This is a genomic window from Paraburkholderia fynbosensis, assembly GCF_902859935.1.
GTDB classification, from domain to species: domain Bacteria; phylum Pseudomonadota; class Gammaproteobacteria; order Burkholderiales; family Burkholderiaceae; genus Paraburkholderia; species Paraburkholderia fynbosensis.
In genome coordinates this window covers 172222-286961 of the sequence record NZ_CADIKI010000006.1, presented here as the reverse complement: position 1 = coordinate 286961, position 114740 = coordinate 172222, and the positions used below count along the sequence as shown (strand labels likewise).

The following is a 114740-nucleotide window of genomic DNA, read 5'->3' as shown; positions in this document are numbered from 1 at the left end:
AGATGGGGTGACACACTCGTGCTGAGTTGTGTCAGCGAGCGCGGCGCGGGCAAGTAGCGCCGCTGCGCGCAAACAGCCCGATTCCGATGCGCCTTTTTCAGCCCGCTTTGCGAACCGGCGCAAAGCGCCGCTTGCCGCGCGCCGGTGTCAGGCGCCGAAAACGCTCCCGTTTGTGCTCTTCTTCGAAATGGCTGAGCGACGGTTTGACCAGATCGCTGCGCGACACGATGCCAACGAGGCGCATGCTCTCGTGGTCGGCCACCACGGGCAATCGTTCGAGATTGTGCACGGCCAGCCGCGTCGCGACAAGGCGGCAGGTTTCCGACGGCAACGCAAACGCGGGGGTGGTTTGGTCGAACACGTCGGCGAGCTTGAGCGCGCGCTTCGCCGCTTCGGCTTCACTGTCTTTAGCGCAGAAGCGTTCGAGCAATGCGCGGTCGGCCACGCCGATCACCGCGCCGTCACGGACGACGGGATAGGCCCGGCGCAGTTGGCTGGCGCCGAAAAACGTCGACAGCGCGTCGCCGACCACTATCTCCGCGTCGATCGATTCGACCGTGGTCGTCATCACCTCGTCGACGTAATGACGCTCGAGCGGATCGACGCCATACTCGCGATAGATGTGGTAACCACGGCGCGCGATTTTCTCGGTCATGATTGAGCGACGCATCACAACCGTCGAAAAGCCGTGCGCGATCAGCGTCGCAGTCAGGAGCGGCAGCAGTGCGTTGCTGTCGTGAGTGAGCCCGAACGCGAACACGATCGCCGTCAACGGCGCACCGAGGGTGGCGCCGAGCGTGGCGGCCATGCAAACGAGCGGCCACAACGCCGGCTGGTTGCCCGGCAGCCAGTGCGAGAGCACTGCGCCGAGGCCGGCGCCGAGCATCAGCAGCGGCGCGAGCACGCCGCCGGAAGTGCCGGACCCGAGCGCGACGACCCACATGACGGCCTTCACCGCTAGCAGCAGGAGTGCGACCTGCAATGCGATGTGCTGATGCAGCAGATCGCCGATCACGTCGTAACCGACGCCAAGCGCGCGCGGTTCGAGCCATCCGCCGATGCCGACCACGATCCCGCCCAACGCGGGCCACCACATCCAGTGGACCGGCAGTTTGCCGAACAGGTCTTCCGTCTTGTACAGCGCGGCGGAAAGTCCGGAAGCGAGCGCGCCCGACAGCAGTCCGGCGACCACGCAGGAGAGCAGCGACCAGCCGTCCGGTGCGGCGGTTTCGAGCGGGAACAACGGGCCCGTGCCGAAGAACAGCGCGCGGGCGAAACCGGCCACCGCACAGGCCACCGCCACAGGCAGGAAGCTGCGCGGGCGCCACTCGAACAGCAGCAGTTCGACCGCGAGCAGTAGGGCCGCCACCGGCGTGCCGAACACCGCGGTCATGCCGGCGGCGGCGCCCGCCACCAGCAGCGTCTTGCGTTCCGCCGCCGTGACCTTCACGCATTGCGCGATCAGCGAGCCCAGTGCGCCGCCGGTCATGATGATCGGACCTTCCGCGCCGAATGGGCCGCCGCTGCCGATCACGATGCCTGACGACAGCGGCTTGAGCACGGCCACCTTCGGCGACATCCTGCTCTTGCCGAACAGGATCGCTTCGATCGCCTCGGGAATGCCGTGCCCGCGGATTTTTTCCGAGCCATAACGGGCCATCAGCCCGACGATCAGGCCGCCGATCACCGGCACGCCGATCACCCAAAGGCCGAGCGTGTTTTCGGCAGGCGAACGTTCGGCGAACGACAGTGTGCCGAAGAAGAACAGGTTGGTGAACAGATGAATCAGGTTCAGCAACACGAATGCGGCCAGTGTGCTGACCATGCCGATGCACGCGGCCAGCGCAAAAATGCCAGGCAGCCGGGCGTTGGCCGAAAAATCACGCTTGTGGGAATCCATGCTCATGATTAGTCGAAGTCGATCTGTGGAATCTGGAAAGCGCCCTCGAGCGATTTCAATTCGGCGCGGTGCAGTTCCGCGAGTCTCGCGAGCACGCGCTCGCCCGCTTTTTCAAGGTGCACTTCCACCTGCCGGCGATCGGTTTCGCTGACTTGGCGGCGCACCAGATTGAGTGCCTCGCAGCGCGACACCAGCGCGACGACGCCGTGATGCTGCGACTGCAGCCGCTCGGCGAGTTCGCCGACGCTCGCCCAGTCGCGCCCGGGGTACCCCTTGATGTGCAGCAGCAACAGATACTGCAACGGCGTGATGCCCTCGCTCTGCGCGGCCTGTTCAGAGAAGCGCTCGAAGCGCCGCATCTGATAGCGAAACTCCGAGAGTTGCTCGAAGTCGGGTTTCGTCAGTCCGCGCGTCCGTACTTTCATGGGAGCCCTGTGCATACAGATAAAACGTTGAATATATCACAAAGTGATGCATTCGCTCCTGCTGCCGGATGCCGTCAGGCAGTCTGCTGTGCCTTCATCACGGTTTGGCGGTAGAGGCCGGAGATCAGGTCCACCTGCGTAATCATGCCGATCAGATGCCCGGCGGCATCGAGCACCGGAATATGGTGGTGGCCGTGATGGGCGAACATCGGCACGAGGTCGGTGATCGGCGCCGAGGCCGGGATTGTGCGCATCTCGGTACTCATCACGTGGCCGACGGCCGGAGGGCGGCGCGCGTCGCCCCGCAGCCAGCCGTCGATGTGTGTGGTGATCGGCGCGAACTTGCTGAAAACCCGCTTATCGACAAGGTCGGTTCGCGTCACGATGCCGATCAGCTTCTGATCGGCATCGATAACGGGGAGCGCCTTGACCTTGTTGCGTTTCAACAGACCCCACGCAGTCGTCGCGCGCGTGGTCACGGAGACCGTCACCACGTGACGGGACATGATGTCTTCGCAGCGAAGTTCGTTGAAACTGCGCGAGAAGGCCTGAAGCTGCGTTTCGCGCAGCAGCGATTCGAGATCGTCCGGATCGATGTCCAGCATTTCGCCGCGGCGCTTCAACACCGTGTCGAGATCCGCGCGCGTGAAGCCGCCGCGCGACGCGTCGTCGGCTGGCGCGCTACGGTTCTGCCGCCCCGCGTGCGGGTAGCGATGGCCGGTGACGGCGTGATACGTGAGCGCCGCGGCGAGCAGCGCAACCGACTGGAGCGCAATCGGCTCCAGCACGAACCGGTAGCCCAGCGCATGAATGGCGGGCCCACCCAGCACCGCCGTCAATGCGACTGCGCCCGACGGCGGGTGAACGCAGCGCAACGCAAACATCCCGCCGATCGACAGCGCGACCGCGAGCGCCGCGGCCAAGGTCGGGTCGGCGATTGCATGGGCACAGGTCACGCCGATCGTCGCCGACACCAGATTGCCGCCGACGATCGACCAGGGCTGCGCGAGCGGACTGGCCGGCACGGCAAACAACAGCACGGCGGATGCGCCCATCGGCGCGACGAGCAGCGGGATGTTCGCGGCCGGCCCCAGCAGCAGATACGTAGAGCCGCCGGTGAATGCGATGCCGAGCAGCGCGCCGAGACAGGAGCGGGCGCGCTCCTGCCATTTCACGGCGACCGGTGCGGGAATGAAGCTGGCTAGCCAGCGCAGGGCAATGGAGCGGAACAAAGTCTGGAGGGGGAAAGGAGTTGATGATGTGACCGGCATTACCGGGGAAACCCTGGCAACACGAGTGCTCTTTGGCGGTCATTATATTGCATTGTGATATAAAAACTGACCCCAATCTGTTCCGCGGCGAGCGGCAATGGCGTTTCGTCCTACAGATCAAGTCTAGCGATGCGCGATTTGAGCATGACGATTGAGCATTGCTGGCCGAGTTCTCTCGCAACCATTTTCACCTTCGCATGCGAGGCGGCTCATATATCACAAAATGACATACAATGAACTGAGAATGTGCTGGCGCTGGGGCTATGCACTATTGGCGTCGAGCGTGGCGCCTCGTGTTTGCCTCTGTCGTACGAGAAGCGGGCGTGTTGTCGCGTTTCGCAAACGCAAAGCACAGGGAGAAATGACATGCCGACATTCAACCGCATTCTTCTCTGTTACGACGGAACCCGGGAGGGGCAGCACGCGTTGAAGGACGGCGCTTCTCTGGCTCAGGAGCTTCACGCGGACGTGCACGTTCTCTCCGTCCTCAACAATTCCGCGTGGATGCAAGGCGCTGACATTACCTCCGCCGTGCCCATCGATCTCATCACCGATTCGGCCAGAAGTTTGCTCGACGAAGGGTTGCAGAAACTCGCCGCGCGCGGAATCATCGCGCGCGGGCATTTCGCCATCGGCGATCCGCTGGATCAGATTCCGCTGCTGGCAAACGAACTGAAGGTCGATCTGATCGTCGTCGGGCACCGTCATTCGAGCCGGCTCGCGCGCTGGTGGGGCGGCAGAAGCGACGGCCTGCTGCTGGACCGGGTCGGTTGCAGCGTGCTCGTCACGATGGGACCGGAAATCGGTCCGCACGCAGCGGTGGCCGGCAGCTCGGGCGCAGGTGAGACGACGCGCCCTGTCGAGCATTCCTAGCGCAAATTTGCTGCAATTGCATGCCATGGGAGCGGGCCGCCGCGCCCGGTTATCGCATGTCCTTGCCGTTGAGTGCTGCGCTGCACCAGTGACAAAACAAAAACCAAAAAGCAGAATACACGGCTCACCCGCCAACGCCGCGCTCCCTCGCCGCAGGATTAAAGGGCGCGCTGCCGGCGGGCATAGGCTGTCATTTATGGACGCACAGGGACACACAATGATCGATTTGCGCAGCGATACCGTAACCCGCCCGACTCCGCCGATGCTCGCGGCCATGTCGGCCGCTGAAGTCGGCGACGACGTCTGGGGCGACGACCCCACCGTAATGCGTCTGCAAGCCGCGGTCGCCGAACGCGCCGGCAAGGAAGCCGGCCTGTTCTTCCCGAGCGGCACACAAAGCAATCTCGCGGCATTGATGGCGCACTGCGCGCGCGGCGACGAATACATCGTCGGCCAATTGGCTCACACGTACAAATACGAAGGCGGCGGCGCGGCGGTGCTCGGCAGCATCCAGCCGCAGCCGCTCGAAAATGCCGCCGACGGTTCGATCCCCCTCGAGAAGATCGCCGCCGCGATCAAGCCCATTGACGACCACTTTGCGCGCACGCGTTTGCTGGCGCTGGAAAACACCATCGGCGGCAAGGTGCTGCCGGCCGGCTATGTCGCCGAGGCGGTGCAGCTCGCGCGTCAGCGGGGCCTCGCGGTTCATCTCGACGGCGCGCGCGTCTACAACGCGGCAGTCGCGTCGGGCAAGCCGGTCGCGGCGCTGTGCGAGCCGTTCGATTCCGTCTCGATCTGTTTTTCGAAGGGACTGGGCGCGCCGGTGGGCTCCGTGCTGGTCGGCAGCCAGGCGCTGATTGACGTGGCGCACCGCTGGCGCAAGGTGCTAGGCGGCGGCATGCGCCAGGCCGGCGTGCTGGCGGCGGCGTGCCTATATGCGCTGGATCACAACGTCGAGCGTCTCGCCGACGACCACGCGAACGCTGCGCATCTGGCCGCGGGTCTGGAGTCGATCGAACAGGTGAAGGTGCAGTCGGTCGCGACGAACATGGTGTTCGCGCAGTTTCCGCAGCAGCATTGTGCGCCGCTCGAAGCGTGGCTCAAGGAGCGCGGCATCCTCACGCAGATGCTGTACGCGTCGCGCTTCGTCACGCATAAAGACGTGTCGCGTGCCGATATCGACACGTTCATCGCCGCCGTGAAGGGGTATTTCGCGGCGCGTTGAGCGGTGCCAGGTTAAGCATGCGAAGAAGCGGGGGCGCTGTCCACAGGCCCCCGCTTCTTTCATTTCGCCGACGCCTTGACGTGTGCTCCCGCGCGATGCGACGGCGCCAACAGCCGCAGTCCGCTCGCGAGGCTTGCCGCGCCGGCGAAGAACGCGCCGGTGCCGAGCGCGAGCGTCGGACCATGCCGGCCGGCAATCCCGAAGCTCAACGCGACCAGCGCCGCGCCGGTCGTCTGCCCGAGCAGCCGCGCCGTTGCGACGATGCCGCTTGCGCCGCCGCTGCGCTCGGGCGGTGCGCTCGCCATCAACGCCTTCAGATTCGGCGACTGGAAGAAGCCGAAGCCCGCGCCGCAAATCGCCATCCGGATGCCGATGTCGAGCACATGCGGATGCGCCGGCAGCAACGCGAGCGACGCCATCCCCGCCGACATCACCGCAAGCCCGATCGCACCGAGCAGGCCCGGCGGATAGCGGTCCGACAGACTGCCCGCGAGCGGCGCGGCCAACGCGACCACGACAGGCCACGGCGTCATCAGAAAGCCGGTCTCGACCTGGCTGCGATGCAGCACGTCTTCGAAGTAGAACGGCAGCGAAACGAACGCGAGGCCCTGCGCCGCGAACGAGCACACTGCCGTGACCGCGGACAACGCGAATACTGGCCGCTTGAACAGATCGACCGGCAGCATCGGCGCAGGGTGGCCCGCTTCACGGCGAATCAGCAGCAGGCCGAAGACCAGCGCGATCGCCGCCGCGCTCAGCACCAGTTGCGTCGACGCGCGCTGGGCCGCCTCGCCGAGCGCGAAAATCAATGCGGCGAAGGTGATGACGTTGAGCAGCGCCGCGACCGGATCGAAATTGTGCTTGCCGCGCCCGGTGTGGGGCAACGCGGGCCATGCGAAGCCCAACGCGAGCACGCCGAGCGGCACGTTGACCGCGAACAGCCACGGCCACGCGGCCACCGACAGAATCAGGGAGGCCACCGTCGGCCCCACCGCGAACGACACGCCGACGATCAGCGCATTGGTGCCAAGACCGCGTCCGAGCCGGTGCGGCGGATACAGATAGCGGATCAACGCGGTATTCACGCTCATGATCGCGCTCGCGCCGAGCCCTTGCAGCACGCGCGCGGCGGCGAGCAGGGGCAGCGTCGAAGCCATCGAGCACGCGAGCGAGGCCAGCGTGAACAGCGCAATGCCGCCGATATAAATGCGCCGATGCCCGACGATATCGCCGAGCGCGGCGAGCGGCAGGAGCGTCGCGACCATCGCGAGCTGATACGCGTTGATGATCCACACCGACGCCGCAGGCGCCGCATGCAGGTCCGCGGCGATGGCGGGCAGGGCGGTGTTGGCGATCGCGGTGTCGAGCGTGGCGAGTGCGACCGCGAGCATGATCGCGGCCATCGCGCGGCGGTTGGCGGCGGACATCGGGCCGTCCGCCGGGAAAGCATGCGCGGCGGTGGCGCTGAGTTTGTCGGACAAGGCGTGGCCCGTCGGGTTATGCATGCCGATGCGGCGGCTCTGAGGGAGCACGACGCGAGCGGCAGGATTGCGTGGAGTGAAGTGCGCGTCGCCTGATCCACAGAAGCGGGGCGCGCGGCGGAATGTAGCGATTGTTACAGAGACGCGGAATTCCTGCTGGCGCGCGGACAGTGCGGGCTTTAATTGGGACGGACGCGATCGAAGCGCCTAGACGCAACTAACGGTCAGGCCAGTCGAGCCACTTCGAACCGGCGCGTGTAACACACTGTCAAACGTGACTCGCATCACTGTTCTGCAGACGAGGCAGCCTGATTCAACGACGAAAATTGGATTAATCGACCCGGTTCATCCGCGCGTCACGCGGCGAAAAAATAATGGTGCCGTACGTCTGTCCGCGTTGGTCCGTTTGTCCAATACGCGCTGCGACTCGCCATACTCAGGACTGGCTTGGGCGCCCGCAATGCACGGCCGCAGTGCCGTCCACGTGCGGATTTGCACCGCGCCCGTGCGCGCAGGTCGTCGCATCGGCGCGCAACTGCCTGTACGCGCCCGTGCTTGCGGGCATGGCACGTGCGTGGCTAACCGCTTGTGCTCGCCGGTGTGCGGCAGCCGTAAAATGTCCTACTCTGCTTCTTAAACCGCCTGACCGGCACGCGCCTCCCGTCCGTCACCAATGCGGTCCGCGCATGCCGCGTCGTTTTTAACCGGAGGCTTCGATGACAGCCGTCGATCTGGAATTCGACCAGCTCAACAGTACCGTCGACGCGCTACGGCGCTCAATTTCCAATCGCATGATGTACGGCGTCGGCAAGGATGCCGTCACCGCGCATCCACATGACTGGCTGCATGCGGCAGCCCTCGCCGTGCGCGACCGGCTGGTCGCGCGCTGGATGAAAACCACGCGCCTGCAATACGAGCAGGACGTGAAACGCGTCTACTACCTGTCGATGGAATTCCTGATCGGCCGGACCTTTACAAATGCATTGCTGGCGCTCGGCATTCACGATCAGATGAAGGAAGCGCTCGCGAGCCTCGGCGTCGATATGGAAGCGCTGGTCAATATCGAGCCCGACGCCGCGCTAGGCAACGGTGGTCTCGGCCGGCTCGCGGCCTGCTTTCTCGATTCGATGGCGACGCTCGGCATTCCGGGTTTCGGCTACGGCATCCGCTACGAGTACGGGATGTTCCGTCAGGAAATCGTCAACGGCGAGCAGGTCGAAGCGCCGGACTACTGGCTGCGCGCGGGCAATCCGTGGGAGTTTCCGCGGCCCGAGATCAAGTACATGGTTCACTTCGGCGGGCGCACGGTGCAGCGCGGCGAAAAGGTCGAGTGGATCGACACGGAACATGTGAACGCCACGGCTTACGACACCGTCATTCCCGGCTACGCGACGGACGCGACCAACACGCTGCGGCTGTGGTCGGCGCGCGCCACCGATGAACTGGATCTCGGCGCGTTCAATCGTGGCGACTACCGCAACGCAGTCGACACGAAGAACATGTCGGAGAACGTCTCGCGCCTGCTGTATCCCGACGACTCCACGCCCGCCGGCCGCGAACTGCGGCTGCGCCAGGAATACTTTTTCGTCTCGGCGACCATGCAGGATTTGATTCGCCGCTATCAGCGCACGCACAGCACGTTCGGGCGTTTTGCGGAAAAGGTCGCGGTGCATCTGAACGACACGCACCCGGTACTGGCGATCCCCGAACTGATGCGTCTGCTGGTGGACGTGCATCATCTGCCGTGGGACAAGGCCTGGAAACACGTCACGCAGATCTTCTCGTACACGAACCACACGCTGATGCCCGAGGCGCTCGAAACGTGGGACGTCGAGATGCTCGCGCGTCTGTTGCCGCGGCATCTCGAGATCATCTTCGAGATCAACGCGCAGTTTCTGAAGCACGTCAGCGAGCACTCGGGGCATGATGCCGAGATGATCCGCCGCATTTCGCTCGTCGATGAATACGGGCAGCGGCGCGTGCGCATGGCGTATCTGGCGATCGTCGCGAGCCACAAGGTGAACGGCGTGTCGAAGCTGCATTCGCAACTGATGACGCGCGACATCTTTGCCGACTTCGCGCGCATCTATCCGGATCGCTTCACCAATGTGACCAACGGCATCACGCCGCGCCGCTGGCTCGCGCAAGCAAGTCCGTCGCTGTCGTCGCTGATCGACGAACGGATCGGCAAGCATTGGCGCAGCAATCTGTTCGAGCTGGAGCAGTTGCGCAATCTGCGCACCGACAGCGGCTTCATCGACGCTTTCCGCGACGCCAAGCGGCAAAGCAAATTGCGGCTCGTGCAACGGCTCGCGCAGCATACGAGACAGCATTTCAATCCGGACGCGTTGTTCGATCTGCAGGTCAAGCGTATTCACGAATACAAGCGGCAACTGTTGAACGTGCTGCACGTGATCGTGCGCTACAACCAGATTCGCGCGAATCCGGAGCGCGACTGGGTGCCGCGCGTCGTGATGTTCGCGGGTAAGGCCGCGTCCGCGTACCGGATGGCGAAGTCCATCATCAAGCTGATCGGCGACGTCAGCGAGAAGGTCAATCAGGATCCGCTGATCGGCGATCGTCTGAAAGTGGTGTTCGTGCCGAACTATGGCGTGAGCGTGGCCGAACTGATCATTCCGGCGGCCGATCTGTCCGAACAGATTTCGATGGCGGGCACCGAAGCGTCCGGCACCGGCAATATGAAGCTCGCGCTCAACGGCGCGTTGACGATCGGCACGATGGACGGCGCGAACATCGAGATCTGCGACGCGGTGGGGCGCGAGAACATCTTCATCTTCGGCCATACCGCAGACGAGGTGGACGACCTGCGCGCGAGCGGCTACCGGCCCCGGCACATCTACGAGGAAAACCCGGCGTTGCGCATGGCGCTCGACCAGATCCGCAGCGGCTACTTTTCGCCGGACGATCCGGTGCGTTTCTCGGATATCTTCCACACGCTGGTCGACTGGGGCGATCACTACATGGTGCTGGCCGACTTCGACGCGTTCGCGAAGGCGCAGGAAGAAGTGGATGCGCGCTTCGTCGACAGGCGCGCGTGGACCGAAAGCGCGATCGAGAATGTCGCGGGGATGGGGCAGTTTTCATCCGACCGCACGATCGGCGAATATGCGCGCAATATCTGGCGGGTGAATCAGCTCGATCTGGATTGAGTATGCCGGCTCGCTGATTCTGTTTCGTTTTAGCGCGCTACAAGTGACAAGGCCGTGCGGCTCATCGTTGGACCGCACGGCCTTTTTTATCGCGCAAGTAATCTCACGGCGCGAAACTTTCGCTCGCGTTCGCCGCATGCAGACCCAATTGGCCGCGCTGGAAATCGAACAGCACGTCGATGTTCTGCATCGCCATCAGACCCACCACGATACGGTTCGCGTTCGGCTTCGCCTTGACGATCGTGACTTGCGCACTCTCATAGTGATGCGTCCAGGAACCCACGCCGATCGCCGCCTCGTAGTTGCCGCGATTGAGCACGTTGCCGACGTCGTCGTCGCCGGTCCAGTTCGGCGTCTTGTCCGTTTCGATGCGGATCATGCCGGAACTGCCGGTGGCGAACACCAGTGGCGCGCAGAAGGTCATCTTGTCGGCGACGCGCACGCAGCCGGTCGGCCATTGTGTCGCGCCGTCTTTCGATGCGGCCAGCGGCAGCATCGTGTAGTCCTTCGTAAGCGCATTCGACGGACTCAGCACGAGGTAAGGCTTCGCGAAGTTCGAGCGCACCAGATAGCGTTGACCGATGTTGCCCGGCAACGCGCGCAGCGGCTGCGTGCAGCAGCTATCGCCCGGCAGGTCCGCGCCGATGCCGGCAATCCCGGAGAACGCCCAACCGAACTCGCCGGTGTAGCCGTCCATCGCGACACAACGCTTTGCGCTCGGCAGACAGCGCACCACATCGACAGCCTGCGCGGCGATCGGCGCGGGCTTCGTGCCGGCCACGCTGAACGGCAGCGTCACCGCGGCGCCCACCACTTCCGCGCCGTTCGCGAAGGGCAGCGACGTGACGTCGCCGGCGCGCATGTAGTTCGAACCCGGCAGCGTCGACTTCAGGATGCGCACCCCTCGCGTGCCGGTGTCCACTGCGACGTACAACGGCTTGCCGTCGAGCTGGACCGGCACGCCGAGGCGCGCGTGATCCTCGTCGGCGCGCTCCACGTGCAGCGGAATCAGCAGGCCGTCGTTGCCGCCGTTGATCAGCATGGCCGTGGACGGGGGCGGCGTGGGCACCGGGAAGGTGGCGGCGCAACCGCCGAGGGCGGTGGCCGCGCACGCCGCCACGCAAGCAAGACGCAGCTGGTGGGCACGCAAAGCGGCACGGAGGCGAGTTTGCCAATGCGGACGACGAGGCCGCCGCGCGGCATGAAGAGATGACAGGGACATGGATCACACTCGCTAAAAGGCGCGGTCCTTTTGCGGGGCAATGCATCGCAATGCCTGGAGGTGTTTCGGGTCGGCGTGAGGCCGACTCGCGGCATGTGCGCAGACTGATCGCTCGTACAAGCCCGCCCCGACGGCATTCACGAGCGGCCGCGCATGGCGACACGCTCAAGCACATCAAAGCGAAGGCACCCTGCAAGAGGAACGCAACAACGGAAGCGGCGACTCTACATGGCCGCTCGGGCGCAATTGCCAAGATGTGTAAAGGTTTGCTCGCGGTGAGTCAGACGCCGGTACGCGCCTGCATCGGCCTGCTTCAATCCGGGCGCGAAGCACGCATCATGGTCGCATGCGCGGGGCCCAGCGTCGCGCGGTCGAGGGCGGTGGTCAGCACGCCGATCACGTCGTCGACACTGCGCGAGGCCACTTCGGTGCGAAAGACGATGTGCTCGCGCAGCTGGTCGACGGTCACGACGTAGAGACGCAGATCGCCGCCGAGCGCGGCATGCAGCGCTCGCCGTGCAAGCGCCGACGGCGTGCCGGGCACGCTAACGTCGATAACGACGAGCGGAACCATCGGATGGATGGCGCGGCGGTCGATGCGTGAAACGCGCAGCACGGAGATTTCAGACGGCGCGACTGAAGTGAGCATCATGGTTGCCCGGCCCGCAAGAGGCGGCGCGCGTTGTCCATACTCGCTCCACTTTAATCGGGCGCGCCTCAATGGCACGCAAAAGTTGGTGCTGCACGAATCAAATTTGTGTTAACGAGTTCGTGCTAATGAGCGAGCCTCGTGGGAAACGCGAACAGCGTCACGCCTTTTGCACCGCCGCCGCTTTCGCTTCGTCCACCGCGGCGCCCACCGCGGCGCCCACCCGCTCGACGAATTCGCGATCGGTGCTCATCAGCGCTTCGCGTTCGCCGTCGGCCGTCTGCACCATCAACCGATGCGTGATGTCCTGCGTGGCCCAGGTGAGCCAGCCGACCACGACCAGCATCACGCCGCACACGATGCCCGCCGGCGAACCGAAGATCACGCCGGCAATCGCGCCGATCAGGCCGAGCACCGAGATCGTCACCGGCAAGACCTTGTTCTTCGGCACGGTGACGACCCGCACGCCGACGATATCGCGCAGCGGAAAAACCTGACCGGCGGACGAGAGGGCATTGCGCGTGACCGACACGCCGCGATCGTTGAAAGGGGTTTCCATCGGGTTCAATGCAAGGTAGTGAAGGAGATGGGCGCAGCGTAGCAGACTTCAACGCGAGCAGTGACGCGACATGATGCCCGGACTGTAGCGGGTCAAGGAAATTTCTATCGTGGTCTGGCGGATTGGCTAAGATGAAGCATGGTTGCCGATGTGCCCGTACGTGAATAGACAATAGTCCGCTCGCCTGCCCAGGCCGGCGGTCGTCTTTTGCTCGCGCAATCCCGGCTCGGCCCGATACTTCCACGGCGTCGCGCCCAAGGGATAAAACATGATTGCGCTTGCGCTCGGAGGTCATTCTGAATATCGGCGTATACGGCACTCTGGTTGCCACCTCCCTTGTCCTGCTTCTCGGCGAGAAGCTGATTCAGTGGATTGCCGTGCTGCGCACCTACTCGATTCCGGCACCGGTGGCCGGCGGGCTCATCGTTGCCGTCAGCGTATTGTTGATACGCCTCACGACGCGTATCGAAGTGCGCTTCGAGCCCGTGCTGCAGGTGCCGCTCATGCTCGCGTTCTTCTCGACCATCGGTCTGAATGCGCACATTTCTAGCCTGAAGGCGGGCGGCCCCGTGCTGATCCGATTTCTCGCGCTGGTCGCCGGACTGCTCATACTGCAGAACGTGGCCGGTGTGCTGCTGGCCTTCGCGCTCGGCGTCGATCCGCTCTTCGGACTGCTCGGCGGATCGATTACGCTGTCGGGTGGCCACGGCACGGGCGCCGCATGGAGTCAGGTCTTCGCCGAGCATCATGGGCTGAACTCGGCCACGGAAATCGCCATCGGCTGCGCGACGTTCGGGCTCGTGATCGGCGGGGTGCTCGGCGGCCCGATTGCACGCCTGCTCATACGTCGAATCGGCGACGACGAAAGGCGGCGTATTTCCGATCGCGAGAACGAGACGCTGGTCTTCGAAGAGCCCAAAGCCCAGCAGCCGACCACGCCCGCGGCGATCATCACGACGCTCGCGTTGATCTCCGTGTGTCTGACCGTGGGCGAAATGGTGGCCGAGTGGCTGGCCGGGACCATTTTCGAATTGCCTACGTTCGTCTGCGTGCTGTTCGTCGGCGTGCTATTGAACAATGGGCTGTCGCTCGTGCGGGTGCAACTCGATCAGCATGCGGTCGCGCTCGTGGGCAATGTCAGTCTCGCGTTGTTCCTGGCAATGGCGCTGATGAGACTCGACCTGTGGGAACTCGCGGCGCTCGCGGTACCGGTCATCGTGATCCTCGCTGCGCAGACGCTGCTGATGGCGCTGTATGCCGTGTTCCTGACGTTCCCGGTGATGGGGCGCAACTACGACGCGGTGGTCCTGAGCGCCGCGCATTGCGGTCTGGGAATGGGTGCGACGCCTACCGCCATCGCCAACATGCAGGCGATCACCAACCGCTTTGGCCATTCCCATATCGCGTTCCTGATCGTGCCGATGACCGGGGCGTTTTTTATGGACATCGTCAACGCGATCGTGATCAAGCTGTTTCTCGCGCTGCCGTTTTTTCGCTGATACGCTAGAGGCGTCCCGGTGGGCTTCGTTAGAGGCGGATCCACTGCGGCGACCGCGAGTTCAGCGTCTATCTGCGCCACACCTTCACGGGACGCCCAGCCCACGCACATCCGCGTCATCCGATACCAAAACTGATATCAATACCGCCAAAAATTTAATTGGAAAGATATCGCCCCGCTCCGTACACTTCAGCAGTCCCATAAAGTGAGCGACAGCCTTCCGTGATCCGCATTCCAGAGCTTTGCGAGGCCCGTGGCGGCGCGGAACGCGCGGCTCGCCAGCCGCTTAATCGTCATCTCGCCGGCCGCGCCGCGCCGGTCGGTCAACTGGCCGGTGCTGTGCCCCGGCACGTGCATCAAGGAAATAGGCATGTCGGAAAATAAGCGGAAATTGCGTTCGGCTGAATGGTTCGGCACAGCCGACAAGAACGGCTTCATGTATCGAAGCTGGATGAAGAACCAGGGCATCCCCGACCACGAATTCGACGGCCGTCCGGTCATCGGCATCTGCAACACGTGGTCGGAGCTCACGCCGTGCAACGCGCACTTTCGCAAGATCGCCGAGCACGTGAAGCGTGGCGTCTACGAAGCGGGCGGTTTCCCGGTCGAGTTCCCGGTGTTTTCGAACGGCGAATCGAACCTGCGTCCGACCGCGATGCTCACGCGCAATCTCGCGGCGATGGACGTCGAGGAAGCGATCCGCGGCAATCCAATCGACGCGGTCGTACTCCTCACCGGTTGCGACAAGACCACGCCCGCGCTGCTGATGGGCGCGGCCAGTTGCGACGTGCCGGCGATCGTCGTCACCGGCGGTCCGATGCTGAACGGCAAGCTCGACGGCAAGAACATCGGCTCGGGCACCGCGGTATGGCAACTGCACGAATCGCTGAAGGCGGGCGAAATCGATCTGCATCAGTTCCTCTCGGCCGAAGCCGGCATGTCGCGCTCCGCGGGCACCTGCAATACGATGGGCACGGCTTCGACGATGGCGTGCATGGCCGAAGCGCTCGGCACGTCGCTGCCGCACAACGCGGCGATTCCGGCAGTCGATTCGCGCCGCTATGTGCTCGCCCATATGTCAGGAATCCGTATCGTTCAGATGGCGCACGAAGACCTCAAGCTGTCGAAGGTCCTGACGCGCGAGGCCTTCATGAACGCGATTCGCACCAATGCTGCGATCGGCGGCTCGACCAATGCGGTGATTCATCTGAAGGCGATTGCCGGCCGCATTGGTGTCGATCTCGAACTCGACGACTGGGTGCGCATCGGCCGCGATACGCCGACCATCGTCGACCTGATGCCGTCGGGCCGTTTCCTGATGGAAGAGTTTTATTACGCGGGCGGTCTGCCGGCGGTGCTGCGCCGGCTCGGTGAAGCGGACCTGCTGCCGTATCCGGGCGCGCTGACCGTGAACGGCAAATCGCTGTGGGACAACGTCAAGGATGCGCCCAACACCAACGACGAAGTCATCCGCCAGCTCGACAACCCGCTCGTCGCCGATGGCGGCATTCGTGTGCTGCGCGGCAATCTCGCGCCGCGCGGTGCGGTGCTCAAGCCGTCGGCGGCCACGCCTGGTCTGCTCAAGCATCGCGGACGCGCGGTGGTGTTCGAAAACCTCGAGCACTACAAGACGCGCATCGTCGACGAAGATCTCGACGTCGACGCCAATTCCGTCATGGTGATGAAGAACTGCGGCCCGAAGGGTTATCCGGGCATGGCCGAAGTGGGCAACATGGGACTGCCGCCGAAGCTGCTGCGCCAGGGCGTGAAAGACATGGTGCGGATTTCAGACGCGCGCATGAGCGGTACGGCTTATGGCACGGTGGTGTTGCATGTGACGCCGGAAGCGGCTGCGGGCGGCCCGCTCGCCGCCGTGCAGGACGGCGACTGGATCGAGCTCGATTGCGATGCCGGCACGCTGCATCTGGATATCAGCGACGCGGAACTGGAGCGCCGCATGGCGCAACATGTACCGCCGCAGGCGCCGAATGGCGGCGGCTATCAGCGCCTCTATGTCGATCACGTGCTGCAGGCCGACGAAGGCTGCGACCTCGATTTCCTCGTCGGTTGCCGCGGTGCTGCCGTGCCGCGGCATTCTCACTGACGTCATAGGCTCGGCGACGCATGTCGACTTGAGTCGAGTGAGCCGTGTAACCGCCAGGCGGCGGTTACACGCGGTCTGATCAAGATCTTCGAGCTTCACGCGCACCAAGCGCGGGCCGCGCGCAGCGACGCCACAGTCGCGCGCGCTCGCGCCGTCGCGGCGCACTGCTGTCCGGCGCATGGCGCCCACGGACACGCAAGCTGCGCCGCGCATCCACACGACACAACCCAAATCGATGGAGACAGTGCAATGAGCACCAAACCGGCCGGCGCGCAGCAAGTTGATGCGCCTTCGCATGTGGAGCAGGGCGAGGAGCAACGCATCGTCGGGATGCTGACGCGCAGACTGATTCCGTTTCTCGCGTTGATTTACGTGGTTGCCTATATCGACCGCTCGGTGGTCGGCTTCGCGAAGCTGCACATGAATGCGGCGATCGGTCTGAGCGACGCGGCTTATGGCCTCGGCGCGGGTCTGTTCTTCATTGGCTATTTTCTGTGCGAAGTGCCGAGCAATCTCGCGTTGGAACGCTTCGGCGCACGCGTGTGGTTCGCGCGCATCCTGTTCACGTGGGGCGTCATCACGATGGCGATGTCGCTCGTGGAAGGGCCGCGGAGCTTCTACGCATTGCGTTTTCTGCTGGGCGCCGCGGAGGCGGGTCTTTATCCCGGCATTCTCTACTTCCTGACCAAATGGTTTCCGATGCGGCACCGCGCGCGCATCATCGGGCTGCTCGTGCTGGCGCAGCCCATCGCCGGCATCGTGACCGGGCCGATTGCGGGCATGGTGTTGTCGACGCATGGCGCGTTCGGTCTGTCGAACTGGCAGATCCTGTTCGTGCTGAGCGGATTGCCGGCTGTGCTTCTGTGCTGGCCCACGCTGCGTCTTTTGCCGGAATCACCCGCCCGTGCGCACTGGCTCGCGTCGGCGGATCGCGCGTGGATCGAACGTGAACTGCTCTCCGATCACGCCTCCTACGCGCTCGAATCGCATCGCAATCCGCTCGCCGCGCTGAAGGACAAACGAGTGCTGCTGCTGGCGCTGCTGTTTCTGCCGTTTCCGTTGAGCATCTACGGATTGTCGTTGTGGCTGCCGACCATCATCAAGGCATTCGGCGTCAGCGATTCGACTACGGGTCTGCTGTCGGCGGTGCCGTATCTGTTCGCCGTAGTGGGTCTTTATCTGGTGCCGCGTCATTCGGATCGTCAGGGCGAGCGTTACTGGCACATCGTCGTCGTATCCGCTCTCGCGGCCGTGACGATGGCGGCCAGCGCGTGGGCGCAAGCGCCGCTGCTGCAATTCATCTTCATCTGCCTGACGGCGTTTTCGCTGTATTCGATTCAGGCAGTGGTGTGGGCGTTGCCGGGCCAGTTCCTGACCGGCGCGAGTGCCGCCGTCGGTATTGCGACGATCAATTCGCTCGCCAATCTCGGCGGCTATCTGGGGCCGTACGGAATCGGGCTCATCAAGGATGCAACCGGCAGTCTCTCCGCCGGCCTGTACTTTCTCGCGGCGACGCTGGTGTTTGCGGTTGTGATTACCTTCGTCGTGCGCTCGGCGTTGCACGCACCTCGCGCGCCGTAAGAAAAATATATATAACGGCCCGCCTCGCCGCCGCTTCATCGGCTATTCAAGGGTGCGGGCTCGTTAACCCTTGCCGATTCTTTTCAATTCGCTTGACAGCCAATGTCGGCGCGGCGCTCATCACCCTGATCAGCGTCATCAAACCGAGATCAAAGTATCGCAGTGCGATCCAATACGCATGCGCATACCGAAACCTGAATACCTCGATATCGAAACAGGGATTGGACGTTTCCAATCAGGCCACCTTATTATATTTTCATAATATCAAAGCAGACAGAGACAGCAGTTCCGGGACATAACCCAAGGAGGCGCGGTGACGGGCATTCAGCTCAACGGCGTGACAAAGCGATATGGCGAGACGGAAGTGATCACGGGTCTCGACCTCAATATCCACGAAGGCGAATTCCTGGTCTTTCTTGGCCCCTCCGGCTGCGGCAAGTCGACTCTGCTGCGCATGATCGCCGGACTCGAAAACGTCAGTGAAGGGCAGATCAGCATCGGCGGCCGCGAGGTCACGAACCTGCCGCCGGCGAGGCGCGATGTCGCGATGGTGTTCCAGCACTACGCGCTCTATCCGCATATGACGGTCTACGACAACATGGCGTTCGGACTGCGCAATACGGGTGTCGCCGCGAGTGAAATCGAACGGCGCATTACCGAAGCGGCCCGCATGCTCGAACTCGATGCGCTGCTCAAGCGTCGTCCCGCGCAATTGTCGGGTGGTCAGCGTCAGCGGGTGGCAATCGGTCGCGCGGTGGTCAAGGAGCCCGAAGCATTCCTGTTCGACGAGCCGTTGTCGAACCTCGATGCGTCGCTGCGCACCCGCACGAGAGTCGAGCTTGCGCGCATCCATCGCCGTCTTAGTTCGACAATGATCTTCGTCACGCACGACCAGATCGAAGCGATGACGCTCGCCACGCGCATCGTCGTGATGAATCGCGGGCGCATCGAGCAGATCGGTGCGCCACTCGACATATACCGGCGTCCGGCCACGCGCTTCGTCGCGGGATTCATCGGCGCGCCGGCCATGAACTTTATCGACGTCGAACCCGCGAGCGATAACGGCGGCCGTCTGCTCGTGCGCCTGCCGGTCGACAATGTCGTCATTCCCACCACCATCGCGGCCGGCAGTTTGCCCTCGGGCCAGCTCACGCTCGGCATTCGCGCCGAGCACGTGGTGATCGACGCGAACGGTCCGCTCGGCGGCCGCGCCGAATTCATCGAACGGCTCGGCGATCGTTCGCTCGCCCACGTGAGTCTCGCGAGCAATCAGCTGATCGTGATCGAGATTCCACGCGAGTACGAACTGCAGGCCGGCGACCCGCTCCGTATGAGCATAGACGCCGCCCATCTGCATCTGTTCGACGCAAGCGGGACGGCGCATCATGGCGGCTGAGCGCTCGCTGACGGCCGGTTTGCCGAAGACGCGGCAACGCCGTTTCAGCAATCCCCTCGCGTCCTGGTCGAACGGTCTGTTCGTGCTGCCGTTCGTGGTCGTCTACGTGTTGCTGCTGGTCGTGCCGCTCTGCTACGGCTGGTGGCTGAGCCTGCAGAACGTCGATCTGCTCGCCGGCACGAGCGAGTTCATCGGCATCAAGAATTACGTCGACCTCGCGGCCGATCCGATCTTTCGCGGCGCCGTGCGCAACACGTTCTACTTCGTGTTCATGACGGTGCCGATGTTCGTCGCGCTGGGTCTCGCACTCGCGCTCGTGCTCAACCGGCCGGGCCGGTTTTGCGCGGCATTGCGGGCGATTTTCTTCGGCTCGTCGGTGCTGTCGGTCACGATCGTCACGCTGGTCTGGAAGCTCGTGTTGATGCCCGGCCACGGGCTGCTCGCCGATGTGAGCCACGCGCTGAACCTTCCCGAGTACGTGCCGCTCGTGCACGAAGCCACCGCGCTGCCGATGATCGCGATCGTCACCGTATGGTGGATCGTCGGCCTGCCGATGATGCTGTTTCTCGCCGCGCTTCAACAGATTCCGCAGGAGCTGTACGAAGCGGCCGCGCTCGATAGCGCAACGCGCTGGCGCACCTTCGCGTCGATCACGCTGCCGTCGATCCGGCGCACCGTCGCGCTGGTCGCGGTGATCGAAGCGGTGTTCCAGTTCCAGCTATTCGGTCAGGCGCAACTTCTGACCGACGGCGGTCCGAACAACGCATCGCGTCCGCTGGTGCAGTTCATCTACGAATCCGGCTTCCGTCAATGGCTGTTCGGCTACTCGGCTGCCGCGGCTCAGGTGCTGTTCGCATTGATGCTGCTTGGCATCGCCGCGCAGGCATGGATCGTTCGCAGAAAGGATTCCGTATGAGCACCGCCGCACTCAAGTCCGCCCCGAGTCCTTCCGCTGAGCAACGCTCGCGCGGTTCGCTCGCGGGCCGTTTCGGCGAGCGTGTGATGCTCGGCGCCGTCGTGCTGCTCGCGCTCGTCTGGATCGCGCCGCTCGTATGGGTGTTCGCGCTCTCGTTCAAGCCGAACGCGTTCCTTCAGCAACATACCGATGTGCTGTTCTCGCCGCCGTTCACGCTGCAGAACTATACGAGCATCATCGGCACGTCGGCGGTGGGCGGCTGGTTGATCAATAGCGTGATCGTCGCGCTGGGCCAGACGTTCCTGACGCTCGTCATTGCGTCACTCGCGGGTTACGGCTTCGCGCGCACGAACTTTCCGGGCAAGCGCTGGCTGTACGTGATCTGCCTCGCCGGGCTCGCAGTTCCCGAGCAGGCGCTCGTGATTCCGCTGCACAGCATCTTCGCGTCGCTCGACTGGCACAACACCTATGGCGCGCTGATTCTGCCGCGCCTCGCGTCGCCGTTCGGCGTGTATCTGATGACGCAGTACTTCAAGGCGGTGCCCGTCGATATCGAGGAAGCGGCGTTGCTCGATAACGCGTCGCGCTTCAAGGTGTTCTGGCGCATCGTACTGCCGCTGTCGATTCCGGCGCAGGCGACGCTCGCGATCTTCACGTTTCTCAGCGCCTGGAACGACTACCTGTGGCCGCTCGTGTCGGCATCGAAGCCGGAGATGTACACGCTGACCATTGGCCTCGCATCGACACAGGGCAATTTCGCGCAGTCCGAGGGGATTGGTTATCTGATGGCGCAAGCGGTGTTCGCCGGTCTGCCGATCTTCGTGCTGTATCTGTTCTTCCAGAAGTACATCGTGGCGGCGGTGGCGGGCACCACGGTGCGTTAGTCGAGCTTGGCGAAACACAACCGGTCACGCCATTGACCACCCGGCAGCCGCGCAGTCGTGCGGAAAAGACGCGGCTCAATATCGACATAGGAGACAACGATGAAAAGATCGCTCGTGCGCGGTGCGCTTTCGCTCGCCTTGCTGAGTCTGACGGCCTGCCTGACGGCGCCGGCGCAGGCCAAAACCGAAATTACGCTATCGCGTTTCTTTGGCGCCTGCGACGCTGAATATGGCAATGTGAACGACGTGAGCAAAGCGGCGGGCGAGTGCGGCATCATCACGACGCTGGTCAACCAGTTCAATGCGACGAACAAGGAAGACATCGTCGTCAAGCCGCAGATCATCGAATGGAATCCTTACTATACGCAGATCGACGCGCGCATTCTGAGCCGTGACGTGCCGACCATTTCGGTGATGCACGAAGCCGTGCTCGGCGATTACGTGAAGCGCAAGCTCGTCGAGCCGCTCGACGACGGTTTCAAATCCGTCGGTGTCGATACGAAGGACTTCACGGGGCACGCGCACCGTGGCGTCACGTTCGGCGATAAGACCTATGCGTTGCCGTTCGACACGCATTCATGGCTCTGGCACATCAACGTCAATCTGTTCAAGAAGGCGGGCCTGGTCGACGCGAGCGGCAAGCCGATCCTGCCGACCACGCCCGAAGAACTGCTCAAACAGGCGAAGCAGTTCAAGGACAAGACCGGCCTGCCGTACATCGCGATGCCGATTGCGAGCGAGAGCGCCGCGCAGACGCGTTCGCTGTATACGATGGTGTATCAGCAGAACGGCACGCTGTTTGCGTCCGGACCGACGAAGATCGATCTGCAGGGCAAGCCCGTGACGAACGCACTGCAACTGCTCGACGGTCTGATGAAGGCGGGGGATATCACGCCGAATCTCGACTACGGCGCATCGAACCAGGCGTTCATGAACGGCAAGGCCGGCGTGCTGATCTGCGGGACTTGGGTGATCGAAGACCTGACCAACCTGTCGAAGAAGTCGGATTCGCCGCTCGCCAACAATGGCTACGACGTCGTGCCGTTCCCGAACCTGTTCCAGAAGAAGGCGGTGTGGGCCGACGGCCATTCGTGGGTCATGCTCAAGGGCGGCGCCAAGGACGACAAGACTCGCCACGCCGCGTTCGTGTTCCTCAAGTTCCTCTACGACCACGACGCCGATTGGGCGCGCACCGGGCATCTGCCGGCGCGCGAGTCCGTCATCGATAGCGCGGCATTCAATGCGCTGCCGCATCGTTCGTCGATCAAGGAAATCTCGTCGACGGGCTATTCGCTGCCGAACACGGTGCCGCGCCAGTTCGCGATTCAGGAGATTGTCGGCAGCGAGGTCAGCAACATGCTGACTTCCGGCAAGCCGATTCCCGCGGTTCAGAAGGACGCGCAAGAGCGCGTCAACAAGCTGTTGTCCAGGTAGTTGCCGCACGGCGCCCGAACATGTCAGCCAGCGCGCCGCATCGGGCGGCGCGCCTCGTCCAACTCACAACAGGACCTCTCACCATGATCTCTTCCCGCCTCGTCGTCGACCGCGATTTCGTCGTCGCGGATCTTGACCGGCGCGTGTTCGGCACCTTCGTCGAACATATGGGCCGCTGCGTATATACCGGCATCTACGAACCGGGCCATCCTGAAGCCGATGAGCGTGGCTATCGCAAAGACGTGATGGAGCTGACGCGCGAACTCGGACCCACGATCGTGCGCTATCCCGGCGGCAACTTCCTGTCGGGCTACAACTGGGAAGACGGCGTCGGTCCGAAAGAGAAGCGGCCGAAGCGCCTCGACCTCGCCTGGTATTCGGTCGAAACCAACCAGTTCGGCACCAATGAATTCATCGACTGGTGCCGCGAGCTCGACATCGAGCCGATGTACGGCGTCAACCTTGGCACACGCGGACCGGACGAAGCGCGGCATTTCGTCGAATACTGCAATCATCCCGGCGGCACCGCGCTGTCGGATCTGCGTCACGAGCATGGTTACGAAAAGCCGCACGACATCAAGTTCTGGTGCCTCGGCAACGAGATGGACGGACCGTGGCAAATCGGCCGCAAGACCGCCGACGAATACGGCCGCGTCGCACTCGAAACAGCCAAGCTGATGCGCGCGGTCGATCCCACCATCCAGCTTGCGGCGTGCGGATCCTCGACCCATGAAATGGCGACCTACGGCGCGTGGGAAGACCGCGTGCTCGAACACTGCTTCGATCAGGTCGACTTCATTTCGCTGCATACGTACTTCGAAAACCGTCACGACTCCACTGCGGAGTTCTTCGGCAACATCGACGTGATGGACCTGTTCATCAAGGAGATCGTCGCCGTGGCGGACAGCGTGGCCGCGCGCAAGCATTCGACCAAACGCATTATGCTGTCGTTCGACGAATGGAACGTCTGGTACAAGGCGCGCTCGATCAACGATCTGCGCAAGCCGGGCTGGCCGAGCGCGCCGCGCCTGATCGAGGAGGTCTACAACGCCGAGGACGCGCTGCTGGTCGGCGGCGCGCTGATCACGATGATGAACAATGCCGACCGCGTGAAGACCGCCTGTCTGGCGCAACTCGTCAACGTGATCGGCCCGATCATGACCGAGCCGGGCGGTGCGGCGTGGCGGCAGACGATTTTCTATCCGTTCGCGCAGGCGTCGAAGTTCGGTCACGGCCGCGTGCTCAAGCCGGTGATCGAGTCGCCGTCGTACGAGGCTGAGACTTTCCCCGAGATCGCCTACCTGTGCGCCGCCGTGGTCGACGACCGCGCGAGCGGCACCACGACGATCTTCGCATTGAACCGGCACCTGACCGATGAGATGGACCTGAACATCGAGTTGCGCGGCCTCGGCGCCGAACGCACGCTCGATCACGCGCTCGAACTTCATCACGCGAACATGAAAGCGGTGAACACGCGCGAAGCGCCGTTGACGGTCGTACCCGAGACCAACGCCCGCGTGGTCGTCGATGGCGAGAAGATTACCGCGCGTCTGAAGCCGGGCTCATGGAACGTGATCGTCACGACTGCGGTGAAGCGCGGCTAGGTTGGTCGAAGCGGGCGTCTACGAAGGAGGGGTGATGTTCGAGCGTGAGCCCGTCGTCGGTACGATGACGGCACAGGTCGCGAGAATCGTCGGCATGCGGATCGTCTCGGGCGAATTCAGTCCGGGCGATCTGCTCCCCGTCGAAAGCGAGTTGTGCAGCGAGTACCGCGTGAGTCGTACCACTGTTCGTGAGGCGATCAAACAGCTCACCGGCAAGCGCCTGATCGACGTGACGCCGAAAATCGGCACTCGTGTGCTGCCGTTCTCCGACTGGAATCTGCTCGACCGCGACGTGCTCGCGTGGCGATTGAATGCGCAGTTCGATTCGAAGATCGTCGAGGACATCTTCGAGATGCGGCTGTGCTTCGAGCCGCGCGCGAGCTTTCTGGCGGCGCGCCATGGCAGTGACGAAGATCTGCAGTTGATCGAACGCCGCTACCGCGAACTGGCGAATGCATATGCGTCGCCTGCGGCGCAGTCGGATGTGCGCGCGGTGGGGGAAGCGGTGCTGGAGTTTCACATGGCGATCATCGCGATGTCGCAGAACGGGATGTTCATTACGATCGGCAGCGCGATCAAGGCGGCGTTGCGCGTGTCGTCCGAGATGCTGTTGCGGCAGGCGGCGCGGCCCAGCGAAGATATCGAACTGCACGATGCGGTGCGCAGCGGGATCGTTGCGCGGCAACCGGAGGCAGCGTCGGAGGCGATGACGCGGTTGCTCGCGGCGTCGCGCGAGAGGATGCTGAGGTACACGATCAGGCCTAAAGACGCCGATTGAAATGCACGCATGCGGGATACGCCACGGTTTGCCGGCATTGCGCCGCGAATGAGTTGGCGTGGCCGCCGCGCGAAGCGTGCTCGTTTCGCAGTGTTCACGAAAGGCCGGCTGCGCCCGCTCTCTATCCGCCTGCCAGTCAGGCACGCCGGCCGCGGTTTTTCGCGGCCGGCGTGAAATCGCAGACACGTCACCTCATTCGATACAGATCGCATCCACCGCATCGAGCACGAGCCCGAAGAACTCGTTAGCCGCGGCCGGATTCAGCCAGCGCACGATCACCGTCATCCCGCGCTCGGGCTCGATCCACGTAAACGAACTGCCCGCGCCCACGCCGAAGTAACTCGACGCCGGCACGCTCGGGAAAACCTTGCGATCGGTATTGAGCCAAACCAGATAGCCGTAAAACGGCGCGATCGCGCAGGGCGTACGCATCCGCGCGATCCACTCGCTGGACAGAATCCGCCGGCCGTTCACCACGCCGTCGTTCAGCAGCATCTGCGCGACCTTCAACTGATCGTTCGCGCTGACCGACATGCCGCCGCCCCAGTGCGTGCCGCCCGGAACGGACTGCATGCGCCGTCCGTCGAGCTCGACCCACGCATGGTCGTAGCCGACCCATTGCCAGTTTTCGCTCGCGCCGGCCGGCCGCATGATCGCTTCGCGGAACACCTCGGGCAGCGGTTGCCGGAACAGGTGCAGCAGCGCCAGCGAAAGCTGGTTGATGCGCACGTCGTTGTATTCCCAGTACGTGCCGGGGCGTTGCAGCGGACGCAGCTCGCCCTTTTTGCCATCCGGCGGCGCAGCGAAATTGACGGCGCGGTAGTGGTCCGCCTGATCCGACAGGCCGAAATACGTGCCTTGCCATTCGCTCGTCTGCTGCAGGAGGTGCGCCCAGGTCACGGCCGCGTTGTGGTCGTCGTCGAAGCCGATGCCGGGCACCCGCACGCGCACCGGTTCGTCCACATCCGGCAGCAAACCGCGATCGTGCGCGACGCCGGCGAGCAGCGCGAGGTACATCTTCGCGACGCTGAAGGTCAGATCGGCGCGATCGGGCTCGCCCCATGAGGTCAACACGCGGCCGTCGACCGCGATCGCGCCCGACACGGGGCCGCGATCATGCACCGGACCGAGCAGCCGGTTCCACGGCGGCGGATCGTTCACGTGCACACCCCACGCGCCGTCGACGTGACGGTCCCAAAGCGATTCATGTTCCACTGCGAACTGCACTGCCTGTTGCAAATCTTCTTGCATGAATAGAGTCCTGTCGGTTCAACGCGCATTCAGACGAACGCGGGCCCATACGATAGTGAAAAGGCTGATCACGGCCGCGAGCATCAGATAAAGCCCGGGCGCGAGATTGTTGCCGGTCGCCGCAATCAGCGCCGCGACGGCGAGCGGCGTGAAGCCACCGAATACAGTCGTGCCAATGTTATAGCCGAGCGCCATGCCGGTGGTACGCGTGCGGGTCGGAAAGAGTTCGGACATCAACGCGGGAATCGGCGCGAAGTAGGTGGCCTTGAGGAGGGCGACCCACACGACCGCGGCGAGCAGCGTCGGCAGCGACGGGTGCGCGTTCATGAACATGAACGCCGGATAGACCGTCAGGAAGAACAGCACGCCGGCGCCCAGCATGATGCGAGTGCGGCCCACCTTGTCCGACCAGTGGCCGACGATCGGCGTCAACACCATCATGATGCAGCCGGCCAGCAGCGTCGCGATGAAGCCCGACGACGGCGCAAGACCGAGTTGCCGGGCCGCATACGTCGGCATGTATAGCAGCATGTAGTTGGCCGTGGTCGTGAGCACGAGCGAGCCGATCGAGACCAGTACACGTTCCTTTTGCGTCGCCAGCAATTCGCGCACCGGCGAGGCGGATTTCTCAGCGCGTTCGAACTCCGGCGTTTCGTCGATCCGGCGGCGAATGTAGAGCCCGACCGGCCCGATCAGCATGCCGAACAGGAACGGAATACGCCAGCCCCAGTCGTCGAGTTGCGACTGCGTGAGCGCGCCGGTCAGCACCGCGCCGAACGCGGACGCGATCAGTGTGCTCGCGCCCTGGCTGGAGAACTGCCAGCTCGCCATGAAGCCTTTGCGAGCCGGCGCATGTTCGATCAGAAACGCCGTCGAGCTGCCGAACTCGCCACCGGCCGAAAAGCCTTGCAATAGCCGTGAAGCGAAAATGCCGATCGGCGCGAGCAGGCCGATTGCGGCATACGAGGGCATTAGCGCGACCATGCTGGTGCCGAGCGTCATCAACCCGATCGACAGCGTGAGTGACGCCTTGCGGCCTTTGCGGTCGCTGAACGAGCCGAGCGCGAGCGCGCCGATCGGCCGCGCCAGATAAGAGAGCGCGAAGGTGCCGAGCGTGAGCAGCAGCGACACGGTTTTGTCGTGGACCGGGAAGAAGGTCCGCGACAACGTGGTGGCGAAGTAGCCGTACACGATCAGGTCGTAGAACTCGAGCGCATTGCCGATCGACGTCGCGAGGATCAGACGCGATACGCCGGAGCGCGCTTTGGGTTCGGCGATCGTGCCGTCGACGGTGGCGGAATCGATGCTCATGACGGAACTCCCTGACGGCGTTGCGTGGGAAGCGCGGCTGCGCTATTGGGGGCATCGGCATCGCGCACGCCGAGGTCCCAGAAGAGGCCCGACATGATGCGCAATCCTTCGCGCACCACCGGGCCGAGCAGGTGCTCGTCCGGCGCATGCTGCGAGCAACCGGGGTACGAGTGCGGCACCCATAGGGTCGGCATGCCGAGCACGTCGGCGAACACGTCGTTGGGCAGCGTGCCGCCGAGGTTCGGCAAAAGCACGGGTTGCTTGCCGGTGGTTTGCTGCAGCGAGCGCAATGCCCACTGCACCCATGGGTTGTCGGGATCGACGCGGGTCGCGGGCACGCCGCGCTCGACGTCGATCTCGACCATGCCGAAGCCGTGCTCGTCGAGATGGCGGCGCACGATCTGTTCGAGATTCAGCCAGTCGGTGCCGACCACGAAACGGATCTGCAGGTGCGCGAACGCGTGCGGCGGAATCGCGTTGACCGGCTTCTCGGGATTGCCGGTGCGAAACGCGAGCACTTCGAGGCTGTTCCAGCCGAACACGCGCTCGGCCGGCGTGAGGCCCGGTTCGCCGTAGTCCGCATCCACTGCCGGTTCGCCCGGATTGCCGCCCACCGTGAGGCCGGCGAGCGCACGGCGCACCGCATCGGGCATCGGCGGCGGGCGCAGTCCTTCGATCATCACGCGGCCGTTGGTATCCACCATCGACGCGATCGCATTGGCGAGCACTACGCCGGGATTGCGCAACAGGCCGCCCCAGTTGCCGGAATGATGGCCGCCATCGCGCAGTTTCACGTCGAGCCGGAAGTTCACGAGGCCGCGCGAGCCGAGAAAGACGGTGGGGCGGCGCGCGGACAGGCGCGGGCCGTCGGACGCAATCAGCACGTCGGCGGCGAGTTCGTCGTGCAACTGCGCGCACAGTTCGTGAAGACCCGGCGAGCCCACTTCCTCGCCGGTTTCGAACAGCAGCTTCAGGTTGAAACCAAGCTTGCCGTCGCGGGTATCGAGCACCGCTTTCAGGGCGGCCAGGTTGATGCTGTGCTGGCCTTTGTTGTCCGCTGTGCCGCGCCCGTACCAGCGCTCGCCGTCGACGGTAACGCGCCACGGCGCAAGGCCTTCGCCCCATTGCGCGTCGTAGCCGCGCACCACGTCGCCGTGGCCATACGACAGCACGGTCGGCAGCGCGTCGTCTTCGTGGCGGTGGGCGATCAGAAACGGCCCCGCGCCCGCCACCGGATTCTCGGCGATGCGGCATGTGAAGCCCCATTGCGTCAGCGTCGGCGTGATTTCATCGCTCAGATAGGCGCGCAGCCGTTCGCCGCTGTCGGCTTCCTGGCTTTCCGTGCGGAAAGCGACGCGGCGCTGGAGGTCATCGAGAAAGCGGCCGGAATCGTACTGCTCCGTCGCATGTTGAATAGCCGAGTCACGGGTCAACGTTGTTCTCCGGTGGGGCGCGCCGCGAGCGCGAGCGCTGGATTCGAAGCGATGTCCCGATCTTGGGGTGGACGATATTTGTGGACAATTACAATATTTGGCAGATATCGTTGCCGAAACGGCAAAGCGGACAAGCCATGAGCCAGTTGGACAACACCGCGCTGCGCTACTTTCTGGAGGTGGCGCGCAGCGGTTCGCTGAGCAAAGCGTCGGGGCGTCTGTACGTCGCCGTGTCGGCGCTCAGCAGACAGATCGCAAAGCTGGAGGAGGACGTCGGCACGGCGCTGTTCGAGCGGCGCCCGCGCGGCATGGTGTTGAGCGACGCCGGGCGTCTGCTCGCCGAGCACGCGCGGCGCAGCCTGCTCGACGCCGAGCGCGTCACCGAGGAAATTCGCGGGCTGAGCAACGGGGGCCGCGCGACGATTCGCGTCGCGAGTTCAGAGGGCGTCGCGCCGCATTTCCTGCCGCAGGTTTTCGCGCGTTTTCTGAAGACGCACCCGGCCACGCATTTTCAACTCGAGGTGTCCGCGCCGTCGGTGGCGACGCAGCGCGTGCGCGACGGCACTACCGATATCGCGGTGTGTTTCAGCATTGCGCCGGAGCCGGACATCAACGTGGTGTACTCGCAGCGCGCGCCGATTTTCGCGCTGGTGCGGCGTGATCATCCGCTCGCGGCGCGCGAGTCCGTTTCGCTCGCGGACCTGCTGCCGTGGCCGCTCGCAATCGACAACCAGGGCGTGACGATCCGTCAGCTGTTCGACATTTCGTGCAGCCTGGAAGGCCTCGTGTTCGATCCGGTGTTCGTCAGCAACTATCATGCGGCGCTGCAAAGCTTCGTGCTGCAGACCGATGCCGTCACGGTGACGGGTTTTCTGACCGTGCGCAGCCGGCTGGAAGTGGATGGGCTCGCCGCGATACCGATCAGCAATCCTGAACTGCACCAGCGCTCGCTGCAGATCCAGACGATGGCGGGCCGCGTGCTGCCGCGTGTGGTGCAGGCGTTTGTCGAGCTGTTGACCGGGGCGATCGATAACCCCGCGCTTCTGGATTGAGCGGGTGAGCGCTGCGCGAGCCCGCATCGTGGGCGACCGCAAACGCAAAAAGAAAAACGCCCCGCAGGGCGTTTTCCAGAAGCTCCGAATCCGCACGGCAAGGAACGCATGCGCTCCCCGCCGTCAAAGACCCGCTTAGAACTTGTGACGGATACCGACACGGAATGCCAGCTGGTTGTCCGCGCCCGTGCCCGACGTGTTGAAGTAGCTCGTGCTCGAACCGATCTGCGCTTGCAGATCCTGCGTGCCGTTGTGGCCCGACGCGATCTGATAGATACCCAGGGCGTACACGTCCGTGCGCTTGGAGAGCGCGTAGTCGGCGCTCAGGTTCACCTGGTTCCAGTGACCCGTGTTCGCGCCGCTCAGGTGCATGTACGTGTAGCCAGCGCCTGCCGTGATAGCCGGCGTGAACGCGTACTTCGCGCCCGCTTCGTACGCGGCGAACGTGGTCGACTGACCCGAGATCGGTGCGAGACGCGTGTTCGTGTACAACGCCCACAGCGTCGCTGCGCCGATCGCGTAACGGCCGCCAACGCCGACGGTGCGCAGGTCCTGGATCTGACCGCTGCCGAGCGTCGGGAACGTCACGTTAGCCAGCGAAGTCGAGAAGGCCGGCGATGCCTGGCCCGGGTAGCGGATGTCCGTGTAGGCAACGCCCAAGCCGAACGGGCCGTTGGCGTAGTTCGCGCCGAAGCTGTAAGCGCGCGACGAACCTGCAACCGTTGCACCGGTCGCGCCCGTCGCCGGCGAGCCGGCGAAGCCGCCAGCCTGGTTCGAGAAGCCGTACATCGCGCCGAACGTCAGGCCCGAGAAGTTCGCGCTGCTGAACTTGACCGAGTTGTTGATACGGCTCGACGTCAGCTGATCGACGTCGTTGATGTGATAAGCGTAGTTACCCGCGACGGTCTGGCCGCCGGTCGAGTAGTTGCCGCCGAGGTAGTCGGTGGAAAACGAGTACTGGCGACCGAACGTCAGCGAGCCGACATTGTTCTGCGACAGACCGACATAAGCCTGACGGCCGAACATCGCGCCGCCCTGGCCGAGCGTGCCGTTGCCGCTGTTAAAGCCGCTTTCCAACACGAACAGCGCCTTCAGGCCGCCACCGAGATCTTCCGTGCCGCGCAGGCCCCAACGGCTGCCTTGCGCCACGCCGTCGTCGTACTTGAAGAGCTTGTCGCTGCCGGTGCCCGACTTCGAGTTGTTCACATAGCTGATACCTGCGTCGATCACCCCGTACAGTGTGACGCTGCTTTGCGCGTGAGCGGCGGTAGCGAAAACGGCGAGCGTAGCGGCGGTCAATACTTTCTTGTTCAAGACTTTCTCCGGTTAAAAATTAGGCGATCGCGATGCCCGGCTCTTGGGTCAGATCATGCGATGGCCCGAAATTTAAGGGAACGCTGAGTAAGGTATGTGACAGCGCGGTTATTTTTTTGATCTGTCGTGTCGGCGCGACACAGGCATGGCTTTGCAAGATGAAATCGCGCAAGGCAGCGCCCGTATAAGCTTTGCGCGAGGCGCGCATATATGCGTGTGAAAAACGATTGGTTTTCCGGCGCGGCGGCGGCGTGCGACGATGCGGGCTTCATTCAGCCCTTTGTCAAATTCGCCTCAATCGTTTACAGGAAATAGCATGCAACGCCGGACACTCATGCAGAATCTGCTCGCCGTCGCCGCGTTTTCGCTCACGGCAACGTTCGCTCACGCGGACGACAAACGCATCACGGTCGGCACGATGAGTGGCCCCGATGCGCAGATCTGGTCGGTCGTCACCCGGGTGGCGGCGCGCGACGGCCTGAACCTCAAGGTCATCGAGTTCAACGATTACGTGCAGCCGAATGCGGCGCTCGACGCGGGCGATCTCGACGCCAACGGTTTTCAGCATCAGCCGTTTCTCGACAGTCAGATCAAGCAGCGCGGCTATAAGATCGTCAACGTCGGTTTGACCTATGTGTCGCCGATGGGCTTCTATTCGAAGAAATTCAAGTCGCTGAAGGATTTGCCAGAAGGCGCGAAGGTCGGTATTCAGAACGATCCGTCCAACGGCAACCGCGCACTGCTGCTGTTGCAGAAGTACGGCGCGATCAAGCTGAAGCCGGGCGTCGGCACGAACGGCGTGAACGCGACGCCGCTCGACGTGGTCGAGAATCCGAAGAAGCTCAAGCTGGTCGAACTCGACGCCGCGCAACTGCCGCGCGCGCTCGACGATCTGGATGCGGCGTCGATCAATACCGACTACGCGGTCAAAGCCGGCCTGCAGCCGACGAAAGACGCCATCGCCATCGAGGACATCAAAGGTCCGTACGCGAATCTGATCGCGGTGCGCGTGCAGGATCGCAATCAGCCGTGGGTGAAAAAACTCGTCGCGGCATACGAGTCCGACGAGGTGCGCAAGTACATCGACACGCAGTTCAAAGGCGCGATTATTCCGGCGTTCTGAGCGGCACCCGGCACGCTGCGCAAACGCAGATCGCCCACTGAAATAGCGGCGATCTGCTTTGCTTCTCGACGTTTAGACAAAGACCGCAACGCGTAGCGGCGAGCGGCTGGTGCAACATCAGCCGTGCCGCCGTGACGCTCAATTGCTCAACAACGAACCGCTCCTGAACGCCTTCGCGCCCGCAATCCGCGCGAATTCCAGCCCGGCCGTCGCAAAGCGTGTGGTGTGCCGCGCATACAGCACGCCGGCCACGCTGCTCTTCACCGTGACCACGCGGTCCGTCAACGGATCGACGATATCCGCGATTTCATGGCCGACGTCCACCCACGTGCCCACTTCGCAGCGATATACCAGCACGCCGCTTTGTGGCGCGACGAGCGGCTCGGCGCCCGCGAGCGGCGTGGCGGCGAATTCGAGCGGCGGCAGCGGGGCGGCCTTGCCGTCGATCACGCCACGCGAGGTCAGGTATTCGATGATCGCCTGCGCGTCTTTTTCAGCGTACTCGTACGACACTTCGCGCTGGCCGCGCAGCTCGATGGTGACCGAGATCGAGCCGTTCGGAATTGGGAAGCGGTCGCCGTAACGGCCGCGCAGATCGGACCAGCAGAAGCTGTGGATTTCGTCGAACGGATTGCCCACCGAGTTGAGCGCGAGCAGCGACGCCTTCGCGTCGAGGTAGCACGCGAGCGGCTCGACTTCGGCCCACAGGTCCGGGTTCGTGTACAGGTGCATCGCGGCTTCCCAGTCGCAATGCAGATCGAGCACTACGTCCGCGTCGTATGACAGCTTTTGCAGTGCGAGACGTTGCGACGCGAGTTCGGTGGTCGGCTGCTGCGCGTCGAGCGCTTCGCGCATCGCCGCGCGGATCGCGGTGCGGTTCGCGTCGACGTTGTCGGTCAGGCGCGACTCGATGACCGGTTGCACCAGTGCCGACAGATCGTGGAAATTGCGGTTGAAGTTCTGCGCGGTGTTGGTTTCGAAACGGCCGGTCAGATGGCCGAGAAAGTGCTGGTTCAGGCCGATCGGATTGGCCACCGGCACGACCACGACTTCGCCGCGCAGCTTGCCGGCGGCTTCGAGCGCCGCCAGCTTGCGGCGCAGTTCCCACGACACCAGCATGCCGGGCAATTCGTCGGCGTGCAGCGAGGACTGGATGTAAATCTTCTGCCCGCCGCCGGGACCGTAGTGAAAACTCGTCAGGTTGCGGGCGGTGCCGAGCGTCGGCGCAATCAGCGGATGGGTTTGGGTTTGCATGGTTTCCGAAAGCCGCGGCCCGATCGGGCGCGCCGCGCTATGTCGTTGATTACAGTATGAAAGCGTGCTTCGTGGCAGGGCCAGGGCGGGCCGCTTCGCAGCGCCGCGACCGCACGATCTTAGCCGATGTGACGCGTGATGTGGTTTTATGCGGCGGCGCAAACGAAACGGGCTCCGCTGTGCGGAGCCCGTTTCTGTCAGCCGGACAGCGCGTCATCGGACGCGCGTGACGGACTCAGCCGCTGATTTAGCCGCCGTACACGTCGAAGTCGAAATACTTCTTCTCGAGCTTCTTGTACGTACCGTCCTTGATGATGTCGGCGATCGCCTTGTCGACCTTCGCCTTCAGATCGGTGTCTTCCTTGCGCATGCCGATGCCTGCGCCGTTGCCGAGGATCTTCGCGTCCACGAGGTCCTTGCCGACGAAGTCGAAGCCCGCGCCGCGCGGCGTCTTCAGGAAGCCGATTTCAGCCTGCACCGCGTCTTGCAACGCTGCATCCAGACGGCCCGAGAGCAGGTCGGCATAGACCTGATCCTGGTTCTGATACGGCACGACCTTCGCGCCCTTCGGTTCCCAGTACGTCTTCGCGTAGGTTTCCTGGATCGTGCCCTGTTCGACGCCGACCGACTTGCCCTTGAGCGACTCGGCCGTCGGCAGGATGCCCGAACCCTTCTTCGCGACCAGACGCGTCGGCGTGTTGAACAGCTTCGACGAGAACGCGACCTGTTCGGCGCGTTGCGGCGTCATCGACATCGACGACAGCACGCCGTCGAACTTCTTCGCCTTCAGCGCGGGAATCATGCCGTCGAAGTCGTTTTCGACCCACACGCACTTGGCATCCAGGCGCTTGCAGATTTCATTGCCGAGGTCGATATCGAAGCCAACGAGCTTGCCATCCGAGCCCTTGGACTCGAACGGGGGGTAGCTGGCATCAACGCCAAAACGGATCGTGGACCAATCTTTAGCGTGTGCGCCAATCGAGACGGTGGCAAGCAGAGCAACCGTCAAAGCCGCTAGCAGTTTTTTCACTATTTAACTCCTCGGTGTAGTTCAAATGCTCCCGCGCGTGGTCGTAGCGCTGCGGGATACCCGTCGTGACTTACGACGGGCTTGGGTTGAAGCTGCCGGCCGGGGCGGTCAGCAGCGCGCGCCAAGCTTATCAGTTCAAAAAGATTGGGTAGTTAGTAAAACACCGGATGGTGCGAGAGGGTAGCTTCTAAATCGCGAATATGGTGGGGATGGGGTGCGCGGGCGGGATTGCCGGGGTTGTGATTCGGGGCTCGCCCCGATTGGGTTGCTGCGTAATGACGTAGTAATGAAGTTGGCTAATTATGGGGGTGGCTGGGGTTGGTGGTGTGGTTCGTACAGTAGGCGTCGCCGCTCCCGCCGTCCGCCAGCTCACCCGATCGCTCTACGTTTTCCCTAATGCGTCGCTCCGTCCCGCCCGATCGTGCCGCACCACAGCTCGCCCTTGCCCATCATTTCAGTTTCCCGGGCGCTCATACCGGCGCAGGCGCCGTGCGCGTCCGGCGTGTCGCGCTGCATGCGCGCCAGCGCCGCACGGGTCATTTCGCTTTGCAGCCAGCCGCCGAAGCAGGCTATCGATCCGGCCACGACGGCCACTCCCATCCACTCGGTTTTTCTCACGCGCATCGTCTGTTTCTGTTCGGCTCATCGACTACCCGGCCGGCGGCCCGCACGGCGACCGCCGGCGGCGCATTGGGACAAGTCATGGTTATCGGCATCGGCACCGCGCTTCTTTAGATGTGGCGCGCTCGCCGCTATTCGTCGCGCTGTATTGGCGAATTCGGGCGGCGTTATTTACCACGCCTCGTTACGAGTGATTACCGCTATCGCCCGAATCTTTAAATCGATAGGCGCGGGTTAAAGATTGCGCACTGAATTGTCGTTAAACGTTAATAAGCGGATTGGCCGCCTTGCCACTAACGGGCTCTTTTTCGACGCCGGGCCCGTTCAGCCGCAAAAAAATATTGCTTTGGCGCTATCATCGGTGCTCCCTGCCTTGGCCGGCGAGAGCGGCATGGCAGGCGTATCTGTCTGGAGAAAGTCACCGAGCACCGGTCGCGGGCCAGATGCCACGCGTTTTTGCGCTCGTCCAACGGCCTTCTGCTAAACGGTGTTGTATATGCATATGATGTTAATGGCGGGCGAAATGCGCTGTTTTAAACAGTTCTTTCAACGGCGAATTGCAGCCGCTTCTGCCTTGGCACGCGCGCATTTACTGCATCTTGGCGTTTTACGCGGCGCGTTGACGCTTGTGCTCGGCGTCGCGTGCGGTGCGGGCTTCTGGCTGCCCGCGCCCGCTCACGCCGCGCAGAAAGTACTGCGCGTCCTCGCATGGCCGGGTTACGCCGATGCCGACGTGGTGAAGGCGTTCGAGCAGCGCTACGGGGCGAAGGTGGAAGTCACACTGGTCGACTCCGACGAGGCGCTATGGGCCCAGATGCATGCAAAAGGCGCGCCGCCTTTCGACGTGCTCGCCGCCAATACCGCCGAAATCCGCCGCTATACGCAGGCGAATCTGCTGGCGCCGCTCGATCTGGCGAGCCTGCCGAACACAAAAAAACAATTGCCGCGTTTTCAGGCACTGGGCTCGTTTGAAGGACTGACCTCGGCGGGCAAGGTCTACGCGATCCCGTTCACGTATTCGTCGATGGGGCTCATCTACGACCGCAAGCAGATTCCGGTCGCGCCGCACTCGATGCGCGAGCTGTGGAACCCGCAGTACCGCGGCAAGGTGCTCGACTTCAACAGCGCCCAGCACAACTTCTCGTTCACGGCGCTGGCGCTCGGCTATCCGCATCCGTTTCAGCTCGACGCCGCACAAATGCGCACGATCGCCCACAAGCTCGTCGATCTGCGCCGCAATCTGTTGACCTATTACACGTTGCCCGAAGAAGCGACCGCATTCTTCATCCACCACAGGGTTGCGTTGATGTTCGGCAATTACGGCACGCAACAGGTCGAATTGCTGCGCCGCGCGGGCGCGGACGTCGGCTACGTGATTCCCGACGAGGGCGTGCTCGCGTGGCTCGATTGCTGGTCGATGACGCGCGCGGCGAGCGACCGGCCGCTCGCGCTCGCATGGATCAACTACATGCTCGAACCGGACGTGAGCGGGCTGCTGACGCAACGCCAGGGCCTGGCCAACACGCTGACGGCGCCCGCGGAGCACAGCGGCACCGGGCACATCGTCTGGATCGGCCCGGTGGAAGACATTCAGCGGCGTGAGGAGCTGTGGACCCGCATCGTGTCCGGCGACCGGTCGGAGCGGTTCTGATGTTACGGCCCGGCTTGACCTCCAAGCTATCGGTGCTCCTTGCGTGCATCGGCGTGCTTGCGTCCGGCGCGACCGGCTATTACGCGTACCACGCGAATCGCACGATGCTGGTCAACGAAGCCGAGCGCAGTCTGCTGACGTCGACGGAACTGCTGGGGCAGCGCTTTGCCGCGTCGATCGACGATGTCGGCGCCGACGCGCTGGTGCTCGCGACCATGCCATCGTCGGCGGGCGTCGCGCAAAGCGACGACGGCTTCCACGCGAACGACGGACGCGAGCGGCTCGCGCAGGTCTATTCGAGCTTCATGCTGCATCACCACGAGTACCTGCAAATCCGGTTGATCACGCGGCAGCATTACGGGCTCGAACTGATCCGCTTCGACCGCGATGCGGACGGCCTCGTGCGAGTGGAAGGCAGCAAGCTGCAGGAAAAAGGCCAGTTCGCATACGTGTTCGAGACGCTGGCGTTTGCGCCCGGCCGCATTTACACGTCGCCGATTTCGGTCAATCACGAGTACGGCACGCATGCCGCCGAGGGCAAGCCGACGCTGCGGCTCGGCACGCCGATCGCGGACGCCAATGGCAACGTGGTCGGCGTGGTCGTGATCGATGTCGATCTCGCCGGTATGCTCAAGCGCTTGCAGAGCGATTTGCCGAGCGACTATCAGGTCTATCTCGCCAACGAATGGGGCGACTTCCTGGTTCATCCCGACGCGTCGAAAACGTTTGGCTTCGATCGCGGGCGGCGCGTGCTGATGCAGGACAGCTTCCCGGTGACGAGGCCGCTGTTCGAGCAGGCGCACAACGAAGTGCTGGTGAACGGCCTGGCGCGGCCGAGGCAGGCGGCCGGCCAGGTGCTTGCATTCGTGCGCAGGCCGTTCGGCGGCTCCGAGGGCAACCGTTTCATCGTGCTGGGCCTTGCCAAGCCGCTCGACGACGTGTTGTCGGGCGCGCATCTGCTCGGCAACCAGATCATCCGCATGGTGCTGATCTTCAGCGGCCTCGCGGTGCTGCTGGCGATTCTGTTCGCGCGCGCCGTGACCAAGCCTCTGCAACTGCTCGCGCACGCGGCGACGCACCTGTTCGCCGAACACGCGATGAACACGCTGCCGCTCAAACGCACCGACGAGATCGGCGTGCTCGCGCGTTGCTTCGATCGTCTGCGCCGCGAGATCAGGGCGCAAATGGACGCGCTGCACGCGAAACAGCGCGAGCTCGTGCATCTCGCCACGCACGACGTGTTGACCGGATTGCCGAATCGCATGCTGTTCATGCAGAAGCTCGAAAGCGCGATCGAGGAGGCGAAGCTGCATGACGCAGGGCTTGCCGTGCTATTCGTCGACCTCGACCGTTTCAAGCAGATCAACGACCAGTTCGGTCACTCGGTCGGCGACAAGGTCCTCGTTGCAGTGGCGCGGCGCCTGAAGCAGGTGCTCTGTGCCGCGGACGTGGTGGCGCGGCTCGGTGGCGACGAGTTCATCGTGCTGATCGAAGGCCCGCGCGTCGCCCAGGCCGCGCCCGGCATCGCCGCGCGCATGATGGACGCGTTGAACGAAACCCTGCTGATGGACGGGCACCGTATGACGGTGGGCGCGAGCATCGGCATCAGCCAGTTTCCGGACGACAGCGGCACGGCCGAGGAACTGCTGCTCAATGCCGACGCGGCGATGTACGCGGCCAAATCCGGCGGACGGTGTGCGTATCTGCGCTATCAGGATGTGCTCGAAGCACGCCGGCGCGAACAGGCCGAGGAAGTCGAGCGGGCTGCGCTCGCGCGAGCTAGCGAAGGCGCGACGCAAGGGCGCGAGTCCGAGCCGACCGCTTGAGGCGGGTGACAAGCGTGATGCACTGAAGCGCTTGCCGTAGCGGTTCACGCCTTCGCCGCTACGCGATCCAACGATTCATTGCAACGCCGCGATTGCCGCCCGTGCGCCGTTTTCCTTCAGCAATTGCAGCGCGCGATAAAGCGTCGCCCTGAACTCCACATGACCGGCGAGATCCGCCGGAAACACTTCCCGCACCGCGAGCAGCGCGTCCATCAACGCCCGGGGTTCCCCATGCGCCGACCCCGAGAGCGCGGTCAATCTGTCGGCGAGTGGATCACTGATCTCGTAACGCGTGCCGTCGTCCGCCTGAGCGCGCAGGAACACCATCCATGCCGCGACCGCAAGCGCGAGCCGTCGATAAGGCTGGCCCGCTTCGATGCGCGCCGCGATCGTCGCGAGCAGGCGCGGCGGCAGCTTCTGGCTGCCGTCCATCGCGATCTGCGCGCAGCGGTGCTTCAGCGCCGGGTTCGCGTAACGCTCGAGCAAAGCGTCGCGATAGCCGGCGAGATCGAACGATGCCGGCATGCTCAGTGTCGGCGCGATTTCTTCCGTCATCATCGCGTGGATGAAAGCGCGCATCGCGGAGTCGCCGATCGCTGCGTCGATAGTGGCGAAGCCGCCGAGCATCGACAGATAGGCCAGCGTCGAGTGCGTGCCGTTCAGCATGCGCAGTTTGGCTAGCTCGAACGGCGTGACGTCGTCGACGAGTTGCGCGCCAACCGCATCCCACGCGGGACGTCCGTGCGGAAAACGATCTTCGATGACCCATTGCCGGAACGGCTCGCAAGGCACGGGCGCGGCGTCCCGATAGCCGAGTTGTCCGGCGGCGGTGGCGCGCTCGGCGTCGGTGGTGGCCGGCACGATGCGGTCGACCATCGTCGCAGGGAACGGCACTTCGGCGGCGATCCAGTCGGCCAGCGCCGCATCGAGTTGCCGCGCGAACGAACAGACCACCTGGCGCAGCGCGGCGCCGTTATGCGCGAGGTTATCGCACGACAGCACGGTAAACGGTTTGCCGTTCGCGGCGTCGCGCCGCGCACGCAATCCCGCGACGAGAATGCCGGGCACCGTGCGCGGCGCGAGCGGGTGGGTCAGGTCGTGCGCGATGGCGGGATCGTCGAGCGCGACCTCGCCGGTTTTCGGATCGCGGCAATAACCCTTTTCGGTGACGGTCAGCGAGACAATTCGCACCGCCGGATCCGCGAGGCGCGCGAACAGCGCGGGCCGATCGACGGGCATTGCGAGCACTTCGCGCAGCGCACGCATCACGGTGACCTTCACGGCCGCCGGGCCGCGTTCCACCAGACTGTAGAGACCCTGCTGTTCCATCAACGCGTCGCGCTTGCCGACGTCGCCTTGCAGCGTCACGCCGCAAATGCCCCAGTCACCGCCTTCGGCGAGCATGGCTTCTTCCGTATACAGCGCCTGATGCGCGCGATGAAAGTTGCCGATGCCGAGATGAACGATACCGATGCGCGGCTCGCGCCATTCTGGCGACAGCAGATGCGTGGGCAGTGCGGGCAGCGCGTCGCGGGACAGACGCGGCAAGGGAGACAGTGGGGCGGCGGAACTCATGTAATGAAATCCAGGTGGCTCGGTTGGGGCGCAAGACGGCTTCGGAACGACACCGTTCAGCGGGAAAACCCTGATTTGACGACTGAATATACTTGTATGGTAGCATCGTTCAAACGGCTTGAGACAGTCTGATGAGTCCGATTTTCGACTCAGTCGGCGTTCTCGCCAGCGTTCGTAGGCGACATGAAAACCGCGAGCCACCTGCGTCATGCATGTTCGCCATGCGCGCGGCTCGCCAACCGTCTTTGCAAGGAAGAAGTCATGAAGATCGTTCGCGCCGACGTGATCGTCACGTGCCCCGGCCGCAATTTCGTCACGCTGAAAATCGTGACCGACGAGGGCGTGCACGGCATCGGCGATGCAACGCTGAACGGCCGCGAACTGGCGGTCGCGTCGTATCTGAAGGATCACGTGTGCCCGCTGCTGATCGGCCGCGATGCCGGGCGTATCGAAGACACCTGGCAGTTCCTGTACAAAGGCGCGTACTGGCGGCGCGGTCCCGTCACGATGACGGCGATCGCCGCGGTGGACATGGCGCTGTGGGACATCCTCGGCAAGGTCACGGGCATGCCGCTGTACAAGCTGCTCGGCGGCGCGTCGCGTGAAGGCGTGATGGTGTACGGCCATGCCACCGGACGCGACATTCCCGAAGCGCTCGACCGTTACGCCGAACATATCGAGGCCGGTTATCGAGCGATCCGCATTCAATGCGGCGTGCCGAACATGCGCTCCGTGTACGGCGTGTCGAAAGGCAGCGGCATGTACGAGCCGGCCACCAAGGGTGCGGTGGAAGAGCAGAGCTGGTCGTCGGAAAAGTATCTCGACTTCGTGCCGAAGCTGTTCGAAGCGGTGCGCGACAAGTTCGGCTTCGACACGCATCTGCTGCATGACGTGCACCACCGTTTGACGCCGATCGAAGCCGCGCGCCTCGGCAAGTCGGTCGAGCCGTATCGTCTGTTCTGGATGGAAGATCCCACGCCCGCGGAAAACCAGGCCGGCTTCCGGTTGATTCGCGAGCATACGGTCACGCCGATCGCGGTCGGCGAGGTTTTCAACAGCATTTGGGATTGCAAGCAGCTGATCGAGGAGCAGTTGATCGACTACATCCGCGCGACGCTGACGCACGCGGGCGGTATCACCCATTTGCGGCGCATCGCGGATTTCGCTTCGTTATACCAGGTGCGTACGGGTTGCCACGGGCCGTCGGATCTGTCGCCGGTCTGTATGGGCGCGGCGCTGCATTTCGACCTGTGGGTGCCGAACTTCGGTGTGCAGGAATACATGGGCTTTCCAGAGGAAGCGCTCGATGTATTCCCGCATGCATGGCGCTTCGACAAAGGCATGATGCATCCCGGCGAAGCGCCGGGCCACGGTGTCGACATCGACGAAGCGGCGGCCGCGCGTTATCCGTACGACCCGGCCTACCTGCCGGTGGCGCGTCTCGAAGACGGCACGCTGTGGAACTGGTGAACCGGTGAGCCCGATCGATTCGATCCGCTCAACTAACTAACGAAAAGATCATGGAGACACGTTTGAAACCAGCCCGCCCAACAGGCGCTGCGCCGGCCAGCAGCGCCATGCTGCGTCGCGTGGCCTTCGCGTCGACCATCGGCACCGCGGCCGAGTACTACGATTTCTTCGTCTACGGCACCGCTGCCGTGCTGGTGTTCGGCCAGAAATTTTTCCCCTCCGCCGACCCGCTGATTGGCACGCTCGCCGCGTTCGCCACCTATGCGGTCGGCTTCCTGGCCCGGCCTCTGGGCGGTATCGTGTTCGGCCACTTCGGCGACCGCGTCGGCCGCAAGAAGGCGTTGATCGTCACGATCCTGATCGTGGGGCTTGGCACCTTCGCGATCGGCTTGCTGCCGGACTATCAGTCGATCGGTATCTGGGCGCCCGTCGCGCTGATCCTGATTCGCGTGCTGCAAGGCTTCGGGGTGGGCGGCGAGCAGGCGGGCGCCGTGTTGCTCACCGCGGAATACGCACCGCCCGCGCGGCGCGGTTTTTTCGCGAGTCTCGTGCAGTTGGGGGCGCCTGCCGGCTTCCTGATTCCGTCCGGCCTGTTCGCGCTACTCTCCGCCACGCTGACGCCTGCACAACTGCTCGACTGGGGCTGGCGCATTCCGTTTCTCGCCAGCGCGCTGCTGGTTGCGCTCGGCCTGTATATCCGCCTGCGCACCGAAGAGTCGCCGATCTTCGCGACGATCCAGCGCACCAAGGCCGTGGCGTCGCGGCCGGTGGTGGAGGTGGTGCGGCAGTTCGGCCCGACCATCGTCAAGGGCGTCGGCGCGAAACTGATCGAGGCCTGCACGTTCGCGATGTACACGATGATCGTGCTCGCGTATGGCAAGGCGCACGGTATTGCGCAAAGCATGTTGCTGCAGACGGTGATTGTCGCCGTGGCGCTCGAACTCGTGACGATACCGCTGGCGGGCGCGTTGTCCGACCGCATCGGCCGCCGTCCGACGTTCATCGCGGGCGCCTTGCTGCATGTCGCGCTCGTGGTGCCGTTCTTCTTCGCGATCGACAGTGGCAATCGCGGCGCGGTGCAGCTCGTGATGATCCTCGCGATCAGCGTCGGTCACAGCCTTTGCTATGCGCCGCAAGCTGCGCTGTTCCCCGAGCTGTTCCCAGCACGCGTGCGTTGCAGCGGTATCGCACTGATCTGGCAGATCGGCTCGCTGCTTGGCAGCGGCGTGCTCGGGCTGCTCGCCGTCAAGCTCATTCAGGTCACACACGGCAGTTCGCTCGCGCTGATCGCCTACGTGGCCGTGCTCGGCATCGTGTCGGCCGCGTCGCTGTTCGCGTTGCCGGAAACTGCGCCGCTGCGCCGTCACGGCGACCTTCACGATTGGGGCGGCGCCGGTTCTACCGACGCGCATGGCGCCGCGCAAGCCTTCGCGTCTTCATCCCCGTCTTCTTCTGTCGCGCAGCATTGAGCGCGCAAGCTTTGCCCTACCGGAGTCCATCATGCTGGCAGCAGTACTTCACGAACCCAAACTGATCCGTATCGACGAGGTCGATCCGCCCGAGCCCGGCCCGGGCCAGGTGCGCGTGCGGGTGCGGGCCGGCGGCATCTGCGGCTCCGATCTTTCGTACTATTTCAAAGGCAAGAGTGGCGACTTCGTGGTGCGCGAGCCATTCGTGCTCGGTCACGAGGTGGCCGGCGAAATCGATTCACTCGGCGAAGGCGTGAGCGGCGAGCAGCGTCTCGCACGGGGTCAACGCGTCGCGGTGAATCCCGGCCTCGCGTGTGGAACATGCCGCTTTTGCGTTGGCGGGATGCCGAATCATTGCCTGAACATGCGCTTCATGGGCAGCGCGTCGACCTTTCCGCATACGCAGGGCATGTTCCGCCAGTACATTGTCGTCGCGGCGCGGCAATGCGTGCCGGTGCCGGACGGCGTCGACTTCGCGCAGGCGTCGATGGCCGAGCCGCTCGCCGTCGCGCTGCACGCGGTGAAGCAGGCCGGCTCGCTGGTGGGCGCGAGCGTGCTGCTGATCGGCTGCGGGCCGATCGGCTGCATTCTGCTGAGTGTCGCGCGTCGCGCGGGCGCGCATCGTGTGGTGGCGCTAGATCTGTCCGACGTGGCATTGCGCGTCGCGCAGCAACTCGGCGCGGACCAGACCGTGAACGCCGCCGACTCCGCCACGATCGAGCAGTGGTCCGCGCAGCGCGGCACCTTCGACGTGGTCATCGAAGCCTCCGGCAGTCCCGCAGGCCTCGACACGGCGCTGCGTTCGGCGCGCGCGGGCGGCACGGTGATTCAGGTGGGCAACCTGCCGGCCGGTCAATCGCCGGTGGCCGCGAACCTGGTGATGGCGAAGGAACTCCGCTATCAAGGCTCGTTCCGCTTTACGACCGAATACGCGATTGCCGCCGACGAAATCGCCTCCGGCAAACTCGACTTGCGTCCGCTGATGACGCATGCGTTCGCGATGAGCGACGCGAACCACGCGTTCGACGTGGCGCTGGACCGTTCGCAGTCGATGAAGGTTCATCTGTATTTCGACTGAGCCGCGCTGCGTGATGGGGCTTCGCACGCGCGATGCCCGATGCCCGATGCGGTGAATCGTACTTACAAGCTGGTCCGAACGCCCGCGAAGAGGCGGATCGAGTATCCATCCCAGGAGCGGCTGGAGTAAGCGCTAAAGCGCCAACTCCAGCCGACAGCTTTGCATGGGGCTGGAGTAAGCGCTAAAGCGCTAACTCCAGCCGACAGCTTTGCATGGGGCTGGAGTAAGCGCTAAAGCGCTAACTCCGGCCGACAGCTTTGCATGGGGCCGGAGTAAGCGCTAAAGCGCTAACTCCGGCCGACAGCTTTGCATGGGGCCGGAGTAAGCGCTAAAGCGCTAACTCCAGCCGACATAGGAGACGCCTGATGATCAAGAGTCAACGCTGGTTTGTCGTCGCGCTGCTGTTCCTGGCAGGCGTGATCAATTATCTGGATCGCGCGGCGCTGTCGATCACCGCACCCCTGATCCAGAAAGACCTGAACTTCTCGCATGCACAAATGGGCGTGGTGTTCAGCAGTTTTTTTATCGGCTATGCGCTGTTCAACTTTGTCGGCGGCGTGCTGTCGGACAAAGTCGGCGCAAAGCGCGTGTTCGGCACCGCGATGGGCGTGTGGTCGGTGTTCTGCGGCGCGACCGCGCTGGCGAGCGGCATCGGCTCGCTGATCGTGCTGCGCGTGTTGTTCGGCATGGGCGAGGGCCCGTTCAGTTCTTCCAACAGCAAGATGGTCAACAACTGGTTTCCGCGCAAGGAAGTGGCGAGCGCCATCGGCGTCATCAGTTCGGGCACACCGCTCGGCGGTGCGCTGGCCGGGCCGGTGGTCGGCTTCATGGCGGTGCAGTTCGGCTGGCGCTGGGCGTTCGTCGCGATCATGCTGTTCGGGCTCGCGTGGCTCGTGTTGTGGTCGATCACGACGACCGAACATCCGCACGAGAATGCGCGCGTCACATCTCACGAGCTGGACCTGATCCGGGCGGGCCAGGCGGACGAGCATGCAATCTCGCATTCGGCCGATGGCGGCAAGCTCGGCCTCGGCCACTTTCTGCGCAAGCCGATTATCCTCGCGACCGCCTTCGCGTTCTTCTCATACAACTACGTGCTGTTTTTCTTCCTGTCGTGGTTCCCGACCTATCTGACCGAAGCGCATCACCTGAGCCTGCGCGACATGAGTTTCGCGACGGTGATTCCTTGGCTGCTCGGCAGCGTCGGGCTCGCGGCCGGCGGCTTCATCTCCGACCTGATCCTGCGGCTGACCGGCAAACCGCTGCTGTCGCGCAAGATCGTGCTCGGCACCTGTCTCGGCGCCGCCGCGGTGTGCGTCGCATTGGCCGGGCGTGTGGCCAGCACACAGGGCGCGGTCGCGCTGATGTCGGTGTCGATCTTCTTCCTGTACGTGACGGGCGCGGTGTACTGGGCGGTGATCCAGGACACCGTGCCGCGCGAACACGTCGGCGGCGTGGGCGGTTTCGTGCATCTGCTGGCGAATCTGGCCGGGGTCATCGGGCCGGCGGTGACCGGCTTTATCGTCGAGGCGACGCACGGTGCGTACGGCAGCGCCTTCGTGCTGGCGGGCGCGGTCGCCGTGCTCGGCGCGGTGTGTTCGCTGCTGTGGATTCGCGAGCCGCATGCGACGCCGTTGGCGATGAAACGTGCATGGTAGTATGGTGCGGTGCGCGGCAGCGGTTGCTGGCTTGTCGCGCGCGTGCCTGATATCCGCGCTTTTTCCGCGATCGATTCGCTGTTATCCGCTGCTCTGCCCGATGCCGACCAAGAACCTGCTCACCAACGAATCGTCCCTCTCCGCCGATACGGCGCTCGTCGCGCGCCGCACGCGACGCCGTGCGAGCGCGCAGGGCGGGGCGTCTGCCCAACTGCCCGATCTGACCGCGAACGTCTCGTTCGATTCGCATGAGCCGATCGGCAAGCAGATTTTCCGCGCACTGCGTGAGGCGATTTTCGTCGGACAGATGGTGCCGGGCACACCGCTCTCGGAGAAGGAAGTGTCCGACATGTTTCAGGTGTCGCGGCAGCCCGTGCGCGAGGCGTTCATCAAACTGGTCGAAGCCGGTGTATTGCAGGTGTTGCCGCAACGGGGCACGTTCGTGAAGCGGATTTCGCCTCGCCAGGTACGTGAAGGGCGCTTCATTCGCGAAGCGATCGAAACCGCGGTGGTGCGCAAGGCGGCGGTCTCGATCACCGACGAGCAATTGCAGGCGCTCGCCGATAATCTGCGCGAGCAGAAGCTGGCGGCGAAGTCGAACGACACGGCTGCGTTTCTCGCGCTCGACGAGGCGTTTCATTACGCGATTGCCCAGGCGATCGACTGCACGGCTGCGTGGGAAACGATTCAGGATATCAAGGCGCAAATGGACCGGGTGCGCTATCTGAGCCTGCCCGACGTGTCGCCGCTCGATCTGCTGATCAGGCAGCACGCCAGGATTCTGGCCGGCTTGCGCGCGCACGACCCGAGCGCCGCCGAAGACGCGATGCGCAGCCATCTGCGCGAGATTCTGATGTCGCTCGGACCGATCGCCGAACGTAACCCCGCGTGGTTCGAAGCGGACGAGCCGGAGCGCGTGCCGTTGTCGACGTGAGGCAGGACGCGGCCCGAGCACGCGTTCGGTATGTGGCGCTTGCGGGTGGCTCGCGTTGCGCGGCGCGTTTTCCAGTCACCTCATCAAACGATCCGTGTCCCGCTGCGGTAAGTCGCGCGCGGCACCGGCAGCGTGTCGAGCATCGTCACGCGCACGAAGTCTGCACGCAAACCCGTTTCGATTGCGCCGCGATCGTGCAGACCTGCGGTGCGCGCCGGTTCGGCGGAGACCGTCGCCATTGCGCGCGGCAGCGTCCAGCCGGCTTTGTCGACGAGGTCGAACACGGCGGTCAGCAGACTCGACGGCACGTAGTCCGATGAAAGGATGTCGAGCAGGTCCACCTTCGCGAGTTCGAGCGCCGACACGTTGCCCGAATGCGAGCCGCCGCGCACGATATTCGGCGCACCCATGATGGTCGAGATGCCGTGCGCGCGCGCGGCTTCAGCGGCGATGCGGGTGGTCGGGAATTCGGCGAGCACGATGCCTTCGGCCTTCGCCTGTTCGACGTGTTCGATCAGCGTGTCGTCGTGGCTCGCCACCGGAATGCCGAGCCGCTGGCAACGCGCGACGATCTCGCGGCGGTGCGCATCGGCATAACGTTCCTGTTCGACCGACAGTTCGGCCAGCGCGGCCGCGACATGTTCGTCGCTCAGCTTGCCTTCGCGCTCCTGGAAGCGGCGCCATTGCTCGCGGTCGTGCCATTGACGCTGACCGGGCGTGTGATCCATCACCGACGCGAGCCGTAACAGCGGATGCGTGCACAGCGAATCGAACACCTCGATCACGTCGGCGGTGGCGATCTCGCAGCGCAGATGCAGAAAGTGCTCGGCGCGCAGCAGTTTGCGTGCGGAAAAGCGCAGCAGGGAATCGGCGCATTGCGTTTGCACATCGCGGCCACGCAGTCCTACGCGCGAGCGCGAGCCGATCGCGAGCGCGTCGAACACGGTGGTGATGCCCGCGGCCGCCACCTGAGCGTCGTGGATCACGAACGCGGCGTCGGTATTCCATTGCACGCCCGGACGCGGCGCGAGGTGTTTCTCGAGATTGTCCGTATGTAACTCGATCAGACCGGGCAGCAGATAATCGCCCTCCCAGTCTTCAGCTTCGCGCGCCGCGGTCGTGCCGCGCGCGACCTCGCGGATCACGCCGTCTTCGACGCACACCACGCCGGTGAATGCTTCGTCTCGCGTCACGATGCGCGCGTTCCTGATCAACATCGACTTGCTCCGTTTTTATCGAGCCCGGGTGTTGTTGCCGTAGGCGGTAAATCTCTCATCGCCGTTTGCTGGTCCATTCTAGTGCCGTTTTCGCGCCGGTCGATCAATCGTTCAGTGACGCCGTGACGGCTGCAAGGCGAGACGGCGGGTGGCGACCTTGCTGCGCGTCTCTTCGTCATGAAAGATACCGAAAATCGCCGCGCCGCGCTCGCACGCTTCGACGATCAATTCGGCGACCACGTCGCGGTTCTCCGCGTCGAGCGAGGCGGTGGGTTCGTCGAGCAGCAGCAGCGGATGCCCGGCGATCAAACCTCGCGCGATGTTCACGCGCTGCTGCTCGCCGCCCGAGAAGGTGGCGGGCGCGAGTGTCCACAGCCGCTGCGGCACGTTGAGCCTCGCGAGCAGCGCGGCGGCGCGTGTTGAGCAGCGCCGCTTGCCCGAGCCCGATTCGCCGACGATGCACAGCACTTCGCCCGGATATAGATCGAAGCTGACGTTCCTGCAACCGTTGCGGCCACCGTATTGTCTGGTCAGATCACGAGCGCTCAAGAGTGGCTGTGACGTCATGCGCATTCTCCGTCGCGTGCGTTGGGCGCTGCCGGAGCCTCGTTCGCATCGCCGCGGCGTTCGTGGCAGTAGTCGCTATCCGAGCAGACGAACATGCGCTTGCCCGCGTCGTCGACGATCATTTCATCGAGGAAGCTCTCGGTCGATCCGCACAGCGCGCACGCGTGCTGCCATTTCTGCACGTCGAACGGATGGTCGTCGAAGTCCAGGCTGCGCACGGACGTGTAGGGCAGAATCGCGTGAATGCGCCGTTCGCGGCCAGCCCCGAACAGTTGCAGCGCGGGGCCGCAGCATCCGCTTGGTCTGCTCGTCGAGGTAGGCGAAGTTGTAGCCGTGCGCGGCGCTGTCATACGAGGCGGTGGTTTGAGATGCGTCGGGCGCGTTCATGCTGCCTGCTCCGCCTGATCGCTGCATTGTTGCGCGCTTTGATTCTGCGTCTGCGCGCCATGCTGTGCCCGCAAGCGTCGTACGAGTTCGAGTTCGGCCTGAAAGTCGACGTAGTGGGGCAGCTTCAGATGCTGAACAAAGCCCGACGCTTCGACTTTATCGCTATGCGACAGCATGAATTCGATGTCCTGGGTCGGCGATACGACCGCCTCGCCGAGTTCCTCGGCGCGCAACGCGCGATCCACCAGCGCCATCGCCATCGCCTTGCGCTCCGCACGGCCGAAGGCTGGCGGCGCGCGCTGTTCTCATTGCCAGCGGGCGTGCGCTGTACGACGATCGACAATTCCGGCCGTCTCGAAGACGCGGGGCAGGTGTTGATCGAGATTCTCATGGCGTGCGCCGCCGTTCACTGAAGCGAACTAATCACCGGCTGCCATCCGCTCCCGCGTCGCCTGCTGCAAACACAGGACGAACTGCTGAACCGCCGGCGTGGGCAGCAGATCGCGCCGTGAAATGATGCTGAGATCGTAGTTCGGCAGCGCGTCTTCGATCTGCGCGACGCGGATGCCGAGCGGCGCGACCATCTGCGCGAGCGGTCGCGTGAAGCAGCCAATCACGTCGGTTTGCGACACCAGCCCCAACGTCACTGCAAACGACGACGGCGCCCGCACCAGCCGTTTCGGCACCGGCAAGCCGTGGGCGTTGAACATCGCCATCATCACGCTGTGCGGAAAGTGATCGGCGCCGACCGTCGCGATCCACTCCGCGTCGAGCAGCTCGCGCAGCCGGGTAACGTTCGCAAGCGGATGCCCGGCGCGCAGCGCGACCACGAACTGCGTCGAGTAGAGCGGCGCCTGCACCAGATCGCTGTCGAGTGCCTGCACATGATGAAGCGCCGCGATGTCGAGCGCGCCATTACGCAAACGCGCGAGCGCGTCGGGAATCGTCACTTCCTCCAGATGCAGATTCACCAGCGGCATCTTCTGGCGAAAGCTCGACACCGCATGCGGCAGCGCCGTGAGCGCGATCGACGGCATGGTCCCGACGCTGACCCTGCCGGCCAGTTCTCCTTTCACCTGTTCGACGGCTTCGACCGTGCGCCGCATGTCGCCCAGCAATTGCTCGGCGCGCGGCAGCAGCGCGAGCCCGCACGCCGTCAGCTCGATGCCGCGTACGCTGCGCACCATCAGTTCCGCGTTCAGCGCGCTTTCGAGTTCGCGGATCGTATGGGTGACGGCCGGTTGCGTCACGCCGAGTTCACGCGCAGCGGCGCGCAAGCTGCGGTGATGCGCAGCCGCGACGAAAGCCTGCAACTGCTGCAGCTTCATGAGGGTAATCCTCTATATAAGACTTGTTAATCAGGGTGAAAAAAATAGCATCTTATTCGAACAAAACGGCGTGGCTATAGTGGCGAGCTGTTTGCCGCGTGTTCGCGCGGCGTGTGTTCACCGGAGCCATCGAGATGAAAGAAGCCGCGCGTTTTACCGAAGTGTCCGATCTGGAGCCCGCTGCGCAGAGCCTGCGCGAGATTCGCCATCACATCCATCACCATCCGGAACTGGCCTATGAGGAGCTGCAAACCGGTGCGCTGGTCGCGGAGAAGCTGGAGCAGTGGGGCTGGCAGGTGACGCGCGGAGTTGGCAAAACCGGCGTGGTCGGCACGCTGAAGGTGGGCGACGGCCGCCGCAGCATCGGCATTCGCGCGGACATGGACGCGTTGCCGATCATCGAGCAAACCGGCCTGCCGTATGCGAGCGGCACGCACGGCAAGATGCACGCCTGCGGCCACGACGGTCACACGACGATGCTGCTCGGCGCCGCGCAGCATCTTGCGGCCACGCGCAATTTCTCGGGCACGGTGCATCTGTATTTTCAACCGGCGGAAGAGAGCGGCATCGACAGCGGCGCGCTGAAGATGATCAACGACGGCCTGTTCGAGCGCTTTCCGTGCGACGCCGTGTTCGGCGTGCACAACCATCCGGGCGCAGAACCCGGCACGCTGCTGTTTCGCAAGGGGCCGTTCATGTCGGCGGGCGACAAGGCGATCATCACGATCGAAGGCGTCGGCGGGCATGCCGCGCGTCCGCATCTGACGGTCGATCCGGTCGTGATTGCGGCGAGCATCGTGATGGCGTTGCAGACGATCGTCGCGCGCAACGTCGATCCGTCGCAGCCGGCGGTGGTGACAGTGGGCTCGATGCATGCGGGCACCGCCAACAACGTGATTTCGAGCAGCGCGAAACTGGAGCTGAGCGTGCGTTCGTTCAGCCCCGAGGTGCGCGCCCTGCTGAAGAAGCGCATTACCGAACTCGCCGAAACTCAGGCGGCGAGTTATGGCGGCAAGGCGGTGGTCGAGTACATCGAGGGTTATCCGGTAGTGGTTAATTCGGATGCCGAAACGGATTTCGCGGTGCAGGTCGCGCGTGAACTGGTCGGCGACGACAAGGTGGTCGCGAACACCGACATCCTGATGGGCAGCGAGGACTTCGCCTTCATGCTGCAAAAACGGCCGGGCACGTTCCTGCGAATCGGCAACGGCGTGGGCGAGGACGCCTGCATGGTGCACAACCCGCACTACGATTTCAACGATCGCAGTCTGCCAGTCGGCGCGGCATTCTGGACGCGGCTCGTGGAGCGCTATCTGGGGCAGTGAGCCCTGACGCTGCGCTACCGGCCGACATAACGACGAAAGAGACCGCACGATGAACACCACCACCGACGCGAGGCGCACCCTCGACGCCGCAGGCACGAACCGAATTTCCAGCCGCGGCGCGGTCGCCGCCGCGGTGATCGGCAACTGGCTCGAATTCTTCGACTTCACCGTGTACGGCTTTTTCGCCGTGATCATCGGCAGGCTGTTTTTTCCGTCGACGGACCCGACTACTTCGTTGCTGCTGTCAGTGGCGACCTTCGCCGCGGGTTTCATCACACGGCCGCTCGGCAGCGTGATGCTCGGCGTATACGCGGACCGCAAGGGGCGCAAGGCCGCGCTCAACCTGACCATCATGCTGATGGCGGCGAGCACCGGCCTGATCGCGCTCACGCCAACCTACGCCCGGATCGGTCTTGCCGCGCCGTTGCTGATCGTGTTCGCGCGTCTCGTGCAAGGCTTTTCGCAAGGCGGCGAGTTCGGCGCGGCCACCTCCACGCTGCTCGAACAGGGCGGCGGCACACGGCGCGGTTTTCGCGCCAGCTGGCAACTGGCGACGCAAGGCGGCGCGGCGCTGATGGGCGCGGGCATTGCGGCCGCGCTAGCGGCGGCGTTGTCGAAAGAAGCGCTGGAAAGCTGGGGTTGGCGCGTACCGTTTCTGCTCGGCGTGCTGATCGCGCCGGTCGGCATCTACCTGCGCCGCCGTCTCGCCGACGACACGTCCAGCGCGCACGGCCACGGGATCGAGCGCGGCGTGCTGCATGAACTCTTCACCGCGCATCTGCGTCCGCTCGTGCTGATCACGCTGACGGTGATGGGCGGCACGGTTTCGACCTACATCCTCACGTTCTACATGCCGACCTACGCGATCCACACGCTCGGCCTGCCGATGTCGCTGTCGATGCTGGTCGGCGTCGCGTCGGGCCTCGTGATGCTGATCACGTGCCCGCTGTTCGGTCTCGTATCCGACCGTATCGGCAGCCGCAAGCGGCCGATCCTGTTTGGCCGTGGCGTGCTGGTCGTGCTGCTGTTTCCGGCCTTCATGCTGATGAACCGCTTTGCGCAGCTATCGGTGGTGATGTCGCTGACCGCGCTGATGCTGGTGTTCTATTCGATGGGCTCGGCGTCGGAATTCGCGCTGATGTGCGAGTCGTTTCCGCGGCGCGTGCGTGCTACCGGCATTTCGATCGCGTATGCGGTGAGCGTGTGCGTGTTCGGCGGGACCGCGCAACTGGTCGCGACGTGGCTGATCCGGGTGACCGGCAGCAAGCTCGCGCCGGCCGGTTATGTAGCGGCGTGCGTGGCGGTGTCGCTGGTCGCGGTCTCGATGCTCAGGGAGACCGCGAACGAATCGATCGATTGAGTGATCGCGGCGCCTCCAATGGCGCCTTTTCCCATAGCCATGCAGGCAGCGCGCGGGCAACCCGCCCGCGCTCACTTCGTAGGCAGGCGAACCGCCTTCAACCGCGCCGCGCCACCATCTCCGACACGGTCTGCGCGGCCTGCTGCAACGGCTCCAGAAACGCCTTCACCATCTGCTTCGCCGAATTGCGCTGTGCGTTACCGCTGATGTTCATCGCCGCGATCACGCGCCCCTGGCGATTGCGGATCGGCGCGGACAGCGAAATCAGGCCGCCTTCCAGTTCCTGATCGACGATCGCCCATCCCTGGCGGCGCACCTGCGCGATCAGTCTCTTCAGCTCTTCCTTGTCGGTCACGGTGCGCGGCGTATGCGCATAGAGCGGCGTCGAACTGAGCGTCGCGTCGAGCGTTTCGTCGTCGAGCGCGGACAGCAGCACGCGGCCCATCGACGTGCAATAGGCGGGCAAGCGGCTGCCGATCGACAGATTGATGGTCATGATCTTGTGCGTCGGCACGCGCAGCACGTAGACGATCTCGGTGCGATCGAGCACGGCCGCCGAGCAGCTCTCGTGGACCTGCGCCGACAGGCTTTCCATCACCGGCTCGGCGAGATTCCAGAACGGCATCGACGTCAGGTACGCGAACCCGAGGTCGAGAATCTTCGGCGTGAGGCGAAACAGGCGGCCTTCGGCTTCCACGTAGCCGAGCGTCTGCAGGGTCAGCAGAATGCGGCGCGCGCCGGCGCGTGTCAGGCCGGTCGCGGCGGCCACATCGGTGAGTGTCTGTTCGGGGCGCGTCGCGTCGAACGCGCGGATGACCGCGAGGCCCCGCGCGAACGACTGCACATACGAGTCGCCCGGTTTGTCCGGGGCCGGTTCGGCGCTGGCGGGCACGGCGGAAGACGGCGGCAGGGCTTTGCTCATGGGCCTTGAGAATGCGTTCGAGGAAAGTGCGCGCGACGCCGCACCGGTTCACGCGGCGCGCGTTGGCGCAAAGGCGTGACGATAGCTTAAGCCTTTGTGATTCGCCAACTGGACACTGATTTACCCAACAATACCAGGGTTTGCGCGGATGCAGGCTGCATTCGAAATTTGTATGATGACCCGATAACATGATCAATCGAGGCATCGATGTTCGACAAGATTCCTGCGCGGGCGTTGAGCGATACGGTCGCCCAGCAGCTTCTGAAGCAGATCGACAAGGGCACGTTCCAGCGCGGCGGCAAGCTGCCGACCGAGGCCGTGCTGGCGCAGCAATTCGGCGTGAGCCGCACGGTGATCCGCGAGGCGATCTCGCGGCTGAAGAACGAGGGGGTGGTCGAGCCGCGTCAGGGCAGCGGCGTGTTCGTCGCGGCGCACGGCTCGATCCGGCCGTTGCGAATCGATTCGGCCGAAGCGGCCGAACCCGGCTCGGTCGTGCAGATCCTCGCGCTGCGTCGCGCGATCGAAGCGGAAGTCGCGTCGGAAGCCGCGATGCGCCGCAGCGATGCCGACATGGCGGCGATCGATGCGGCGCTCGCCCGCATCGATCAGGCGGTGGCCGAAGGCGAGGAGGGTGTCGCGGAAGATGTCGCGTTCCATCGTGCGATCGCGGCGGCCACCGGCAATCCGTATTTCCTCAAGACACTCACGTTCCTGAATCAATACCTGGAGGCGGGGACCGTAGTCACGCGCCGCAACGAGGCCTTGCGCGAGGACTTTTCGCGCCAGGTGCGCGAAGAGCATGCGGCGATTGCGGACGCGATTCGTGCGGGTGATCCGATGGCGGCCCGCAACGCGGCGCGCACGCATATGTACAACGCCGCACGGCGGCTCGCGGAAGCGGGGATTTGCTGAGGTTTCAGCCGACGGCGCAGCGAGCGCACCGATGAACGCATGCGCTCGTCGGGCGCGACAACGCAGAACGAATTCATAGAGGTCAAGCATGTCCAGAAATGTCGGTGTCATCGGTCTTGGTGCAATGGGCCTGGGTGTCGCGCGCTCGTTGTTGCGCGCGGGCTTTCGGGTCCACGCGTGCGATCTGCGCAGCGAGGTGCTGCAGGCGTTCGCCGACGAAGGCGGCGTCGCTTGCGCGACGCCTGCCGAACTCGGTGCGCAGTGCGAAGTGGTGGTCACGCTGGTCGTGAATGCCGCTCAGACCGAAGCCGTGCTGTTCGGCGAGCAGGGCGCGGTTGCCGCGATGAAGCCGGGCGGCGTGGTGATCGCGAGTGCGACCGTCGCACCGGACTTCGCGATCGAACTCGGCAAGCGGGTCGAGGCCGCCGGATTGCAAATGCTCGACGCGCCGGTTTCGGGCGGCGCGGCACGCGCCGCATCCGGCGAGATGACGATGATGACGTCCGGCCCGGCCGCCGCCTATGCCGCGTGCGAGGACGTGCTGGCCGCGATGGCCGGCAAGGTGTACCGCCTTGGTGCGGCGCACGGCGCGGGATCGAAAGTGAAGATCATCAACCAGTTGCTGGCCGGCGTGCATATCGCGGTGGCCGCCGAGGCGATGGCGCTCGGCCTGCGCGAAGGCGTCGATCCCGACGCGCTGTATGAGGTGATCACGCACAGCGCGGGCAATTCGTGGATGTTCGAGAACCGCGTGCCGCACATTCTCGCGGGCGACTACACGCCGTTGTCGGCAGTCGATATTTTCGTCAAGGACCTGGGCCTCGTGCTCGATACCGCGCGCCGCTCGAAATTTCCGTTGCCGCTGTCGGCGGCCGCGCATCAGATGTTCATGATGGCGTCCACGGCCGGCCACGGTGGCGAAGACGATTCCGCGGTCATCAAGATTTTCCCCGGCATCGACGTGCCGGCGGCGAAGTAAGCAGGAGAGCTACCCATGACGGCAACTACGAAACGCGCGCTGCTCGGCTGCATCGCCGACGACTTCACGGGCGCGACCGATCTCGCCAACATGCTGGTGCGCGGCGGCATGCGCACGGTGCAGACCATCGGCGTGCCCGCATCGAACGAAACGATCGAGGCCGACGCGCTGGTGGTCGCGCTGAAGTCGCGCACCATTCCCGCCGCCGATGCGGTTGCGCAATCGCTCGCCGCACTCGACTGGCTGCGCGCGCAAGGCTGCCGGCAATTTTTCTTCAAGTACTGCTCGACGTTCGATTCGACCGACGCGGGCAACATCGGCCAGGTGACCGATGCGCTGCTCGATGCGCTGAGCGCCGACGGTGGCCGCGCGAGCGCGTTGACGATTGCTTGTCCGGCGTTTCCCGAGAACGGCCGCACGACCTTTCGCGGCCACCTGTTCGTCGGCGACGTGCTGCTCAACGAGTCGGGGATGGAAAACCATCCGCTCACACCGATGCGCGATGCGAACCTCGTGCGCGTGCTGCAACGTCAGACGCAATCGAAGGTCGGCCTCGTGCGTTACGACGCGGTGGCCAAAGGCGTGTCGAGCGTGCGCGCGGCATTCGATGCGCTGCGTGAGGACGGTGTGCGCATGGCGATTGCGGACGCGGTGTCCGACGCCGATCTCCATGTGCTCGGCGAAGCCTGCGCGGACCTGACGCTGATCACCGGCGGCTCCGGCGTTGCGCTGGGCCTGCCCGCTAACTTCCGCCGCGCGGGCTTGCTCGCGGAGCAGAACGACGCTGCGCAACTGCCGCGTGTCGAAGGTCTATCGGCGGTGCTGGCCGGCAGCGCGTCGACGGCGACTAACGCGCAGGTGGCGGCATGGCGCGCGAACCGGCCCGCGTTTCGCGTTGATCCGCTAGCGGCGGCGCGCGGCGAAGCCGTCATCGAGCAGGCGCTGGCCTTCGCGCAGACGCATCTCGAACGTGGCGAGCCCGTGCTCGTCTACGCGAGCGCCACGCCCGACGAAGTCAAAGCCGTGCAACGTGAGCTAGGCGTCAACGAAGCGGGGCATCTGGTCGAAGTGACGCTCGCGTCGATCGCGCGCGGCTTGCACGAACGCGGCGTGCGCAAGTTCGTGGTGGCGGGCGGGGAAACATCGGGCGCGGTCGTGCAGGCACTCGACGTGCGCACGCTGCGCATCGGCGCGCAGATCGATCCGGGCGTGCCGGCTACCGCGACGACCGGCGCCGAACCGCTCGCCCTCGCGCTGAAATCCGGCAACTTCGGCACGACCGATTTCTTCGAGAAGGCCCTGCATCATCTCGACGGAGCCGCGCAATGACCGGCACACCCGCACTCCATACGAGCAACGAAGCGCGCATTCGCGAGGAAATCTGCGTGAGCGGCGCGAGTCTCTATCAACGCGGCTATACGGTGGGCACCGCGGGCAACATCAGCGCGCGGCTCGACGACGGCTGGCTGATCACGCCGACCGACGCGTGCCTCGGCCGGCTCGATCCCGCCGATATCGCCAAGGTCGATTTCGACGGCAACGCCGTGTCGGGCGGCAAGCCTTCGAAAACGCTGGCGCTGCATCGCGGCATCTATGCGCGCAACAGCGCGGCGCGCGGCATCGTCCATACGCATTCGACGCACCTGGTCGCGCTGACGCTCGCGGGTGTGTGGAGCGAGGCGGACGTGCTGCCGCCGCTCACACCGTACTACGTGATGAAAGTGGGCCACGTCCCGTTGATTCGCTATCAGCGTCCCGGCGATCCGCAAGTGGCCGCGCAGATCGCCGCGCTCGCCGGTACGGTTCGCGCGGTGCTGCTGGAGCGGCTCGGGCCGGTGGTGTGGGAGCGCTCCGTCGCGCAGGCGTCGTATGCGCTCGAAGAACTCGAAGAGACCGCGCGCCTGTGGCTGATGACGAATCCGCGGCCCGCGCCGCTCGACGAAGCCGCACTCGAAGAACTGCGTGCGGTGTTCGGCGCAAGCTGGTAAAGAAAATCGGCACAACAAAGCCCTGCCGCCCAAAGCGGCGCACGAGGCTATTCATGGAAGGAGACAATGCATGAGCTCGTATCAGGCCGCAGCAAGCCGTCCCATCGCCGCCAGCGCGGCACAGCCCGGCGCTGCCGAAGTTGAACGCACCTATAAGAAGGTGTTCTGGCGCATCGTGCCGTTTCTCATGCTGTGCTACGTGGTCGCTTATCTGGATCGCGTGAACGTCGGCTTCGCGAAGCTGCAGATGTCGCAGGACCTCGCGTTCAGCGAAACGGTGTTCGGCCTCGGCGCTGGTGTGTTTTTCATCGGGTACTTCCTGTTCGAGTTGCCGAGCAACATTCTGATGCACAGGATCGGCGCGAAGATCTGGATTGCGCGGATCATGATCACGTGGGGCTTGCTGTCCGCGCTGTTCGTGTTCGTGAAGACGCCGATGCAGTTCTATCTGTTGCGTTTTCTGCTGGGTCTCGCCGAGGCCGGTTTCTATCCGGGCGTGATCCTGTATCTGACCTACTGGTTTCCGTCGCATCGGCGCGCGAAGATCATCGCGGTGTTCATGTCGGCGATTCCGGTGTCGGGGATTTTCGGCAACCCGTTGTCCGGCTGGATCATGCAGGCGTTCCATAACAGCTCGGGTTTCGCGGGCTGGCAGTGGATGTTCCTGATCGAAGCGATTCCCGCGGTGGCGATCGGTATTGCGACGATCCTCTATCTCGACAACGGCATCGCCAGCGCGAAATGGCTGAGCGAGCGAGAAAAGCGCCTGCTCACCGATGAAATCGCCGCTGCGCAGCCGCAGGAGACAAACCTGAAGCACTCGCTCGGCGCGGTGTTTCGCGATCCGCGCACGTGGTGGATGTCGCTGATCTACTTCGCGTTCGTCACCGGTCAATACGGTCTGACGTTCTGGATGCCGACGCTCGTCAAATCGACGGGCGTGAGCGGCGCGCTCAATATCGGTCTGCTGAGCGCGATTCCGTTTCTGTGCGCGATCGTCGTGATGAACGTGATGGGCCATAGCGCCGACAAACGCCGCGAGCGCCGCTGGCATCTGATCGTGCCGGCGCTATTCGGCGCAGTCGGCTTCACGGTGGCCGCTTCGTTCGCGGACAACACGGTGGTGTCGATCGCGTTCCTGTCGTTGGCCGCCGCCGGTGTGCTGACCTGCGCGCCGCTCTTCTGGTCATTGCCGACCGCGTTCATGTCGGGCGCCAGTGCGGCTGCCGGCATCGCGATCATCAATTCGATCGGCAATCTCGCGGGCTTCGCGAGTCCGTACATGATCGGCTATCTGAAAGACCTCACGCACAGCACGCAGACTGGCATGTATGTGCTGGCCGGCATGCTGGTGATCGGCGCGGCGGCCACGTGGCTTACGCCGGCGAAGCTGGTCAATCGCTAAATCGACGTTGGCGCGGCGCGCCCGTTCATTGCTTGCGCCGCGCGTTTGCTCACACCGTTTCCCAGGAGTTGCCGCCATGCCTCGTTTCGCCGCCAACCTGACGATGATGTACAACGAGCACGCTTTTCCAGATCGTTTCGCCGCCGCCGCGAAAGACGGCTTCGAAGCAGTCGAGTATCTGTTTCCGTATGATTTCCGCGCCGGCGAACTAAAGGCGCGGCTCGACGCGAACGGACTCACGCAGGCGCTCTTCAATGCGCCGCCCGGCGACTGGGCCGGCGGCGAGCGCGGCATCGCTTCGCTGCCGGGCCGCGAGGACGAGTTCCGGCGCGGCTTCGACACTGCGCTCGAGTACGCGCGGGTGCTCGGCAACCGCAAGGTGCACGTGATGGCCGGCCTGATCGGCGCGGATCAGCCGCGCGCTAAACATCGCGAGGTGTATCTGAAGAATCTCGCGCACGCTGCACAGACCGCGCAAGCCGAAAACGTCATGGTCGTGATCGAGCCGATCAACACGCGCGACATGCCAGGCTTTTTCCTGAACCGTCAGGACGACGCCCAGGCGATTTGTGCGGAAGTCGGCGCGCCGAATCTGAAAGTGCAGTTCGACTGCTACCACTGCCAGATCGTCGAAGGCGATCTCGCAGTGAAACTCAAACGCGATATGGCCGGCATCGGCCACATCCAGATCGCGGGCGTGCCGGAGCGGCACGAGCCCGACCTCGGCGAACTGAACTACCCGTATTTGCTGGAACTGATCGATTCGCTCGGCTACGACGGCTACATCGGGTGCGAATACCGGCCGCGCGCGGGCACTTCCACCGGCCTCGGCTGGTTGAAGCCCTATCTGCCCGCCGCCCGCTAACCCTCATCAAACGAAAGACGACCCATCATGAAAGTACTGATTACCGGCGGCGCGGGTTTTCTCGGCCAGCGTCTCGCGCGTGAACTGCTCTCGCGCGGTTCCCTGAAAGACCAGCAAGGCGCGCCGCAAGCGATTACCGAACTGGTGCTGCTCGACGTGGTGCGTGCGGGCGATGTCGGCGACAGCCGCGTGCGCACGGAAGTGGGCGATATCGCCGAGCGCAGCGTGCTGGAACGCGTGATCGACGGTAAAACTTCGGCGATCTTCCATCTGGCCGCGATCGTGAGCGGCCAGGCCGAGGCGGATTTCGATCTCGGCATGCGCATCAATCTGGATGCGTCCCGTTTGCTGCTGGAAGTTTGCCGGCAGCGCGGGCATCGGCCGCGCGTGGTGTTCACGAGTTCGGTCGCGGTCTATGGCGGCGACCTGCCCGAGATCGTGCAGAACGACACCGCGCTGAATCCGCAGTCGTCGTATGGCGCACAGAAGGCGATCGCGGAATTGTTGCTCAACGATTACGCGCGGCGCGGTTTCGTCGATGGCCGCGTGCTGCGGCTGCCCACCATCAGCGTGCGGCCGGGGCGGCCGAATGCGGCGGCGTCATCGTTCGCGAGCGGCATCATCCGCGAGCCGCTGAACGGCGAATCGGCGACGTGCCCGGTCGCGGGCTCGACGCGCCTGTGGCTGCTGTCGCCCCGCAAGGCGATCGAGAGCCTGATCGCTGGGCTCGAAATCGACGCGGCCGCGCTCGGCAACCAGCGCGTGTTGAATCTGCCCGGCATTTCGGTGAGCGTCGACGAGATGATCGCCGCGCTGCGCGAGGTCGCCGGCGACGCTGTCGCGCAGCGGATCGTGCGTGAGCCGGATGCGCGCGTGGAGAAGATCGTTGGCAGCTGGCCGGGGCAGTGGAACACGTCGCGCGCCGAAGGGCTGGGACTGAGCGGCGATCGCAGCTTCGCGGACGTGATTCGCGCGTATATCGCGGATGAGGGAATCGAGGTTCGATGAGGAGCTTTGGGCTCGGCTTCATTTCAGTTTCTGTTCGGCTGCGGCTTCGGTTTTAGCCTTGGCTCCGGGGCTGGCTAGCAGTTGCACGCCGGCGGCCCGCTCGCCAGAGCGGGTGCGCGGAGCTGGCTGCGCCCTCAGCTTCAGTTCCTTGCCAACGGCCATGAGTTGCACCCCAGCGGGGCCGCGCCCCTCAACGGCCTCAGGATTCACCGCTATTCCTCCGACGCAAGACGGTCACTGCGCGTCAATCCCCCTGCACGTATTCCCTGGTGCGCGCCTGGTCGCGCTTGACACGGTTTCACGCTCGCGCCTATTATCGAGTCTCATTGTTCGATATATGACCGTGTGTTCGTATAAAGAACAAATGGCAATTTCGAAACCGTCGTTCACCATCCTGCGCTAAGCTGCCTTGACGTGGCGGCTGCCGTGTCACCGCTTCCCGTTGCGCTCGCCGGGCCGATGCCTCAGCGCATCCCGTCCACATTGGCGCCAGCGCCAGCGCGGCCGGCTACGGCACAGCGCACGCAGCACATCAACTGGAGACATCACATGACCGAAGCATTCCTGTGCGACGCGATTCGCACCCCCATTGGCCGCTATGCGGGTTCGCTGTCGTCGGTGCGCGCCGACGATCTGGGCGCGGTGCCGCTCAAGGCGCTGATGGAGCGCAACAAGAGCGTCGACTGGGACGCGATCGACGACGTGATTTACGGCTGCGCGAACCAGGCCGGTGACGATAACCGCAATGTGGCGCGCATGTCGTTGCTGCTCGCAGGCCTGCCGCAAGGCGTGCCGGGCTCGACGGTGAACCGTCTGTGCGGCTCGGGCATGGACGCGGTCGGCATCGCGGCGCGCGCGATCAAGTCGGGCGAGGCCGCGCTGATGGTGGCGGGCGGCGTTGAAAGCATGAGCCGCGCACCGTTCGTGATGCCCAAGGCAAGCAGCGCGTTTGCGCGCCAGGCCGAGATTTACGACACGACGATCGGCTGGCGCTTCGTCAACCCGCTGATGAAGAAGCTGTACGGCGTCGACTCGATGCCGGAGACCGGCGAAAACGTCGCGACCGACTACAACATCAGCCGCGCCGATCAGGACGCCTTCGCGCTGCGCAGCCAGCAGAAGGCGGCACGTGCGCAACGCGACGGCACGCTGGCGCAGGAAATCGTCGGCGTGACGATTGCGCAGAAAAAGGGCGATCCGATCACGGTCTCGCAAGACGAACACCCGCGTGAAACCAGCCTCGAAACGCTCGCCAAGCTCAAGGGTGTGGTGCGTCCGGACGGCACGGTCACGGCGGGCAACGCGTCGGGCGTGAACGACGGCGCGGCGGCTCTGCTGCTCGCCAACGAAGCAACGGCGAAACGCTTCGGCCTCACGCCGCGTGCTCGCGTGCTGGGTATCGCCACGGCCGGCGTCGCGCCGCGCGTGATGGGCATCGGCCCGGCGCCCGCCACGCAAAAACTGCTCGCGCGTCTGAACATGACCATCGATCAGTTCGACGTGATCGAACTGAACGAGGCATTTGCTTCGCAAGGTATCGCGGTCTTGCGCGCACTCGGTGTTGCCGACGACGACGCGCGCGTGAATCCGAACGGCGGCGCGATCGCGCTCGGCCACCCGCTCGGCATGAGCGGCGCGCGTCTGGTGACGACCGCGATGTATCAGCTGCAGCGCACGCAAGGCCGCTTTGCGTTGTGCACGATGTGTATCGGCGTCGGCCAGGGCATCGCGATCGCTATCGAGCGCGTGTAATGGTTTGACGTGGGGCGTGTCGGTTGTCGGCACGCGTCTGCGCTTTGCAAGGCATCATGAACAGCCCCATCGCTCGTGCGATGGGGCTGTTTGTTTTGTGCGTCGTAGCTTGTCTTTGCGCGCAGTGGATGTGTGCGGGCTCGCTGTGTGCTACCCGTTAAGTAGAATCGTTTGGAAGCGGTTGTCCTGGAGATGTGGGTGTGTCTGGCGTCGAACGCGTGTGTCCTGTACTTCGGACTACCGCCAGGCCGGATCGAACACTGTCGCAAGGAGCGCGCAAATGAAGGCAATGACGATTGGCACCGCATTGATAGTCGCGACATTCGCCACGGCGCAACCGGCGTGGGCACAAGACGACATGGCGAGCGCTGCGCAAGGCGTGATCGGCGCAGTGCAGCCGGTGCACATGAAGGCGGAAATCGTCGGCATCGATGCGGGCAGCCGCTCGCTCACGCTGAAGGGGCCTGGCGGCAATGAAATGCTCGTTCTGGTAGGCCAACAGGTCGCCACCTTCGAGCAACTGAAGGTGGGCGATCGGGTAGACGTGCTTTATAAAAACGCGCTGCTCGTGAAGGCCGAGAAGGTCGTTGGGGCGGAGAAGGGGATTCGCAAGCGCGTCGACAAGCAGACATACACGCCGGCTTCAAGTGGTTTCGAATCGGCGCGTCAGACCGAAGTGGTTGCCACCGTCGAGAAGATCGACCACAAGAAGCGGCTCGTCACTCTGCGTGGCGCATATCGGGCGCAGACGCTCGAAGCCGGTCCCGGCGTCGATCTCGAAGGAGTGAAGGCGGGCGATACGATCCATGCGGTATTCGTATCGGCCGCAGCTGTGCAGATCACGCCGGTGGGGCAGTGAGCGTGATGCACGCGGCGCGCTGACGACTACCGATACCGGCGAAGCACATACCCCCTCGCATCAGGGGGAGCCGCCAAATTTCTTCTAACGCATGTGCACCGTCCAGCCATCACGCGATCGCTACATTGCGCATCGAACGGCTTCGCTAACGCGCTGTAGGTGTGCCGATGCTCAACCACGCAAGCCTTCCCAGCCAACGCGCGATCACCCCGCGTCTGGCCGGCAGCAAGCTGCTCAACGACACACGCGCGGCAGCTTTGCCGTCCGTGCTGAGCCACACGCGCTCGCCGCGTTGCAGGCGGAACTCGTCGCCGGGCGCGAGCCAGTGATCGTAAGGTGAACTGACGCGCGTGAGCCAGACGCGCGCGCCTTGCACTGCCAGCGTGCTGTCGGCATCGACGCGCCAGGTCAGCGTCGCGCCGGGCAACACGGAAAAATGCACTACCACTATCGGCAGAAGCTCGTCGGACCGATGCCGATACGACACCAGACTCGAGTCATCGTCCATGCACTGCGGGCTTGCCTGATCCATCTTCGTTCTCCGTCATCGAGCCGGCTGACGGAGGCGCCCACAAAACAAAAGGCCCCTTCCGTTACCGGCGGGGCCTTGGGGGTCTTGTTTGCAGATTCAGACTACTAGCGCACACATGCTCCCAATGGCCAGCCAGTGATGGCTCGCATCGGGTAGTTAATCGCAATGGCGATGGAGAGGTGCGTCAGCATGGAATCGAGTGTGCCGTTTTGCCGCAGGGCTTGTCAATCAAAATGTGCCGCTTTATGCATGCATCACGCGGATTGACGCGCGCGCTTCCATGCAGGCAGATTCATTTCACCGCATTCACTCCTGAACGACGATGACGAGCAACCGTAACCGCAGCATCAAACGACGTCTGCAATCTGCGCTGTTCATGCTGGCCGCCCTCGCTGCCGGTCCGGCTTGCGCCGCGAGCTTCGACTGTAATCGGGCGCGTTTGCCCGACGAGAAGACGATCTGCGCTTCCCGGCAACTGAGCGAGCTGGATGTCGAGATGTCGGTTCGCTATCAGATGCTGACCGGTCTCGTCGCGATGGGCACGCGCGGCAATATGCAGGACGAACAACAGGCATGGCTGAAGTCGAGGCAGGCATGTGGCCGCGATTACGCGTGTCTGCTCGCCGCATATCGTCGGCGCATCGGCACGCTGAAGGACGAGTACGCGCGCCTGGCGAGCCGCGGACCGTTCTGATTTCGCATTTCGCATCTGTATTCGCAGTTGCGCGTGCGGCGAGCACGCGGCCACGCGGCGGGCGCCGCGCCCGTCCGCCGTGACAATCTATGTCGCGATATGTCACAACGGCCGCAAAACGCCCGCGAACCCTTGCCCAGCAGGCTTCCTTCACGATGAAACGAGGCGACATATCTGCGTTGCTGATTTACCCGGCTCGTCCTTCTATAGTCCGTTTGTCGCCAGACCGCAGTGACACAAGTGGCCCGAACTCAGCAAGGACATATCGTGAAAAATCGTTCGTTCGTCGTGCCGGTCAGCACTGCTTGTGTTGCGTCATCGGCAGTCTCTTCATTCTCACGCAGTGCGTTGCGCAGGCTCGTGCTCGGCGCCACCGCCGCCGTGCTCGCGCTCGGCAGCGCGTCGGCGTTCGCGTGGTCGCAGCACGGCACGGCGTACACATCGCGCGGCACCTACAACGGCGCCCACTACGGCTCGTGTGGCGGCGGCAGCTGTTCGCACGCTGGCGGCGTGGCGGGCCCTTATGGCGGCTTTGCCAGCAACACCGGCACGGTGACGCGCAATGCGCCGGGCCAGTTCTCGAATTCGGGCACGGCGACCGGGCGTTACGGCAACTCCGTCCAGCATGCCGGCGACACCAGTTGCGCCGGCGGCAGTTGTTCGCACACCGGCACGCTGACAGGCCCGGACGGCAAAACGGCCACAACCTCCGGCGACGTGACGAAGACCGCGCCGGGCCAATATTCGTCGTCGGGATCGATCACCGGCTCGAACGGCAACACGGTCGATCATTCGGCATCGACCCAATGCGCAGGTTCGACCTGCTCGCGCTCGGGCGCGGTGACGGGCTCGGACGGCGGGAGCGTCTATCACTCCGGCACGGCGACGCGCGTCGCGCCCGGCGTCGTCACGACGTCGACGAGCGTGACCGGCACGCACAGCAACACGGTGACGACGAGCGGCACGGTGGTGACGAGCGGTGTCGTCGCGACCGGCGGTACGACGGTCGTGGTCGCGCCGAAGCCGGTGGTGTACGTGCCGCCGCCTCCGCCGCCGGTCGTCTACATTGCGCCGAAGCCGGTCGTGGTCGCGCCGCCGGTTGCTTATGTTGCGCCGCCGCCGGTGGTGTACGCACCGCCGCCGCCGGCCGTGTATGTCGCGCCGCGCATCGTGTACGTCGCGCCGGCGCCGCGCCCGGCGGTGTGGGTGCCGGGCCACTGGGTCGGGCGAGTCTGGGTGCCGGCGCATTGGGCGTGAGGAGCGCGGCGATGCGAGTCCGTCATGACGCGATCGATGAACAGCCTAGGAGTGTGGCGCGCCGCTCGCGTGTCGAAGCGTTATCGACACCGGCTGTTTTCAAAGGCCTGCTCGCGGCGCTCATTGTCGCGCTAGGTCTGACGGCGGCTGCGAGCGAGTTCATCGCAGACGCTCACGGCCTTCGCGCGAACGATCCGCCCGAAGCGTCGCAAGATTGTTCCGCACGATACGCCGCGTTGCTCGACCTGGCCGAACTGGCGCGGTGCGACGGCAAATCGTCTGAGATCGTCGTGCGGGGGTTGAGCGCGCACGCCGGCGCGATGAGCGCCTGTCTGCCGGCAAGCCGTAGCGAACCCGTGCCGCAATAAAAGCACCGTGTGCTCGCGCTCGCCGCACGGCGCGCCACAGCTAACCCACCGGGTCTTCCTCGCGATGGCGAGTCAGATCGCACTCCAGAAATATCGCGCCGGGAATCGGATTGAACACGTAAGCCGCAATGGCTTCGAAACCCAGCGACGCATATAGCCGCAGCGCTGCGTGCATGGTCGGCAGCGTGTCGAGGCGGATGCGCTGATAGCCCGATTCTCTTGCCACCGCGCAAATGCGCGTCGCCAGTTGCTTGCCGGCCTGCAAACCGCGACCCGATGGACGGACGTAAAGACGTTTCATCTCGCAGGTCGTGTCATCGAGCGGGCGCACCGCGACGCAGCCGACGATATCCGCTTCGTGATAAGCGAGCAGCACACGGCCGCGAGGCGCAGCGAATTTGCCGGGCAGGTCGGCGAGTTCGGAATCGAAATTCTGGAAGCCGAGATCGATGCCCAGACTCTCGGCGTATTCACGAAAGATGGCCCGGACGGCGTCGAGCTGTTCCGGGAAGCGGGCGGTCTGGATGTGGATCATTCGCGCGTTGTAGTGGGCTGTTTCGACGTGGCGCAGGCTTGCTGCGCTTTGAATGCGAGCAGTTTAACGGAACGTGTGCAGTGAGATGTCGCCACCGCGCAGGCCTTATTGCGTTTCTTCGAGCACTACCGGAAAGCGGATATGGAACGTCGTCCCCACACCCTCGCGGGACACGAAATCGATGTGGCCATTCAATATGCGGCACAACTCCTTGACGATCGAGAGACCCAGACCCGTGCCCGGAATATCCCCGCCCGCGGCGCGCTCGAACTCGTCGAACACGCGCTCCGCGTCCGAAGCCGAAATGCCTACGCCGGTATCGGACACGCGTATCGTCCAATGCTCTGTGCCGGCCATGGCGAACTGCAGTTCGACCTGGCCTGACTTCGTGTACTTGGTCGCGTTGGACAGCAGATTGACCGCGATCTGTTTGAGCTTGAGACGATTGGATGTCACCGTCTTCAATTCCGGGTCGCACGATGCGCGCAAGCTCAGCCCTTTGGCGTCGATCAACGGACGCGTCGACGTGGCCAGTTCGTCATAAAGCTCGCGCAATTCAACCTGTTCGAGTGCGAGCGGCGCGCCGTCGCCGAGCATGACCGCATACTCGACCATCTGGTCGACGAGCAGCTTCATGTCGGCGGTCTGCCGGTTCGCAAGCGCCAATGCGGTATCGGCCTTCGATGGCGCTCGCCCGATCAGTTGCAGTGCGATCGAAAACGCATTGAGGAAATTACGCAGGTCGTGCACCACGCTGCGTGTGATCTGCATACGCGATTCGTGCAACTCGCCCACCAGCCGCTGTTTCAGGATCAACTCGTGGTTCGCGCGTTCGAGTTGACCGGTGTACTCGTCGATCTTGCGGTCGCGCTCGCTGACCACTTCCTTGATCGACGTGTACGACACCATGCTGAACGCTTCGGCGATCAGCCGCCGCGCGCGGCTTTCATGACGGCGCGTGAAGGTGCTGTCCTGCTGCGCGAACGCGTCGAGCGCTTCGCCGAGCACCTGATGGAAGAGGTCGAGTTCACGCACTAGCTCCTCGATCCGATAGCCCTGGCGCCACCGCACGTTGCCGTGTTTTTTTGCGTTGCGTTCGATCGACGTTTCGACGCGCTCCAGATCTTCGCTATCGAGCGCCGCGCAGAGTCCTTCGAGAATCTCCGGCAGATGATCGGCGAGTTGCTGGTACGTGAGTTTGTCGGCCTCGACGAGATCGAGGTCGCTCGCGACGGCGTTCATCCATTGTCCGGTGAGCCGGAGTCGCTCTGAGCGGACGAAGTCGGCGAAATTGCGCAGCGGGCTCACGCGGGTGTCCGTCATAACTGAGACGCAGGTGAAGTTTCAACAATGTGAAGGCTCAAACCACGGCGCACATATTGGTCGCGGAGCCCTATGCGTACTCGCGAGAAACAAGCTGTCCGTGGCAGTGATGGGGAGACAACCAGCAGGCGCTCCGCTCACGGGCAATTAAAACGCGCCGTTCAAGCCGATCACCGCGTTCATTATCACCGCATTCTCCATGAGTGGAACATTTGTTGCGGCGCCACCAGAAACGAGCAAGACAATCAACCGGCGAACGCTGATGCACTCAATCCTGTTGGTGGACGACGAGCCGGAAATCCTTGCGGCGTGGCGCTTGATTCTGGAACGTGAAGGTTATGAGGTGGGTTGCGCGAGCAACGGCGCAGAGGCGATGGCGCGCGCGGCAGCGCACGTTCCCGACCTGGTTATCACCGACTGGATGATGCCGATCATGGACGGCGCTGAATTGTGCCGGCGTCTGCGGGCGCTGGCCGGATTCGCCGATGTACCCATTGTCATTCATACCGCGGTCCCGCCGCTCGAAGCCGATGGGAAGAACTGGGACGTGTGCGTGCGCAAGCCGGTCGGCGCGGAGCGCTTTCTGGCGACGGTCGCGCAACTGTGCAAGCGCCCGCATTGAGATGCTGGGCGGGCGGCTCAATCCCTCGAGCCGCCGGCATTGGCCGCCTTCACGAAGTCGACGAACGCGCGCAACGGCGCCGGCATGTGGCGGCCGCCGGGATAGTAGAGAAAGGGCCCCGAAAAGCGTTGCCACCACGGCTCCAGAATGGGCTCCAGCGCGCCGCTGTCGAGTTGCGCACGCAGCATGTCTTCGAATAGATGGATCACGCCGACGCCTGCCGCCGCGCAACTGACCGCAAGGTCGATCGCAGCGCCTGGCCGCACGATCAGTGGTCCAGACGGATTCAATTGCAGCACTTCGCCATCGCGCTCGAAATACCAGGTCGGTGTGGCGCCGCCGGCGAATTGGGCGCGCAAGCATGCATGCGACAGTAGTTCGCGCGGATGCTCGGGGCGTCCGTGGGCGTCGAGATAGGCCGGGCCCGCGGCCGTCGCGAAGCGCTGCACGCGCGGCCCGATCGGGATCGCGATCATGTCCTGTTCGAGGCGCTCGTCATAGCGAATGCCGGCGTCGCAGCCGATCGACAGCACGTCGACGAAGCCGTCCTCGACCACCACTTCGACGCGGATATCCGGGTACTGCTTGAGGAAGGACGCGATAACGTTCGGCAGGACGATGCGCGCCGTGCTCGACGGCACGTTCAGTTTGAGCGTGCCGGTCGGCGTGTCCCTGAAGCCATTGAGGACATCCAGCGCCGCTTCCATTTCGCCGAACAGCGGCGTCAGCTTTTCGATCAGACGCAGCCCGGCCTCCGTCGGCGCGACGCTGCGCGTGGTGCGGTTCAAGAGACGTAGCCCGAGTTTGCTCTCCAGGCGCCGCACGGCGATGCTCAGACTCGATGCGGACACGCCGCCGCTGCGCGCCGCGTCGCGAAAGCCGCCCGCGCGGGCGACGGAGACGAAGGCGGCAAGGTCGTTCAATTCCATCGTGATTGTTCATATTTTTAAACAACCCGTACACGTTAGACCCGTTTATTCAACAACGCAATCCCGGCGATACTGCCGCTCATCCACTCATCAAGGAGCGTGTCATGTCGAATGTCAGTTTCGGGGAGACCTTTTCGCTTGCCGGCCGCACGGTGCGGCGCATGGGCTACGGGGCGATGCAGCTTGCCGGCCCCGGCGTGTTCGGGCCGCCGAAAGACCGCGCCGCGGCGCTCGCGGTGCTGCGCGAGGCGGTGGCCTCGGGTGTGAACCACATCGATACGAGCGACTTTTACGGACCGCACATCACCAACCAGCTGATTCGCGAAGCGCTGCATCCGTACCCGGACGATCTCGTGATCGTCACGAAAGTGGGCGCGACGCGTGGCGACGATGGCGCGTGGCTACCGGCGCTTGAACCGGCGGACATCGAACGCGGCGTGCACGACAACCTGCGCAACCTCGGCCTCGACGTGCTGGAAGTCGTCAACATGCGCATCATGGGCAGCGTGCACGCGCCCTCCGAAGGCTCGATCGAAAAGCAGGTGACGGCGCTCGCCGGGCTTCAACAGCGCGGGCTCGTGCGTCATATCGGCTTGAGCAATGTGACCGCTGCACAAATCGACGAGGCGCGGCGCATTGCGGAGGTGGTCTGCGTGCAGAACCACTACAACCTCGTGCATCGCGAGGACGACGCCTTGATCGACGATCTCGCCGACAAGGGCATCGCCTACGTGCCGTTTTTTCCGCTCGGCGGATTTACGCCGATCCAGTCGTCGGCGCTATCGGATATCGCGCAGACGCTCGGCGCGACGCCGATGCAGGTGGCGCTCGCGTGGCTGTTGCGTCGGGCACCTAACATTCTGCTGATCCCTGGTACGTCCTCGCCTGGACATTTGCACGAGAACCTGGCGGCGGCGCATTTGAGCCTGAGCGGTGAGGTATTCGGCCAGCTGAACGCAATCGGCGGCACAAAAGGTTAAGTGCGATTGCTTTGGCGTGGCTAGGCTGGGCGCGTCGAATTTCGGCGGGCGTCGTCATACCGACCCGGCGATGTGCTCCCGCAACCATTGATGCGCCGGGTCGCGATGTGAACGCTCATGCCAGAGCATCGCCATCTCGTAGCCCGGCACGTCGACGGGCGGCTCGACCATGCGCACCGCGCCCCAGTCGCGCGCGAGCCGCTCGGGCAGCATACCGACGAGGTCGGTGCTCGCCAGCACCGACAGCATGAACAGGAAGTGCGGCACCGACAGCGCCACCTTGCGGGTGAGTCCCGCTTTCGCGAGCACTTCGTCGGTGACGCCGACAAAGCCGCCGCCCACCGGCGACACGATCACATGGTCGAGTTTGCAGAACTGCGCGAGTGTCGGCCGGCGCTTGAGCCGCGGATGATCCGCGCGGCCCGCCAGCACATAACGCTCCGCAAATAGCACGCGCCGGCGCAATCCTTCGGGCGAGCCTTCGCTCGTGTGAAATGCCAGATCGATCTCGCCGCGTTCGGCCTGTTTCGCGATGCGCGGCGGCGCCGCTTCGACGACGGCGAGCCGCGTGCCCGGCGCCGCCGCGCGCATGCCGGCCAGCGCGGGCAGGATGATCGTCGACTCGGCGTAATCGCTCGCGGCGACGCGCCACGTGTGCGTGGCCACCGCCGGATCGAACGGACTCGCCGGGGCGACCGCGCGTTCGAGCGCTGCGAGCGCCTCGCGCAGCGGTTCGCGCAACGCCTCGGCGCGCGCGGTGGGCCGCATGCCACGCGGCCCTGGTAGCAGCAGCGGATCGCCGAACACGTCCCGCAATTTGGCCAGATGCACGCTGACCGACGGCTGCGAGAAGTTCAGGCGTTCGGCCGCTCGCGTCACGTTGTGCTCCGACAGCAGGACGTCGAGCGTAACGAGCAGATTGAGGTCGAGTGTTCGGAGATTAACCATCGCAATACCAGATATACGGGGAATTCATTTCCAATATACCGGAGTGGAATCTATCGTGATGTCATTCCATCACGAAAAGAGAGCACGGTCATGAAAGTTCTGCTTGTTTATGCGCACCCTGAACCGAAATCGTTGAACGGGTCGCTGAAGGATTTCGCGGTCAAGCGGCTCCAGGGCGCCGGCCACGTCGTGCAGGTTTCCGACCTGTACGCGATGCAGTGGAAAGCCTCGCTCGATGCGCACGACAGCATCGAGCGGCAAGCCAGCGAGCGCTTTTATCCGTCCCGCGAGTCGAAACACGCGTTCGAGAACGGCTTGCAGAGCGCGGACATCGTCCGTGAGCAGGAGAAGCTGATGTGGGCGGATGCGGTGATCCTGCAGTTTCCGCTCTGGTGGTTCTCGATGCCCGCCATCCTCAAGGGCTGGGTGGAACGCGTCTATGCGTACGGCCTCGCGTACGGCGTCGGCGAGCACTCCGACGCGCGCTGGGGCGAGCGTTATGGGGAGGGCAAGTTCGCCGGCAAGCGTGCGATGCTGGTGGTCACGACCGGCGGCTGGGAGTCGCACTACAGTGCGCGTGGCATCAATGGCCCGATGGACGACGTGCTGTTTCCGATCCAGCACGGCGTTCTGTATTACCCCGGTTTCGACGTGCTGCCGCCGTTCGTGGTTTATCGCACGAGCAGAATCGACGAGGCGAACTATGCGGCGGTTCGCGACGCATTGGGCAAAAGACTCGACGATCTCTGGACCACCCAGCCGATTCCGTTCCGGCAGCAGAACGGCGGCGCGTATGCGATTCCTGAACTGACGCTGCGGGACGATCTGGCGCCGGAGCGGGTCGGCTTCGCCGCGCATGTCGAATAGGCTGGGCAGGGAGGGGCGAACGTTCGCTCCTCCCTTCGTGTGGGCGTGTGGGGCTTCTCTCTGAAGGGATCGTATGTTTCGCTGAAATTTGGTTGTAAGTCGCTATTGCTAGAGTCGTCGACGCAAGCAGGCCGCCGCATGCCGGATTGTGTTCTTCGGACACCTAGACAGGGGGGAGCGACACCATGAATCCAGTTCGTGCGTTCTGGCTCATTCTGACGCTGCTCGTCACGGCGCCCGCATGGGCTTATGAGTCCCGGGTCGTCACCATTCCCAGCGCGGCGATGCACGAATCGTTCGAGGCGACGGTGGTGCTGCCCGACCAATATGCGCGACGCAATACGGCCAATCGCTTTCCCGTCATCTATCTGTTGCACGGCTCGGGCGGCGACTACACCGACTGGGCCACGAATTCGCCCATCGGCAAGCTGGCCGACCGCTATCACGTGATTCTCGTCATGCCCGACGGCGGTCATGAAAGCTGGTACATCGACAGTCCGGTCAACCCGCGCAGCCGTTACGAAACTTATGTGGGCACGGAAGTGGTGGCTTACGTCGACGCGCACTTCCGCACGCTTGCAACGAAAGAGGCGCGCGCGATTACCGGCCTGAGCATGGGCGGATTCGGCGCGCTGCATATCGCGCTGGGCCGGCCGGACGAATTCGGCGCGGCGGGCAGCATCAGCGGCGCGGTAGACCCGCGCGGCTCCGAGGACGAGCCCGGCATCGAGCAGGTATTCGGCGACCCGGCCCGTGACGCGGGCTTCTGGAACAGCGAGGCGATCGTCGAGAATGCGCGCAGTTTCGACGACGCGCATATCGCGCTGACGATCGACTGCGGCGTGAACGATTCGCTCGTGCAGTCGAATCGCATGCTGCACGAGCGGCTCGTCGAACTCGGGGTGCCGCATGACTACGCCGAGCGGCCCGGCGGCCACACGTGGACGTACTGGTCGAACGCGGTGCAGTATCAGGTCTTGTTCTTCGCCAGCGCGTTCAGGCACGCGCGCATGGCCAGCACCGCGGCTGGCAACCTCACCAGCGCCGCAAGCTGAATGCACAAATTCGAACACCGCACTGCGCCGTTCAATCGATGCCGTGAAACACCGCGTCATCCGGGCCGAGATACGCAGGCCGGCGCCACGCGGCGTCGCGCATCGAATGCTGAACCAGCTTTTCGACACCCAGCAGCACCGCGAAAATCGCCATCCGCACCGGAATGCCGTTGTCGGTCTGCCGGAAAATCGCCAGCCGCGCGTCGTGATTCAGGTCCACGCTCAGGTCGTTCGCGCCGGGCCGGCTGTCGCGCGGCAGCGGGTGCATGATCAGCGTGTCGGCCCCGCATACGCTGTCCACCAGCGCTTGATTGATCTGGAAGTCGGGGGTGTAGCCTTCGAACGATTCGTCGGTGAAGCGCTCTTTCTGGATGCGCGTCGCGTACACCACGTCGGCGCCGCGCAAGCCGTTGGCGAGGTCGTGAGTCTGCTCGATCACGTGGCCGTTGCGCGAAATCTGCTCGGTGATGTAGCCGGGCATTTCGAGCATCGGCGGCGAGATCAGGGTGAATTTGATGCCGCGGTACAGCGCCAGCAGCTTCACCAGCGAATGCACGGTGCGCCCGTACTTCAGGTCTCCCACCAGCGCGATATGCGCGCCGTCGACGATTTTCCCCAGACGCGAAAACTCCCGCTGGATCGTGTAGAGATCGAGCAGGGCCTGGCTCGGATGCTCGCCGGGGCCGTCGCCGCCGTTGATTACCGGCACGTTGGTCGCGCGCGCGAATTCGGCCACCGAGCCTTGCTCCGGATGGCGGATCACTAGGGCGTCGACGTAGCCGCTCATCACGCGGCTCGTGTCGTAGATCGACTCGCCCTTGGCCATCGAGGAAAACGTGAAGCCAGTGGTGTCGCACACCGAGCCGCCCAGCCGGCAGAAGGCCGCGCCGAAGCTCACGCGGGTGCGCGTGCTGGCCTCGAAGAACAGATTGCCGAGCACCGCGCCTTCGAGCACGCGGGAGATTTTGCGGCGCCGCGCGATGGGCTGCATGATGTCGGCCACCCGGAACAGCGCCTCCACCGAGTCGCGCGAGAACTGATCGACCGACAACAGCTGTGGCCGCCCTTCGAACAGCATTTGGCTGGCGAGCGATTGCGAATCTACGCTCTGCGTATATTTCTCGCCGGGGTCGCCATGCACCACGATCTCTGATACGAAGCGCTCGACGATCTCCGGCATGGCGCGCGATTCCTGCGAATCGTCCGGCAGAAGCCACGTGTCGAGCGCCCGGCGCGACACGCCGATGCGGCTCGCGAACGTGTCGCGCGTCATGTTTAGGCGACGCATCGCATCGCGTAGGAAGGCTTGTTGCGGGACGCTCATGGGGACCTGTCGGAGAAGGGAGTAGGCGGTGGATGTACGCGGTGCGTATATTAGTTGCCCTGTGAGAGAAGTCAAGCGCTTTTCGAGACGGCTTTGCCAGACGGCGCCGCAGCCGGTTACACTGCGCTTCATGCACTCCGGCCCCACGTTCCGACTCCGCCTGTCGACCCTCGCACACGACGCTTCCACGAGCGTTGCGGGGATGCCCGCGCACGGGTGGCGCGTTCGCAGCAGCGCGACCCGTCCGAACGTCGGCGCCAAAGCCAAAAAACAGCCGCTCATCTGACCGGAGCACGCTGTTCCGTCAGATGTGCGACGGAACAGCCGGTCACCGCCCGCCTGCGGCCTGTCCTGAATGTTTCCCTCGTACCGCTGAACGGAATCGATACGGTCGCGTCATCGAGGTAGAAACATGTCTGATTTTTCGGGTATCTGGATTCCGCTCATTACGCCGTTCGCCGACGGCGCCGTCGATCACGCCGCGTTACGCGCGCTGGTGCGCCGCTATGCCGACGCGGGCGTCGCCGGGCTGGTCGCGCTCGGCACGACCGGCGAGCCTGCCGCGCTCGATGCCGCCGAGCAGGACGCCGTGCTCGCGACGATTCTCGACGCCGCGCAAGCCGCGGCTCGTGGCGGGGACGGCGCGAACGGCGCGCGGGCGCTGCCGGTGCTGGTCGGCGTATCGGGCAATCACACGGCGAGCATGCGCGAGCGCATCGAACGACTCAGCACGCTGCCGATCGCCGGCGTGCTGATTGCCGCGCCGTATTACATCCGGCCGTCGCAAGCGGGCATCGTCGATCATTTCACCGCCCTCGCCGATGCGAGCGACAAGCCGGTCGTGTTGTACGACATTCCGTACCGGACCGGCGTGCGGCTCGAACTCGACACGCTGCTGACGCTCGCCGCGCATCCGCGGATTCAGGCTGTGAAGGATTGCGCCGGTTCGCTCGACACCACGCTCGCGCTGATTCGCGACGGCCGCCTGCAGGTGCTCGCCGGCGAGGACGTGGCGATCTTCAATACCGTGTGTCTGGGTGGCAGCGGCGCGATCGCGGCGTCCGCGCATCTGCGGCCGGAGCGCTTCGTTGCGCTCTATCGCGCGCTGACGGCAGGCCGGCTCGACGAAGGCCGGCGCATTTTTCACGAGCTGGTGCCGCTGATTCAGGCGGCGTTCGCCGAACCGAATCCGGCGCCGGTGAAGGCGCTGCTCGCCGCGCAAGGGCTGATCCGCAACGAACTGCGCATGCCGATGACGCGCGCGAGCGATGCGCTCGCCGCGCTGCTGGAAGGGCTCGGCGCACCAGGTGTATTTGAACAGGATGCCGAACGATCGGCCTGATCGAATCGTCGCGAAGAACGGACAGAAGGACTGTCATCGCGATGCATCCAAACACGGCTTATACGCCGTGTTTGGCATCTCTAATCACCACTCCATATTTGAGATAAAGCCTGGTATAGCCAGGTGATAATCGACGCCCTTCTGATCCTTTATCGCCGCCGGCCTGTGTCCGGCCCATGCCGAATGCAGTCATTCCTGTTTGCCAATGTCCTGTCCCGTGTCTGCACGTGCCGCGTGTCGGGCGCGTGTGACGCGCCGATGTCCCCCGGCATGCGCCGCGACCCGCGTGCGCGGTTTCGTGCCGCTTGCGTTTCGTGCGCGGGGAGTCCGTGATGGCTTCCGTATTCAGTGCCGGCAGTCAGCTTTCCAGCGGGTCGGTCCGCTTCATCACGCGCCGCGCGGCTTTTTCGCTCGCGGCGGGGGCGGCTTGCGGCTCGGCCGCACTAGCGCTCGCCGCAGGCGTCGCAATTGGCATGCACTGGGATGCGCGTGGCGCGTCCGGCGCTCAGGCTGCCAACCGCGTCGAGCACGACTACGCGATCGATCAGCTCGGTAAGCTCAGCGCTTCAGTTGCGCAGATCGAGCCGCGTATGGCGCGGCTGACCACACAGGTCGGCGCCTTGCGCGATTTCGAAGCCCGCCTGAATACGCCACGGCCGGCGCCGCGCGCATTGGCTATGCCCGTTCCATTGGCGCCGGCGTCCGACGCGGAGTTGTCCGCCACCGACGGCGAGGGCGGCCCCGCGCTGCCGCCGCGGCCCTGCGGCGAAATCTTGCCGCCTGGCCATGGATCTGCCGACGCCGAACGCACGCGCCGGCAGCTGGATTGCATCGCCGCGACGCTGTCGGCGCTCGAACAGCAAACGGCCGATCACGAACTCGCCTACGCCGCTTTCCCGGGGCGCATGCCCGCCGACGGCGCACGCTTCGGTTCGCCGTTCGGCAACCGCAGCGATCCGTTCACGCATCGTTTGAGTTTTCATCCGGGCATCGATCTGGTCGCTAAAACAGGCACGCCGATCATGGCGGCGGCGGGCGGCCGCGTGGTATTCGCCGGCGAGAAAGCGGGCTATGGCAACGTGGTCGAGATCGATCACGGCAACGGACTCATGACGCGTTACGCGCACGCGTCGCGGATCGTCGCGCATGTGGGCGAACTGGTGCTGCCGCGTCAGTACATTGCCGACGTCGGCTCGACCGGACGCTCAACCGGCCCGCATCTGCATTTCGAAGTGCTGGTCAACGGCGTGCCAGTCAATCCGGTCGACTACCTCGCGCTATTCGCGCCGCCGCCTCATGGCTGAGCGCTGGAGCGGCCGGCGGCTTGGCCGCGTCGCGGGCGCACTGAGCGGGCGCACCTACACGCTGAGGCCGGCGCGATCGCTGGCTTGGCGCGTCGCCATGTGGGCTGGGGCGTGCGCGTTCAGCGCGGCGCTCGGCGCGGCGGCGCTGGCCGGCTGGAACGCGCAGCGCGCCGGCATGGCGCCGGGCCGGTGCGCGCCCGAACCCGTCGACGAGGGGCAACAGCAGACCGAACTGGCCCGCGCGCGGCTCGCGCTGGCGCAGGAGTCGGCGGCTCGCGCGGCGGTGCAGAAGTCGGCCGACAGCGCCGCCGCCGACGTCGCGCGGCTCAATGTCGAGTTGCAGTTTCTGCGGGGGCAGGGCAAGACGCAGGCGGCGTCAAGGCGGTGAGTGGGGGGCGGACAGCGCACACCCACCCCCGCCGCCCAGACAGCATCACGCGACGAACATTTTTATTTCGAGGAAGCGGTTATGTTCAACAAGAAAAAAAGCGCGGGCATCGAACAGACCAAGCTCGCCACCCTGATCGCCCACGACGTGCAGATCACCGGCGACTTGCAGTTCAGCGACGGCCTGCGCATGGACGGCCACGTGAGAGGCAACGTCAGCGGCACGCCCGGCGCCCAGACGCTGCTCGTGCTGAGCGAGCGTGGCTCGATCGAGGGCAACGTGCACGGCTACGACGTGGTGGTCAATGGGAGGATCGTCGGCGATCTGATTGCGGATCACTTCGTCGAGTTGCAGGGCAATGCGCACGTGACCGGCAACATCTACTACCAGCAACTGCGGATGGATTGCGGCGCGTCGGTCGACGGCAAGCTCACCAAGCGGGAAACCGCGCAGGCGGTGCAGGCGCCGGCGCTTCTGGTCTCGCTGAACGAGTTCGTGGACGACGAGCGCAGGGAACGCGGCTAGGCGAGCCCGTCGCGCGTCGAACGGTCAAACGGCGCGCGGCATCGAGGGAGCGTGCGGCGCGGCGTCGTGGTGGCCGTAGATGTCGCCGCGCGGCATGCGCGCGGCGCGCAGCGCGCGGCTCATCGCGAGATGCGCGGATGCCCCTCGATCGAGCGTGGCGAACTTCGCGGCTGGCCGTAGCGCGGTCGACACCGGGCATGGCGCCGGCTGCAAGGGCGCTGTCGGTTCAAAAACCAGCATGCTCACGCCGCCAGCATCCTGCCTCTGAGCAGCTCGCCGAAGTCGTCGGCGCTGACGGGTTTGCCGAGCAGAAAGCCCTGCATCTCGTCGCACATCATCGACCTGAGCATGTCGAGTTGCGACTCGGTCTCGACGCCTTCGGCCACCACGTCCATTTCCAGCGAGTGCGCGAGCGCGATGATCGCCGAGACGATCGCGCTGCCTTCCGGGCCGTGTTCGTCGAGTCCATTGGTGAAGAAGCGGTCGATCTTCAGTTGCTTCACGCGAAAGCGTTGCAGATAGGCGAGGCTCGAATAGCCGGTGCCGAAATCGTCGATCGCGATCTCGAAGCCGCTCGCCTGAAACGCGCGGATCATCTCGATCGTGCGCGGCGCGTCCTGCATCGCCACGGTTTCGGTGATCTCGAACATGATCTGCTCGCACGCGATGCCTTCGGCCTTGACGATCTCGAGCATGGTCGTGACCAGATTTGGCTCCAGGAGCTGGCGCGGCGAAAGATTGATCGCGACTTTCATGGGCGGCAGGCCCTGGTCGATCCAGCCGCGAATCCGCCGGCAGGTCTCGCGCGCGACCCAGTAGCCGATCTGCACGATCTGGCCCGAGCGCTCGGCGACCGGGATGAATTCGAGCGGCGCCAGTTCGCCAAGCTGCGGATGATGTAGCCGGATCAGCGCCTCGGCGCCCGCGAGCGAGTCGCCACCGCCGTAAAACTTCGGCTGGAAATGCACCGAGAAATGGCCGGCGGCGAGTCCGTCATGCAGCGCGTTCTGAATCTGCAGCGTGCGCACGGCCGCTTCGTTCATGCTCCGCTCGAAGAAGCGATAGGTGCTGCGGCCCGCGCGCTTGGCTTCGTACATGGCCGCGTCCGCATGCTTCAGCAGCGTTTCGACGGAATCGCCGTCGTGCGGATAGAGCGCGATGCCGATGCTCGGCATCACCTGCAGCGGCTGCGAATCTGTCCACGTGCCGCGGCGCATCCGTTCGAGCACGCCTTCGGCTAGCGCGCTCGCGTCTTCACGCGAGCCGAGGTTTTCCGCCAGCACGACGAATTCGTCGCCGCCGAGACGCGCGACGGTGTCGTTCGCGCGTACGCATTGCTGCAGGCGCTGCGCGAACGCCGACAGCACGGCGTCGCCGGCCGAGTGGCCGAGCGAGTCGTTGATGGTCTTGAAGCCGTCCAGATCCATGAAGAGGATCGCGAACAGCGAGCGCTGCCGGCGCGCGTTGATCAGCGCGCGTTCGATGCGCTCGGTCAGCGTGCTGCGGTTCGGCAGGCCGGTCAGGGTGTCGAGCGTGGCGAGACGCAGGATCTGCCCGTTCAGTCTCGACACCGCGCTAATGAGGAAGGTGGCGCGCGCGCCCGAACGCGACAGCATCAGCGTGACGATCAGGATTGCGAACGTGAGCAGGATCACCGAGGTGGCGAGCCAGGCGGCGTCCACGCCTTTGGCTGCGCCGCACACGGCGTCCGGCGCAAAACCGGCGGCGGCCATGCCCGCATAGTGCATGCCGCTGATCGCGACGCCCATCACCAGCGCCGCGGCGAAACGTTTGCGCACGACGTGGCGTTGTTCGTCTTTACTGAGTACACGCGCCATCCACAGCGCGGCGCTCGATGCGCCGATCGCGATCACCAGCGACCCCGCCAACCATGCCGGCTGATAACGGATGCCGGGCGTCATCTGCAGCGCCGCCATGCCGGTATAGTGCATGCCGGCGATGCCCAGTCCCATCAGCACGCCGCCCGCCAGCAGGCGGCCCGGCGTCAGCCGCACCTGGGTCGTCATGCACAGCGCGAGGTACGACGCGCCGATCGCCAGCCCGAGCGACAAGGCGGTGGTCACGGCGTCGTAGCCGAGCGGGATCGGCAGCGAAAAGGCGAGCATCGCGATGAAGTGCATCGACCAGATGCCGACGCCGAGCGCCGCCGCGCCGCCCGCGCGCCAGGCGTGCCGCAGCCGCGCCGACGCCGACGCCAGCAGGAAAATGCGGCCGGTCAGATCGAGCGCTGTGTACGACGCCAGCGTCGCGACCACGAACGAAATGGCCACGAGCCAAAAATTGTATGAACTCTGCATGTTGGGTCCAACCGCCGGGAGGAATGCGGCTGGACATGTTATCGGCAATTTGCGGTTTTTATTTAGCGTATTTCCAGTCGGCTGGCTGTCGGGTTTAAGGGGCCGTGTGGTGGAGGGACAAAGGTCAACGGGCAAACGACATGCGCGACCCGCGCCCCTGACCGAAGAAGCACCTGTTGAATGGGGATGGATGATCGGTAACCGGGATGCCCTCCAGCAATGTGTTCAAGCCAGGTTCCCGGCATTTTGTCCGGTTGGAGCAACGCGCTGCCGCGGCACGACCTGATCGTAGAAGACCACCTGGCGGTCGTTACGCCTATCGATTCGCGCGAGCTTGTCGTAACTCGATTCGAATATCGACGATATCCGCTGCGGCTCCGGGGAACGTCACGAGCGAGTAGTACCGCACTTCGCCCGGCAACGGATTCTGCGCGAGCCACGCCTTGCGTGTCGCGGGCGCAGGCCCTCGACGGCGCCGCCGTCTCCCGACTTGCAGGTCGCGCCCGCGAGGACGACGCTGCCCGTCGCCTGCTTCCATATCCGACGCGGCGAACGCGAGTCGCTCATCGGTTAGCTCCCGGCGGCAGCGTGTTGAGTTTCGCGGCGGACTGCCACGGCAGGAACTCGATTCCCGACAGTGAAGTCGGCTGCTGGTACGAAGATCAGTACCTGGCGATAGCCGTCGGTGAAGTACGGATCGGTGGCGAGGTCCTCGCTCGGTGTGCTTTGCGGCGCGATGCCCACGCCTTTGACGAAGCGGTCTTCTTACGGTTCTGCGAACAGGCCATCGTTTCCGTCAACGCGGTGCGCGCCTCGTGGAAGGCCGGGTCGATCTTGTGTGTGGCCGGCCCACACGGGTTTGTCGTGATAGCGCATCGGGCCCAGCCAGAGTCACAGGTGATTGCGCTAGTGAATCGTGTCGCGCCCGTTCGCTCGACACGAGGTCCAACTGCACGAGCTTCGCGCCCTCCTGAGGTTGATCAGCACATAGCCCGAGACGGTTTGCCCAGACCGGACCGGGCGACGGAAAGCGAGCGCGCGAAAGCGCGTTCGAGTTCGGCTTCGAGCGCGCCATGGTTAAAAATCGACGAGATCGAGGCCTTGTATCGTCATATGGCGCGACGCTCGCACGTATAAGACCAAAGGCCGATTTACGCATCGGCCGGTAGCCGCCATTGTGCTGAGATCGGCAGCCGCATGCGGCTGGAGAGCGTTTAGAGGCGCGCGTTATTTTCATTGACGGCATGCTCGCCAGACTGCCGCGCATCTTGCTGCGGGTCACGCTCGAAAAACTGCCGCTGCGCCGTACACCAAGGCCCATTCGCGCGGCTCGTTCATGTTCGATCACTGCCAGTCAGCACTGAAAAGTGACTGTAGTAAGGGCATGTCATGAAATGTTCGAGCGATGCGAATCGTTCGAGACCGGAGCACGTGCTGCCTGAACGTAGCATCACACCGATAGAAGTGCGGATCCAAGTGAGGGAGGAAAAAATGAAATCGTTACCACTTCTCGTCGTGACTGCGGCTACCTTGACCGCCTGCGCGAACGCACCGATGCCGCCGAACGCACAAACGGTCGGCGAAAGTCAGCAGCCGGTCTCCGCAGTCTGGCAATGCATCGCTCAGAAATGGGCGAACCGGTCGCAACAGCAGGTCATATCGCAGGTCATCGTGGCGAACAATCAGGCGATGGACGTCTACATGCCCGGGCAGCAGCCTCCGAATGGAGCCGCCGCCCTCGTGCGGCCTTCGTGGTCGGGCAATAGCAAGACGTGGGTTGGCTTTCGTCCAGGAGCCGATGGGGGCGGTGACGCCGGCGAGGGCGCGGCCGACATCAACGCGTGTCTTTGAGCCGCCCACGCCCGCAGTCCTTCTGACAACGCGGGCCTTCGTGCGCAACGTGGCCGGCGCGGTCAGTTGAGAATGCCGATTGAGGCGCAGCTGTGAATCGCTACGGTTGCAGGAGACAGGGTGGTGCGGGGTGGCGCGAGGTGGCGTGATGTTACCGGAATCTGTCAATCGCGCCACTGGTCGATCGCGCGTGAGAACGGGACAATCCGTCGTGACACCACACGCACAAGGAGCTTTATATGTCCCCGGTCTCAGCCGTTCCTGCTGCCGACAGCGCCGCCGCGCTCGATCATTTCAGCACGCTGCTGTCATTCGAAACGGATTGCGCCGACGTCCACGCGGCACTGGCCAGCGACGATCCGCTTTCGATCGATTTTGTATTGCTGGACGTGCGCGGCCCCGCGCTTTTCGCCGGCGGCCATGTGCCTCGCGCTGTGAATTTGCCGCATGGCAAGATCGTGGCGTCGAAGCTCGTCGACTATCCGCCCGAAACGCTGTTCGTCACCTATTGCGCGGGGCCTCACTGCAACGGCGCAACGCGTGCCGCAATAAATCTCGCTCGACTCGGTCGCCCGGTCAAAGTCATGACCGGCGGCATCACAGGCTGGCTCGATGAGGGTTTGCCGTTAGCCGTTGCTCGTAGCGAGTGAGCGGCGGGGCGAGGCAGCTTCGTCCATGAGGCACGTTGGTGACTGTCAATGCGTCTTGAAGGGGAGCCGCATTGCGCTGCCACCGCTTTCCTTTCCAGACGCGTCACACGGCACCATGCCCGCAGCTAGGCCGCCGGCGCAACCGACGCGCCAACGATCCCATGCCGCTCCAGCGATGCGGCCACGAAGCCCGACGCCTTCATTGCTTCGACAAACTGACTCAGCGCGTTCGCCGCAGCGGCGCCGCGACTTTTGGGCGTGCCCATCGCCTGCTGGATCACCATGAATCGTTCGTCGAGCAAGCGCAGCCCGGAGGTTTTTAGCGCATCGGCTTCGAGCTGTTGCTTGACGCCGGCAGCCACTTCGAGGTTCTGTTCGAGGAACGTTTGCACGACAGTCGGCGACGTCGGCGCGCGAACGATTTGCGCCGCCTTCAGTTCGCGCGTGAGGAACAGGTCGTAAGCGCTGCCCTTGCCGACGGCGACCCGGTTGTGCGCCTCGTCGACGTCCTGATTCGTTTTGACGGGCGAGCCGTCGCGCACGAGATAGAAACCCTCGATCAACACGTAGGGCGCCGTGAAAGCGACGGTCTCGCCGCGCAATGGGTCGACGGCGAAGAAACCAAAATCGGCTCGCTCCTCGCTCAAGGCCTGGACCGATTTGCCTGCGGCATCGAAAACCACCAGTTCCAGTTCGACGCCGAGCTTCGCGGCGAACGCCCGCGCAAGGTCGACCGACACGCCGAACGGCTCGCCGGATTCGGGATGTCTGTTGGCAAGAATCGGATTGCCGAGATTGATCGACGCGCGCACCTTGCCGGTCGGCGTGAAGGCGGCGGCAACGGATGGTTCGATGTTCATGGCGGCTCTCGTCGCGACCGCCATTGTTTGCATGCGGTCACGAAGTAAGGAGTTTGGTCGATGCGCGACAGCATATCGGTTGCGCCGCCTCTGTGGCGGCCTCGCTACCGCCTCGTCGGGGCCATGACCTTTCTGTTACGCTGACACGATTCTTACGACAAGAATAAAAATATACCGGCGGCGAAAGCACTCAAGCGGCATACGGTAAGGAGTCGGGAATGCCACTGTCTCAAGATTGTATGGTTAACACCAATTTATCCGTAAACGAACAAAAAGGAACATCGATTCTGTTGTTTTAATTCCTTTCGGAAAAAATGGGGCCCGCCTGACGGTCCGCCCTGAAGCATAAGAACCACGGAAGATTCACGGAACGATCCCACGGCGCAAGCAATCCGTAACACCATCACGCACCACGCCTGAGCGCCGCGCCAGGCACCCGCAGCACCGGAGACGCACTTAGAACAAAGGAGAGCGATTTGGTCTTGGAACTGGAGCGGGTGACAGTCGTTTCGGGCGCCCAGACGCATCTGTACGGCGTCGATCTGCGGCTCGTCCCCGGTGCGATCAACGTGCTGCTCGGGCCGACGCAGGCCGGCAAGACCACCCTGATGCGCGTGATGGCCGGACTCGATCGCCCGGCGTCGGGGCGCGTGCTGGCCGACGGCCACGATGTGACCGGCGTCAGCGTCAGACAGCGCAACCTCGCGATGGTGTACCAGCAGTTCATCAACTATCCGGCCATGACGGTGTTCGACAACATCGCGTCGCCGCTGCAACTGCAAAAGCTGCCCGCCGACGAAGTCAAACGGCGCGTGCACGAAGTCGCCGGCAAACTCCATATCGATCACCTGTTGCAACGCCGTCCCGGTGAACTGTCCGGCGGCCAGCAGCAGCGTTGCGCGTTGGCGCGTGCGCTGGTCAAGCGTTCGTCGCTGGTGCTGCTCGACGAGCCGCTGGTGAATCTCGACTACAAGTTGCGCGAAGAATTACGCGTCGAACTGGCGACGCTATTCGCGGACGGCAAAACCACGGTCGTCTACGCGACCACCGAGCCGCTCGAAGCGCTGCTGCTCGGCGGCTATACGGCGATCGTCGACAGAGGGCGCGTGCTGCAGCACGGCCCGACGCTCGACGTGTACAACGCGCCTGCCACCGTCGACGTCGCGGCTGTCTTCAACGATCCGCCGATGAACATGCTGGTGAGCGATCTCACCGCCGACGGGACCGCGCGCCTGCCGATCGGCATCGACGTGCCGCTCCAACGAGCGAGCATGCGCGCCGTGCGCGGCAACGACAGGTTCCGCATCGGCATCCGCCCCGGCCATCTGCGGCTCGCGCCCCGCACCGAGCGCTCCGTCGCGGTGCCGTGCCGGCTCGAACTGGCGGAATTGAGCGGCTCCGAAACCTACCTGCATCTGCACACGCAGCAAGGCGGGGTCGATCTGGTCGCGCAACTGCAAGGCGTGCATCAGATCGATCTCGGCACGCAGCTCGACGTATACATCGACCCCGACGAACTGTTCGTGTTCGGCGCGGACGCGACGCTGCTGTCCGGCCCGGAGGCGGCTCATGGCGCGCATTGAGTTCCAGAATCTCGCGCACGCGTACGCCCCCAACCCCGCGACGCTCGACGACTACGCGTTGCAGCCGATGACCATGGTCTGGGAAGACGGCGGCGCGTATGCGTTGCTCGGGCCGTCCGGTTGCGGCAAGTCCACGCTGCTGAACATCGTATCGGGCCTCGTCAGGCCGTCGGAGGGCAGGGTGCTGTTCGACGGACGGGACATCACCGGCTTGAGCCCGCGCGAACGCAACATCGCGCAGGTGTTCCAGTTCCCGGTGATCTACGACACGATGAGCGTGTTCGACAACCTTGCGTTCCCCTTGCGCAACCGCAGGATGGCGGCGCGCGACGTCGAGCGCCGCGTGCACGAGGTCGCGGAGATTCTCGACATGACGCGGGAGTTGCCGCGCAAGGCGAACAATCTGTCGGCGGACGCGAAGCAGAAAATTTCGCTGGGGCGCGGGCTCGTGCGCAAGGACGTCGCCGCGATTCTGTTCGACGAACCCTTGACGGTGATCGATCCGCATATGAAGTGGATCTTGCGTCGGCAGTTGAAGAAGATCCATCAGCAACTGAAGCTGACGCTGATCTACGTGACGCACGATCAGGTCGAAGCGCTGACCTTCGCCGACGAAGTGATCGTGATGACGAACGGCCGCGTCGTGCAGAAGGGCGGCCCGGACGCGCTGTTTTTGCGGCCCGATCATGCGTTCGTCGGCTTTTTCATCGGCAGTCCGGGGATGAATCTCTGCCCGGTCGATCTGGACGCCGACGGCATCAGGATCGGCACGCAGCACTTGCGGCTCGACGCGCACACGCTCGACACGCTGAAGCACGCGAGCGGCACGCTGACGCTCGGGATTCGCCCGGAGTTCGTGCGCGTGGTGAGCGACGGCGAGCCCGGTGCGGTGCAGGCAAATGTCTTGCGCGTGCAGCAGCTCGGTAATTACCAGCTGGTCACCGCGCAATGCGACGGCCACACCTTTCGCGCCAAGCTCGAACCGCATCTGCGGGTTGGCGAGGGGGCGGTCTGGTTGAAGCTCGCTGCGGCGGAAACGGTGTTCTTCAGCAACGACGAAAGGATCGTGCGATGAACAAGCCCGTCAACCAGAAGGCCTGGCTGCTGGTCATACCGGTGTTCATCTGCGTCGCCTTTTCGGCGATCCTGCCGCTGATGACGGTGGTCAACTATTCGGTGCAGGACATCATCAGCCCGACGCAGCATGTGTTCGTCGGCACCGAGTGGTTTCGCGCGATCATCAACGACGCCGATCTGCGCGGCGCGCTCGGGCGGCAGATCATTTTTTCCGCGTGCGTGCTGCTGTTTGAAATCCCGCTCGGCGTCGGCCTCGCGCTGGCGATGCCCGCGTCCGGATGGCGCGCGTCGGCGTCGCTGGTCGTGCTCGCCATGCCGCTGCTGATTCCATGGAACGTGGTCGGCACGATCTGGCAGATTTTCGGGCGGCCGGATATCGGTCTGCTCGGTTATGCGCTCAATCGCGTGGGCATCGACTACAACTACACGGCGAGTCCCGCCGCCGCGTGGATCACGGTGCTCGTGATGGACATCTGGCACTGGACGCCGCTCGTCGCATTGCTCTGCTATGCGGGCTTGCGCGCGATTCCCGACGCGTTCTATCAGGCCGCCGAAATCGACGGCGCGAGCCGCTTCGCCGTGTTCCGTTACATCGAGCTGCCGAAGATGCGCGGAGTGCTGATGATCGCCGTGCTGCTGCGCTTCATGGACAGCTTCATGATCTACACCGAGCCGTTCGTGCTGACGGGCGGCGGCCCGGGCGACTCGACTACGTTCCTCTCGCAATATCTGACGCAAAAAGCGGTCGGCCAGTTCGATCTCGGACCGGCGGCGGCGTTCTCGCTGATCTACTTCCTGATCATCCTGTTGCTGTGCTTCATTCTCTACAACTGGATGGAACGCGTCGGCAAGGGCGGCCCGGCAAGCGGGGGAGACGAATATGGGCAATAACCGCTGGATGCGCATCGTCGTGCTGACGGTGTACATCCTGTTCGCACTGGTCCCGCTCTACTGGATGCTGTCGATCTCGCTGCGCACGAACGAAGAGACGATGTCGGCGTTCGCCGTCTGGCCGCACCATGTGACCTTCGACAACTACAAGGTCATCTTCACCGACCCGTCCTGGTACTGGGGGTACATCAATTCGATCATCTACGTGTTGATGAACACGGTGATGTCGGTGCTTGTCGCGCTGCCCGCGGCGTACGCGTTTTCGCGCTATCGCTTTCTCGGCGACAAGCACATGTTCTTCTGGCTGCTCACGAACCGCATGACGCCGCCCGCTGTGTTCCTGTTGCCGTTTTTCCAGCTCTATTCGAGCGTCGGTCTGATGGACACGTATATCGCGGTCGCGCTCGCGCACATGCTGTTCAACGTGCCGCTCGCGGTGTGGATTCTCGAAGGCTTCATGTCGGGCGTGCCGCGTGAAATCGACGAAACCGCGTACATCGACGGCTACACGTTCCCCGCCTTCTTCGTGAAGATCTTTCTGCCGCTGATCAAGTCGGGTGTCGGCGTTACGGCGTTTTTCTGCTTCATGTTCAGCTGGGTCGAACTGCTGCTCGCGCGCACCCTCACGACGGTCAACGCGAAGCCGATTGCCGCGGTGATGACGCGCACGGTGTCGGCGGCGGGGATGGATTGGGGCGTGCTGTCGGCGGCGGGCGTGCTGACCATCGTGCCGGGCGCGCTCGTCATCTACTTCGTGCGCAATTACATCGCGAAGGGCTTTGCGATGGGGAGAGTCTGATGCTCACGTGGATGTATTGGACCCCCGAGGTGGCGGTCTTTTTCGGCTGCATCGTGCTGATGCTGGCGGGCATGACCGTGTGGGAAATCCGCTCGCCGACCATCGAACGAAAAGGCTTCCTGCCGATTTCCACCACGCGTGGCGACCGGCTTTTCATCGGACTGCTGATTGCCGCGTACGTCAATCTCGCGTGGATCGGCATCAGCGCGGAAAACGCGAATGCGTGGCCGGGCTTCGCGGTGTCGATGCTCGTGCTGCTCATCGTCATGTGGAAGGGTTGAACGGCGTTGCGTTCCGAAGACTTGCGTATCTGGACAGACCGGTTCCGTTGATGCCCCGGGCGGACGCCGGCAGTTGATGCAAGGGGTGCTCAGAGACTGGAGACAGCCATGCAACAGAGGAGACGGATCGTCACGCTCGCCGTGGCAGGCGTCGTCGCGACAGGCTTTACGGGCCATGCGGCGATGGCCGGCACGGCGGAGGCGCAGAAGTGGGTGGACAGCGAGTTCCAGCCGAGCACGCTGTCGAAGCAGCAGCAGATGGACGAGATGAAGTGGTTCATCGACACCGGGGCGAAGCTGAAGGCGGCGGGCGTGAAGGAGGTGCATGTGGTGTCCGAAACGCTCGACACGCACATGTATGAATCGAAAACGCTCGCCAAGGCGTTCACCGAGATCACGGGCATTCCGGTCAAGCACGACATCATCCAGGAGGGCGACGTCGTCGAGAAATTGCAGACCTCGATGCAATCCGGCCAGAGCATCTACGACGGCTGGATTTCGGACTCCGATCTGATCGGCACGCACTACCGCTATGGCGTGATCATGCCGCTGTCCGACTACATGGCCGGCGAAGGCAAGCAGTACACCAACCCCGGGCTCGACGTAAAGGACTTCATCGGCACGAGTTTCACGACCGCGCCGGATAAGAAGCTCTATCAGCTGCCCGACCAGCAGTTCGCCAACCTCTACTGGTTCCGCGCCGACTGGTTCGCGCGCAAGGACCTGCAGGACAAGTTCAAGGCGAAGTACGGCTACGATCTCGGCGTGCCGGTGAACTGGTCCGCATATGAGGACATCGCCGAGTTCTTCACCAACGACGTCAAGAATATCGACGGCGAGAAGGTCTACGGCCATATGGACTACGGCAAGAAAGACCCGTCGCTGGGATGGCGCTTTACCGACGCGTGGCTGTCGATGGCGGGCGAAGCCGACAAGGGCATCCCGAACGGCATGCCGGTCGACGAGTGGGGCATTCGCGTCACGCCCGACGGTTGCCATGCGGTCGGCGCGTCGGTCAGCCGAGGCGGCGGCACGAACAGTCCGGCGGCGGTCTTCGCGACCACCAAGTACATCGACTGGCTGAAGAAATACGCACCGCCCGAAGCATCGGGGATGACCTTCAACGAAGCGGGGCCGGTGCCAGCGCAAGGCCGCATCGCGCAGCAGATCTTCTGGTACAGCGCATTCACCGCGTCGATGCTCAAGCCCGGCAACGTGACCAACCCCGACGGCACGCCGAAGTGGCGGATGGCGCCGTCTCCGCACGGTCCGTACTGGAAGGACGGCATGCAGAACGGCTACCAGGACGTCGGCTCGTGGACGTTCTTCAAGTCGACGCCACCGAACCAGCGTGCGGCCGCATGGCTCTACGCGCAGTTCGTCACGTCCAAAACCGTATCGCTGAAGAAGTCGATCGTCGGGCTCACGTTCATTCGCGATTCCGACATTCATAGCGAGTTTTTCACGAAGAACGCGGACAAGTACGGCGGCCTGATCGAGTTCTATCGCAGCCCGGCGCGCGTCGCGTGGACGCCGACCGGCAACAACGTGCCCGACTATCCGAAGATGGCGCAGCTCTGGTGGAAGAACGTCGCGACGGCCGTGGCCGGGGAAAAGACCCCGCAGGCCGCGATGGACAATCTGGCGAAGGAAATGGACCAGGTGCTGGCCCGCTTGCAGCGCGCGGGAATGAAAGTGTGCGCGCCGGAGTTGAATGCTGAAAGCGATCCGGCAAAATGGTTGTCGGATCAGCACGCGCCCTGGAAGAAGCTCGGCAACGAGAAGCCGAAGGGCGAAACGGTCAAGTACGACCAGTTGCTGACGGCGTGGAGGCAGGGGAAGGTGCGCTAGGGCGCTGCTGCGCGATCGTATGAGAGCGTGTGGGCGGGCGGCCGGGGCAGGCCGCCCGTTTTATTTCACGCAATGCGCACGCGTGTTACGCGCGTCGTCTAGAAGCGATTGATCATGCCGAACTGCACGCCTCGCACGCTGGCGCCGGGCCACGAAGGTGTGAGCCCGGTGACGTTCACGCCCTTGAGCGTGAATTCGGCGTCGCCGTGATTTCTCAGCCAGCCCGCGCTCGCATAGAGCAGCACGCGTTTCGAGAGATCGTATTCACAGGCGGCGCTGAACTGGTCGGCATTGTTGTCGCCGCCCGAGCGGTCACGCAGATACGTGTAGCCGAGCGACGCGCGAAAGCGTCCGTTGATCGCGTAACGCGCCGACACCGATGCGCCGTCGTTGTGATAGCGCGGCGTGCCGCCATCGCCATTGAAGAACGACAGGAAGCCGGTGAGCGGCCCATACACGTACGAGACGCCGCCGAGATTGGCGCGCAACGCGCCGTCGCCGTGTGTCTGCTGGTGCGCATAGGAAATGCGAAATGGACCGTTGTGCCACTCGACCGTCTCGATGTGGCCGGCGAGGCCGTTGCCGTCGCCGTCGGCGGGGTCGCGCAGGGCGGCCATCAGCGTCGTCGAGAAGCCGTGGAATTCCGGCGAAAGATAGGTGATCGCGTTGCTCTCGTACGGCGTGATCTTCGACAGATTGTCGAGCCCCGAGGCGATCGTGCCGGCGCCGAATGCGTCGAGCTGTCCTTTGAACGGGATGTAGATCGGCGAATACTGACGGCCCACCCGCACGGTGCCATAGCGCGTGGACGCGCCGATCCATGCCTGGCGATTGAACATCGTGTCGGCGACGGCAAGCGAGCCGTTGCCCGAATTGAAGCCGTTCTCCAGGTCGAACAGGATTTTGACGCCGTTGCCAATGTCTTGCGCGCCGCGCAGGCCGAAGCGCGAGCCACGATAGGCGCCGGAGTCCATGCGTGCGACGTAGCCCGCGCCGGGGTTGGTGATTTCGATGCTGGTGTCGAGCGCGCCGTAGAGGGTGACGGAGCTCTGGGCGTGCGCCGTCACGGCGTGCGCGGCGAACACGGCCAGCGCCGCCGAGGTACGCCGCGCACGCCGGCCGAACGCTCGCGGTGACCCGCGTGAGGCGTCATGGCACTGAGGTAGCGCGAGGGGTGAATGTTTCATAAGGGAAAAGAGAATACCGCACGCTGTGCGCCACGGGGGCACGAGAAGCTCGAATGAAAACGGCATGCCCGGCGCGAAGCTGCGTCGGCGGCATGCCGTTGCGGAGGTGCGTACGCTGACGCCGTACAGAGCCCCGCTGAAGCGCGGACGAATATACCGCGCTTCAGGTACTCGCGTCGCGCGTTATTGCGGCAGCGCGTAGGCGATCACGTAATCGCCGCGATCCGGCGACTGACGCGCGCCGCCCGCCGAGATCACGATGTATTGGCGGCCGTTGAGCTCGTAGCTCATCGGCGTGCCCTGGCTACCCACCGGCAGGCGGGCTTTCCAGACTTCCTTGCCGGTCGAGCTGTCGAACGCGCGCAGGTAGTAGTCCTGGGTGGCCGCGAAGAACACGAGACCCCCGCCGGTGCTGAGCGAGCCGCCGATGGTCGGCATCCCGATCGGCGTCGGCATGTGCATCTGCACGCCCGCGAGGCGCGTGTCGCGCACCGTGCCGAGCGGCACTTGCCACGCGACGCTGCGCGTCTTCAGGTCGATGGCCGTCAGGCTGCCGAAAGGCGGCTTCTGGCAAGGAATGCCGAGCGGCGAGAAGAAGCGGTCCTTGGTGACCGAATACGGCGTGCCGCCGAGCGGCACCGCGCCCATGCCGGCGTTCACGGCTTCATTGCCGTTCGATTCGCCGCCGCGACGCGCTTCCTTGACGAGACGCACCCACAGGCCGAGGCGCATGTCGTTCACGAAGATCATGTCCGCGTCCGGGTCGTACGACAGGCCGCCCCAGTTCATCCCGCCGAGCGAGCCGGGGAAGCTCAGCGACGTGTCGGTATCCGGCGCGGTGAACTGACCGTCATAGCGCATGCCGTGGAAAATGATCCGGCACATCATCTGGTCGACCGGGGTCATCCCCCACATGTCCGAGCCCTTCAGCACTTGCGCGCCGATCTGCGGCATGCCGACCGACACCGGCTGGGTCTTCGAGTAGGGCTCGCCCGGGATCGTCGCGGTCTTTACCGGCTGCTCGATCACTTTGGTGAGCGGCTTGCCGGTCAGACGGTCGAGCACGAAAAGTTGGCCCATCTTCGTGCCGACCACCAGCGCCGGCACCTTCTTGCCGTCGACCGGGAAGTCGACGAGCGTCGGCTGCATCGGCACGTCGTAGTCCCACAGATCGTGGTGGACGGTCTGGTAGTGCCACTTTTCGGCGCCCGTCGTCGCGTCGAGCGCGAGAATCGACGCACCGTAGGACTCGTCGAGTTGCGTGCGCTTTGCGCCCCACAGATCGATCGCCGCATTGCCCACCGGCATGTACACCGTGTTCGAGGCCGCGTCGTAGGACATCGGCGCCCACACGTTCGGCGTCGAGCGCGTGAAGGTCTTGCCGGCTGACGGCGCCTGCTTGTCCTTCGGATTGCCCGGGTCGAACGCCCACTTCATCTTGCCCGTGATCACGTCGAAGCCGCGGATCACGCCGCCGGGCATGTCGAGTGCCACGTTGTCGGCGACGCGTCCGCCGACCACGATGGTCGTGCCCGCGACGGTCGGCGGCGAGGTCAGTTCGTAGAGCGGGTCGGTCGCATCGCCGAGCCCGGCCTTCAGGTTGATCACGCCGTTCTCGCCGAAGTCCGCGCAGAGCTTGCCGGTGTCGGCGTCGAGTGCGACCAGCTTTGCGTCGATCGTATTCATGAAGATGCGGCGACGGCAGGCGGCCTGACCGGCCGGCAGCGCAACGGGCGTGACGGGCGTCGAACCGCTTACGCCCGGCTGCTGCACGGGCTTCGTCGTATCGAAGTACGCGAGGCCGCGGCAGCGCACCCAGACAGTCGTCTTGCTCGGAAACTCATGGCGCCATTTTTCGTGACCGTTCGCGGCGTCGAGCGCGATCACCGTGTTGTGCGGCGAGCAGACGAACAGCGTGTCGCCGATCTGCAGCGGCGTTTCCTGGTCTTCCGCGCCGCCGCCGGTCGGGCTGAGCGGCACGTCGCCGGTGTGATAAGTCCACGCGACCTGGAGGTTCTTCACGCTGTCGCGATTGATCTGCGGGAAGCCCACGAAACGGTCGCCGCCCGCCGAGTGTCCGTATGCGGACCAGTCGCCGGTGCCGGGATGGTTTCTTGAGAGGCCGGCGTCCGACTCGGTGCCGAAAGTACCGTGCGGAATGAACATGCCGTACACGAACAGCGCGTTACACGCGAGCAGCACGAGGCCGACGGCCCACGCGGCACCCTTCGCGGGGGTCTTGCCCTCGAGGCGGCGCAGGACCGGATAGACCGGCGCGAGCAGCATGGCGATCATCGAGAACATGAAGATGCGCGCTTGCAGCGGCCAGAAGTCGATGCCGCTTTCCCAAACGGCCCACAGCGCGGTCGCGACGAGGGCGATGATGAAGAGCACGTAGGCGTTCGAGCGGCGTCGCGCGAGCTGAATGCCCGTCGCGCTGATGGCGAGGCCCATCAACAGGTAATACCACGAGCCGCCGCGGGCGATGAGCATGCCGCCGCCGATCACGAAAAAGAGGCCGAGCAGAAGGCACAGCGCACCCACGACGGACAGACCGGCGCGAGCGGCAGTCGATGGTGGCTTAGTTTGAGTTTGCTTGGACATTGCTTGTCTTCATAGGTACGCGAAATTGGGCCCATGCATACGGGCCGCCAGAAGCGGGCGGCGTGCATGTGCCGGGTCGTGAAGCCGGCGCGCGCTGGCTCCGGCAGTGGTGAATCGGCTCGGGTGAAAAGCCCGTCAAGGCTTTCGCCGTGGTCTTACGCTGCGTTATCGCGCTGTCTGCGCCCGCATGCCGGCACCGGCACGAGGCGGCCGAGCGCCTTCGATTTCGCAGATGCCCTGGGCGTATTGCGTTGGGCACGAAGCAGAAGGGCTGGGCGCAATGGATATCCGGAACGGGGCGCATGCGCGCGGCATTCGCGGCCGGGTGGCGCCTGGCGAGGCTCTCGGCAGCGCAGTGCTTAAATTTAAGAACTAACTAGTCCGTACATTTTAATACAAATGCCTGGTTTGCGTCCGTAGGCCGGCCTTTTCGAATCTTTGGGGGCATGTAGATGGCTTGATTTTTCTTTGGCGGAAATGCCTGCACGGATTGGTCGGTAATCCCATCTGATATTAACGATCTAGTTAGCCCACGATCGGGGCGGATGTCGTGCCGGTCCGGTGAAAGTCTTGGCAAACTGGGTTTTCGCGTGCAGGGCGCACGCCTCGCGGTCGAACCCGACTGAGCCGGATATGATCGCGATTCCCCACGAACGTAACGCCAAGGAGAGCACCTTGCAGGAAAGTCGTCTTCGTCTCTACGCCGATACCGAGTTTGCCAGCCCTTACGCGATGTCGGTCTTTGTGACCCTTCACGAGAAACAATTGCCGTTTGACCTGTCGACCGTGGATCTCGGCAGTCACGCGAATCATGAAGCGAGCTATGCGGCCCGGTCTGTGACACAGCGCGTACCGACGCTTGTGCATGGGGACTTCGCTTTGTCGGAGTCGTCGGCGATCAGCGAATATCTCGACGAGGCATTTTCAGAAACGCTCGTCTACCCACAGGACAGGTTTCTTCGGGCAAGGGCGCGCCAGATGCAAGCCTGGCTCCGGAGCGATCTGATGCCGATCCGGCAGGAGCGTTCGACGCAGGTGGTGTTCTACGGTCAGACAGGAGCGCGGCTCACCTCCGCGGCCCAAGCGGCGGCGCGGAAGTTGTTTTCCGCAGCCGAGGCTTTGCTCGCTGAAGACGCCCACAATCTCTTCGGAAATTGGTGCATCGCCGATACGGACCTCGCGTTGATGCTGAACCGCCTCATCATGCACGGCGATCAGGTGCCGGCGAGGTTAGTGGACTACGCTGCGCGTCAGTGGGAGAGGCCTGCCGTGCAGCGGTGGATTGAGCTGGAACGTCCGCCGCTCTGAATCGGCGGGGCTGGGCTGGATGCGGACCTTGCCGGGCTGGTCTCAATCCAGCCGTTCGGCTCAGAGCCATACCCATCCCTGGATGCGCTATCTCGCGGCCCGACGCGCGAATTGGTTGCATCGCCACGTCGTCATTCTGATTGGCGTAATCACAATCTCCAGTAACATTGCGCCATGCACAATCACCTCGTCGTCGCGCTGGCTTATGACCGGCTCTGCACCTTCGAATTCGGCTGCGTGACCGAACTGTTCGCGCTCGAACGTCCCGAGCTCGGCGTCGACTGGTATCGCTTCGCGGTGTGCGCGGGCGAAGCCGGTCCGATCCGCGCGGCGGGCGGCATCACGATCGCCGCGCCATACACGCTCAAGCTGCTGGAGCGTGCCGACACCATCGTCATTCCCGGCTGGCGCGACGCAGACGAAGTGCCGCCCGCACCGCTTCTGAAAAAGATTCGCGCCGCCTATGAGCGAGGCGCACGTCTGTGTTCGATCTGTTCCGGCGTGTTCGTGCTGGCGGCCGCGGGCGTGCTCGACGGCAAGACCGTCACGACCCACTGGCGCTACGCCGACAAATTGCAGCAGCGTTACCCGCACTTGAGCGTGCGGCCCGATGCGCTCTATATCGACGAAGGCCGGATCATCACGTCGGCAGGATCGGCGGCGGGGCTCGACATGTTGTTGCACCTGGTGCGGCGCGATCATGGCGGCGCGGTGGCGAATCGGGTCGCGCAACGGCTCGTGGTGCCTCCGCATCGCGAGGGCGGGCAGGCGCAGTTCGTGCCGCGCCCGATGCCGCAGGACGAGAGCGGGCGGCTGGCGAAACTGATGGACTGGGTGCGCGCGCATCCGGCCGAGCCGCACACGCTGGGTTCGCTCGCCGAACGCGCCGTGATGAGCCCGCGCACGCTGCAGCGGCAATTTCGCGACGCGACCGGCATGGCGCTCTTCGAGTGGGTGGTGCGGGAACGGGTCGCGATGGCGCGCGAGTTGCTCGAAGCACAGGCTTCGTGGCCGATGGCGCGCGTCGCGCAAGTCGCGGGTTTCGGGTCGGAAGAATCACTACGGCGTCATTTTCGGCGCGTCGCGCTGACGAGTCCGGCGGCGTATCGCAAGAAGTTCGGCACGCAGGAGCGTGCCTGAAAAACGCGCTTACGTCGTGTGCGACAGACGGCGGGTATTGGCGATCATTCAATAAGCAATGTAGGGGAGCAGGCGCGCGTTCGCAACATTGGCGCTCGATGCGCGCTGCTCGGCGGTAGCTTGCCGACGCCCCCCGTTCCGTCGCGCGTCCGCCGCGAACTGCTGCTTCCCCGCTCGCGGCTGCAATGCGAACCGGCGCTGCTCGGCGTGGCGCGTTGTCGACATATCGACGCGACGCAATCGCCATGCGCGCGGCCTGGAGCGCGGCGCGCCACGGTTTTCCGGTCCGTCGCATACAAGGCCGGCGACTGGCGGCGTCCGGACGGATTCGCGCGGGCGCCGATTTTCTGTCAGCATCACGGCCAGTGGCCGCGCCGGTGCGTATCGTGGGAGTCATGCATATGCCGGGCGCAAAACATGTGTTCGAAGCGCCACATCCGCAACATCGAAACGGAAAGCCGAAACACATGATTCCCATCCTATCCTCTTGCTCATGAACGTCAGAACCGTGTTCGCCGTGGCTATGCTTGCCGTTCTGGAGGCGGCTGCCGTGCTTACGCCGGCGTTCGCCGTGGCGCAGACGCAGCAGGCCGATTCGCGTGCCGATCTGTATCGACGCAATCTGCTGGCAGGCAAGGACATCGCGTGCCGCACGAATGCTTCGTGCGCGGCGCTCGGCGTGGCCGCGCTCGAAGCGGGGCGCATCGAGGACGCGCAGACGCTCGTCGCAATGGAAGCCTCGCTCGCCGAGGCCGCCGCGATGCGCGCCGCCGAGGAGAACTCGCCGAAGGCAACCAGTTCGGCGCGCTCGCGTGTGGCGATGGCCCTGGTCCATCAGGGCGACGTGCAGCAGAAGCTCGGCGCATACCCCGACGCGCGCGCCTACTACCGGAGCGCGGTGAGCCGCGGCGACGACTACCCGAGCGACGCGCTGCTCGGCCGCGCGGTGGCCGCGGCGCGTCAGCGTCTGGAAGCGGTTTCGAACAAAGCGGTGGTGACGGGCATACCGCCGCCCGGCGCGCGCTTTAGCCGCTACATGTTCTTCGGCGCCTGGAACAGCATCGACGTGAAGCCGGTGAAAGGGCGGCGCGGTGTCTACCGGATCGACGGCGATTTCGTCTATCCGACCGTGGGCCCGGACGGCGAGCCCAGTGCGAACATAGGCAGCATGTCGGCCTATGTGCGGTTCTTCGACGGCATGGCGCGCGTGCCGATGACCGAGGCCGGCGGCAACGGGCCGATCGACGCCACCGCAAAGATCGGCACGCTCGCGCCGTACGAGCAGCGTGGCGACAGGTGCCTGATCGAGTTCAGCCTGTCCGCGCCGGAAACGCTCGACGTGCGTACGCGCGGCTCGCCGACGGCATGCGGGTTCGGCTTCAACGTGAGTGCCGACGGGCGGTACTATCTGATGACGGGGCGGTAGCGCGACCGTGTAGGTGGCGCTTATCATGCGATGGTCGTGCGAGTGGGCGGCGGCGATCCGGCGTCTTTGCAAAATCGAGACCCAAGCCCGCGACGAGCACAACATGATCCATCCCACGCGGCGGCATGATTCGCGGCCCGGACATCGACCGTGCGCTGAATCCGCATCGAGGGCATGAAACCGGATGAAGCCGGTTTCCCTCCCGCCTCGCCGCAATGTGCCCAATGAACGGAACGCCCATGCCCGACATCGCGAAGATCATCGCCAGTTTCAACGCCGGGCGCGATCCCGAACGGCTCGCGATGAAATACAAAGCCATGCGCAGTTCGCCGTTCGTATTTTTGCGCGGCACCTGTCATCTGTTCTATGAGCGTCTGCCCCGCGAGAAGGTGCTCGACGATGCGCCGCCGGTCTGGATTTGCGGCGACATGCATCTGGAAAATTTCGGCAGCTACAAGGCCGACAATCGCCTGATCTACTTCGACAACAACGATTTCGACGAAGCCTGTCTCGCGCCCGCGCTTTACGAACTGGTGCGCCTGCTGACGAGCGTGCTGGTCGGCGCCGCCGATCTCATGCTCAGCCGTGCGCAGGCGCTGGCGCTCTGCCACACCGCGGTGGATGCCTACGGCGCGGCGCTCGCGGTGGGCAAGTCGCGCTGGATCGAGGCGGAGACCTCGGTCGGTATGGTGCGCGATCTGTTCGATGCACTGGGGAGCCGCACGCGCGTGGCGCATCTGGAGCGGCGCACGGTGCTCAAGGGCAAGACGCGTGTGTTAAAAGTGGACGGCAAGAAAGCACTGCCCGTGAGCGACGAACAGCGCGCGGCCGTCACGCAATTCATGCAGCGGTTCGCCGCGAGCGAGCCCAATCCCGACTTCTATCGCATCCTCGACGTGGCGCGGCGGATCGCCGGCACGGGCAGTCTCGGTGTGGACCGCTATGTGATTCTCGTCGAAGGCAAGGGCTCACCCAATGGCAACTATCTGATCGATCTGAAAGAGGCGCTGCCTTCGTCGGTCACGCCGCATCTGCACACGCCGCAGCCGCCGTGGCAGACCGAGGCGCAGCGCGTTGTCGAAGTGCAGCGGCGCAATCAGGCGGTCTCGCAGGCGTTCCTGCATGCGGTCGATTTCAATCAGCGTTCGTATGTGCTGCGCAGCCTGCAGCCGTCGGAAGACCGGGTCGCGTTGAGCGATTGGAACGGCAAACTGCCGCGGCTCGAGGCGGTGATCAACAGCATGGCCGAATTGAGCGCATGGGCGCATCTGCGCAGCGGCGGACGGCAGAAGTCGTCGATTGCCGACGAGCTGATTGTGTTCGGCAATCGTAAAGACTGGCAGTTGCCGCTGATCGATCTTGCGACGCGATGCGCGACGCAGGTTGGGGATGACTGGAAGGTGTATTGCGAGGCTTTCGATCGGGGCGGGTTTGAAGTAGGGGCAAGCGCTGAGGGGCATTGATGCGTTGGCATTCGGCGCACTACATCGCACATTCTTCCTGCGAGGTCAAAGGCACGGAAAAGCGGTCCGGCATTCAGCGATTTCCTCATGGGATCGCTGCCGGCTGCGACGGGTCGGACAATGCGCTTCACCGGCACGACCATGCAACGGCTCAAAGACGGCAAGACAGTCGAAGAGATCGGGCTGGACGATGGCTTGACCGCGCTGCAACAACTGGGACTCGTCAAGGCAGCGCGATCGAAGTCGCAGGGCATCCAATGTCCCAGCAGGCCGGGTACACCCCGGCCTGTTCTGTGGACATGGCGCCAGCCGCAGACGCAACGTGACGCCGATTTTCCGCGACACGCAAACGCCACAGAAAGCGTGGGTGCGTGTAGATTAGGAGTCTTGCAGTTTGCGACCCGCGAATGCCTTCGAATCGGTCGCCATCGGAGTCTGTCCTGAATTGCACAGGAGCCGGCATGAACACGAAGCACAGCAAGAAGGGTCATCTCGAAGCCGCGGCGTCACATCACGAGCAGGCCGCGCGACATCACCGCGAGGCGGCGCGTCATTTCGAGGACGGGCGGGACTTTGCCCACGCCGCACATCAGGCGATGATGGCGCACGGCCATACGTTGCACGCGATCGATCAGGCTCACGACGCAGGCGCGCATAACGCGAGTACGCCCGCGACAGTGCCGCCATCGAGCGGCACGAGCGTCAGTGGCGCGGACGTGGCAAAACATCATGCGGCCGCCGTGGAGCTTCACACGCAGGCGGCGCAGCATATGCGTCACGCCGTCAAGCTCTTCGATCAGGATCGTAGCGCAGTCTCTCACGACGCACAGCTAGCGCTCTCCCTTGCATTGCGCGCCTTGTCCCATGGCAACGAAGCGGCCAGGCTATTTGTCAAACTTTCTGTTAGTGGTGCTTCGTGAGTTAAGGCGGGTCGATTAGAGCCACTCACATTGCTTCGCAGAGTTGCGGAATTCGTTTCTGCCGCTTTTCGGAGCGTGCGGAAAGGTGAATCGCTTCTGCACGGCATGCGCACCGTACGGCATGACGGCGCGCGGATCTACGGTGATGCGCCGTGAAGATCCGCGCATTCATCACTACGTCGCAATGAAACGCCCGCTCGAGACTAGGCTTTTCGCTCCAGCAAGTCTGCCGCCTTGGACTTCGCGTGCGCGACGGCCTCTTGCGCGTCGAGGAATACACCGAGCTGCTCCCAGTGCTCTTCGGCCGCGTAAACACCTTTCATACTAAGTGCCCTTTGAACGCGCAATTGCGCTGCGTACTTGCCGTCTTCCAATGGCCGGGCAGTCGCTATGACCTTATGCGGAAGGTCGGATCTTTCTGGCTGAATCAACTCGACAGGACCGCCAGGTATGCCGATATTTTTCAACTCGTTCCTGGCTTTGCAGTCCGGGCAGTAGAAGTACCACCTCTCGTCCTCGTGGGTGGATCTGACTTGCCCACGCGCCAGCACGGCACGACATTCAACGTTTTCGCAGATGAACGGCATAGCAGTTTCCGGAGTTGTTTGAAAGAAATCCTAGCATGTCCGTCGACGGCCAACCATTAGCATGTTGCCGTGCCGGAGACTAAGGAAAACCCTCAAGCGCGAGTCGCCGAGCTCGTGTCGCGCGGCTGCGGGGTCGCAATGACGAACGCCCCGTGAGTCATTTCGCTTCCGCTCTGAGCGGGGGCAGTTCAGGCGCGTCGAGCCCTGCGAATGGATCTCGCCAGGCGGGGATCTCCATGAGCCGCGCATGCCAGGCTTCGACGCGCGAGAAATCGGCGAGCGGCAGGCCGGCGAGTTGGGCGAACGGGAGTACGCAGGCGACGCGAAAATCGGCGTAGGTGGGTTCGCCGCCGACGAGCCAATCCCTGTGCGCGAGATGCTGTTCCAGAATCACGGCCGAGGACGCGAACCGGCTCAGGCCAGCCTCGACGAGCTCGTGCTTGATCGGACCGAGGCCATAACGCTGTTTGGTCACTCGTTCGAAATGAACCTGATCGCAGGCGCGCACGAAATTCCAGTAGCCCCAGCTGATCCAGCGGATGAGATCCGGCATGGCGTCGCCTGTCGGCCAGAAGTCGGACCCGGCGAGGCGCGAGAGCCGGCAAGCGATCGCGTCCGCTTCCCACAGCGACGTTTCCCCCTCGACCAGAATGGGAAGACACTGGTTTGGATTGAGCTTGAGAAACTTCTCGCTCTCGCCTGGCGAAAAGGGGGAAGCGAATTCAAACTCGACCGGTGAGTTCAGATAGCGCGCCACGGCAACGGCGAGGCGCGGATTGTAGTTGCGGCTGAAATAGAGCTTCATTGGGCGGTTATTCATGAGGGATCGGTTCGACCTCTTGTTTTTTGAATGCCTGCTCGAAGACTAGTGACGATTCTACGCGCGCCAATGCAAAGGACAAGCGGGACAATGCGCGGTCGTTCTCCATTCGGCCTTGACTGCGTTTGCGCGGAAAACAAGGGTGGCTATTTTTGTCATGACGGGGGGCGCCTATTGAGAATCGGCACGCTTTCGAGCCGTTCATATCCCAATCTTGCGTGACCAATGCGCTCGTCGCGTGGATGGGTCGGCTTACTGAGTAACGAACTATCGCTCACATCTGATTCTGGCGCTGGCATGCTCGCAGGATCTGTTGAATCGCCAATTGACTTCTCACAGTCTGCAAATTCTCCAGGACGCACACGTGATACGACCTTTCCCGAGGCAATAACAGCGCGCCGTTTCTGTAAAGCGCTTCGCACGAGCGTCTGATCGCGTTCGCCGCTACGCTGCTTTGACTATCTCTCAGCGATTGCAGGATGCATCGATCATAGTCGGGATTGCCGATGCCTTGCGCCAGGACCGGGAGCGGCGATGTGAGCGTGAGCGAGACAAGCAGACAGGCGAGGGTGCGCATGGATTCTGGGCGAGACGCAGCGATTGAGACTTCGATCCTATCATGTTGTACCTCGATGCTCTTGATGCAATGGCCGGCTGAAACCGGGTCAAAACTGAGTGGCAGGATCATGCAGGCGATATGAAAAAATGCGGGAAGAAGCGCAAGCACTGTCGTCTCAACATCACCGCTTTATGCAATACGATTGAATCGGTAGTTCTCGAACTTTCTGCATTTGAAATGCTTTTGATCGAGACCACAAATGCGCCCAGTTTTTTTGCCGTTGCGCGGGTAGTCAGAGCCATCAGCCTGAACCCAAAGCCATGGAGCCAGAGGCGGTTCCCATCGAACCGTAAGCCATGCACAGCGTGCACCGCCCGAGTTCAGACGCGAGCGAACAGGCTTCTGACTCACATGAACCCAAACGCCACGACCGCTCCAGACAAACCCTGATTGCTGCAGTGAATCCGCCACTGCTATCGTTCGTTGGTCGGTGTGGAAGCGCTTCCACCCAAGCATTCACATGGGTTGAAGGACGGCTCCGTCACACCCGGTTCGACGACCTCAGCGCAGGAGAATCCATGGCAAACGACACATCCGCAGTACTGGATCCGGTCTCCCCCCATTCGCTCGCCGATCCTTTCACGCCGCCCGCGGACTCGTCGCTGTGGCGCAAGAACTTCCTGCTCGGCGCGGCCACCGCGGCGTATCAGATCGAAGGCGCGATCCATGAAGACGGCCGCCTGCCGTCGATCTGGGACACCTTCTCGGCGACGCCTGGCAAGGTGCTGGCCGGCGACACCGGCGCCGTCGCTTGCGATCACTACCATCGCTGGGAAGCGGACGTCGATCTGCTGGCGGGGCTCGGCCTCGAAGGCTACCGGTTGTCGATCGCATGGCCGCGCGTGATGGACGCGGCGGGCACGCCGAATCGCAAGGGCATCGACTTCTACAAGCGCCTGCTCGCGCGCCTGAAAGAGAAGGGCATCACGACCTTCGTCACGCTATATCACTGGGACTTGCCGCAGCATCTGGAAGATCGCGGCGGCTGGCTCAATCGCGACACCGCGTACCGTTTCGCCGACTACGCCGACCTGATGAGCCGCGAACTGGCCGGCTCGGTCGACGCATGGGGAACCCTCAACGAGCCGTGGTGCTCCGCGTATCTCGGCTACGGCAACGGCCATCATGCGCCGGGCCTCGCCAACGGCCGCTTCGCGACGCAGGCGATGCATCATCTGCTGCTCGCGCACGGTCTCGCCGTGCCGGTGCTGCGGGCCAACGATCCGCGTTCGCAAAAGGGCATCGTCGCCAACATCGGCCGCGGCACGGCCAATAGCGATAGCGCTGCCGACCAGCGCGCCGCGCATCTGTTCGAAGTCCAGCACAACGCGTGGGTTCTCGACCCGCTGCTCAAGGGCGAATATCCGCAGGACCTGTTCGAATTGTGGCCGGGCACGGAACCGCTCGTGCTCGACGGCGACATGAAAACGATTTCCGCGCCACTCGACTTCCTCGGCATCAACTATTATTTCCGCACGAACGTCGCGAGCGACGGCGCGCACGGTTTCAAGGAAGTGCCGCTCGAAGGCGTGGAGCGCACGCAGATGGGCTGGGAGGTGCACCCCGACGGTTTGCGCGACCTGCTGACCGGTTTCAAGGACACTTACGCCAACCTGCCGCCGATCTACATCACGGAAAACGGCATGGCCTCGGACGATCAGCTGAGCGATGGCAAGGTGGACGACAGCCAGCGCATCTCCTTCCTGAAGCGCCATCTCGCCGCGGTCGACGAGGCGATCACGGCGGGGGTGGAGATTCGCGGCTATTTCCTCTGGTCGCTGATGGACAACTTCGAGTGGGCGTTCGGCTACGAGCGGCGCTTCGGCATCGTGCATGTCGATTACGCGACGCAGAAGCGCACGCTCAAACGCAGCGCGGAGCTGGTCGCGAAGTTTTTGAAGGAGCGCGGAGCAAGGACGTAACGATTGACGGAGCAGCAGATAAAGCTGGTTGGCATGTCGACTTGAAACACGGGCGCAAAGCCTGAAGGAGACGGAATGAACAGCAAAAAAATGGTCTTGCGAGGCGTAGTTGCGGCACTGGCGTTGTATGGCGTCGTCGCGCAGGCGGAGCCTCTGAAGGCCAACGTGATTCACTGGTGGACCTCGGGCGGCGAATCGGCCGCGATTCGCCAGTTCGCCGATGCGTATAACAAGGCCGGCGGCCAGTGGGTCGACAACGCGGTCGCGGGCGCCGATCAGGCGCGCTCCACGGCGATCAACCGGATCGTCGGCGGCGATCCGCCCACGGCCGCGCAATTCAATACGTCCAAGCAGTTTCACGACCTGATCGATCAGGGCCTGCTGAACAACGTCGACGATGTCGCCGCGAAGGAGAACTGGAACACCGTGTTCCCATCGTCGATCCTCGACAGCATCAAGGTGAAGGGCCATTACTATGCGGCACCCGTCGACATCCACATGCCGGCGTGGTTCTTCTACTCGAAGCCGGTGTTCCAGAAGGCCGGCATCACCGCCGAGCCGGAGACCTATGACGAGTTCATCGCCGATCTCGGCAAGCTGAAGGCCGCGGGCGTGATTCCGCTCGCGCTCGGCGGCCAGCCGTGGCAGGAAAAGATCACGTTCGACGCGGTGCTCGCGGACGTGGGCGGTCCCGATCTTTACTTGAAGGTGTATCGCGATCGCGACCAGAAGGCGGTGAATTCGGATGCGTTCAAGAAGGTGCTGGCGTCGTTCAAGCGTCTGCACGATTTCGTCGATCCGGGCTCGCCCAACCGCAACTGGAACGACGCGACCGCGCTCGTGATCTCCGGCAAGGCGGGGGTGCAGATCATGGGCGACTGGGCCAAGGGCGAATTCTCGGCGGCCAATCAGAGCGCGGGCAAGGACTTCGGCTGCTTCCCCGGCTTCGGTCCGCATTCGCCGTATCTGGTCGCGGGCGACGTGTTCGTCTTCCCTAAGACGGACAACCCTTCCGCGATCAAGGCGCAGAATCTGCTCGCCACGGTGATGACCTCACCGTCCGCGCAGGTCGCGTTCAGCGCGAAGAAGGGCTCTATTCCGATTCGTCCCGATGTGGATGCCGCGAGTCTCGACATCTGCGCGAAGGAGGGCATTGCGATCATGAAGGATAAGTCGCGGCAGTTGCCGAATCCGGAAATGCTGCTCTCGCCCGACACGCAGGGTGCGCTGATCGACGTCGTCACCAACTTCTGGAACAAGAACCAGTCGGTCGACGACGCGCAGAAAGCGTTTGCCAGCGCGTTGAAGAGCTAGGCGGGCGGCGATGCACGCGCTCAAGCTGCCGGCCACCGGCTCCGGCGACCGGCCCCGCAACGGGCCTCGCCGCAGGCCGCGTCACAAGCCGCTGAAGAAGCGGTTTTCCATCGCGGCGTGGCTCGCGCTGCTGCCGATGATCCTGACCGTCGTGTTCGCGTATCTCGGCACGATGGTCTGGACCGCGCGTGTGTCGCTCAGCAATTCGCGCACGTTTCCTTCCGATACCTTCGTGGGCTTCACGCAATACGTGCGGCTTTTTCATAACGACCGCTGGCTGCAGTCGCTGCAGAACATCGTGATCTATGGCGTGTGCTTCATCGTCGCGTGCATGGTGATCGGGCTGCTGCTGGCGATCTTCATCGATCAGCGCGTGGTCGCGGAAGGCGCATTGCGCACGGTGTTTCTCTATCCGTACGCGATGTCGTTCGTCGCGACCGGGCTCGTGTGGCAATGGATTCTCAATCCGGAGCTCGGCGCGCAGGCCGTACTGCACAAGCTCGGCTTCGCGCACGCGCGCTTTGACTGGATCGTCGATCAGGACTGGGTGATCTACACGATCGTCATCGCGACGGTGTGGCAGGCCTCGGGTCTGGTGATGGCGCTGCTGCTCGCGGGCTTGCGCGGCATCGACGATGAACTGTGGAAAGCCGCGCGCATCGACGGCATTCCGCGCTGGCGCGTATATGCGAGCATCGTCGTGCCGATGCTCGGGCCGTCGATCTCCACCGCGTTCGTGCTGCTGTTCGTGATGGTCGTCAAACTCTACGATGCGGTGGTCGCGATGACCCAGGGCGGCCCCGGCACTGCGAGCGAAGTGCCGGCCAAGTTCATCATGGACTATCTGTTCGGGCGCGCCAATATCGGTCTCGCATCGGCCGCTTCGATCGTCTTGCTGGCGACGGTGCTCGCGATTCTCGCGCCGTTCTTCTATGCCCGCAGCCGCGCGGCGCTGCGCAAGGAGGTGTGATGAACACGCTCAGTCCGCCGCTGAAAAGCGGCACGCCGAGCCGCGCGCACAAACGGCGGCGCACGGCATTCACGCCCGCGCGTCTTGGCGTCTACGCGTTTCTGCTGAGCGCGGCGCTGTTCTTCCTGCTGCCGCTCTACGTGATGCTTGTCACCTCGGTCAAGCCGATGAGCGAGATCCGGCTCGGCAATCTGCTGGCGTTCCCGGCGCATTTCACCCTCGACGCATGGAGCGCCGCGTGGCAGTCCGCGTGTACCGGGCTCGATTGCGACGGCATCCGGGTCGGCTTCTGGAACTCGGTGCGCATCGTCGTGCCGAGCACGGTGCTGTCGATCGCGATCGGCGCGGTGAACGGCTATGCGCTGTCGTTCTGGCGGCCGCGCGGCGCGGGCCTGCTGTTCGGCGTGCTGCTGATGGGCGCGTTCATTCCGGTGCAGGTGATGGTCTATCCGCTCGTGCGCGTGCTGGCGAGCGTGCATCTGTTCAGCTCGCTGCCGGGCATCGTCGTGATTCACACGATCTTCGGCATGCCGGTGATGACGCTGCTGTTCCGCAACTACTACGTGTCGATTCCGCAGGAGCTGTTCAAGGCGGCGCGCATCGACGGCGGCGGCTTCTGGCGCATCTTCGTCCAACTGATGCTGCCGATGTCCACGCCGATCATCGTGGTCGCGGTCATCATGCAGGTGACGGGCATCTGGAACGACTTCATTCTCGGTCTCGTGTTCGCGGGCACCAAAAACCTGCCGATGACGGTGCAGTTGAACAACATCATCAATACGACGACCGGCGAGCGCCTCTATAACGTCAACATGGCGGCGACCATTCTGACGTCGATGGTGCCGCTCGCGGTCTACTTCATTTCGGGTCGCTGGTTCGTGCGCGGCATTGCGTCGGGCGCGGTCAAGGGATAGGGCAAGGGCATGACAAACGCGGCTGATGTGAGCAATGCGGTAGGCAATGCGCTGGGCAGTCCGTTGGGGAATGTGGCAACCGGCGCGGGCGCCGACGCGGCAAGCGTGCCCGGCGTCGCGGACGCGGCGGGCCTCACGAACCCGGCCAACGTCGCGGTGCGCGATCTGACCATTCGCCTCGGCGCGAACACCGTGATCGAGAATCTCGATCTCGACGTGCGCGCCGGCGAGTTCGTCGTGCTGCTCGGCCCCTCGGGCTGCGGCAAGTCCACCTTGCTGCATAGCATTGCCGGGCTGATCGACGTGAGCGACGGCAGCATCGAGATCGCGGGCGTTGACATGACCTGCGCCGATCCGAAGGACCGCCGCATCGCGCTGGTGTTCCAGTCGTATGCGCTGTATCCGACCATGAGCGTCGAGCGCAATCTGTCGTTCGCGCTGCGCATCAACGGCACGCCGAAGGCGGAGATCGCGCGGCGCGTGGCGCTCGCCTCCGAGATGCTGCAACTCGGCCCGCTGCTCAAGCGCAAACCGGCGCAACTCTCGGGCGGGCAACGGCAGCGCGTGGCGATCGGCCGCGCGATCGTGCGTGAAGCCGACGTATTTTTGTTCGACGAACCGCTGTCGAATCTCGATGCGAAACTGCGCACCGAACTGCGCCGCGAACTCAAGCAACTGCATCAGCGCCTCGGCGCGACGATGATCTACGTCACGCACGATCAGGTCGAAGCGATGACGCTTGCCACCCGCATGGCGGTCATGCGCGGCGGCGTGATCCAGCAGTTCGGCACGCCCGCCGAAGTTTACGCGCGCCCCGACAATCTGTTCGTCGCGACCTTTCTCGGCTCGCCCGCGATGAATCTGCTCAAGGGCACGCTGGCGTCGCGCGAAGGCTCGATCGAGTTTTGCACCGCGCACTGGCGGCTCGACGTGTCGGCCTATGCCTTCAAAAACGCGCCGCCGCAAGGGCAGCCGTGCGTGCTCGGTGTGCGCGCCGAAGACGTGCGGGTGGGCGAGGCGCTCCCCGAGCGTGCAAAAGTTTCGCTGGTGGAGCCGATGGGCAACCACCGGGTCGTCTGGCTCGACTATCATGGCGAGCAGATCGCATCGATCGACCAGAGCAAGACGCCGCTCGCGCCTGGAGACAGCGTGGCGTTCTCGTTCGACGCCGCGCATGTCTCGCTGTTCGACGACGCAGGCGGCGCTCGTTTGTAGCGCTGGCAACGATGTCGTTGGAATCAACATGGTTTGACGGAGAACCGCGTGGCTACTCTCAAGGATGTCGCGGCACTGGCCGGCGTGGGCATGTCGACTGCGTCGCGCGCCATTTCCGGTAAAGGGCCGATCTCGGCGGATGCCGCCGCTCGCGTGCAGGCGGCAATCGAGGCGCTGAACTTCCGTCCGTCGTCGATCGGCCGGGCGATGGCGACGCAGTCGCTCGGCATGATCGGCATTTTCGTGCCGACCTTCTTCGGCTCTTACTACGGCACGATTCTCAAACAGACCGATGCCGAACTACGCGCGGTGCACCGTCACGTGGTGGTGGCGACCGGCTGCGGAGAAGTGTCGCCGCGCGAGCAGGCGATCGAGGCGGTGCGCTTTCTGATCGGCCGCGATTGCGACGGCGTGGTGGTGATCAGCCACGATCTGCACGACGACGACCTGAACATGCTGCATCGCATGCACCCGAAAATGGTGTTCCTCAACCGGGCGTTCGAGCAATTGCCGGAGGCGTCGTTTTGCGCCGATCACCGGCGCGGCGGCGAACTCGCCGCGCGCACGCTGCTCGATTACGGACACCGCGACATCGCGGTGATTTCGGGGCCGTTCAGCGCGTCGGACAACCAGGCGCGGCTCGAAGGCTTCTTCGACGAACTAGCGCGTAGCGGCATCACGCGCGACGACGTCACGCTGATCGAATCGGACTTCTCGCCGGAGGGCGGCTACGCGGCCACACAGAAAGTGCTCGATTCGAAGCGGCCCGTGACGGGCCTCTTTTGCGCGAACGACACCATGGCGGTGAGCGCGCTCGCGCGCCTGCACCAGGCGGGCATTGCCGTGCCGGACGATATGTCGGTGATCGGCTACGACGACGATTATTCGGCCGCTTACGCCGCGCCCGGGCTGACGTCGGTGCACATCCCGACCGCGGAGCTGACGCAGAACGCGGTGCGCTGGCTCGTCAACCAGTGCTACCGGACCACGTGGGAGATTTTCCGCGAGTTTCCGGTGAGCGTGACGATGCGGGAATCGGTGGGCCCGGTGGCGGGGCCGGCGGCTTCGGGGAAGCCGGGGCGGGCGGGCCGCGTTTCGTAGCGTTGCCTCGTGGGGCCGTTCATGTGCGGCTCACGGGCGCTTCCGGACGCATCAGGCACGCTTCACATTGCCGCCCTGAAGCGGCCTCGTGCACGGCTGAAGCGGCTTGCTCGCCTCACGTCCCGCTGCGCAGCGACTCTTCGTAGCGCAGCCGCGCTTCTTCATCGAGCCGCGTATCTTCGAGTTCCTGCAGCACGGCGTCCAGATCGACCGGCGTGGTGTCCTGTTCGACATGACCGGTCAATGTCGTATCGACGTGCAAGGCGCCCGCTTCGTACAGCGCCCAGATTTCCTTGCCGTAGCCGGCGTCGAGCAGCGCCGGCGCGAAACGGCCGAAATACGCGGCGAGATTGTCGACATCGCGTTCGAGCATCGCGGGCGCTTCGAGATTGCCCGCGGCATTCACCGCTTGCGGCAGGTCGATGATCACCGGGCCGTCGGCGGCCAGCAGGATGTTGTACTCGGACAGGTCGCCGTGGATCATGCCGGCGCACAGCATCCGCACCACTTCCTTGAGCAGCTGCGCATGCAATTCGACTGCGCGTGCTTCGCTCAGATCCACGTCGTTCAGACGCGGCGCGACGTTGCCCTCGGCATCCGTTACCAGCTCCATCAGCAGTACGCCGTCGGTGCAGATGAAGGGCTGCGGCACGCGCACGCCCGCGTTCGCGAGTTGGAACAGTGCGTCGACTTCGGCGTTCTGCCACGCCTGCTCCTGCACTTCGCGGCCGTAGCGGCTGCCTTTTTCCATCGCGCGCTGCTCACGGCTGTTCTTGACCTTGCGGCCTTCTCGATAGGACGCAGCCTGGCGGAAACTGCGCTGTTTCGCGTCCTTATAAACCTTCGCGCAACGCGTGGAATCGCCGCTGCGCACCACGTAGACGGTGGCTTCCTTGCCGCTCATCAACTGCGAGATGACTTCGTCGATCAGGCCTTCTTCGACCAGCGGGAGTAGACGTTTTGGGGTTTTCATGCGGCCGCCGGGGTGCGGAGGGCGGTGCGGCGGCGCAGGGCGGGCGCCTGCGAGGGCGTGTGCGGGGGGATTCGGATCATGCCGGATTATAAGGTAGAGCGACGATGCGGCCGGATGAACGGGTGCCACGCGGCAAGCGGCGCTCATGCGGGCGGCTTCGAGGCCGAGGTCGCCGGCCCGCTCGTTGCCTCGTCTCGTGCCTGGCGAGGCGAACGTCGAGAATGTCAGCCGCGGGTCGTAGCGGCGGGTGCGGTCCCGGCGAATCACTGGGAGCGCTCATCTAATCGCCGCCAGTAGACTGCCGGTGCAACCGCCGATCTGGCGAGCCGGTCTAAAGGCGCAATGTCCTCTAGCTGTGCAAAATCATCGTTTTATCGATGTTTTTTGCCTGCTTCACCGCCTTCTCACCTTTCCCCGCTTCGGGCATTTGTCAAAAATAATTTTAATTATTGGCAACAGTGCTTTGCGGTTTCCCTCATTCATTTTCCATGCAGATCGCTTAAACTCACCAGTAACAATATGTTACGGGGTGTGTGATGTTGGCCGTTGTTCTGCTCGTCTGTCCAATCTGCATCGTCGCGCTGTTCGGTTTTGCGCGGCATGTGGATCCGCAGACAGGTCATTTCAAGCGTTGATTCCTTGCAGTTGCCGAAGCGGGGGCACTGGCAGCAGTCCTGCCAGACGATGCCTGCTTGCGGCCGTCTGCTTCCGGTTCTTCCGCTGATTCGCTCCCGGCTCTTTCTCCAGCCGGCGATCTCCTGCCCATCAGGTCTTGCTTTCGCGTGCCGAGTCGCGGCACGATGCGCGATAACCTAAGTGTGGGGCTGCATCGCGTATGCGAGATTTTCTGGCGAATATCACCGCGCGCGTCGGCGTGCTGAAGGGCCTGCTTCCTTTGAGCCGTGCCGCGGCGGCGCGCGATGCGCTCGCCGGCGTGCAACTCGCGTCGATGGATATTCCGCAGGTGCTCGGCTATGCGCGCATTGCCGGCATGCCCGCCGTTACCGGGCTTTACACCGTCTTTCTGCCGCTCGTCGCGTTTGCTTTTTTCGGCGCGTCGCGGCACCTGGTCGTGGCCGCCGATTCCGCCACCGCGACGATCTTCGCAAGCCGTCTCTCTACGATGGCGCCCACGGGGAGCGCCGACTACGCGTCGCTCGCCGCGATGGTCGCGTTGCTCACCGCCGCATTGCTGCTAATCGCGCGGATTTTCAAACTGGGCTTTCTCGCCGATTTCCTCTCGCGCACCGTGCTGGTCGGATTTCTCGCCGGGGTCGGCGTGCAGGTCGGCATCGCGATGCTGGGCGACATGCTCGGCGTGCCGGGGCACGCGGCGCGCAGTATCGATCAACTGATGCTCGTCGTGCGCGAGGCGGCGCGTATCGATCCGCCGACGCTCGCCATTTCGCTGCTGGTGGTCGTCGCGATTCTGGCGTGCAAGCGCTTCCTGCCACGCCTGCCGGTGCCGTTGATCGCCGTGTTGGCGGGTATTGCGGCAAGCGATCACTACGGTTTCGCGGCGCGCGGCATCGCCGTACTCGGGCCCGTGGCGGGCGGCCTGCCGCCGCTGCGCCTGCCGTCGGTGACGTGGCAGCAGTTGCTCGATCTGGTGCCGGTCGCGGCCTCCTGCTTTGTGATGATCGTCGCGCAAAGCGCAGCCGCGAGCCGCGTGTTCGCAGAGCGCTATCACGAGTCCGTCGACACCAACGCCGATCTGCTCGGGATCGCCGCGGCCAACGCGGCGGCGGCGGTGTCGGGTGCGTTTGTGGTCAACGGCAGTCCGACGCAGACCGCGATGGCCGATCGCGCCGGCACGCGCAGCCAGTTCGCGCACCTCGCGTTCGCGGCGGTGGTGGTCGCGGTGCTGCTGTTTTTCAGCCGTTATCTGCAATATCTGCCGCACTGCATTCTTGCCAGCATCGTGTTGACGATCGCGATCGGCCTGATCGATCTGAAGACGCTGTTCGCGATTCGCCGCGAAAGCCCCGGCGAATTTGCGCTGGCCGTGTTCACCGCGGCGGCGGTGGTGCTGATCGGCGTCGAGCACGGCATCCTCGTGGCGGTGGCGCTATCGCTGCTGCGTCACGTGCGGCACAGCTACCGGCCGCACACGATGATCCTCGCGCCCGGCGACGACGGCATGTGGGTGCCGGTGCCGGCCATGCCCGGCATCCAGACCGCGCCGGGGTTGATCGTCTATCGCTTCGGCGCCGACCTGTTTTACGCGAACGATCATTTCTTCGTCGACGATACCCGCCGCCTGATCGAAGGCGCGCCGAACCTGGTGCGCTCGTTCGTGATCGACGCGAGCGCGATCACCGACCTCGACTATTCGGCGGCGCGTTCGGTGGGTGAGTTGTGCGTGGCGCTCAAGCGCGGCGGCATCGAAGTGATCTTCGCGCGCGTGAACCGCTATCTGCGCTCGGACATGGACCGGCATGGCATCACGCCGCTCGTCGAGGCGCGCTGTATCTTCGCCACGCTGCATGAAGCACTGCGCGCGGCGGGCGTCGAGAAACCGCACGCGCAGGTGAAGCCCGAGTCGTAGCGGAGGGTGTTGCGAGCGTTAGCGCACAGGTGCGTCGTCGTCGAAAAAATAGCCGATGAAAACGCAGGCGCCGGCGGCCGCGAGGCCCACTACCGCCACCGTTGCGGCGAGCGCTCTGCCGTGCCACAGGCCGTCGAACCATTGATGAAGCTGCGCCATCAGCACCGCCGCATTGCCGCCGATGCGCTGCAATTCGACCTGATAGCGCGGATCGACGGCGCTGTAGCGCGCGAGCGCGTCGTCGGGCGGGGCGGCGCTCGCATAGATCAGCGCCGCCGCGATCCATGCGCCGAACAGCACGGCCGCGCCCGCCCGATACCACCGTTTTTGCCAAGGCGTGCGTCGTGCCGCCGGGTTCATCCTGTTGCTGCCGCTCATCGTGTTCAGTGGTCCGCGTCGGTTTTCACGGCATCAGTATCGCAGAGCGGCGGCGCGTGCCGAAGGCGCTAGCTTTTCGAGGTCAGCAGCTTGATGCCGGCAATCGCGAACATGATGGCGAGCGAGCCGTCGAGCCAGCGCCGGATCGCAGCGTAAATGCGCCGGGCAGACGCGGTCGAGAACAGCACCGCGTAGCTGCTGAACACCGTGACGCCGATCACCATGCAGCCGAGCACCACCGGCAGCACGTGCGACGCTCCGCGCGCGGGCGACATGGCCAGCG

Annotated in this window: 101 protein-coding genes and 3 pseudogenes (2 of these 104 only partly in view); 64 read left to right on the top strand and 40 right to left on the bottom strand. The window is 64.1% G+C overall.

What is annotated here, in order from left to right; all coding sequences use genetic code 11:
- Positions 1-57, top strand: partial view of a hypothetical protein gene (locus HV770_RS12660; RefSeq protein ID WP_175160017.1) — the 3' portion only. It extends 348 nt beyond the left edge of the window; only the last 57 of its 405 coding nucleotides appear in the window; the start codon falls outside the window, past its left edge; the stop codon is at positions 55-57.
- A gap of 40 nt (positions 58-97) precedes the next feature.
- Here HV770_RS12660 and HV770_RS12655 read toward each other — a convergent pair whose 3' ends face one another.
- The 3 genes from HV770_RS12655 to HV770_RS12645 all read right to left on the bottom strand — a co-directional run bounded on the left by HV770_RS12655 (position 98) and on the right by HV770_RS12645 (position 3596).
- Positions 98-1906 (bottom strand): chloride channel protein, encoded by a 1809-nt coding sequence (locus HV770_RS12655; RefSeq protein WP_175160015.1) that lies wholly within the window; start codon positions 1904-1906, stop codon positions 98-100.
- A 2-nt stretch (positions 1907-1908) separates the two neighbouring features.
- Entirely contained in the window at positions 1909-2325 is a 417-nt protein-coding gene (locus HV770_RS12650) for a MarR family winged helix-turn-helix transcriptional regulator (RefSeq protein ID WP_168662840.1), read from the bottom strand.
- A 74-nt stretch (positions 2326-2399) separates the two neighbouring features.
- The gene (locus HV770_RS12645) at positions 2400-3596 is read right to left on the bottom strand and encodes an HPP family protein (RefSeq protein WP_175160013.1); all 1197 of its coding nucleotides are present in this window, start codon (positions 3594-3596) and stop codon (positions 2400-2402) included.
- A 366-nt stretch (positions 3597-3962) separates the two neighbouring features.
- Between HV770_RS12645 and HV770_RS12640 the strand changes: the two genes are divergently transcribed.
- Both HV770_RS12640 and ltaE read left to right on the top strand, forming a co-directional pair.
- Positions 3963-4469: a universal stress protein gene (locus tag HV770_RS12640; protein ID WP_175160011.1), complete on the top strand. Its 507-nt coding sequence runs from the start codon at positions 3963-3965 to the stop codon at positions 4467-4469.
- Positions 4470-4686: 217 nt separating this feature from the next.
- Positions 4687-5694, top strand: coding sequence for a low-specificity L-threonine aldolase (gene ltaE, locus HV770_RS12635; protein ID WP_175160009.1), 1008 nt, complete (start codon positions 4687-4689; stop codon positions 5692-5694).
- A gap of 59 nt (positions 5695-5753) precedes the next feature.
- On the opposite strand, the gene HV770_RS12630 is transcribed toward ltaE, so the two are convergent.
- Complete coding sequence (locus HV770_RS12630; protein WP_175160179.1) at positions 5754-7121, bottom strand: MFS transporter; 1368 nt, start codon at positions 7119-7121, stop codon at positions 5754-5756.
- Between the two features lie 770 nt (positions 7122-7891).
- Between HV770_RS12630 and HV770_RS12625 the strand changes: the two genes are divergently transcribed.
- Positions 7892-10345, top strand: a complete 2454-nt coding sequence (locus tag HV770_RS12625; protein ID WP_175160008.1) for a glycogen/starch/alpha-glucan phosphorylase — start codon at positions 7892-7894, stop codon at positions 10343-10345.
- Between the two features lie 103 nt (positions 10346-10448).
- Here HV770_RS12625 and HV770_RS12620 read toward each other — a convergent pair whose 3' ends face one another.
- From HV770_RS12620 to HV770_RS12610, 3 genes are all read right to left on the bottom strand, one after another.
- Entirely contained in the window at positions 10449-11567 is a 1119-nt protein-coding gene (locus HV770_RS12620) for a hypothetical protein (RefSeq protein ID WP_175160006.1), read from the bottom strand.
- A 313-nt stretch (positions 11568-11880) separates the two neighbouring features.
- Positions 11881-12219 carry a hypothetical protein gene (locus HV770_RS12615; protein ID WP_175160004.1) on the bottom strand — a complete coding sequence of 113 codons (339 nt, stop codon included), beginning with the start codon at positions 12217-12219 and terminating at the stop codon, positions 11881-11883.
- 157 nt (positions 12220-12376) lie between these two features.
- A complete protein-coding gene (locus HV770_RS12610; protein WP_175160002.1) occupies positions 12377-12775 on the bottom strand; it encodes a DUF6232 family protein in 399 nt (132 codons plus the stop codon).
- A 296-nt stretch (positions 12776-13071) separates the two neighbouring features.
- On the opposite strand from HV770_RS12610, the gene gltS reads away from it, so the two are divergent.
- Positions 13072-14274, top strand: coding sequence for a sodium/glutamate symporter (gltS, locus tag HV770_RS12605; RefSeq protein ID WP_175160176.1), 1203 nt, complete (start codon positions 13072-13074; stop codon positions 14272-14274).
- A 188-nt stretch (positions 14275-14462) separates the two neighbouring features.
- Here gltS and HV770_RS12600 read toward each other — a convergent pair whose 3' ends face one another.
- Positions 14463-14711, bottom strand: coding sequence for a hypothetical protein (locus HV770_RS12600; RefSeq protein WP_175159627.1), 249 nt, complete (start codon positions 14709-14711; stop codon positions 14463-14465).
- Between HV770_RS12600 and HV770_RS12595 the strand changes: the two genes are divergently transcribed.
- From HV770_RS12595 to HV770_RS12560, 8 genes are all read left to right on the top strand, one after another.
- Positions 14644-16377, top strand: coding sequence for an IlvD/Edd family dehydratase (locus HV770_RS12595; RefSeq protein ID WP_175160000.1), 1734 nt, complete (start codon positions 14644-14646; stop codon positions 16375-16377). The two genes, HV770_RS12600 and HV770_RS12595, sit on opposite strands and share 68 nt — an antisense overlap.
- A gap of 249 nt (positions 16378-16626) precedes the next feature.
- Positions 16627-17958 carry an MFS transporter gene (locus HV770_RS12590; protein WP_175159998.1) on the top strand — a complete coding sequence of 444 codons (1332 nt, stop codon included), beginning with the start codon at positions 16627-16629 and terminating at the stop codon, positions 17956-17958.
- A gap of 313 nt (positions 17959-18271) precedes the next feature.
- Positions 18272-19354, top strand: a complete 1083-nt coding sequence (locus HV770_RS12585) for an ABC transporter ATP-binding protein (protein ID WP_175159996.1) — start codon at positions 18272-18274, stop codon at positions 19352-19354.
- On the top strand, positions 19344-20270 hold the full coding sequence (locus HV770_RS12580) for a carbohydrate ABC transporter permease (RefSeq protein ID WP_175159994.1): 927 nt from the start codon (positions 19344-19346) through the stop codon (positions 20268-20270). The genes HV770_RS12585 and HV770_RS12580 overlap by 11 nt, the downstream gene beginning before the upstream one ends.
- The gene (locus tag HV770_RS12575) at positions 20267-21154 is read left to right on the top strand and encodes a carbohydrate ABC transporter permease (protein ID WP_175159992.1); all 888 of its coding nucleotides are present in this window, start codon (positions 20267-20269) and stop codon (positions 21152-21154) included. The genes HV770_RS12580 and HV770_RS12575 overlap by 4 nt, the downstream gene beginning before the upstream one ends.
- 99 nt (positions 21155-21253) lie before the next feature.
- Positions 21254-22588, top strand: coding sequence for an extracellular solute-binding protein (locus HV770_RS12570; RefSeq protein WP_175159991.1), 1335 nt, complete (start codon positions 21254-21256; stop codon positions 22586-22588).
- A gap of 83 nt (positions 22589-22671) precedes the next feature.
- Complete coding sequence (gene arfA / locus HV770_RS12565; RefSeq protein WP_175159989.1) at positions 22672-24192, top strand: arabinosylfuranosidase ArfA; 1521 nt, start codon at positions 22672-22674, stop codon at positions 24190-24192.
- Positions 24193-24226: 34 nt separating this feature from the next.
- Positions 24227-24970, top strand: coding sequence for a FadR/GntR family transcriptional regulator (locus HV770_RS12560; protein ID WP_121321093.1), 744 nt, complete (start codon positions 24227-24229; stop codon positions 24968-24970).
- 192 nt (positions 24971-25162) lie between these two features.
- Here HV770_RS12560 and HV770_RS12555 read toward each other — a convergent pair whose 3' ends face one another.
- Genes HV770_RS12555 through HV770_RS12545 form a run of 3 tightly spaced genes read right to left on the bottom strand, consistent with a single transcriptional unit; the run spans position 25163 to position 28965 of the window.
- Positions 25163-26221 (bottom strand): serine hydrolase domain-containing protein, encoded by a 1059-nt coding sequence (locus HV770_RS12555; protein ID WP_175159987.1) that lies wholly within the window; start codon positions 26219-26221, stop codon positions 25163-25165.
- An 18-nt stretch (positions 26222-26239) separates the two neighbouring features.
- Positions 26240-27532 (bottom strand): MFS transporter, encoded by a 1293-nt coding sequence (locus tag HV770_RS12550; protein ID WP_175159985.1) that lies wholly within the window; start codon positions 27530-27532, stop codon positions 26240-26242.
- Positions 27529-28965 (bottom strand): M20 family metallopeptidase, encoded by a 1437-nt coding sequence (locus HV770_RS12545; RefSeq protein WP_175159982.1) that lies wholly within the window; start codon positions 28963-28965, stop codon positions 27529-27531. The genes HV770_RS12550 and HV770_RS12545 overlap by 4 nt, the downstream gene beginning before the upstream one ends.
- 146 nt (positions 28966-29111) lie before the next feature.
- Between HV770_RS12545 and HV770_RS12540 the strand changes: the two genes are divergently transcribed.
- Positions 29112-30017 (top strand): LysR family transcriptional regulator, encoded by a 906-nt coding sequence (locus HV770_RS12540; protein ID WP_175160174.1) that lies wholly within the window; start codon positions 29112-29114, stop codon positions 30015-30017.
- A 135-nt stretch (positions 30018-30152) separates the two neighbouring features.
- On the opposite strand, the gene HV770_RS12535 is transcribed toward HV770_RS12540, so the two are convergent.
- Entirely contained in the window at positions 30153-31331 is a 1179-nt protein-coding gene (locus HV770_RS12535) for a porin (RefSeq protein WP_175159980.1), read from the bottom strand.
- A gap of 316 nt (positions 31332-31647) precedes the next feature.
- On the opposite strand from HV770_RS12535, the gene HV770_RS12530 reads away from it, so the two are divergent.
- Positions 31648-32454 (top strand): MetQ/NlpA family ABC transporter substrate-binding protein, encoded by an 807-nt coding sequence (locus tag HV770_RS12530; RefSeq protein ID WP_175159978.1) that lies wholly within the window; start codon positions 31648-31650, stop codon positions 32452-32454.
- Between the two features lie 138 nt (positions 32455-32592).
- Here the strand turns inward: HV770_RS12530 and HV770_RS12525 are convergent, their stop codons facing one another.
- The 3 genes from HV770_RS12525 to HV770_RS12515 form a co-directional block, all read right to left on the bottom strand.
- Positions 32593-33708 (bottom strand): succinylglutamate desuccinylase/aspartoacylase family protein, encoded by a 1116-nt coding sequence (locus HV770_RS12525; RefSeq protein ID WP_175159976.1) that lies wholly within the window; start codon positions 33706-33708, stop codon positions 32593-32595.
- A gap of 247 nt (positions 33709-33955) precedes the next feature.
- Entirely contained in the window at positions 33956-34738 is a 783-nt protein-coding gene (locus HV770_RS12520) for an ABC transporter substrate-binding protein (protein WP_168663797.1), read from the bottom strand.
- A 393-nt stretch (positions 34739-35131) separates the two neighbouring features.
- Positions 35132-35362, bottom strand: a complete 231-nt coding sequence (locus HV770_RS12515) for a hypothetical protein (protein ID WP_175159974.1) — start codon at positions 35360-35362, stop codon at positions 35132-35134.
- A gap of 493 nt (positions 35363-35855) precedes the next feature.
- Here HV770_RS12515 and HV770_RS12510 point away from each other — a divergent pair, with 493 nt between their 5' ends.
- Both HV770_RS12510 and HV770_RS12505 read left to right on the top strand, forming a co-directional pair.
- Positions 35856-37010 carry an extracellular solute-binding protein gene (locus HV770_RS12510; protein ID WP_175159973.1) on the top strand — a complete coding sequence of 385 codons (1155 nt, stop codon included), beginning with the start codon at positions 35856-35858 and terminating at the stop codon, positions 37008-37010.
- Positions 37010-38836, top strand: coding sequence for a sensor domain-containing diguanylate cyclase (locus tag HV770_RS12505; RefSeq protein WP_175159971.1), 1827 nt, complete (start codon positions 37010-37012; stop codon positions 38834-38836). The genes HV770_RS12510 and HV770_RS12505 overlap by 1 nt, the downstream gene beginning before the upstream one ends.
- A gap of 75 nt (positions 38837-38911) precedes the next feature.
- Here the strand turns inward: HV770_RS12505 and HV770_RS12500 are convergent, their stop codons facing one another.
- Positions 38912-40411, bottom strand: coding sequence for a mannitol dehydrogenase family protein (locus HV770_RS12500; RefSeq protein WP_175159968.1), 1500 nt, complete (start codon positions 40409-40411; stop codon positions 38912-38914).
- A gap of 261 nt (positions 40412-40672) precedes the next feature.
- Between HV770_RS12500 and manD the strand changes: the two genes are divergently transcribed.
- From manD to HV770_RS12475, 5 genes are all read left to right on the top strand, one after another.
- The gene (gene manD, locus HV770_RS12495) at positions 40673-41881 is read left to right on the top strand and encodes a D-mannonate dehydratase ManD (protein WP_175159966.1); all 1209 of its coding nucleotides are present in this window, start codon (positions 40673-40675) and stop codon (positions 41879-41881) included.
- A gap of 62 nt (positions 41882-41943) precedes the next feature.
- A complete protein-coding gene (locus tag HV770_RS12490) occupies positions 41944-43350 on the top strand; it encodes an MFS transporter (RefSeq protein WP_246290878.1) in 1407 nt (468 codons plus the stop codon).
- A 31-nt stretch (positions 43351-43381) separates the two neighbouring features.
- The gene (locus HV770_RS12485) at positions 43382-44428 is read left to right on the top strand and encodes an L-idonate 5-dehydrogenase (protein ID WP_175159964.1); all 1047 of its coding nucleotides are present in this window, start codon (positions 43382-43384) and stop codon (positions 44426-44428) included.
- A 365-nt stretch (positions 44429-44793) separates the two neighbouring features.
- Positions 44794-46086, top strand: coding sequence for an MFS transporter (locus tag HV770_RS12480; protein WP_175159962.1), 1293 nt, complete (start codon positions 44794-44796; stop codon positions 46084-46086).
- Positions 46087-46186: 100 nt separating this feature from the next.
- Positions 46187-47020 carry a GntR family transcriptional regulator gene (locus HV770_RS12475; RefSeq protein ID WP_175159961.1) on the top strand — a complete coding sequence of 278 codons (834 nt, stop codon included), beginning with the start codon at positions 46187-46189 and terminating at the stop codon, positions 47018-47020.
- An 83-nt stretch (positions 47021-47103) separates the two neighbouring features.
- On the opposite strand, the gene HV770_RS12470 is transcribed toward HV770_RS12475, so the two are convergent.
- From HV770_RS12470 to HV770_RS12450, 5 genes and pseudogenes are all read right to left on the bottom strand, one after another.
- Complete coding sequence (locus tag HV770_RS12470) at positions 47104-48237, bottom strand: alpha-D-ribose 1-methylphosphonate 5-triphosphate diphosphatase (protein ID WP_175159960.1); 1134 nt, start codon at positions 48235-48237, stop codon at positions 47104-47106.
- A gap of 111 nt (positions 48238-48348) precedes the next feature.
- Positions 48349-48657: pseudogene (locus tag HV770_RS12465) on the bottom strand (ATP-binding cassette domain-containing protein); the annotation flags it as partial.
- A 143-nt stretch (positions 48658-48800) separates the two neighbouring features.
- Positions 48801-49088, bottom strand: a pseudogene (locus HV770_RS12460) (alpha-D-ribose 1-methylphosphonate 5-phosphate C-P-lyase PhnJ); the annotation flags it as partial.
- Between the two features lie 99 nt (positions 49089-49187).
- Positions 49188-49478, bottom strand: a pseudogene (locus HV770_RS12455) (carbon-phosphorus lyase complex subunit PhnI); the annotation flags it as partial.
- 132 nt (positions 49479-49610) lie between these two features.
- Complete coding sequence (locus HV770_RS12450) at positions 49611-50519, bottom strand: LysR family transcriptional regulator (RefSeq protein ID WP_175159959.1); 909 nt, start codon at positions 50517-50519, stop codon at positions 49611-49613.
- 134 nt (positions 50520-50653) lie between these two features.
- Between HV770_RS12450 and HV770_RS12445 the strand changes: the two genes are divergently transcribed.
- Together HV770_RS12445 and HV770_RS12440 are read left to right on the top strand one after the other, a co-directional pair.
- Positions 50654-51844: a M20 aminoacylase family protein gene (locus tag HV770_RS12445; protein WP_175159957.1), complete on the top strand. Its 1191-nt coding sequence runs from the start codon at positions 50654-50656 to the stop codon at positions 51842-51844.
- Between the two features lie 49 nt (positions 51845-51893).
- The gene (locus HV770_RS12440; protein WP_175159956.1) at positions 51894-53204 is read left to right on the top strand and encodes an MFS transporter; all 1311 of its coding nucleotides are present in this window, start codon (positions 51894-51896) and stop codon (positions 53202-53204) included.
- Between the two features lie 97 nt (positions 53205-53301).
- Here HV770_RS12440 and HV770_RS12435 read toward each other — a convergent pair whose 3' ends face one another.
- Entirely contained in the window at positions 53302-54126 is an 825-nt protein-coding gene (locus HV770_RS12435) for an IclR family transcriptional regulator (RefSeq protein ID WP_121321147.1), read from the bottom strand.
- Between the two features lie 207 nt (positions 54127-54333).
- Here HV770_RS12435 and HV770_RS12430 point away from each other — a divergent pair, with 207 nt between their 5' ends.
- The 7 genes from HV770_RS12430 to denD all read left to right on the top strand — a co-directional run bounded on the left by HV770_RS12430 (position 54334) and on the right by denD (position 61283).
- Positions 54334-55038, top strand: coding sequence for a FadR/GntR family transcriptional regulator (locus HV770_RS12430; RefSeq protein WP_175159955.1), 705 nt, complete (start codon positions 54334-54336; stop codon positions 55036-55038).
- A gap of 88 nt (positions 55039-55126) precedes the next feature.
- Positions 55127-56017, top strand: coding sequence for an L-threonate dehydrogenase (gene ltnD / locus HV770_RS12425; protein WP_175159954.1), 891 nt, complete (start codon positions 55127-55129; stop codon positions 56015-56017).
- 15 nt (positions 56018-56032) lie between these two features.
- Positions 56033-57346, top strand: a complete 1314-nt coding sequence (gene otnK / locus HV770_RS12420) for a 3-oxo-tetronate kinase (RefSeq protein ID WP_175159953.1) — start codon at positions 56033-56035, stop codon at positions 57344-57346.
- Positions 57343-58005, top strand: coding sequence for a 3-oxo-tetronate 4-phosphate decarboxylase (gene otnC / locus HV770_RS12415; RefSeq protein WP_175159952.1), 663 nt, complete (start codon positions 57343-57345; stop codon positions 58003-58005). Before otnK ends, otnC begins: the two co-directional genes overlap by 4 nt.
- A 70-nt stretch (positions 58006-58075) precedes the next feature.
- Positions 58076-59410: an MFS transporter gene (locus HV770_RS12410; RefSeq protein WP_175159951.1), complete on the top strand. Its 1335-nt coding sequence runs from the start codon at positions 58076-58078 to the stop codon at positions 59408-59410.
- A 76-nt stretch (positions 59411-59486) separates the two neighbouring features.
- The gene (gene otnI, locus HV770_RS12405) at positions 59487-60275 is read left to right on the top strand and encodes a 2-oxo-tetronate isomerase (RefSeq protein WP_175159950.1); all 789 of its coding nucleotides are present in this window, start codon (positions 59487-59489) and stop codon (positions 60273-60275) included.
- A 27-nt stretch (positions 60276-60302) separates the two neighbouring features.
- Positions 60303-61283 (top strand): D-erythronate dehydrogenase, encoded by a 981-nt coding sequence (gene denD / locus HV770_RS12400; RefSeq protein ID WP_175159948.1) that lies wholly within the window; start codon positions 60303-60305, stop codon positions 61281-61283.
- 18 nt (positions 61284-61301) lie between these two features.
- Here the strand turns inward: denD and HV770_RS12395 are convergent, their stop codons facing one another.
- Positions 61302-61445, bottom strand: a complete 144-nt coding sequence (locus HV770_RS12395) for a hypothetical protein (RefSeq protein ID WP_175159946.1) — start codon at positions 61443-61445, stop codon at positions 61302-61304.
- 387 nt (positions 61446-61832) lie between these two features.
- Between HV770_RS12395 and pcaF the strand changes: the two genes are divergently transcribed.
- Entirely contained in the window at positions 61833-63035 is a 1203-nt protein-coding gene (pcaF, locus tag HV770_RS12390; RefSeq protein WP_121321162.1) for a 3-oxoadipyl-CoA thiolase, read from the top strand.
- 280 nt (positions 63036-63315) lie between these two features.
- Complete coding sequence (locus HV770_RS12385; RefSeq protein ID WP_175159944.1) at positions 63316-63894, top strand: hypothetical protein; 579 nt, start codon at positions 63316-63318, stop codon at positions 63892-63894.
- Positions 63895-64039: 145 nt separating this feature from the next.
- Here the strand turns inward: HV770_RS12385 and HV770_RS12380 are convergent, their stop codons facing one another.
- Entirely contained in the window at positions 64040-64426 is a 387-nt protein-coding gene (locus tag HV770_RS12380; RefSeq protein ID WP_175159942.1) for a DUF2917 domain-containing protein, read from the bottom strand.
- Positions 64427-64748: 322 nt separating this feature from the next.
- On the opposite strand from HV770_RS12380, the gene HV770_RS12375 reads away from it, so the two are divergent.
- From HV770_RS12375 to HV770_RS12365, 3 genes are all read left to right on the top strand, one after another.
- Positions 64749-65120, top strand: a complete 372-nt coding sequence (locus tag HV770_RS12375; protein WP_175159940.1) for a lysozyme inhibitor LprI family protein — start codon at positions 64749-64751, stop codon at positions 65118-65120.
- Positions 65121-65387: 267 nt separating this feature from the next.
- Positions 65388-66377, top strand: a complete 990-nt coding sequence (locus HV770_RS12370; protein WP_175159938.1) for a hypothetical protein — start codon at positions 65388-65390, stop codon at positions 66375-66377.
- An 11-nt stretch (positions 66378-66388) separates the two neighbouring features.
- Positions 66389-66745 (top strand): hypothetical protein, encoded by a 357-nt coding sequence (locus HV770_RS12365; RefSeq protein ID WP_246290876.1) that lies wholly within the window; start codon positions 66389-66391, stop codon positions 66743-66745.
- A 40-nt stretch (positions 66746-66785) separates the two neighbouring features.
- On the opposite strand, the gene HV770_RS12360 is transcribed toward HV770_RS12365, so the two are convergent.
- Both HV770_RS12360 and HV770_RS12355 read right to left on the bottom strand, forming a co-directional pair.
- Positions 66786-67280, bottom strand: coding sequence for a GNAT family N-acetyltransferase (locus HV770_RS12360; RefSeq protein WP_175159936.1), 495 nt, complete (start codon positions 67278-67280; stop codon positions 66786-66788).
- 105 nt (positions 67281-67385) lie between these two features.
- Entirely contained in the window at positions 67386-68603 is a 1218-nt protein-coding gene (locus tag HV770_RS12355) for a sensor histidine kinase (RefSeq protein ID WP_175159934.1), read from the bottom strand.
- 262 nt (positions 68604-68865) lie between these two features.
- On the opposite strand from HV770_RS12355, the gene HV770_RS12350 reads away from it, so the two are divergent.
- On the top strand, positions 68866-69225 hold the full coding sequence (locus tag HV770_RS12350) for a response regulator (RefSeq protein WP_175159932.1): 360 nt from the start codon (positions 68866-68868) through the stop codon (positions 69223-69225).
- A 17-nt stretch (positions 69226-69242) separates the two neighbouring features.
- Here HV770_RS12350 and HV770_RS12345 read toward each other — a convergent pair whose 3' ends face one another.
- The gene (locus HV770_RS12345) at positions 69243-70154 is read right to left on the bottom strand and encodes a LysR family transcriptional regulator (RefSeq protein ID WP_175159930.1); all 912 of its coding nucleotides are present in this window, start codon (positions 70152-70154) and stop codon (positions 69243-69245) included.
- Between the two features lie 104 nt (positions 70155-70258).
- Here HV770_RS12345 and HV770_RS12340 point away from each other — a divergent pair, with 104 nt between their 5' ends.
- Positions 70259-71134, top strand: coding sequence for an aldo/keto reductase family oxidoreductase (locus HV770_RS12340; RefSeq protein ID WP_175159928.1), 876 nt, complete (start codon positions 70259-70261; stop codon positions 71132-71134).
- Between the two features lie 54 nt (positions 71135-71188).
- On the opposite strand, the gene HV770_RS12335 is transcribed toward HV770_RS12340, so the two are convergent.
- Positions 71189-72082, bottom strand: a complete 894-nt coding sequence (locus HV770_RS12335) for a LysR family transcriptional regulator (protein WP_425497404.1) — start codon at positions 72080-72082, stop codon at positions 71189-71191.
- 90 nt (positions 72083-72172) lie between these two features.
- On the opposite strand from HV770_RS12335, the gene HV770_RS12330 reads away from it, so the two are divergent.
- Positions 72173-72949: an NAD(P)H-dependent oxidoreductase gene (locus HV770_RS12330; RefSeq protein WP_175159927.1), complete on the top strand. Its 777-nt coding sequence runs from the start codon at positions 72173-72175 to the stop codon at positions 72947-72949.
- A 185-nt stretch (positions 72950-73134) separates the two neighbouring features.
- Positions 73135-74004, top strand: coding sequence for an alpha/beta hydrolase (locus HV770_RS12325; protein WP_175159926.1), 870 nt, complete (start codon positions 73135-73137; stop codon positions 74002-74004).
- Between the two features lie 31 nt (positions 74005-74035).
- Here the strand turns inward: HV770_RS12325 and HV770_RS12320 are convergent, their stop codons facing one another.
- Complete coding sequence (locus HV770_RS12320; protein ID WP_175159925.1) at positions 74036-75328, bottom strand: aspartate carbamoyltransferase; 1293 nt, start codon at positions 75326-75328, stop codon at positions 74036-74038.
- 412 nt (positions 75329-75740) lie between these two features.
- Between HV770_RS12320 and dapA the strand changes: the two genes are divergently transcribed.
- The 4 genes from dapA to HV770_RS12300 all read left to right on the top strand — a co-directional run bounded on the left by dapA (position 75741) and on the right by HV770_RS12300 (position 78887).
- On the top strand, positions 75741-76670 hold the full coding sequence (dapA, locus tag HV770_RS12315) for a 4-hydroxy-tetrahydrodipicolinate synthase (RefSeq protein WP_175159924.1): 930 nt from the start codon (positions 75741-75743) through the stop codon (positions 76668-76670).
- Positions 76671-77002: 332 nt separating this feature from the next.
- The gene (locus HV770_RS12310) at positions 77003-77974 is read left to right on the top strand and encodes a M23 family metallopeptidase (protein ID WP_175159923.1); all 972 of its coding nucleotides are present in this window, start codon (positions 77003-77005) and stop codon (positions 77972-77974) included.
- A complete protein-coding gene (locus HV770_RS12305) occupies positions 77967-78362 on the top strand; it encodes a hypothetical protein (RefSeq protein ID WP_175159922.1) in 396 nt (131 codons plus the stop codon). Before HV770_RS12310 ends, HV770_RS12305 begins: the two co-directional genes overlap by 8 nt.
- Before the next feature lie 81 nt (positions 78363-78443).
- Positions 78444-78887 (top strand): bactofilin family protein, encoded by a 444-nt coding sequence (locus tag HV770_RS12300; protein ID WP_175159921.1) that lies wholly within the window; start codon positions 78444-78446, stop codon positions 78885-78887.
- Positions 78888-78911: 24 nt separating this feature from the next.
- On the opposite strand, the gene HV770_RS12295 is transcribed toward HV770_RS12300, so the two are convergent.
- Together HV770_RS12295 and HV770_RS12290 are read right to left on the bottom strand one after the other, a co-directional pair.
- The gene (locus HV770_RS12295) at positions 78912-79127 is read right to left on the bottom strand and encodes a hypothetical protein (RefSeq protein ID WP_175159919.1); all 216 of its coding nucleotides are present in this window, start codon (positions 79125-79127) and stop codon (positions 78912-78914) included.
- Between the two features lie 2 nt (positions 79128-79129).
- Positions 79130-81205 (bottom strand): putative bifunctional diguanylate cyclase/phosphodiesterase, encoded by a 2076-nt coding sequence (locus HV770_RS12290; RefSeq protein WP_175159917.1) that lies wholly within the window; start codon positions 81203-81205, stop codon positions 79130-79132.
- Positions 81206-82696: 1491 nt separating this feature from the next.
- Here HV770_RS12290 and HV770_RS12285 point away from each other — a divergent pair.
- Complete coding sequence (locus HV770_RS12285; RefSeq protein ID WP_175159915.1) at positions 82697-83056, top strand: hypothetical protein; 360 nt, start codon at positions 82697-82699, stop codon at positions 83054-83056.
- 239 nt (positions 83057-83295) lie between these two features.
- Positions 83296-83706 carry a rhodanese-like domain-containing protein gene (locus tag HV770_RS12280; protein WP_175159913.1) on the top strand — a complete coding sequence of 137 codons (411 nt, stop codon included), beginning with the start codon at positions 83296-83298 and terminating at the stop codon, positions 83704-83706.
- A 125-nt stretch (positions 83707-83831) separates the two neighbouring features.
- On the opposite strand, the gene HV770_RS12275 is transcribed toward HV770_RS12280, so the two are convergent.
- Positions 83832-84566, bottom strand: coding sequence for an ABC transporter substrate-binding protein (locus HV770_RS12275; RefSeq protein WP_175159911.1), 735 nt, complete (start codon positions 84564-84566; stop codon positions 83832-83834).
- A gap of 476 nt (positions 84567-85042) precedes the next feature.
- Between HV770_RS12275 and HV770_RS12270 the strand changes: the two genes are divergently transcribed.
- The 6 genes from HV770_RS12270 to HV770_RS12245 all read left to right on the top strand — a co-directional run bounded on the left by HV770_RS12270 (position 85043) and on the right by HV770_RS12245 (position 91048).
- Positions 85043-86149 carry an ABC transporter ATP-binding protein gene (locus tag HV770_RS12270; RefSeq protein ID WP_175159909.1) on the top strand — a complete coding sequence of 369 codons (1107 nt, stop codon included), beginning with the start codon at positions 85043-85045 and terminating at the stop codon, positions 86147-86149.
- Entirely contained in the window at positions 86136-87224 is a 1089-nt protein-coding gene (locus HV770_RS12265) for an ABC transporter ATP-binding protein (RefSeq protein WP_175159907.1), read from the top strand. The genes HV770_RS12270 and HV770_RS12265 overlap by 14 nt, the downstream gene beginning before the upstream one ends.
- The gene (locus HV770_RS12260) at positions 87221-88117 is read left to right on the top strand and encodes a carbohydrate ABC transporter permease (protein ID WP_121321207.1); all 897 of its coding nucleotides are present in this window, start codon (positions 87221-87223) and stop codon (positions 88115-88117) included. The genes HV770_RS12265 and HV770_RS12260 overlap by 4 nt, the downstream gene beginning before the upstream one ends.
- Positions 88107-88916, top strand: a complete 810-nt coding sequence (locus tag HV770_RS12255) for a carbohydrate ABC transporter permease (protein WP_121321209.1) — start codon at positions 88107-88109, stop codon at positions 88914-88916. The genes HV770_RS12260 and HV770_RS12255 overlap by 11 nt, the downstream gene beginning before the upstream one ends.
- A complete protein-coding gene (locus tag HV770_RS12250) occupies positions 88916-89197 on the top strand; it encodes a DUF2160 domain-containing protein (protein WP_175159905.1) in 282 nt (93 codons plus the stop codon). Before HV770_RS12255 ends, HV770_RS12250 begins: the two co-directional genes overlap by 1 nt.
- 108 nt (positions 89198-89305) lie before the next feature.
- Positions 89306-91048 carry an ABC transporter substrate-binding protein gene (locus tag HV770_RS12245; RefSeq protein WP_175159903.1) on the top strand — a complete coding sequence of 581 codons (1743 nt, stop codon included), beginning with the start codon at positions 89306-89308 and terminating at the stop codon, positions 91046-91048.
- Positions 91049-91146: 98 nt separating this feature from the next.
- On the opposite strand, the gene HV770_RS12240 is transcribed toward HV770_RS12245, so the two are convergent.
- Together HV770_RS12240 and HV770_RS12235 are read right to left on the bottom strand one after the other, a co-directional pair.
- Entirely contained in the window at positions 91147-92235 is a 1089-nt protein-coding gene (locus HV770_RS12240; RefSeq protein ID WP_175159901.1) for a porin, read from the bottom strand.
- A gap of 183 nt (positions 92236-92418) precedes the next feature.
- Positions 92419-94839, bottom strand: coding sequence for a membrane-bound PQQ-dependent dehydrogenase, glucose/quinate/shikimate family (locus tag HV770_RS12235; protein ID WP_175159899.1), 2421 nt, complete (start codon positions 94837-94839; stop codon positions 92419-92421).
- A 633-nt stretch (positions 94840-95472) separates the two neighbouring features.
- On the opposite strand from HV770_RS12235, the gene yfcF reads away from it, so the two are divergent.
- From yfcF to HV770_RS12205, 5 genes are all read left to right on the top strand, one after another.
- Positions 95473-96147: a glutathione transferase gene (gene yfcF / locus HV770_RS12230; RefSeq protein WP_425497403.1), complete on the top strand. Its 675-nt coding sequence runs from the start codon at positions 95473-95475 to the stop codon at positions 96145-96147.
- A gap of 174 nt (positions 96148-96321) precedes the next feature.
- Positions 96322-97287: a transcriptional regulator FtrA gene (ftrA, locus tag HV770_RS12225; protein WP_175159897.1), complete on the top strand. Its 966-nt coding sequence runs from the start codon at positions 96322-96324 to the stop codon at positions 97285-97287.
- A gap of 493 nt (positions 97288-97780) precedes the next feature.
- Positions 97781-98713: a tetratricopeptide repeat protein gene (locus tag HV770_RS12220; protein WP_175159895.1), complete on the top strand. Its 933-nt coding sequence runs from the start codon at positions 97781-97783 to the stop codon at positions 98711-98713.
- A 239-nt stretch (positions 98714-98952) separates the two neighbouring features.
- On the top strand, positions 98953-100176 hold the full coding sequence (locus HV770_RS12215) for a DUF2252 domain-containing protein (RefSeq protein ID WP_175159893.1): 1224 nt from the start codon (positions 98953-98955) through the stop codon (positions 100174-100176).
- A 461-nt stretch (positions 100177-100637) separates the two neighbouring features.
- The gene (locus HV770_RS12205) at positions 100638-101096 is read left to right on the top strand and encodes a hypothetical protein (protein ID WP_175159891.1); all 459 of its coding nucleotides are present in this window, start codon (positions 100638-100640) and stop codon (positions 101094-101096) included.
- A 203-nt stretch (positions 101097-101299) separates the two neighbouring features.
- Here HV770_RS12205 and HV770_RS12200 read toward each other — a convergent pair whose 3' ends face one another.
- The 3 genes from HV770_RS12200 to HV770_RS12190 form a co-directional block, all read right to left on the bottom strand.
- Positions 101300-101683 (bottom strand): hypothetical protein, encoded by a 384-nt coding sequence (locus HV770_RS12200; protein ID WP_121321235.1) that lies wholly within the window; start codon positions 101681-101683, stop codon positions 101300-101302.
- A 157-nt stretch (positions 101684-101840) separates the two neighbouring features.
- Complete coding sequence (locus tag HV770_RS12195; RefSeq protein WP_175159889.1) at positions 101841-102488, bottom strand: glutathione S-transferase family protein; 648 nt, start codon at positions 102486-102488, stop codon at positions 101841-101843.
- A 289-nt stretch (positions 102489-102777) separates the two neighbouring features.
- A complete protein-coding gene (locus HV770_RS12190; protein WP_175160164.1) occupies positions 102778-103080 on the bottom strand; it encodes a VF_A0006 family four-cysteine protein in 303 nt (100 codons plus the stop codon).
- A 560-nt stretch (positions 103081-103640) separates the two neighbouring features.
- On the opposite strand from HV770_RS12190, the gene HV770_RS12185 reads away from it, so the two are divergent.
- The 6 genes from HV770_RS12185 to HV770_RS12160 all read left to right on the top strand — a co-directional run bounded on the left by HV770_RS12185 (position 103641) and on the right by HV770_RS12160 (position 110558).
- Positions 103641-105044, top strand: a complete 1404-nt coding sequence (locus HV770_RS12185; protein WP_175159887.1) for a GH1 family beta-glucosidase — start codon at positions 103641-103643, stop codon at positions 105042-105044.
- A 75-nt stretch (positions 105045-105119) separates the two neighbouring features.
- Positions 105120-106358, top strand: coding sequence for an ABC transporter substrate-binding protein (locus HV770_RS12180; protein ID WP_175159885.1), 1239 nt, complete (start codon positions 105120-105122; stop codon positions 106356-106358).
- 10 nt (positions 106359-106368) lie between these two features.
- The gene (locus HV770_RS12175; protein WP_175159883.1) at positions 106369-107328 is read left to right on the top strand and encodes a carbohydrate ABC transporter permease; all 960 of its coding nucleotides are present in this window, start codon (positions 106369-106371) and stop codon (positions 107326-107328) included.
- The gene (locus HV770_RS12170; RefSeq protein WP_175159881.1) at positions 107328-108242 is read left to right on the top strand and encodes a carbohydrate ABC transporter permease; all 915 of its coding nucleotides are present in this window, start codon (positions 107328-107330) and stop codon (positions 108240-108242) included. Before HV770_RS12175 ends, HV770_RS12170 begins: the two co-directional genes overlap by 1 nt.
- Positions 108243-108251: 9 nt before the next feature.
- Positions 108252-109457, top strand: coding sequence for an ABC transporter ATP-binding protein (locus HV770_RS12165; RefSeq protein ID WP_175159879.1), 1206 nt, complete (start codon positions 108252-108254; stop codon positions 109455-109457).
- A 48-nt stretch (positions 109458-109505) separates the two neighbouring features.
- Positions 109506-110558 (top strand): LacI family DNA-binding transcriptional regulator, encoded by a 1053-nt coding sequence (locus tag HV770_RS12160; RefSeq protein WP_175159877.1) that lies wholly within the window; start codon positions 109506-109508, stop codon positions 110556-110558.
- Between the two features lie 115 nt (positions 110559-110673).
- On the opposite strand, the gene HV770_RS12155 is transcribed toward HV770_RS12160, so the two are convergent.
- On the bottom strand, positions 110674-111531 hold the full coding sequence (locus HV770_RS12155) for a PA4780 family RIO1-like protein kinase (RefSeq protein WP_175159875.1): 858 nt from the start codon (positions 111529-111531) through the stop codon (positions 110674-110676).
- An 835-nt stretch (positions 111532-112366) separates the two neighbouring features.
- On the opposite strand from HV770_RS12155, the gene HV770_RS12150 reads away from it, so the two are divergent.
- Positions 112367-114079: a SulP family inorganic anion transporter gene (locus HV770_RS12150; protein WP_175159873.1), complete on the top strand. Its 1713-nt coding sequence runs from the start codon at positions 112367-112369 to the stop codon at positions 114077-114079.
- A gap of 18 nt (positions 114080-114097) precedes the next feature.
- Here HV770_RS12150 and HV770_RS12145 read toward each other — a convergent pair whose 3' ends face one another.
- Both HV770_RS12145 and HV770_RS12140 read right to left on the bottom strand, forming a co-directional pair.
- Complete coding sequence (locus HV770_RS12145; protein ID WP_175159871.1) at positions 114098-114457, bottom strand: hypothetical protein; 360 nt, start codon at positions 114455-114457, stop codon at positions 114098-114100.
- 68 nt (positions 114458-114525) lie between these two features.
- Positions 114526-114740, bottom strand: partial view of a LysE family translocator gene (locus HV770_RS12140; RefSeq protein ID WP_121321262.1) — the 3' portion only. It continues 424 nt past the right edge of the window; 215 of the gene's 639 nt are visible here — the last part of the coding sequence; the start codon falls outside the window, past its right edge; it ends in the stop codon at positions 114526-114528.

Excerpts from the sequence above, each read along its gene's own strand:
- HV770_RS12450 (WP_175159959.1), bottom strand. The coding sequence starts at position 50,519 with ATGAAGCTGCAGCAGTTGCAGGCTTTCGTCGCGGCTGCGCATCACCGC.
- HV770_RS12215 (WP_175159893.1), top strand. The coding sequence starts at position 98,953 with ATGCCCGACATCGCGAAGATCATCGCCAGTTTCAACGCCGGGCGCGAT.
- HV770_RS12275 (WP_175159911.1), bottom strand. The coding sequence starts at position 84,566 with ATGAACATCGAACCATCCGTTGCCGCCGCCTTCACGCCGACCGGCAAG.
- HV770_RS12150 (WP_175159873.1), top strand. The coding sequence starts at position 112,367 with ATGCGAGATTTTCTGGCGAATATCACCGCGCGCGTCGGCGTGCTGAAG.
- HV770_RS12655 (WP_175160015.1), bottom strand. The coding sequence starts at position 1,906 with ATGAGCATGGATTCCCACAAGCGTGATTTTTCGGCCAACGCCCGGCTG.
- HV770_RS12580 (WP_175159994.1), top strand. The coding sequence starts at position 19,344 with ATGGCGGCTGAGCGCTCGCTGACGGCCGGTTTGCCGAAGACGCGGCAA.
- HV770_RS12345 (WP_175159930.1), bottom strand. The coding sequence starts at position 70,154 with ATGGAATTGAACGACCTTGCCGCCTTCGTCTCCGTCGCCCGCGCGGGC.
- HV770_RS12620 (WP_175160006.1), bottom strand. The coding sequence starts at position 11,567 with ATGTCCCTGTCATCTCTTCATGCCGCGCGGCGGCCTCGTCGTCCGCAT.
- HV770_RS12220 (WP_175159895.1), top strand. The coding sequence starts at position 97,781 with ATGAACGTCAGAACCGTGTTCGCCGTGGCTATGCTTGCCGTTCTGGAG.
- HV770_RS12375 (WP_175159940.1), top strand. The coding sequence starts at position 64,749 with ATGACGAGCAACCGTAACCGCAGCATCAAACGACGTCTGCAATCTGCG.
- ftrA (WP_175159897.1), top strand. The coding sequence starts at position 96,322 with ATGCACAATCACCTCGTCGTCGCGCTGGCTTATGACCGGCTCTGCACC.
- ltaE (WP_175160009.1), top strand. The coding sequence starts at position 4,687 with ATGATCGATTTGCGCAGCGATACCGTAACCCGCCCGACTCCGCCGATG.
- HV770_RS12335 (WP_425497404.1), bottom strand. The coding sequence starts at position 72,082 with ATGGTTAATCTCCGAACACTCGACCTCAATCTGCTCGTTACGCTCGAC.
- HV770_RS12485 (WP_175159964.1), top strand. The coding sequence starts at position 43,382 with ATGCTGGCAGCAGTACTTCACGAACCCAAACTGATCCGTATCGACGAG.
- HV770_RS12300 (WP_175159921.1), top strand. The coding sequence starts at position 78,444 with ATGTTCAACAAGAAAAAAAGCGCGGGCATCGAACAGACCAAGCTCGCC.
- HV770_RS12180 (WP_175159885.1), top strand. The coding sequence starts at position 105,120 with ATGAACAGCAAAAAAATGGTCTTGCGAGGCGTAGTTGCGGCACTGGCG.
- HV770_RS12360 (WP_175159936.1), bottom strand. The coding sequence starts at position 67,280 with ATGATCCACATCCAGACCGCCCGCTTCCCGGAACAGCTCGACGCCGTC.
- HV770_RS12165 (WP_175159879.1), top strand. The coding sequence starts at position 108,252 with ATGACAAACGCGGCTGATGTGAGCAATGCGGTAGGCAATGCGCTGGGC.
- HV770_RS12610 (WP_175160002.1), bottom strand. The coding sequence starts at position 12,775 with ATGGAAACCCCTTTCAACGATCGCGGCGTGTCGGTCACGCGCAATGCC.
- HV770_RS12310 (WP_175159923.1), top strand. The coding sequence starts at position 77,003 with ATGGCTTCCGTATTCAGTGCCGGCAGTCAGCTTTCCAGCGGGTCGGTC.
- HV770_RS12645 (WP_175160013.1), bottom strand. The coding sequence starts at position 3,596 with ATGCCGGTCACATCATCAACTCCTTTCCCCCTCCAGACTTTGTTCCGC.
- HV770_RS12515 (WP_175159974.1), bottom strand. The coding sequence starts at position 35,362 with ATGCGCGTGAGAAAAACCGAGTGGATGGGAGTGGCCGTCGTGGCCGGA.
- HV770_RS12445 (WP_175159957.1), top strand. The coding sequence starts at position 50,654 with ATGAAAGAAGCCGCGCGTTTTACCGAAGTGTCCGATCTGGAGCCCGCT.
- denD (WP_175159948.1), top strand. The coding sequence starts at position 60,303 with ATGAAAGTACTGATTACCGGCGGCGCGGGTTTTCTCGGCCAGCGTCTC.
- HV770_RS12410 (WP_175159951.1), top strand. The coding sequence starts at position 58,076 with ATGAGCTCGTATCAGGCCGCAGCAAGCCGTCCCATCGCCGCCAGCGCG.
- otnC (WP_175159952.1), top strand. The coding sequence starts at position 57,343 with ATGACCGGCACACCCGCACTCCATACGAGCAACGAAGCGCGCATTCGC.
- HV770_RS12470 (WP_175159960.1), bottom strand. The coding sequence starts at position 48,237 with ATGTTGATCAGGAACGCGCGCATCGTGACGCGAGACGAAGCATTCACC.
- HV770_RS12350 (WP_175159932.1), top strand. The coding sequence starts at position 68,866 with ATGCACTCAATCCTGTTGGTGGACGACGAGCCGGAAATCCTTGCGGCG.
- HV770_RS12385 (WP_175159944.1), top strand. The coding sequence starts at position 63,316 with ATGAAGGCAATGACGATTGGCACCGCATTGATAGTCGCGACATTCGCC.
- dapA (WP_175159924.1), top strand. The coding sequence starts at position 75,741 with ATGTCTGATTTTTCGGGTATCTGGATTCCGCTCATTACGCCGTTCGCC.
- HV770_RS12290 (WP_175159917.1), bottom strand. The coding sequence starts at position 81,205 with ATGCAGAGTTCATACAATTTTTGGCTCGTGGCCATTTCGTTCGTGGTC.
- HV770_RS12175 (WP_175159883.1), top strand. The coding sequence starts at position 106,369 with ATGCACGCGCTCAAGCTGCCGGCCACCGGCTCCGGCGACCGGCCCCGC.
- otnK (WP_175159953.1), top strand. The coding sequence starts at position 56,033 with ATGACGGCAACTACGAAACGCGCGCTGCTCGGCTGCATCGCCGACGAC.
- HV770_RS12155 (WP_175159875.1), bottom strand. The coding sequence starts at position 111,531 with ATGAAAACCCCAAAACGTCTACTCCCGCTGGTCGAAGAAGGCCTGATC.
- HV770_RS12235 (WP_175159899.1), bottom strand. The coding sequence starts at position 94,839 with ATGTCCAAGCAAACTCAAACTAAGCCACCATCGACTGCCGCTCGCGCC.
- HV770_RS12550 (WP_175159985.1), bottom strand. The coding sequence starts at position 27,532 with ATGAGCATCGATTCCGCCACCGTCGACGGCACGATCGCCGAACCCAAA.
- HV770_RS12500 (WP_175159968.1), bottom strand. The coding sequence starts at position 40,411 with ATGAGTTCCGCCGCCCCACTGTCTCCCTTGCCGCGTCTGTCCCGCGAC.
- HV770_RS12480 (WP_175159962.1), top strand. The coding sequence starts at position 44,794 with ATGATCAAGAGTCAACGCTGGTTTGTCGTCGCGCTGCTGTTCCTGGCA.
- HV770_RS12430 (WP_175159955.1), top strand. The coding sequence starts at position 54,334 with ATGTTCGACAAGATTCCTGCGCGGGCGTTGAGCGATACGGTCGCCCAG.
- HV770_RS12475 (WP_175159961.1), top strand. The coding sequence starts at position 46,187 with ATGCCGACCAAGAACCTGCTCACCAACGAATCGTCCCTCTCCGCCGAT.
- HV770_RS12640 (WP_175160011.1), top strand. The coding sequence starts at position 3,963 with ATGCCGACATTCAACCGCATTCTTCTCTGTTACGACGGAACCCGGGAG.
- HV770_RS12505 (WP_175159971.1), top strand. The coding sequence starts at position 37,010 with ATGTTACGGCCCGGCTTGACCTCCAAGCTATCGGTGCTCCTTGCGTGC.
- otnI (WP_175159950.1), top strand. The coding sequence starts at position 59,487 with ATGCCTCGTTTCGCCGCCAACCTGACGATGATGTACAACGAGCACGCT.
- HV770_RS12260 (WP_121321207.1), top strand. The coding sequence starts at position 87,221 with ATGAACAAGCCCGTCAACCAGAAGGCCTGGCTGCTGGTCATACCGGTG.
- yfcF (WP_425497403.1), top strand. The coding sequence starts at position 95,473 with ATGATCGCGATTCCCCACGAACGTAACGCCAAGGAGAGCACCTTGCAG.
- HV770_RS12305 (WP_175159922.1), top strand. The coding sequence starts at position 77,967 with ATGGCTGAGCGCTGGAGCGGCCGGCGGCTTGGCCGCGTCGCGGGCGCA.
- HV770_RS12280 (WP_175159913.1), top strand. The coding sequence starts at position 83,296 with ATGTCCCCGGTCTCAGCCGTTCCTGCTGCCGACAGCGCCGCCGCGCTC.
- HV770_RS12145 (WP_175159871.1), bottom strand. The coding sequence starts at position 114,457 with ATGAGCGGCAGCAACAGGATGAACCCGGCGGCACGACGCACGCCTTGG.
- HV770_RS12200 (WP_121321235.1), bottom strand. The coding sequence starts at position 101,683 with ATGCCGTTCATCTGCGAAAACGTTGAATGTCGTGCCGTGCTGGCGCGT.
- HV770_RS12615 (WP_175160004.1), bottom strand. The coding sequence starts at position 12,219 with ATGATGCTCACTTCAGTCGCGCCGTCTGAAATCTCCGTGCTGCGCGTT.
- HV770_RS12195 (WP_175159889.1), bottom strand. The coding sequence starts at position 102,488 with ATGAAGCTCTATTTCAGCCGCAACTACAATCCGCGCCTCGCCGTTGCC.
- HV770_RS12650 (WP_168662840.1), bottom strand. The coding sequence starts at position 2,325 with ATGAAAGTACGGACGCGCGGACTGACGAAACCCGACTTCGAGCAACTC.
- HV770_RS12575 (WP_175159992.1), top strand. The coding sequence starts at position 20,267 with ATGAGCACCGCCGCACTCAAGTCCGCCCCGAGTCCTTCCGCTGAGCAA.
- HV770_RS12600 (WP_175159627.1), bottom strand. The coding sequence starts at position 14,711 with ATGAAGCCGTTCTTGTCGGCTGTGCCGAACCATTCAGCCGAACGCAAT.
- HV770_RS12590 (WP_175159998.1), top strand. The coding sequence starts at position 16,627 with ATGAGCACCAAACCGGCCGGCGCGCAGCAAGTTGATGCGCCTTCGCAT.
- HV770_RS12530 (WP_175159978.1), top strand. The coding sequence starts at position 31,648 with ATGCAACGCCGGACACTCATGCAGAATCTGCTCGCCGTCGCCGCGTTT.
- HV770_RS12255 (WP_121321209.1), top strand. The coding sequence starts at position 88,107 with ATGGGCAATAACCGCTGGATGCGCATCGTCGTGCTGACGGTGTACATC.
- HV770_RS12440 (WP_175159956.1), top strand. The coding sequence starts at position 51,894 with ATGAACACCACCACCGACGCGAGGCGCACCCTCGACGCCGCAGGCACG.
- HV770_RS12560 (WP_121321093.1), top strand. The coding sequence starts at position 24,227 with ATGTTCGAGCGTGAGCCCGTCGTCGGTACGATGACGGCACAGGTCGCG.
- HV770_RS12295 (WP_175159919.1), bottom strand. The coding sequence starts at position 79,127 with ATGCTGGTTTTTGAACCGACAGCGCCCTTGCAGCCGGCGCCATGCCCG.
- HV770_RS12365 (WP_246290876.1), top strand. The coding sequence starts at position 66,389 with ATGCGAGTCCGTCATGACGCGATCGATGAACAGCCTAGGAGTGTGGCG.
- HV770_RS12525 (WP_175159976.1), bottom strand. The coding sequence starts at position 33,708 with ATGCAAACCCAAACCCATCCGCTGATTGCGCCGACGCTCGGCACCGCC.
- HV770_RS12265 (WP_175159907.1), top strand. The coding sequence starts at position 86,136 with ATGGCGCGCATTGAGTTCCAGAATCTCGCGCACGCGTACGCCCCCAAC.
- HV770_RS12285 (WP_175159915.1), top strand. The coding sequence starts at position 82,697 with ATGAAATCGTTACCACTTCTCGTCGTGACTGCGGCTACCTTGACCGCC.
- HV770_RS12435 (WP_121321147.1), bottom strand. The coding sequence starts at position 54,126 with ATGAGCAAAGCCCTGCCGCCGTCTTCCGCCGTGCCCGCCAGCGCCGAA.
- HV770_RS12240 (WP_175159901.1), bottom strand. The coding sequence starts at position 92,235 with ATGAAACATTCACCCCTCGCGCTACCTCAGTGCCATGACGCCTCACGC.
- HV770_RS12595 (WP_175160000.1), top strand. The coding sequence starts at position 14,644 with ATGTCGGAAAATAAGCGGAAATTGCGTTCGGCTGAATGGTTCGGCACA.
- HV770_RS12170 (WP_175159881.1), top strand. The coding sequence starts at position 107,328 with ATGAACACGCTCAGTCCGCCGCTGAAAAGCGGCACGCCGAGCCGCGCG.
- HV770_RS12245 (WP_175159903.1), top strand. The coding sequence starts at position 89,306 with ATGCAACAGAGGAGACGGATCGTCACGCTCGCCGTGGCAGGCGTCGTC.
- manD (WP_175159966.1), top strand. The coding sequence starts at position 40,673 with ATGAAGATCGTTCGCGCCGACGTGATCGTCACGTGCCCCGGCCGCAAT.
- HV770_RS12325 (WP_175159926.1), top strand. The coding sequence starts at position 73,135 with ATGAATCCAGTTCGTGCGTTCTGGCTCATTCTGACGCTGCTCGTCACG.
- HV770_RS12330 (WP_175159927.1), top strand. The coding sequence starts at position 72,173 with ATGAAAGTTCTGCTTGTTTATGCGCACCCTGAACCGAAATCGTTGAAC.
- HV770_RS12250 (WP_175159905.1), top strand. The coding sequence starts at position 88,916 with ATGCTCACGTGGATGTATTGGACCCCCGAGGTGGCGGTCTTTTTCGGC.
- arfA (WP_175159989.1), top strand. The coding sequence starts at position 22,672 with ATGATCTCTTCCCGCCTCGTCGTCGACCGCGATTTCGTCGTCGCGGAT.
- HV770_RS12340 (WP_175159928.1), top strand. The coding sequence starts at position 70,259 with ATGTCGAATGTCAGTTTCGGGGAGACCTTTTCGCTTGCCGGCCGCACG.
- HV770_RS12395 (WP_175159946.1), bottom strand. The coding sequence starts at position 61,445 with ATGGCCGTTGGCAAGGAACTGAAGCTGAGGGCGCAGCCAGCTCCGCGC.
- HV770_RS12625 (WP_175160008.1), top strand. The coding sequence starts at position 7,892 with ATGACAGCCGTCGATCTGGAATTCGACCAGCTCAACAGTACCGTCGAC.
- HV770_RS12355 (WP_175159934.1), bottom strand. The coding sequence starts at position 68,603 with ATGACGGACACCCGCGTGAGCCCGCTGCGCAATTTCGCCGACTTCGTC.
- HV770_RS12555 (WP_175159987.1), bottom strand. The coding sequence starts at position 26,221 with ATGCAAGAAGATTTGCAACAGGCAGTGCAGTTCGCAGTGGAACATGAA.
- HV770_RS12630 (WP_175160179.1), bottom strand. The coding sequence starts at position 7,121 with ATGTCCGCCGCCAACCGCCGCGCGATGGCCGCGATCATGCTCGCGGTC.
- HV770_RS12510 (WP_175159973.1), top strand. The coding sequence starts at position 35,856 with ATGCATATGATGTTAATGGCGGGCGAAATGCGCTGTTTTAAACAGTTC.
- HV770_RS12320 (WP_175159925.1), bottom strand. The coding sequence starts at position 75,328 with ATGAGCGTCCCGCAACAAGCCTTCCTACGCGATGCGATGCGTCGCCTA.
- HV770_RS12185 (WP_175159887.1), top strand. The coding sequence starts at position 103,641 with ATGGCAAACGACACATCCGCAGTACTGGATCCGGTCTCCCCCCATTCG.
- HV770_RS12190 (WP_175160164.1), bottom strand. The coding sequence starts at position 103,080 with ATGCGCACCCTCGCCTGTCTGCTTGTCTCGCTCACGCTCACATCGCCG.
- pcaF (WP_121321162.1), top strand. The coding sequence starts at position 61,833 with ATGACCGAAGCATTCCTGTGCGACGCGATTCGCACCCCCATTGGCCGC.
- HV770_RS12205 (WP_175159891.1), top strand. The coding sequence starts at position 100,638 with ATGAACACGAAGCACAGCAAGAAGGGTCATCTCGAAGCCGCGGCGTCA.
- HV770_RS12380 (WP_175159942.1), bottom strand. The coding sequence starts at position 64,426 with ATGGATCAGGCAAGCCCGCAGTGCATGGACGATGACTCGAGTCTGGTG.
- ltnD (WP_175159954.1), top strand. The coding sequence starts at position 55,127 with ATGTCCAGAAATGTCGGTGTCATCGGTCTTGGTGCAATGGGCCTGGGT.
- HV770_RS12570 (WP_175159991.1), top strand. The coding sequence starts at position 21,254 with ATGAAAAGATCGCTCGTGCGCGGTGCGCTTTCGCTCGCCTTGCTGAGT.